The sequence below is a fragment of the Nostoc sp. CmiVER01 genome (genome assembly GCF_034531135.2).
GTDB lineage: Bacteria > Cyanobacteriota > Cyanobacteriia > Cyanobacteriales > Nostocaceae > Nostoc.
In genome coordinates, this window is sequence record NZ_JAVRBU020000011.1 from 60,631 (window position 1) to 175,973 (window position 115,343).

The 115,343-nt window shown below is 40.6% G+C and carries 96 protein-coding genes and 1 other RNA gene (2 of these 97 only partly in view); 56 read left to right on the top strand and 41 right to left on the bottom strand.

Features of this window, described 5'->3' with window-relative positions:
* From RMZ43_RS19845 to queF, 6 genes are all read left to right on the top strand, one after another.
* Nucleotides 1-929 carry the 3' portion of a PQQ-dependent sugar dehydrogenase gene (locus RMZ43_RS19845; RefSeq protein ID WP_322648343.1) on the top strand. 511 nt of this gene lie to the left of the window's left edge, so the window shows 929 of its 1,440 coding nt (coding positions 512-1,440); the start codon falls outside the window, past its left edge; the stop codon is at nucleotides 927-929.
* Between the two features lie 275 nt (nucleotides 930-1,204).
* On the top strand, nucleotides 1,205-1,471 hold the full coding sequence (locus RMZ43_RS19850) for a YciI family protein (protein ID WP_322648458.1): 267 nt from the start codon (nucleotides 1,205-1,207) through the stop codon (nucleotides 1,469-1,471).
* Nucleotides 1,472-1,509: 38 nt separating this feature from the next.
* Nucleotides 1,510-1,606: signal recognition particle sRNA small type (gene ffs, locus RMZ43_RS19855), an RNA gene on the top strand.
* A gap of 25 nt (nucleotides 1,607-1,631) precedes the next feature.
* Nucleotides 1,632-2,018, top strand: coding sequence for a phasin family protein (locus RMZ43_RS19860; protein ID WP_322648342.1), 387 nt, complete (start codon nucleotides 1,632-1,634; stop codon nucleotides 2,016-2,018).
* A gap of 156 nt (nucleotides 2,019-2,174) precedes the next feature.
* Nucleotides 2,175-2,573 (top strand): hypothetical protein, encoded by a 399-nt coding sequence (locus RMZ43_RS19865; RefSeq protein ID WP_322648341.1) that lies wholly within the window; start codon nucleotides 2,175-2,177, stop codon nucleotides 2,571-2,573.
* Between the two features lie 87 nt (nucleotides 2,574-2,660).
* On the top strand, nucleotides 2,661-3,074 hold the full coding sequence (queF, locus tag RMZ43_RS19870; RefSeq protein WP_322648340.1) for a preQ(1) synthase: 414 nt from the start codon (nucleotides 2,661-2,663) through the stop codon (nucleotides 3,072-3,074).
* Nucleotides 3,075-3,202: 128 nt separating this feature from the next.
* On the opposite strand, the gene pstS is transcribed toward queF, so the two are convergent.
* The 3 genes from pstS to RMZ43_RS19885 form a co-directional block, all read right to left on the bottom strand.
* Nucleotides 3,203-4,279 (bottom strand): phosphate ABC transporter substrate-binding protein PstS, encoded by a 1,077-nt coding sequence (gene pstS, locus RMZ43_RS19875; RefSeq protein ID WP_322655338.1) that lies wholly within the window; start codon nucleotides 4,277-4,279, stop codon nucleotides 3,203-3,205.
* A gap of 151 nt (nucleotides 4,280-4,430) precedes the next feature.
* Nucleotides 4,431-5,828, bottom strand: a complete 1,398-nt coding sequence (locus RMZ43_RS19880) for a cytochrome c biogenesis protein (protein ID WP_322655339.1) — start codon at nucleotides 5,826-5,828, stop codon at nucleotides 4,431-4,433.
* A 30-nt stretch (nucleotides 5,829-5,858) separates the two neighbouring features.
* Nucleotides 5,859-6,599, bottom strand: coding sequence for a cytochrome c biogenesis protein CcdA (locus RMZ43_RS19885; protein WP_322655340.1), 741 nt, complete (start codon nucleotides 6,597-6,599; stop codon nucleotides 5,859-5,861).
* 182 nt (nucleotides 6,600-6,781) lie between these two features.
* Between RMZ43_RS19885 and RMZ43_RS19890 the strand changes: the two genes are divergently transcribed.
* Entirely contained in the window at nucleotides 6,782-13,888 is a 7,107-nt protein-coding gene (locus tag RMZ43_RS19890; RefSeq protein WP_322655341.1) for an AAA family ATPase, read from the top strand.
* 177 nt (nucleotides 13,889-14,065) lie between these two features.
* Here RMZ43_RS19890 and RMZ43_RS19895 read toward each other — a convergent pair whose 3' ends face one another.
* Nucleotides 14,066-14,872, bottom strand: a complete 807-nt coding sequence (locus RMZ43_RS19895; protein WP_322655342.1) for a pentapeptide repeat-containing protein — start codon at nucleotides 14,870-14,872, stop codon at nucleotides 14,066-14,068.
* Nucleotides 14,873-14,882: 10 nt separating this feature from the next.
* Complete coding sequence (locus tag RMZ43_RS19900) at nucleotides 14,883-15,524, bottom strand: hypothetical protein (RefSeq protein ID WP_109009033.1); 642 nt, start codon at nucleotides 15,522-15,524, stop codon at nucleotides 14,883-14,885.
* Nucleotides 15,525-16,002: 478 nt separating this feature from the next.
* On the opposite strand from RMZ43_RS19900, the gene RMZ43_RS19905 reads away from it, so the two are divergent.
* Nucleotides 16,003-16,998, top strand: a complete 996-nt coding sequence (locus RMZ43_RS19905; protein WP_322655343.1) for a DUF1350 family protein — start codon at nucleotides 16,003-16,005, stop codon at nucleotides 16,996-16,998.
* Nucleotides 16,999-17,326: 328 nt separating this feature from the next.
* Here RMZ43_RS19905 and argC read toward each other — a convergent pair whose 3' ends face one another.
* Nucleotides 17,327-18,298, bottom strand: a complete 972-nt coding sequence (argC, locus tag RMZ43_RS19910; RefSeq protein WP_322655395.1) for an N-acetyl-gamma-glutamyl-phosphate reductase — start codon at nucleotides 18,296-18,298, stop codon at nucleotides 17,327-17,329.
* Nucleotides 18,299-18,652: 354 nt separating this feature from the next.
* On the opposite strand from argC, the gene RMZ43_RS19915 reads away from it, so the two are divergent.
* Nucleotides 18,653-19,195, top strand: a complete 543-nt coding sequence (locus RMZ43_RS19915; RefSeq protein WP_322648333.1) for a hypothetical protein — start codon at nucleotides 18,653-18,655, stop codon at nucleotides 19,193-19,195.
* 112 nt (nucleotides 19,196-19,307) lie between these two features.
* Here the strand turns inward: RMZ43_RS19915 and RMZ43_RS19920 are convergent, their stop codons facing one another.
* The gene (locus RMZ43_RS19920) at nucleotides 19,308-19,784 is read right to left on the bottom strand and encodes a hypothetical protein (RefSeq protein ID WP_322648332.1); all 477 of its coding nucleotides are present in this window, start codon (nucleotides 19,782-19,784) and stop codon (nucleotides 19,308-19,310) included.
* A 1,285-nt stretch (nucleotides 19,785-21,069) separates the two neighbouring features.
* Here RMZ43_RS19920 and RMZ43_RS19925 point away from each other — a divergent pair.
* Nucleotides 21,070-22,236, top strand: coding sequence for a choice-of-anchor tandem repeat GloVer-containing protein (locus tag RMZ43_RS19925; RefSeq protein ID WP_322655344.1), 1,167 nt, complete (start codon nucleotides 21,070-21,072; stop codon nucleotides 22,234-22,236).
* 124 nt (nucleotides 22,237-22,360) lie between these two features.
* Here RMZ43_RS19925 and glpK read toward each other — a convergent pair whose 3' ends face one another.
* Both glpK and RMZ43_RS19935 read right to left on the bottom strand, forming a co-directional pair.
* The gene (gene glpK, locus RMZ43_RS19930) at nucleotides 22,361-23,875 is read right to left on the bottom strand and encodes a glycerol kinase GlpK (RefSeq protein WP_322655345.1); all 1,515 of its coding nucleotides are present in this window, start codon (nucleotides 23,873-23,875) and stop codon (nucleotides 22,361-22,363) included.
* 481 nt (nucleotides 23,876-24,356) lie between these two features.
* Nucleotides 24,357-25,526: a PAS domain S-box protein gene (locus RMZ43_RS19935; protein WP_322655346.1), complete on the bottom strand. Its 1,170-nt coding sequence runs from the start codon at nucleotides 25,524-25,526 to the stop codon at nucleotides 24,357-24,359.
* Nucleotides 25,527-27,327: 1,801 nt separating this feature from the next.
* Between RMZ43_RS19935 and RMZ43_RS19940 the strand changes: the two genes are divergently transcribed.
* On the top strand, nucleotides 27,328-27,660 hold the full coding sequence (locus RMZ43_RS19940; RefSeq protein WP_322655347.1) for a hypothetical protein: 333 nt from the start codon (nucleotides 27,328-27,330) through the stop codon (nucleotides 27,658-27,660).
* Nucleotides 27,661-28,055: 395 nt separating this feature from the next.
* On the opposite strand, the gene egtD is transcribed toward RMZ43_RS19940, so the two are convergent.
* Nucleotides 28,056-29,090 (bottom strand): L-histidine N(alpha)-methyltransferase, encoded by a 1,035-nt coding sequence (gene egtD / locus RMZ43_RS19945; RefSeq protein WP_322648326.1) that lies wholly within the window; start codon nucleotides 29,088-29,090, stop codon nucleotides 28,056-28,058.
* 357 nt (nucleotides 29,091-29,447) lie between these two features.
* On the opposite strand from egtD, the gene RMZ43_RS19950 reads away from it, so the two are divergent.
* The 4 genes from RMZ43_RS19950 (at nucleotide 29,448) to RMZ43_RS19965 (ending at nucleotide 33,918) form a co-directional block, all read left to right on the top strand.
* The gene (locus tag RMZ43_RS19950) at nucleotides 29,448-29,663 is read left to right on the top strand and encodes a hypothetical protein (RefSeq protein WP_322648325.1); all 216 of its coding nucleotides are present in this window, start codon (nucleotides 29,448-29,450) and stop codon (nucleotides 29,661-29,663) included.
* Nucleotides 29,663-30,022 carry a PIN domain-containing protein gene (locus RMZ43_RS19955; RefSeq protein WP_322648324.1) on the top strand — a complete coding sequence of 120 codons (360 nt, stop codon included), beginning with the start codon at nucleotides 29,663-29,665 and terminating at the stop codon, nucleotides 30,020-30,022. Before RMZ43_RS19950 ends, RMZ43_RS19955 begins: the two co-directional genes overlap by 1 nt.
* A 59-nt stretch (nucleotides 30,023-30,081) precedes the next feature.
* Complete coding sequence (locus RMZ43_RS19960) at nucleotides 30,082-33,111, top strand: UPF0182 family protein (protein ID WP_322655348.1); 3,030 nt, start codon at nucleotides 30,082-30,084, stop codon at nucleotides 33,109-33,111.
* A gap of 630 nt (nucleotides 33,112-33,741) precedes the next feature.
* Nucleotides 33,742-33,918, top strand: coding sequence for a hypothetical protein (locus tag RMZ43_RS19965; protein WP_322655349.1), 177 nt, complete (start codon nucleotides 33,742-33,744; stop codon nucleotides 33,916-33,918).
* 57 nt (nucleotides 33,919-33,975) lie between these two features.
* On the opposite strand, the gene RMZ43_RS19970 is transcribed toward RMZ43_RS19965, so the two are convergent.
* The 6 genes from RMZ43_RS19970 to RMZ43_RS19995 form a co-directional block, all read right to left on the bottom strand.
* Nucleotides 33,976-34,443: a hypothetical protein gene (locus RMZ43_RS19970; RefSeq protein ID WP_322655350.1), complete on the bottom strand. Its 468-nt coding sequence runs from the start codon at nucleotides 34,441-34,443 to the stop codon at nucleotides 33,976-33,978.
* Between the two features lie 104 nt (nucleotides 34,444-34,547).
* Entirely contained in the window at nucleotides 34,548-34,850 is a 303-nt protein-coding gene (locus RMZ43_RS19975; RefSeq protein WP_322648320.1) for a hypothetical protein, read from the bottom strand.
* 411 nt (nucleotides 34,851-35,261) lie between these two features.
* A complete protein-coding gene (locus RMZ43_RS19980; RefSeq protein WP_322655351.1) occupies nucleotides 35,262-36,665 on the bottom strand; it encodes a glycoside hydrolase 100 family protein in 1,404 nt (467 codons plus the stop codon).
* Nucleotides 36,666-36,826: 161 nt separating this feature from the next.
* Nucleotides 36,827-37,636: a glucose 1-dehydrogenase gene (locus RMZ43_RS19985; protein WP_322655352.1), complete on the bottom strand. Its 810-nt coding sequence runs from the start codon at nucleotides 37,634-37,636 to the stop codon at nucleotides 36,827-36,829.
* 172 nt (nucleotides 37,637-37,808) lie between these two features.
* Complete coding sequence (locus RMZ43_RS19990) at nucleotides 37,809-38,051, bottom strand: hypothetical protein (protein ID WP_322648463.1); 243 nt, start codon at nucleotides 38,049-38,051, stop codon at nucleotides 37,809-37,811.
* Nucleotides 38,052-38,197: 146 nt separating this feature from the next.
* Entirely contained in the window at nucleotides 38,198-38,626 is a 429-nt protein-coding gene (locus RMZ43_RS19995) for a hypothetical protein (RefSeq protein ID WP_322648317.1), read from the bottom strand.
* Nucleotides 38,627-40,036: 1,410 nt separating this feature from the next.
* On the opposite strand from RMZ43_RS19995, the gene RMZ43_RS20000 reads away from it, so the two are divergent.
* The 3 genes from RMZ43_RS20000 to RMZ43_RS20010 all read left to right on the top strand — a co-directional run bounded on the left by RMZ43_RS20000 (nucleotide 40,037) and on the right by RMZ43_RS20010 (nucleotide 43,891).
* Nucleotides 40,037-40,678 (top strand): hypothetical protein, encoded by a 642-nt coding sequence (locus RMZ43_RS20000; protein WP_322655353.1) that lies wholly within the window; start codon nucleotides 40,037-40,039, stop codon nucleotides 40,676-40,678.
* A gap of 275 nt (nucleotides 40,679-40,953) precedes the next feature.
* The gene (locus tag RMZ43_RS20005; RefSeq protein ID WP_322655354.1) at nucleotides 40,954-42,288 is read left to right on the top strand and encodes a hypothetical protein; all 1,335 of its coding nucleotides are present in this window, start codon (nucleotides 40,954-40,956) and stop codon (nucleotides 42,286-42,288) included.
* A gap of 1,213 nt (nucleotides 42,289-43,501) precedes the next feature.
* The gene (locus RMZ43_RS20010) at nucleotides 43,502-43,891 is read left to right on the top strand and encodes a hypothetical protein (RefSeq protein ID WP_322655355.1); all 390 of its coding nucleotides are present in this window, start codon (nucleotides 43,502-43,504) and stop codon (nucleotides 43,889-43,891) included.
* Nucleotides 43,892-44,118: 227 nt separating this feature from the next.
* Here RMZ43_RS20010 and RMZ43_RS20015 read toward each other — a convergent pair whose 3' ends face one another.
* From RMZ43_RS20015 to RMZ43_RS20030, 4 genes are all read right to left on the bottom strand, one after another.
* On the bottom strand, nucleotides 44,119-44,685 hold the full coding sequence (locus RMZ43_RS20015) for a 3'-5' exonuclease (protein ID WP_322648313.1): 567 nt from the start codon (nucleotides 44,683-44,685) through the stop codon (nucleotides 44,119-44,121).
* A gap of 41 nt (nucleotides 44,686-44,726) precedes the next feature.
* On the bottom strand, nucleotides 44,727-45,161 hold the full coding sequence (locus RMZ43_RS20020) for a hypothetical protein (protein ID WP_322648456.1): 435 nt from the start codon (nucleotides 45,159-45,161) through the stop codon (nucleotides 44,727-44,729).
* Between the two features lie 120 nt (nucleotides 45,162-45,281).
* On the bottom strand, nucleotides 45,282-46,544 hold the full coding sequence (locus RMZ43_RS20025) for a hybrid sensor histidine kinase/response regulator (protein ID WP_322655356.1): 1,263 nt from the start codon (nucleotides 46,542-46,544) through the stop codon (nucleotides 45,282-45,284).
* A gap of 239 nt (nucleotides 46,545-46,783) precedes the next feature.
* Entirely contained in the window at nucleotides 46,784-48,673 is a 1,890-nt protein-coding gene (locus RMZ43_RS20030; RefSeq protein ID WP_322655357.1) for an ATP-binding protein, read from the bottom strand.
* A 347-nt stretch (nucleotides 48,674-49,020) separates the two neighbouring features.
* On the opposite strand from RMZ43_RS20030, the gene petN reads away from it, so the two are divergent.
* The 6 genes from petN to RMZ43_RS20060 all read left to right on the top strand — a co-directional run bounded on the left by petN (nucleotide 49,021) and on the right by RMZ43_RS20060 (nucleotide 54,029).
* Complete coding sequence (gene petN / locus RMZ43_RS20035; protein WP_012408302.1) at nucleotides 49,021-49,110, top strand: cytochrome b6-f complex subunit PetN; 90 nt, start codon at nucleotides 49,021-49,023, stop codon at nucleotides 49,108-49,110.
* Between the two features lie 7 nt (nucleotides 49,111-49,117).
* On the top strand, nucleotides 49,118-49,279 hold the full coding sequence (locus RMZ43_RS20040; protein WP_322648310.1) for a hypothetical protein: 162 nt from the start codon (nucleotides 49,118-49,120) through the stop codon (nucleotides 49,277-49,279).
* Nucleotides 49,280-49,433: 154 nt separating this feature from the next.
* Nucleotides 49,434-52,562: a GAF domain-containing sensor histidine kinase gene (locus RMZ43_RS20045; protein WP_322655358.1), complete on the top strand. Its 3,129-nt coding sequence runs from the start codon at nucleotides 49,434-49,436 to the stop codon at nucleotides 52,560-52,562.
* Nucleotides 52,563-52,745: 183 nt separating this feature from the next.
* A complete protein-coding gene (locus RMZ43_RS20050; RefSeq protein ID WP_322655359.1) occupies nucleotides 52,746-53,201 on the top strand; it encodes a DUF29 domain-containing protein in 456 nt (151 codons plus the stop codon).
* Nucleotides 53,202-53,416: 215 nt separating this feature from the next.
* Nucleotides 53,417-53,653: a hypothetical protein gene (locus tag RMZ43_RS20055; protein WP_322655360.1), complete on the top strand. Its 237-nt coding sequence runs from the start codon at nucleotides 53,417-53,419 to the stop codon at nucleotides 53,651-53,653.
* Between the two features lie 22 nt (nucleotides 53,654-53,675).
* Entirely contained in the window at nucleotides 53,676-54,029 is a 354-nt protein-coding gene (locus RMZ43_RS20060; RefSeq protein ID WP_322655361.1) for a type II toxin-antitoxin system PemK/MazF family toxin, read from the top strand.
* A gap of 104 nt (nucleotides 54,030-54,133) precedes the next feature.
* Here RMZ43_RS20060 and RMZ43_RS20065 read toward each other — a convergent pair whose 3' ends face one another.
* From RMZ43_RS20065 to RMZ43_RS20080, 4 genes are all read right to left on the bottom strand, one after another.
* Nucleotides 54,134-54,883 carry a hypothetical protein gene (locus RMZ43_RS20065; RefSeq protein ID WP_322655362.1) on the bottom strand — a complete coding sequence of 250 codons (750 nt, stop codon included), beginning with the start codon at nucleotides 54,881-54,883 and terminating at the stop codon, nucleotides 54,134-54,136.
* Nucleotides 54,884-55,169: 286 nt separating this feature from the next.
* A complete protein-coding gene (locus tag RMZ43_RS20070) occupies nucleotides 55,170-56,576 on the bottom strand; it encodes an NAD(P)(+) transhydrogenase (Re/Si-specific) subunit beta (protein ID WP_322655363.1) in 1,407 nt (468 codons plus the stop codon).
* Entirely contained in the window at nucleotides 56,573-56,866 is a 294-nt protein-coding gene (locus tag RMZ43_RS20075) for an NAD(P) transhydrogenase subunit alpha (protein ID WP_100900811.1), read from the bottom strand. The genes RMZ43_RS20070 and RMZ43_RS20075 overlap by 4 nt, the downstream gene beginning before the upstream one ends.
* A gap of 150 nt (nucleotides 56,867-57,016) precedes the next feature.
* Nucleotides 57,017-58,189 carry a Re/Si-specific NAD(P)(+) transhydrogenase subunit alpha gene (locus RMZ43_RS20080; protein WP_322655364.1) on the bottom strand — a complete coding sequence of 391 codons (1,173 nt, stop codon included), beginning with the start codon at nucleotides 58,187-58,189 and terminating at the stop codon, nucleotides 57,017-57,019.
* Between the two features lie 761 nt (nucleotides 58,190-58,950).
* On the opposite strand from RMZ43_RS20080, the gene RMZ43_RS20085 reads away from it, so the two are divergent.
* The 7 genes from RMZ43_RS20085 (at nucleotide 58,951) to RMZ43_RS20115 (ending at nucleotide 63,265) form a co-directional block, all read left to right on the top strand.
* Nucleotides 58,951-59,463 (top strand): DUF2808 domain-containing protein, encoded by a 513-nt coding sequence (locus RMZ43_RS20085; RefSeq protein ID WP_322655365.1) that lies wholly within the window; start codon nucleotides 58,951-58,953, stop codon nucleotides 59,461-59,463.
* A gap of 247 nt (nucleotides 59,464-59,710) precedes the next feature.
* Entirely contained in the window at nucleotides 59,711-59,845 is a 135-nt protein-coding gene (gene rpmH / locus RMZ43_RS20090) for a 50S ribosomal protein L34 (protein ID WP_099102484.1), read from the top strand.
* A gap of 26 nt (nucleotides 59,846-59,871) precedes the next feature.
* Nucleotides 59,872-60,294 (top strand): ribonuclease P protein component, encoded by a 423-nt coding sequence (gene rnpA, locus RMZ43_RS20095; protein WP_322648299.1) that lies wholly within the window; start codon nucleotides 59,872-59,874, stop codon nucleotides 60,292-60,294.
* Nucleotides 60,281-60,673 (top strand): PH domain-containing protein, encoded by a 393-nt coding sequence (locus RMZ43_RS20100; RefSeq protein WP_109009000.1) that lies wholly within the window; start codon nucleotides 60,281-60,283, stop codon nucleotides 60,671-60,673. Before rnpA ends, RMZ43_RS20100 begins: the two co-directional genes overlap by 14 nt.
* A gap of 221 nt (nucleotides 60,674-60,894) precedes the next feature.
* Nucleotides 60,895-62,046 carry a membrane protein insertase YidC gene (gene yidC / locus RMZ43_RS20105; RefSeq protein ID WP_322648298.1) on the top strand — a complete coding sequence of 384 codons (1,152 nt, stop codon included), beginning with the start codon at nucleotides 60,895-60,897 and terminating at the stop codon, nucleotides 62,044-62,046.
* Nucleotides 62,043-62,570: a protein jag gene (locus RMZ43_RS20110; RefSeq protein WP_322648297.1), complete on the top strand. Its 528-nt coding sequence runs from the start codon at nucleotides 62,043-62,045 to the stop codon at nucleotides 62,568-62,570. Before yidC ends, RMZ43_RS20110 begins: the two co-directional genes overlap by 4 nt.
* Nucleotides 62,571-62,743: 173 nt before the next feature.
* Nucleotides 62,744-63,265, top strand: coding sequence for a YceD family protein (locus RMZ43_RS20115; protein WP_322648296.1), 522 nt, complete (start codon nucleotides 62,744-62,746; stop codon nucleotides 63,263-63,265).
* Between the two features lie 78 nt (nucleotides 63,266-63,343).
* Here RMZ43_RS20115 and RMZ43_RS20120 read toward each other — a convergent pair whose 3' ends face one another.
* Both RMZ43_RS20120 and RMZ43_RS20125 read right to left on the bottom strand, forming a co-directional pair.
* The gene (locus tag RMZ43_RS20120) at nucleotides 63,344-65,476 is read right to left on the bottom strand and encodes an NACHT domain-containing protein (RefSeq protein WP_322655366.1); all 2,133 of its coding nucleotides are present in this window, start codon (nucleotides 65,474-65,476) and stop codon (nucleotides 63,344-63,346) included.
* Between the two features lie 9 nt (nucleotides 65,477-65,485).
* Complete coding sequence (locus RMZ43_RS20125; protein WP_322655367.1) at nucleotides 65,486-65,938, bottom strand: hypothetical protein; 453 nt, start codon at nucleotides 65,936-65,938, stop codon at nucleotides 65,486-65,488.
* A gap of 318 nt (nucleotides 65,939-66,256) precedes the next feature.
* Here RMZ43_RS20125 and RMZ43_RS20130 point away from each other — a divergent pair, with 318 nt between their 5' ends.
* Both RMZ43_RS20130 and RMZ43_RS20135 read left to right on the top strand, forming a co-directional pair.
* On the top strand, nucleotides 66,257-67,768 hold the full coding sequence (locus tag RMZ43_RS20130; protein ID WP_322655368.1) for an AAA family ATPase: 1,512 nt from the start codon (nucleotides 66,257-66,259) through the stop codon (nucleotides 67,766-67,768).
* 112 nt (nucleotides 67,769-67,880) lie between these two features.
* Nucleotides 67,881-68,390 carry an SH3 domain-containing protein gene (locus RMZ43_RS20135; RefSeq protein ID WP_322648292.1) on the top strand — a complete coding sequence of 170 codons (510 nt, stop codon included), beginning with the start codon at nucleotides 67,881-67,883 and terminating at the stop codon, nucleotides 68,388-68,390.
* Between the two features lie 116 nt (nucleotides 68,391-68,506).
* Here the strand turns inward: RMZ43_RS20135 and RMZ43_RS20140 are convergent, their stop codons facing one another.
* Nucleotides 68,507-70,270, bottom strand: a complete 1,764-nt coding sequence (locus RMZ43_RS20140) for an MHYT domain-containing protein (protein ID WP_322655369.1) — start codon at nucleotides 70,268-70,270, stop codon at nucleotides 68,507-68,509.
* A gap of 267 nt (nucleotides 70,271-70,537) precedes the next feature.
* Between RMZ43_RS20140 and RMZ43_RS20145 the strand changes: the two genes are divergently transcribed.
* Complete coding sequence (locus RMZ43_RS20145) at nucleotides 70,538-71,971, top strand: peptidoglycan-binding domain-containing protein (protein WP_322655370.1); 1,434 nt, start codon at nucleotides 70,538-70,540, stop codon at nucleotides 71,969-71,971.
* A gap of 18 nt (nucleotides 71,972-71,989) precedes the next feature.
* Here the strand turns inward: RMZ43_RS20145 and RMZ43_RS20150 are convergent, their stop codons facing one another.
* Entirely contained in the window at nucleotides 71,990-75,016 is a 3,027-nt protein-coding gene (locus RMZ43_RS20150; protein ID WP_322655371.1) for an SMC family ATPase, read from the bottom strand.
* Between the two features lie 244 nt (nucleotides 75,017-75,260).
* Between RMZ43_RS20150 and RMZ43_RS20155 the strand changes: the two genes are divergently transcribed.
* The 5 genes from RMZ43_RS20155 (at nucleotide 75,261) to RMZ43_RS20175 (ending at nucleotide 79,362) form a co-directional block, all read left to right on the top strand.
* A complete protein-coding gene (locus RMZ43_RS20155) occupies nucleotides 75,261-75,695 on the top strand; it encodes a hypothetical protein (RefSeq protein ID WP_322655372.1) in 435 nt (144 codons plus the stop codon).
* Nucleotides 75,696-75,854: 159 nt separating this feature from the next.
* The gene (locus RMZ43_RS20160) at nucleotides 75,855-76,289 is read left to right on the top strand and encodes a hypothetical protein (protein ID WP_322655373.1); all 435 of its coding nucleotides are present in this window, start codon (nucleotides 75,855-75,857) and stop codon (nucleotides 76,287-76,289) included.
* A gap of 44 nt (nucleotides 76,290-76,333) precedes the next feature.
* Complete coding sequence (locus RMZ43_RS20165; protein WP_322655374.1) at nucleotides 76,334-78,583, top strand: tetratricopeptide repeat protein; 2,250 nt, start codon at nucleotides 76,334-76,336, stop codon at nucleotides 78,581-78,583.
* A 64-nt stretch (nucleotides 78,584-78,647) separates the two neighbouring features.
* Entirely contained in the window at nucleotides 78,648-78,983 is a 336-nt protein-coding gene (locus tag RMZ43_RS20170; RefSeq protein ID WP_322655375.1) for a hypothetical protein, read from the top strand.
* 16 nt (nucleotides 78,984-78,999) lie between these two features.
* Nucleotides 79,000-79,362, top strand: coding sequence for a DUF4288 domain-containing protein (locus RMZ43_RS20175; RefSeq protein WP_322655376.1), 363 nt, complete (start codon nucleotides 79,000-79,002; stop codon nucleotides 79,360-79,362).
* Nucleotides 79,363-79,463: 101 nt separating this feature from the next.
* Here RMZ43_RS20175 and RMZ43_RS20180 read toward each other — a convergent pair whose 3' ends face one another.
* Nucleotides 79,464-81,545, bottom strand: a complete 2,082-nt coding sequence (locus RMZ43_RS20180; RefSeq protein WP_322649827.1) for a cation:proton antiporter — start codon at nucleotides 81,543-81,545, stop codon at nucleotides 79,464-79,466.
* 398 nt (nucleotides 81,546-81,943) lie between these two features.
* Between RMZ43_RS20180 and bchM the strand changes: the two genes are divergently transcribed.
* The 4 genes from bchM (at nucleotide 81,944) to RMZ43_RS20200 (ending at nucleotide 84,002) form a co-directional block, all read left to right on the top strand.
* The gene (gene bchM / locus RMZ43_RS20185) at nucleotides 81,944-82,630 is read left to right on the top strand and encodes a magnesium protoporphyrin IX methyltransferase (protein WP_193946323.1); all 687 of its coding nucleotides are present in this window, start codon (nucleotides 81,944-81,946) and stop codon (nucleotides 82,628-82,630) included.
* 81 nt (nucleotides 82,631-82,711) lie between these two features.
* A complete protein-coding gene (locus RMZ43_RS20190; RefSeq protein WP_322649825.1) occupies nucleotides 82,712-82,984 on the top strand; it encodes a hypothetical protein in 273 nt (90 codons plus the stop codon).
* A gap of 65 nt (nucleotides 82,985-83,049) precedes the next feature.
* Nucleotides 83,050-83,535: a hypothetical protein gene (locus RMZ43_RS20195; protein ID WP_322649824.1), complete on the top strand. Its 486-nt coding sequence runs from the start codon at nucleotides 83,050-83,052 to the stop codon at nucleotides 83,533-83,535.
* An 86-nt stretch (nucleotides 83,536-83,621) separates the two neighbouring features.
* Nucleotides 83,622-84,002 (top strand): DUF423 domain-containing protein, encoded by a 381-nt coding sequence (locus tag RMZ43_RS20200; RefSeq protein ID WP_322649823.1) that lies wholly within the window; start codon nucleotides 83,622-83,624, stop codon nucleotides 84,000-84,002.
* A 52-nt stretch (nucleotides 84,003-84,054) separates the two neighbouring features.
* Here RMZ43_RS20200 and RMZ43_RS20205 read toward each other — a convergent pair whose 3' ends face one another.
* Nucleotides 84,055-84,816, bottom strand: coding sequence for a nucleotidyltransferase domain-containing protein (locus RMZ43_RS20205; RefSeq protein WP_322655377.1), 762 nt, complete (start codon nucleotides 84,814-84,816; stop codon nucleotides 84,055-84,057).
* Between the two features lie 224 nt (nucleotides 84,817-85,040).
* Between RMZ43_RS20205 and RMZ43_RS20210 the strand changes: the two genes are divergently transcribed.
* Both RMZ43_RS20210 and RMZ43_RS20215 read left to right on the top strand, forming a co-directional pair.
* On the top strand, nucleotides 85,041-87,440 hold the full coding sequence (locus RMZ43_RS20210; protein ID WP_322655378.1) for a GH116 family glycosyl hydrolase: 2,400 nt from the start codon (nucleotides 85,041-85,043) through the stop codon (nucleotides 87,438-87,440).
* Nucleotides 87,441-89,534: 2,094 nt separating this feature from the next.
* The gene (locus RMZ43_RS20215) at nucleotides 89,535-89,870 is read left to right on the top strand and encodes a HetP family heterocyst commitment protein (protein WP_416212094.1); all 336 of its coding nucleotides are present in this window, start codon (nucleotides 89,535-89,537) and stop codon (nucleotides 89,868-89,870) included.
* Nucleotides 89,871-90,656: 786 nt separating this feature from the next.
* On the opposite strand, the gene rpe is transcribed toward RMZ43_RS20215, so the two are convergent.
* On the bottom strand, nucleotides 90,657-91,364 hold the full coding sequence (rpe, locus tag RMZ43_RS20220; RefSeq protein ID WP_109008981.1) for a ribulose-phosphate 3-epimerase: 708 nt from the start codon (nucleotides 91,362-91,364) through the stop codon (nucleotides 90,657-90,659).
* A 208-nt stretch (nucleotides 91,365-91,572) separates the two neighbouring features.
* On the opposite strand from rpe, the gene RMZ43_RS20225 reads away from it, so the two are divergent.
* A complete protein-coding gene (locus RMZ43_RS20225) occupies nucleotides 91,573-93,168 on the top strand; it encodes a S8 family serine peptidase (protein WP_322649819.1) in 1,596 nt (531 codons plus the stop codon).
* Nucleotides 93,169-93,603: 435 nt separating this feature from the next.
* The gene (locus tag RMZ43_RS20230; protein WP_322649818.1) at nucleotides 93,604-94,935 is read left to right on the top strand and encodes a serpin family protein; all 1,332 of its coding nucleotides are present in this window, start codon (nucleotides 93,604-93,606) and stop codon (nucleotides 94,933-94,935) included.
* 243 nt (nucleotides 94,936-95,178) lie between these two features.
* Here RMZ43_RS20230 and RMZ43_RS20235 read toward each other — a convergent pair whose 3' ends face one another.
* On the bottom strand, nucleotides 95,179-96,354 hold the full coding sequence (locus RMZ43_RS20235) for an AI-2E family transporter (RefSeq protein ID WP_322649817.1): 1,176 nt from the start codon (nucleotides 96,352-96,354) through the stop codon (nucleotides 95,179-95,181).
* Between the two features lie 223 nt (nucleotides 96,355-96,577).
* Between RMZ43_RS20235 and RMZ43_RS20240 the strand changes: the two genes are divergently transcribed.
* Both RMZ43_RS20240 and RMZ43_RS20245 read left to right on the top strand, forming a co-directional pair.
* Entirely contained in the window at nucleotides 96,578-96,919 is a 342-nt protein-coding gene (locus tag RMZ43_RS20240) for a hypothetical protein (RefSeq protein WP_322649837.1), read from the top strand.
* A gap of 286 nt (nucleotides 96,920-97,205) precedes the next feature.
* On the top strand, nucleotides 97,206-98,633 hold the full coding sequence (locus RMZ43_RS20245; RefSeq protein ID WP_322655379.1) for an LCP family protein: 1,428 nt from the start codon (nucleotides 97,206-97,208) through the stop codon (nucleotides 98,631-98,633).
* A gap of 31 nt (nucleotides 98,634-98,664) precedes the next feature.
* Here the strand turns inward: RMZ43_RS20245 and RMZ43_RS20250 are convergent, their stop codons facing one another.
* From RMZ43_RS20250 to RMZ43_RS20275, 6 genes are all read right to left on the bottom strand, one after another.
* A complete protein-coding gene (locus tag RMZ43_RS20250) occupies nucleotides 98,665-99,741 on the bottom strand; it encodes an anthranilate phosphoribosyltransferase family protein (RefSeq protein WP_322655380.1) in 1,077 nt (358 codons plus the stop codon).
* Nucleotides 99,742-99,820: 79 nt separating this feature from the next.
* On the bottom strand, nucleotides 99,821-100,768 hold the full coding sequence (locus RMZ43_RS20255) for a LysR family transcriptional regulator (RefSeq protein ID WP_322655381.1): 948 nt from the start codon (nucleotides 100,766-100,768) through the stop codon (nucleotides 99,821-99,823).
* 183 nt (nucleotides 100,769-100,951) lie between these two features.
* Nucleotides 100,952-101,176 carry a type II toxin-antitoxin system HicA family toxin gene (locus RMZ43_RS20260; protein ID WP_190909794.1) on the bottom strand — a complete coding sequence of 75 codons (225 nt, stop codon included), beginning with the start codon at nucleotides 101,174-101,176 and terminating at the stop codon, nucleotides 100,952-100,954.
* 3 nt (nucleotides 101,177-101,179) lie between these two features.
* Nucleotides 101,180-101,389: a type II toxin-antitoxin system HicB family antitoxin gene (locus tag RMZ43_RS20265; protein WP_322655382.1), complete on the bottom strand. Its 210-nt coding sequence runs from the start codon at nucleotides 101,387-101,389 to the stop codon at nucleotides 101,180-101,182.
* Between the two features lie 91 nt (nucleotides 101,390-101,480).
* The gene (locus RMZ43_RS20270; protein WP_322655383.1) at nucleotides 101,481-102,800 is read right to left on the bottom strand and encodes a HEAT repeat domain-containing protein; all 1,320 of its coding nucleotides are present in this window, start codon (nucleotides 102,798-102,800) and stop codon (nucleotides 101,481-101,483) included.
* Nucleotides 102,801-102,817: 17 nt separating this feature from the next.
* Nucleotides 102,818-103,231 carry a ubiquinol-cytochrome c reductase iron-sulfur subunit gene (locus RMZ43_RS20275; RefSeq protein ID WP_322649809.1) on the bottom strand — a complete coding sequence of 138 codons (414 nt, stop codon included), beginning with the start codon at nucleotides 103,229-103,231 and terminating at the stop codon, nucleotides 102,818-102,820.
* Nucleotides 103,232-103,727: 496 nt separating this feature from the next.
* On the opposite strand from RMZ43_RS20275, the gene RMZ43_RS20280 reads away from it, so the two are divergent.
* On the top strand, nucleotides 103,728-105,356 hold the full coding sequence (locus tag RMZ43_RS20280) for a ferredoxin--nitrite reductase (RefSeq protein ID WP_322655384.1): 1,629 nt from the start codon (nucleotides 103,728-103,730) through the stop codon (nucleotides 105,354-105,356).
* On the opposite strand, the gene RMZ43_RS20285 is transcribed toward RMZ43_RS20280, so the two are convergent.
* Nucleotides 105,346-105,678 (bottom strand): hypothetical protein, encoded by a 333-nt coding sequence (locus RMZ43_RS20285; RefSeq protein WP_322655385.1) that lies wholly within the window; start codon nucleotides 105,676-105,678, stop codon nucleotides 105,346-105,348. The genes RMZ43_RS20280 and RMZ43_RS20285 overlap by 11 nt on opposite strands.
* Nucleotides 105,679-105,720: 42 nt before the next feature.
* Between RMZ43_RS20285 and RMZ43_RS20290 the strand changes: the two genes are divergently transcribed.
* From RMZ43_RS20290 to RMZ43_RS20315, 6 genes are all read left to right on the top strand, one after another.
* Nucleotides 105,721-107,223: a NarK family nitrate/nitrite MFS transporter gene (locus tag RMZ43_RS20290; protein ID WP_322649807.1), complete on the top strand. Its 1,503-nt coding sequence runs from the start codon at nucleotides 105,721-105,723 to the stop codon at nucleotides 107,221-107,223.
* Between the two features lie 239 nt (nucleotides 107,224-107,462).
* Nucleotides 107,463-109,688 carry a molybdopterin oxidoreductase family protein gene (locus tag RMZ43_RS20295; RefSeq protein WP_322655397.1) on the top strand — a complete coding sequence of 742 codons (2,226 nt, stop codon included), beginning with the start codon at nucleotides 107,463-107,465 and terminating at the stop codon, nucleotides 109,686-109,688.
* 282 nt (nucleotides 109,689-109,970) lie between these two features.
* The gene (locus RMZ43_RS20300; protein ID WP_322649806.1) at nucleotides 109,971-110,429 is read left to right on the top strand and encodes a phosphate-starvation-inducible PsiE family protein; all 459 of its coding nucleotides are present in this window, start codon (nucleotides 109,971-109,973) and stop codon (nucleotides 110,427-110,429) included.
* A gap of 160 nt (nucleotides 110,430-110,589) precedes the next feature.
* Complete coding sequence (locus RMZ43_RS20305; protein WP_322655386.1) at nucleotides 110,590-111,042, top strand: nitrate reductase associated protein; 453 nt, start codon at nucleotides 110,590-110,592, stop codon at nucleotides 111,040-111,042.
* A 189-nt stretch (nucleotides 111,043-111,231) separates the two neighbouring features.
* The gene (locus tag RMZ43_RS20310; RefSeq protein WP_322649804.1) at nucleotides 111,232-111,834 is read left to right on the top strand and encodes a DJ-1/PfpI family protein; all 603 of its coding nucleotides are present in this window, start codon (nucleotides 111,232-111,234) and stop codon (nucleotides 111,832-111,834) included.
* Nucleotides 111,835-112,316: 482 nt separating this feature from the next.
* A complete protein-coding gene (locus RMZ43_RS20315; RefSeq protein WP_322655387.1) occupies nucleotides 112,317-113,699 on the top strand; it encodes a PrsW family glutamic-type intramembrane protease in 1,383 nt (460 codons plus the stop codon).
* A gap of 255 nt (nucleotides 113,700-113,954) precedes the next feature.
* On the opposite strand, the gene RMZ43_RS20320 is transcribed toward RMZ43_RS20315, so the two are convergent.
* Nucleotides 113,955-114,602 (bottom strand): hypothetical protein, encoded by a 648-nt coding sequence (locus RMZ43_RS20320; RefSeq protein ID WP_322655388.1) that lies wholly within the window; start codon nucleotides 114,600-114,602, stop codon nucleotides 113,955-113,957.
* Between the two features lie 150 nt (nucleotides 114,603-114,752).
* On the bottom strand, nucleotides 114,753-115,343 hold the final stretch of the coding sequence (locus tag RMZ43_RS20325) for a CHAT domain-containing protein (protein ID WP_322655389.1). 990 nt of this gene lie beyond the right edge of the window; the window shows 591 of its 1,581 coding nt (coding positions 991-1,581); its start codon lies beyond the right edge, outside the window; its stop codon occupies nucleotides 114,753-114,755.

Genomic DNA, 115,343 nt, shown 5'->3' on the forward strand with positions numbered 1-115,343 from the left:
ATGACCATCGCTTCAATGGCGTGGTTGTTAGCCCAGATGGTAACTTTATCTATATAAATAGTGGTTCTCGTACCGATCACGGTGAGGTTCAGTCTGTTAATGGGCTATATCCGAATACTCGTGAAGTCGGATTAACCGCCTGTATACTCCGTCTTCCTACTAATGGCAAAAATCTTTTTCTTCCAAACAATCGAGCAGCTTTAAAGACAGCTGGCTATATTTTTGCAGAAGGAACACGTAATACTTTTGATATGGCCTTTGCTCCCAATGGGGATTTATTTGGCACAGAAAATGGCCCCGATCGCGACATGTCAGAAGAACTAAATTGGCTCCGTCCAGGTGGTAATTACGGCTTTCCCTGGCGGATTGGTGGGACAGATAACCCACAACAATTTCCTAATTATGATCCTGCCAAAGACCTTTTATTAAGCCCCCAATTTAACGCTGTTCAAAGGGGCTACTTTCGTAACGATCCAACCTTTCCCGCTCGACCTGTAAACTTAATTGAACCAATTCCTAATTTTGGGCCAGACGCAGACAATTTCCGCGATCCTCAAGATGGAAAAGTCAAAGATGCCAGTCTTCTTGGACAAAGTATAAGCACTTTTTCAGCACACCGTTCTCCTTTAGGCTTGGTTTTTGATACACAAGGAGTAATGAGTCCAGAATTCAAGAGAGATGGATTCATGCTGAGTTTTACAACAGGCGACCCCACTGGCGAAACACTACCAGGCCCTTTTAAAGATGCTGGCCAAGACCTACTGCATTTAAAGTTAACTAAAGTAGGAACTAACTATAAATTGAATGCTACCCGCATTGTTGAAGGTTTTAGTAATCCCATTGACGCTGCGATTATCGGCAATAAAATTTATGTTATAGAATATGGTGGAAATCAAGGAATTTGGGAAATCACTATGCCGACTAAATAAAGCAGACTGAGTGTTACAGTCTTGCTTTTATCAAACAGAATTCATGCGTCAGTCGCCAGAATTCAGAATTGAATTCTGTGCGACTAGTGGATGAATAAATGGGTTTAAGACCCCCACAAAATCGTAGATTTGGTGGTGCAACAATTGAGTGGTGGGTCTGGAATCCCCCACTCATTGATTCTGACTCCTGAATTCTGACTTCTGAATTCTTCTTCAAAGTGCCACCCGAACGTGGTTGAGGCAGAAAGTCCTTAGCAATGGGAGATAACAAGCAAATGCCTTGGTTTGTCAAGATTGAAGAAGGGAAAGTCGATAAACCTACCTTTGACCAATATGTACCTGCCCACAAAGCCTATATTCAGGATTTGATTGCAAAAGGACACAAAGCGCGAACAGGCTATTGGGCAGAGCAAAGAGGCGGGATGTTACTGTTTGAGGCGGCCTCAAAGGATGAAGCAGAAGCAATTGTAGCTGATGACCCGTTGGTGAAACACGGCTGCGTCAACTATCAGCTTTATGAATGGCGGATTGTTATGGAATAGCATACACATTACTGACTTTTAATGTTATGCTTTAAAAAGACCTGGATCTATGCGATCGCAACACCCAAATCTTGTCAGAACCGGAAGGTAGCAGCAACACGGGAGGCTTGTGATAGGCGTAGTCTCCGGGTCGCCCTATTTGTAGGAGCGGTCAGGGAGAATGGCTGGTTTTGGAGATATTGTTCAAAAAGCTTTTTACCTCGGTGTTGGATTAGCTTCTTACGCAGGTGAGAAAGCAGGGGGAAAATTAGCCGAAGTGCGATCGCAAGTCCAAAAACTGGCTGATGAAATGGTGGCGAAGGGCGAAATGAACACGGAAGAAGCCCGTCGATTCGTTGAAGAAATGATGAAGCAAGCCCAACAGCCCCAAACATCTGGTGAAACCTCTGAAAAAACACCTCCTTCTGAACCTCGCCGCATTGAAATTTTAGAGGAAGATGAAGAACTAACGGTGAAAGAGGGAGCAAATGATGAAAATGTGGATCAATTACGCGACGAAGTGCTAAAGCTGCAAGACGAGTTAAAAAGATTGCAACGCGATCAATAAAAAGCATTATTGAAGCGAAATATTAATAATAGGTGGCATTTTGACATGGCACTTTAGATAGAAACTTGATAAGATACATTGCTTAGTGTGTACTCTAGTTCTTTAAGCCAGAAAACACAAAGCGTCCTGTTTATAGCCTGCAAAGGTGTCAAGTTTATGGAACAGTGGCAAAAAGATTTAGTAGAGATAGTTGAAACAGTGGCAGATGAAGTAGAGCGTTTCTTCCTGGGAATGAGTGAAATGGTAGACGCTTTTTTTGAGCTAACGGAAGAAATCACCGGGCAAGTCCCTAACATTGCCATTGAAGTCGATCAGTATTTTCAGGATTTGACTGAACCAATGTTTGAAGCTTACTGGGAACTGGAAGATATTGTAACAGATATAGATCCAGGTTTTCCTTATTCAGTTGAACCCACAGCTGAAAAAAATCCTGCCTGTATTGGGTGTACTCACTACCACGGTCAAGTTTATAGTGGTAATTTGTTAGTTTGTGCTATGCATCCCCACGGTTGTGAAGATGAAAATTGTCCAGACTGGGAGAAGGAAGAGTATTGAGTTAGGAGTGGGGAGTAGGGAATAGGGAGTGGGGAGTTAAGAAGCTACAAAATTAATAAAAAGATGTAAAGATAAGTAAAATAACCAATGACAACTGACAAATTATCTGAAAGTGTAACCCAGGCAAGCCAAGAAATGAAGTATGGCGAACGCGATATTGCCGAAGGTAAACTAATTACCTTTCCGAATCCGCGTGTGGGGAGGCGATATGACATTAACATTACTTTGCCGGAATTTACTTGTAAATGTCCCTTTTCTGGTTATCCCGACTTTGCGACAATTTACATTACATATATACCTGATGAACGGGTAGTGGAATTGAAGGCGCTTAAGCTTTACATTAACAGTTACCGCGATCGCTATATTTCACATGAAGAATCTGCCAATCAAATTTTGGATGATTTTGTAGCTGCTTGCGATCCGTTGGAAGCTACTGTGAAAGCAGATTTCACGCCTCGTGGTAATGTACATACCGTAGTTGAAGTGCGTCATCATAAGTAATCATAATAAAAACTTTAGCTTGTAGTGAGGACTTTAGTCCTCTCTACGAAACGCTAGGCGAATAAAATTAGGACTTTTTACTCAGGTTGATTAAATAACGCGATCGCCTATCCTAAACTAAAAACTATTTATTCTCCAATCTTCTTTGCAGCAGATTGCACTTGAATCACAACTTTTGGAGACAAAGGGATATATCCGAGTTCCAAACTGGATTTTTGCCCCTCAATCACAGCCCAATCAATAAAGTTTTTCAGCGCTTGAGCTTTGACTCGGTTTGGATATTGGTGATAAGTTAAAAGCCAGGTGTAAGTAACGATGGGATAAGACTCGGCACCTATAGGATCGGTGATAAAAGCAATCAAGTTATCGGCGGGTAATTTAACCGCTTCTAAAGTTTGAGCTACAGATTTTGGTGTCGGTATAATATAATTACCAAATTTATTTTCCAAAGCAGCCATAGGGAGTTTATTTTGTTTGGCGTAGACGTATTCTACATAGCCAATAGCTCCTGGTATCTGTTGAATTAAGGCGGTGACACCTTCGTTACCCTTTCCACCAATTCCTACTGGCCATGCTACAGATTTACCGGCTGCAACTTTGCTTTTCCATTCTGGACTTATTGCACTTAGATGTTGCGTCAATACACTTGTAGTCCCACTACCATCAGTTCGGTGTACTACCTGAATCGGTAGATTGGGCAAATTTACCCCTGGATTAGCTGCGGCTATTCTCGGATGATTCCAATTCGTAATTTTTCCGAGGAAGATATCTCCGTAGACTTGGCGTGATAGTTTTATACTAGTTGGCGGATTGGCTTGAGGGGACTGAAATGAAGGTGTAAGGTTATAAGCCAGCACAATAGAACCAGCAGTTATCGGTAAAGCGATCGCTCCCCGTTTTATCTTAGCTGCTTGTTCATTTGTAATTCCTACGTCACTAGCTGCAAAATCCACAGTACCTTCAATGAGTTGTTGCACTCCAGCACTGCTTCCTATCGCTTGATAGTTAATTTCTACATTGGGATTTTGCTGGTTGTAATCTGAAAGCCAGCGTTCGTACAAAGGTGCAGGAAAACTTGCCCCAGCACCTACAAGAGAAACACGGTTGATGTTTCGATTATTGGCAGTGCAAGAAGCAATATTTAACAAGATAGCAATTAACGGTATAAGGTAAACGCGTCCCTTGAATTTAAGTTGAGCAGGCATAGAAATCTTTTGTTCCAATGTTTAATAAATACCTCTAGTAATTTCCCAATTTGTAGAAATTTTGAAACGTAAAGGGGCGCAGGGGCTAACGCAAAGGAACGCAAAGTAATCCTCTGCGTTCCTCTGCGATTTCCTTTGCGCCCTTCTGCGTTTAAATTTCAATCGCCGCCTCTTTCTCTTCACCTTTTGGCTGTGAACTTAGCCGATCTAAAATCTCCAAAACCTCTTGTTCAAAAGCAACTTGGGCGCGATTAGTTTTCCCACCCACATACAAGCGATCGCCTTTTTGCAATGCCCATATTTGCGAATGAGAAAAGTAACTCATTACTACACCCAGCATTAGTAAACCAAACCCTGAGTAAACAATTGGTATACCTGGATCGGCTTTAATTTGTAAGCCAGTGCTGCCAATAATATCCAGAATTTTCAGTTTCACGCCATTAACTTGAGTGGACATCCCAGCGCGAACAGTATCAACGAGTTTGCCTGCGGGATCATAAATTAGTACCATCCCTTGCAAGTCTTTGGCTAGCAAAGAGACACCCTCACTCAAATCCGGTTTTGTAGGAACCCACGTTCCCCAAATGCGTCCTTGGCCATTGGTATTCAATAGCGCCATTGGTAGCTGAAAAACCGGGCTATTGTTAAATTGGACGCGAACACCTGCAATTCCCCAATCAGTTTGGTAGAAAGTGATGCCATGATAGCGCAGAGGCTCGTTGACAAAAATCTTTTTGTGGTCAATTTCCTCCCCCTGCTTATTCAAGACAGACATATCCGAATAAAATTGATCGATGCCGCCAGATGGTGTGTAGTCAATCCAAAAACGATTAACTCGCACAGACCAATCTTTCGGGATTGGTGCTGCTAAAGGGCCAGCATCGACAATATTTGTCACTTGAAATGTATCACCACTAGCAACCATTTCCTGAGCCAAAAACCCAGTCATCGCCCCCCAAATTCCCCCGATCAGAATAGCGACGATGCCAATATGAACAATAATTGGGCCGATGCGTCCGACTATTCCTTTACGGGCGTATAGGAGATTTTCTTTTTCTTGATCTGGAAAAATTTTATAGCGGCGTTTCTGTAATATTTGACTGAGAGAATCCAAGGAACCAGTATCTAGTTCTGCACTTAAAGCTAACTTTTTAAATTGCCGTGGTTCGTCGTAATATTTCCAGCGTTGGGCAGCTTTTAAGGCTGGTAACTGTCGAGTAAATGAACAAGCAGTTAAGCTAGTGCCAAATAAGATGAGTAATGCTAAAAACCACCAAGTACGATATACATGGTCTAACCCAACTACCTGAATTACCTTCCAAGTTAAGAAACCAAATAAAGCTGGATGTTCTGGGTAGTTAGCCTGGTAAAATGCGGGTGACTGACCTTGTTCAATTACAGTACCAGTGGAGCTAAAGATTGCAATCAATAGCAGTAGTGCGATCGCTAGTCGTAAATTTGTCAGTACAGGTAAAAGCTCTTGCCGTAAGAACTGCCCAGGTACTGCCCACCATTTTAATTCTTTCGACGCTGAATCTTCTAAAGTCATTATGTGTAAAATCTAACAAATGTATTGATATTAAAAACTGCCAAGGGGAATCCGAGAAATTAAAGAAAATACACCGAATCCTACCAACAGCGCCCCGCTAACTGGGTTAATCCAACCAGACCAGCGACGCAATTCTAGTAACTTTTTAATTGAAGCTGTAAAAGTACCCGCCAAAATCAATGGTGCTACATAACCGGCTGTGTAAGAAAGTAGCAAAACAGCCCCTAAAATTAAGTCTTGTGTATTGGCAATCCAACCCAACAAACTAGCTAAAACAGGTGTGCTACAAGGGGATGCGACTAAGCCGAAAGTCAGCCCCAGCAAATAAGAACGCAATCCTGCTGGTAAATCTGGCGAAATCCAATTCGTTTCGCCCAAGGATGGAAATTGTAGAGGTAGTGCTTCTAATAAGTTTAGCCCCATGAGAATGGCGATAATGCTGACGATAATCGGCAAACCAATTCCCACTTGACCGTAGACTTTTCCGACAAAAGCTGCTATAATACCTAGTCCTGCCAAGGTAGTTGCTAATCCTAAAGCAAACCAAGTTGATTGGGCAGCTGCTTGGAGGCGGCTTTTAGCTTCATAACCGCCGATGTAACCAATAGTAATTGGCAGCATAGAAAGCATACAGGGTGTAAGACTGGTAAGCAAGCCAGCAGCAAAGATAATAGCAGCACTCACCACGCTAAGGTGTGTCAGTTGGTTAGAAACGAGGCTGTTGGCAAATTGTTCTAGTTGGTAAACTTGGGTTTGCAGGTTATCAAGCATGGGGAGTTTATGAGCGGGAAATGCTTACTCTGCTTGAATTTTAGCTTATTTTTCCTTTGGAAGTTAGCAGAACGTAAATTATCCAAACTTAATATCATCTAAATTTCATCTGCCCAAGGAAATGTATCTAAAATACATTAAGCTCGAACTATATTTGAAGAAGCACGGCTGGAGTATTTGGCATGATGATTGCATTACCCGGATTTCAAATTGTCACTTTGTTAAAAGCAGGGGTAAAAGCAGTCATATACCGTGGAATTAGGCTTAGAGATAATTGTCCAGTAATTATCAAAGGGCTACGTCCAGAACAGTGTACGCCCAATAACATTGAACAGATCAAACATGAGTATGCGATCGCACAAAGGTTAAACACCGCAGCCGTAGTTAAAGTTTACGCCTTAGAGATGCATCAAGGAATCCCTTATTTAATTATGGAGGATTTTCAGGCGCGATCGCTTGATCAGTTACTAGGCCAATTTCAACAGCCTGTTTCGTTTTTGAAAATTGCTATTGAAATCACTAGTAAACTTGCACAAATTCACACTCATCATATTGTCCATAAGGATATTAAGCCACAAAATATTTTAATTAATCTGGAAACCAATCAGGTTAAAATTGCCGATTTTGGAATTGCTACCTTCATTCCATATCAGCAGCAAATGGTTAGCAGTTCCAGTCAAATTGAAGGCAGTTTACCATATTTGTCACCTGAGCAAACCGGGCGGATGAATCGAGGAATTGACCATCGCAGCGATTTGTATTCTCTAGGAATCACCTTTTATGAAATGCTGACAAATCAGCTAGCATTTAAAGGCAAAGATCCCTTAGAGTGGGTACATTGTCATATTGCCAAATCTCCGCCATCCCCGAAAAAGTTAAATTCTAATATTCCCCAAATCCTCTGTGATATTATCAGCAAATTGCTGTCGAAGGTTGCAGAACAGAGGTATCAGAGCGCTTTAAGTTTGCAATTTGATCTGGAACGGTGCTTAAAGCAATTAGAGACGACGGGAGAAATTCAATCCTTTGTTTTGGGTGAGCAAGATATCTCAGAGCGGTTTCAAATTCCTCAAAAATTGTATGGGCGAGAACCAGAGATTAGCAAACTTTTACAAGCATTTGAACGAGTTGTTAGTCAAAGTAAACCAGAACTCGTTTTAGTTTCTGGTTATGCTGGGGTTGGTAAATCTTCTTTAGTAAAAGAGATTCACAAGCCTATTGTGCGAGAACGCGGAGTTTTTATCTCTGGTAAGTTTGATCAGTACAAACGAGATATTCCTTACTCTACTATTGTTCAAGCTTTTCAAACACTTGTTAGACAAATTTTAACGCAGTCCGAAGCTCAACTTCTCATTTGGAAAAAGCGAATACAAGCAGCATTAGGGAACAATGGTAGACTAATCACAGATGTGATTCCAGAAGTTGAATTAATCGTTGGAGAACAGCCTCCTATACTAGAGTTGGGGCCTGCCGAATCTCAAAACCGATTTAATTTGGTATTTCAGAATTTTATCAGCATCTTTGCTCAAAAAGAGCATCCACTCACTGTTTTTTTAGATGATATGCAGTGGGCAGACAGCGCTACTTTAAATTTAATTCAAACCGTCATTACTGGGTCTAGTATTCAATATCTCTGCTTCATTTTGGCTTTTCGAGATAACGAAGTAGATGTTATGCATCCCTTTAGTTTGATGATGGAGAAAATTTACCAGTATGAAGCAAGAATAACTGAAATTGTGCTTACCCCTTTAAATCTTGTTTATGTAAATCAGTTGATTGCTGATACCTTGCATAGTTCAGTAGAACAAGTAGAACCTCTTGCTCAATTGATTATCCAAAAAACTGATGGTAATCCTTTTTTTGTTAATGAGTTTATGAAAACACTGCATCAAGAAAATCTTCTAATTTTTGACCAAAAACATCGTATTTGGCAATGGAATTTAAGTGAGATTGAAGCCCAAGGGATTACAGATAATATTGTTAGCTTAATGATTGGGCAGATGCAAAAACTGCCAGCCGCAACTCAACAGGTGCTTAAGTTAGCCTCTTGTATTGGTAATCGTTTTGATTTAGAAGTTTTAGCGATCGTTGGTGAACAATCTATTGAAGAAACAGCGAATGTGCTTGTTGATACAATTTTAAGAGGATTAATTATCCCCGTAGAGTCAGATGAAACTGCCCAGAAAAACTATCGTTTCTATCATGACCGAGTTCAGCAAGCTGCATACTCCTTAATTGCTGATGAATCAAAGTCGGCAGTTCACTTGAAAATTGGGCGGCTTTTGCTAAAAAATGCTAGTCCTGAACAAATGAACGAGCAAATATTTGATTTGGTCAATCAACTCAACTTCGCAGTGGATTTAATTATTGAGCAGACAGAAAAAGATGAATTGCTACGCTTGAATTTAATTGCTGCTAAGAAGGCAAAAGCTTCCACAGCTTACACACCAGCTAAAAAGTTTTTTAGCATTGCCATGAATCTTTTAGCTGAAAATGCCTGGATTGAACAATATGAACAAACATTTACGATATTCAGAGAGCTAGCTGAGTGTGAATTTTTAACAGGAAATTTAATACAAGCAGAAGAATTATTTGAATTACTATTCATGAAAGCAGCATCTTATGTAGATAAATCTAATATTTATATGCTGCAAATTAAACTCTATCAAGTTGCGGGGAGGTATGAAGAGGCGCTGACATTGGGGCTAGAAGCTTTAAAACTTTTTGGGGTGACATTTCCTGATACCAATGAGGAAGCGAAGGCTGCGATCGCAATTGAAAAAGACCAGGTAGTAACCAACCTTGGTAATAGACAAATCTCTGATTTAATTAATTCTATATTAATTCAAGATCCAAATATTAAAACAGTCATTGGTCTGTTGACAACCTTGGGCGCACCTACTTATCTCAGTAGACCCGATCTCTTTCCCTTAGTCGTACTTAAAGCAGTTAACTACTCACTCAAGTTTGGGAATACAGAAGATTCCTGTTTTGCCTATAGCATGTATGCCATGTTGTTGGTTTCCATCTTCCATAATATTCCTACAGGTTACGCATTTTCTGAAATGACAATTCAATTAAATGAAAAGTTGCATGACTTGAAACTTAGAGGAGTTGTTCTGCACATTCATGGAAGTCATATTAACGTTTGGCGTAACCATCTTTTTACCGATATTTCATTTTTAGAGCGGGGATTTATCGGCTGTGTGGAAGCTGGTGATGTGACGATGGCTAACTACAATGGTTATCAAAGCTCATGGCAAATTATCCAGTTAGGTTTTCCACTTGCAGAAACATACAAATCTCTAGAAAAATATACTGTATTCGCCCGCCAGTCTAAACATGAGACTGTCTATCAGGCAATCAAACTACAGCAGATGCTACTGATGAATCTGCGCGGACTAACTCACCATAATCTGACTCTAAGTAATGATGAATTTGATGAAGTATCTGCTTTGTCTATTATTACAGATGCAGGTTTTGTGAGTGGGATTATTTTTTATCATATTATTAAATTAATTATATTTTTTACCTATGGAGAATATACAGAGGCATTTAATTCTGCCTTAAAATTGTCTAAATTGCCAGTTAAAACACTAGCATCACTCATTGAAACCGATTACATTTTATATTACTCACTGACTCTGACGGCTCTTTATCCAACAGTATCTTCTCAAGAGCAGAAACAGTTTTTACAATCCCTAGAATTATATCAGCAGCAATTGCAATACTGGGCTAATCATTGCCCTGCAAACTTCTTACACAAGTCTCAATTAGTAGCTGCTGAAATAGCTCGAATTGAAAATCGAGACTTGGAAGCAATGCGCTTGTATGAGCAATCAATTGCTTCAGCCCGTGAGCAAGGATTTGTGCAATATGAAGCTTTAGCTAATGAGTTAAGTGCTAAATTTTATGTAGAACGGAAGTTTGAATTAATTGCCAAAACCTACTTACAAGAAGCTAAAAATGCTTATTTACGCTGGGAAGCATCTGCTAAAGTTAAACACCTCGAAGAATCCTATCCTCATCTATTGCCACAACAACAGTTTATCTCTAACGGAACGTTTTTCAGCACAGTTGAACAGCTAGACTTTTTATCCATCGTTAAAGCGTCTCAAACCATATCTAGTGAAATTGTGTTTTCGCGGTTGTTGAAGACTTTAATGCAGATTGTTCTTGAGCAAGCAGGAGCAGAAATTGGTTATTTATTGCTTGAATACGAGCAAAATTTGGTAATCGAAGTAGAAGCTAACTTTAATCTCCAGGCAGAAAAGCTTAATGTTTTTCAACCTGTATTAGATGGCGAAATTTCACAGGTTATTCCGCAATCAATATTGAATTATGTTCAGCGAACTCAAGAAATAGTGATTTTGCAAAATGCTATTGAGGAAAATCTGTTTTCCAAAGACGAGTATATAATCCGAAAGCAACCTAAATCTGTACTTTGTTTACCGATTACGCTTCAGTCAAAATTAATTGGTATTTTATATTTAGAAAATAATCTTATTTCCAGTGCCTTTACACAAGACAAGCTTTCTGTACTGGAAATATTGACAGTTCAAATTGCTATTTCTCTAGAAAATGCCCGTCTTTATCAAGGTCTAGAAAATAGTCAAGAAAAACTCAATCTAGCGTTGGAATCTGCCCAAATCGGTGTTTGGAGTTGGGATATTGCCAACGATCGCTTTGATTGGGATGAGCAGATTTATCAACTATTTGGCTTAACACCTGAAACCTTTGTTGCCACTTCTGAAGCAATTTTAGCTCGTCTCCATCCAGATGATCGGGGATTGCTGGCTCAATCGTTGAGCCGAGCGATTAACCAAGGTGTAGAGCATGATTTAGAATATCGAATTATTCGAGATGACAGCAGTATTCGCTACCTAACCTCCCGAGGAAAAGCTTTTTTCAACGAAGCAGGTAAAGCAACACACATGAGTGGGGTTGTGCTTGATATTACAGATCACAAACAATCTGAAGCTGAACGTATCCAACTGATTCAAGAGCAAACCGCGCGACAAGAAGCACAAGCCGATCAGCAACGGGCAACATTCTTAGCTCAAATCAGTGCAACCCTAGCCTCTTCCCTCGATTATGAAAGCACACTAGCAAGTGTGGCAAATCTGGCTGTGCCTTACTTCGCTGATTGGTGCAGTGTCGATCTGCTGCAAGACAATCAATCAATTAATCGGGTAGCAGTTGCTCACCGAGATCCAGAAAAAGTGAAACTTGGTTGGGAAGTTTATCAGCGTTATCCTAGAAAGTTGGATGCACCTGGAGGTGTGCCTAAAGTGCTGCGTACTGGACTTGTAGAAATGGTAGCTGAAATTTCAGATGCAGCGCTAGCAGAAGCTATCCAAGATCCAGAACATCTGCGGATTCTGCGTGAACTTGGCTTAAAATCATGTATTATCTTGCCCTTGATGGCACGCGAAAGAATTTTTGGGGCAATTTCCTTTGTGACTGCTGAATCAGAACGTCGTTACAGCACAGCTGACTTGTCGTTAGCTGAAGATGTTGCCCATCGAGCTGCGATCGCCATTGATAATGCTCGCCTTTACCAAGAAGCGCAGCAAGCACAAAAAACAGCAGAACGAGCATTAGAGCGCATTGCCCGTCTTCAATCCATTACGGCTGCTCTTTCAGAATCGCTAACACCAGCCCAAGTATCTGAAGTCATTGTAGACCAGAGTATGGCTGCCTTGGGAGCCAGTTCTGCCCTTGTCGCCTTGGTGAATGAAAGTAAAACTGAACTAGAAATTGTGCGTGCGGTTGGCTATAACCAGGATTTGGTAGACACTTGGCGGCATTTTTCCATTGATTTACCCTCTCCCTTAGCAGAAGCTGTGCGGACTGGGCAACCTATTTGGGCTGAATCAACAAAAAATCGGATCGCTCGTTACCCTAATTTAACTGAAGCTTACTCAAAATATGACTTTGAAGCCTGGATTTCTATTCCATTGATGGTAGAAGGTTGGGCAGTTGGCGGTATAACTTTGGGATTTGCCCAGCCTCAACAACTGAGTGGAGAAGATCAAGCGTTTCTCTTGGCCATTGCTCAACAATGCGCCCAAGCGATCGCTCGTGCCCATCTTTACGAAGCCGAACTAACCGCACGAAGCGCTGCTGAATCAGCAAACCGCATCAAAGATGAATTTCTCGCTGTGCTGTCCCATGAATTGAGAACCCCGCTTAACCCAATTCTGGGTTGGACAAAACTGATGCGAACCCGCAAACTTGATCAAGCAACAAGCGATCGCGCCCTCGAAACTATTGAGCGCAACACCAAGTTACAAACCCAATTGATTGAAGATTTACTTGATGTCTCCCGCATCCTTCAGGGTAAACTTAACCTCAACTTCTACCGCATTAATTTGGTATCAGTCATTGAAGCTGCGATCGAGACAGTGCGTTTATCAGCACAGGCCAAGTCCATCGAGATTCAGACAATTATTGAGCCTAGTCTAGGGTCAGTTTTAGGCGATGCCAATCGATTGCAACAAGTTTTTTGGAATATCCTTTCTAATGCCATCAAGTTTACTCCCACTGGGGGACAAGTAAAAATTAAATTAGAGCAAATTGGCTCACAGGTAGAAATCTGCGTCACTGACACAGGGAAAGGGATTGCCCCTGAGTTCTTACCTTATGTCTTTGATTATTTCCGTCAAGCAGATAGTGCCACAACTCGAAAATTTGGCGGTTTAGGTTTAGGATTAGCGATCGTCCGGCATCTTGTAGAACTTCACGGGGGAACTGTTCAAGCCCAAAGCATGGGTGAAGAACAAGGAGCAACTTTCACCGTCAAAATTCCATGCTTACAGGATGAAAGTAAAGGAATCAAGGATGCAAAAGATAACTCCTCTCTTGTGAAAGATCAGTCCTTACCCTTGTCTGGTTTAAAGATTCTCGTGGTAGATGATGACGCAGATATGCGAGAGTTTTTGCCTTTCATGCTGGAGCAATATGGTGCAACTGTAACTGTTGTAGCCTCAGCCATTGAAGCTTTAACTGCACTGAGTCAATCCCAGCCAAATTTGCTCATAAGCGATATCGGAATGCCAGAAATGGATGGTTACATGTTGATGCGACAAATAAGGAGTTTGCAACCAGAGCAAGGCGGGACAATTCCAGCGATCGCTTTAACTGCCTACGCTAGTGAGATAGACCATCAGCAAGCGATCGCTGCTGGATTTCAACAGCATATTTCCAAGCCTGTAGATCCAGAAGAATTGGTGAAGGCGATCGTATTATTAGACTTATTGAAACAGAATAAAGGCATCAGTCGTTAGAATTCACCATAAATTCTGTAGTCGCGGATTTGAATCCCCACGCTCTTGGGGACTTCAAAATCAATACGGTTCAGTTAAGGGCTAATTGTACAAAATTGTGGGTTTTCTCCAAAAAATAAATTATCCAATTCTGGACTCACTACGACTTTCCCTCCCCCTGCCTCCTGAAGTCCCTAATTAATCGTGCCTTGAAGCATCAGGCATAATTGCCTCGTGAAGATTTGCACCGTTGAGGTTAGCTCCCCTAATGTCGGCTCCTCTGAGGTTAGCACCTCTGAGATTCGCGCCTGCTAAATTCGCGCCTCTGAGGTTAGTCCAACTCAAGTCAGCTTCACTTAAGTTAGCTTCACTTAAGTTAGCTTGCAACAGGTAAGCACCACTGAGGTGAGCCTTGTTTAGATTAGCTTTGTATAGTTCAGTTTTATAAAGATAAGCCCCTAACACTTCCGCCTCATACAAACTCGCCTCGCACAGATCAGCCGCAATTAAGTTAGCTTCAATGAGGTTGGCAAAAGAGAGATTAGTCCGCATTAGCTTCGCTGCACCTAAATCGGCATCTCTCAAGTTAGCGCCTCTTAAGTCGGTTCCAATTAGATTAGCATGAGCGATCGCAGCCTCTCTAAGATTCGCCTCACTCAAGTCTGCCCCAATGAAATTAGCATGACTCAAATCTGCCTGTTTAAGTACAGCACCACTCAAGTTAGCAACACTGAAGTTAGCATTACTTAAGTTAGCTTCAATAAGCAAGGCTTTGTAGAGGTTGGCACTACTCAAATCAGCACCACTGAGATTTGCTCGCACAAGTAAAGCATTACCCAAATCTACCTTGCTCAAATTTACCCCCTGGAGATTTGCGCCTCTAAAGTTATCCCCTTGCAGGTTTGCGGCGCTGAGGTCTGGTTCAATCTGAGGATTTTTTTCTCTCCATTCAATCCATGTAACTGCACCTGCTTTGAGTAAAGCTAGATGCTCTCGATTTACCATTTTCTCTCCTTTACTCCTGACGACCACCTAGAGGATTTGCCCGACCAGCTACACTTTCAATAGCCGTTAATGCTCCCGCCGCACCTGCTAGAATATCCTGTTCTTGTCCACCTAAGTAAAGCCGTCCAAAGCTACCTACAGCTTGAACTTCAAGAATGTTAATCCTCGCTGCTTTCTCCGCTTCATTGGCAGCCAGGGCAGCATAAGCAGCAGGTTCTACTTCTAATACATACAGCGTTTGCCCTGCCAGTAATAGCTGGCCCCTTCGCGTGCGATTAATGAGTTGTGTTTGATAAGCATCAATGTTGCGGATAATCTGGCTAGAAATAACACGCGGTTTGAGACATTCCTCTCTTCGGACTCCCAGTGCCGCCAAAATTGCTTGACCAGCAGCTCGCGTTTCGCCTTGGGAGCTAGAATGAACTTCCAACAATCCGTACAGTCGTTCAACTACCTGTACTCCCGGACGGACAGAGGCAGATTTCAGAGCTATATCTGTAATTTTATTAATTTCGATACCAGGAGAGATTTCAATCCACAGTGATGTATCCCCTGGTAATGGTAAGAAGCCTTGAGCTACTGTTCCCATATATGCTGCATGTTGAGGTTGCAGGCTGTCGAGAAATACGAAACTGCGTAGTTCTATTCCCAAGATTTTGCTCTCCAGTCATAAGGGTAAAAGTTATCTATTGCAAGATAGAAGCGCCTAATTTGGGGCATTTTTGCCACAAGTGCAGGATGGAAAAATACAAAGTAGAAAAATTTTGCTGTCGATAAATTTTACGCCTGAGAAGTATTCTGGCAGGAAACCGCCTTGACAATTGTACAAGCTTTATTACCCACAAATCGCTGTCTGCAATGCCCAACTGGTCTTGATTTACTGATAAAGTTGATGTTACAAAAAAGTATTTACCTAAACTAATGCAGAAAAAATCCACTGGACTTCTGCGGATATCTTCAAAATACTGCTAAAACCGCAGCCGATCAAACTCACAGTACTAAGATTTGCACATTGACAAAGTGGGCAAGTAGTGGTTTTTATGAAAACAAGGAAATATCCGAAAATCAGCAACTTTAGTTTGGAGATTAAGTATACACCTACCAAAATGAGATGCACTCATTGCTAAATCATGGTAAATACAAATTTAAAACTAAGATTTAAACCCGTTTCTCACAGTTGGGTTGCTCTGCATCCACAACCTAAAGGAGTAATTCAATTTATTGCAGGGGCTTTCTTTGGTACATTTGGCCCCATGATTTTTTATCGCTATCTGCTTCAATGCCTATATGAGCAGGGATATACAATTATTCTTTTGCCGTTTAATTTCACTTTCAATCATTATGTGGAAGCTGGTTTCCTCATGAGAGAGCAGTATGAAATTCTGCCAGAGCTTGTGAGAATGGCAAGCGTTGAAGGATATGATTATGAAGCCTATCTAGATGATAAAAACTTTTCTTGGATTGGACATAGCCTTGGCTGTAAATATATCTCCCTGTTAGAAGGATTTACTGCTTTACCTACAGAGCCTCAAGATAGAGAAAAGTTTATTCGGAATCTGCTATCTTATACTTCGGATGAGTCAGAGATAGAAAGTGTTATTGCAGATATTAACATTTTGTTTGAGGAACTTAAACAAAAAATAGTAGAAGACCGGAAACTAATTTACAGTTACGTAAATCGGGAAATTAAAATTAACAGTGTCTTTATTAAAGGGCAGACTTCTGTTTTATTAGCACCTGCTATTGCTGACACAGGGAGCGCAATTCGTCCTCAGTTTTTAGCGAATCTCATCGATAATCTGGGTTGGGGTGTGAAACCAACTGTTGAAGAGACCCATAACTTAATTAAGGATAGTGGCTTATTTAATATAATGGGTTTAGTTTGTTTTCAATCTGATAACATTGCTAAAGTAACCTGTGAGTGGTTTAATAATATTCTGAAAAAACCACCTCAAGAATTTCTACAATCTGTAAAAGGTGGACATTTAAAACCTTTAGGTATTCAACTAGGCAAGTTTGTAATTAATCTTTTCGATCGACCTTTGATTGAATCAGTGCAAGAGCGAAATAGAGGTTTTGAATCTCATGTGATTCAATTACTTGAAGAACTAAAAAAGAATAAATAAAAAAGTACTGAAAGTTCCAAAATCATTAAGTTAATAATATAGTGGTTCTTAAGCAAAAAGACAAATTGAGAAAGCAATCTGTCTTTTTGCTTTTTAAAATGAGCAATTTACCCTCTCATATCATGTCCGCTAAATTACCCATAATAAAAGAACCTCACCCCGCCAAAGCTATGCTTTGTCTCCCCTCCCCGCAAGCGGGGAGGGGTTCTTCGAGTTTAATAAGCAATCAAGCGGACATGATATCATAATAATCATTGCTGTCTTGTACAAACCATTAGTCATTGAGCATGAAGTAAATTACTCTTTTTCTCTATTGCCTAACCCTCTTTCATAGCAATCCTAACTCTTCTGGAAAGCCTAGCATAATGTTTAAGTTTTGGATTGCGGCTCCCGATGCGCCTTTGCCCAAATTGTCAAGACGAGCAACTAGCAATGCTTCTTTGGTAATGTCATTGGCAAATACAAATACCTGAACAATATTAGTGCCATTCATTGCGATCGCATCCAAAAATATTCCGTCTCGCAGCAGTGTAGAATCTTGGTATGGAGCAACCTGGACAAATTTTTCACTTTGGTAGTAGTTAACAATTGTTTGATGAATAACCTCACCTGATGGTGGATTGTCCAAAGTTCCCAATGGCAAAGGTATCTGAACCAGCATCCCTTGCTCAAAATCTCCTACTGCTGGTACGAATAGCGGTGGCGATGCTAACTCTGAGTAATGATGCATTTCCTTGACATGTTTATGTCCAAACTGCAAACCGTAGATACCATAAGGATAGAGCGACTCTCCTCCAGCCTCCTGTTCGTGGAAGGTATGGTATTGTTTGATCAGATTCTTTCCGCCACCAGAGTAACCTGACACTGCATTAACGGTGATGGGAAAATTACTCTTTAAAATTCCTTTAGCAATCAACGGACGGATACAGGCTAAAAATCCTGTGGGATAACAGCCTGGATTGCTGACAAACTGAGCGCTGGCGATTTTCTCTCGCTGTCCTGGATTGAGTTCAGGAAAACCATATACCCAATTCTTAGCTGTGCGATGGGCACTACTAGCATCAAGGATCTTAACCTTAGTACTACTTACTAAGCTAACAGCTTCGCGGGCTGCATCATCAGGTAGGCAGAGAATCACAACATCGACGGCGTTAATTAATTTAGCTCGCTCAGTTGCATCCCTGCGTTTAGATGCCTCAATGCTAACTAACTCGATATCATCGCGTTGATTGAGGCGTGAGTAAATATGTAAGCCTGTGGTTCCCGATTCCCCATCAATAAAAATCTTAGGTTTAGTAATCATGCGTCCAGCATCCTGATTTGTGAGTAGTATTATGCAGTAAATCAATTCATGCTGGTCAAATTACTTGCTTTTTGCTCAGTCAAGAGTTGATTTAGGGAGAAAGCCAGGGCAAACACATCTATCTAAAGTATAAGAATCCTTTGACAAGTTTAAGGCGTTTAATTCCCCTGTCTAAAAAGGGTAGCACGTTTAGGGTAAGCACGTTTCAAATGGTAGCGATCGCTTCATTAAACCGAGTTTTAACCTATCCATGAAATATAGGATAATTGGCTTTAAGTACTAGTACGTAATCTGCGGAAGCATTATATATTTGAAAAGATCAGATTTATTAGCTTCTGGAATTTATTAATTATGAAGCCTAACTTAAAAGACATTGTTGGTAGTTCTTCCCGTCGTCAAATTCTCAAAACTGCTTTTACCTTTGTGACTGGTTTAACTGCCACATCACTAGTTTCTTTTTTTATGACCAAATCCACAAAGCCAGCACAAGCAATTGTTGTGCAACGGCCAAATGAGTTTAAACTTGAGGGCGAAGATACAACAATTCAGTATTCAATTCTTAAGGGAATTCCACAGCTTGATTACAAAACTAAAAATATTTCCACTCATTTTAGTGGTAACGAAATTCAGACATTAGCTACTGATATCGGTACATTAGTGACAGTAATTATTAGCAAGCCACCAAACCCTGACTTTGGAGGAAATATAGTCAAACTGAGCTTACTTTTGCCAATTATTAACCTATTTATCAGAAATGGAGAAACCCCTGTCCAAACCGAAGCCATTTTAACTACTCAAAAAACATCAGGATTTATTCGCACTCCCTTGTTAGGACAATTACAGTCATACCAGACTATAGTACTGCGGGGAACTGCCAAAGCAAACGCATCTTAAATTGCATCCAAAAATGAAGTATAGATTAACGCTGCTCTGGATTTACACCAGAGCAGTTTTATCTTGTACAAGCTCTCTAACCCCAGCTAAAAATAATAAATCGGTGAATCAACTAAAAGTTCTGGGGTGGAAGTGGTTTTCCTTGGCTCTTAGGAATATTAACTACATTTAAAGCATTGGCAATTGCAATAACGTCATTATCCAATATTTGAGCTTTTGCATTGCCAGGACAGCTAATGTCTGGCGACTCTTCACCAGCTAATCTAATGGTAGTAGTTGTACCAAAAGAAACAGATTTGACGCAACCTCGTTTTGGTAAATTAGATAAAGGTTCAGCAACTTTCAAGTCATTGAAAAACTTTTTCGTTAATTTTTCGGGCAATTTACCTTGATTAGACCCTTTGCCATCAACATATTTAATTTGTCCAGATGGTGATACGTAAATGCGATACCCAATCGTATTTGTAGAGCCACTATTAACAATAATGGCAACATTATTGGGTACAAGCGCCATTGCTAATTGAGACGAACAAAGTAAGAATGATACACCTGCTAGCCCCAGTAAGCTCTTAGAAAAAACCCGGTTCATATAACAAATCTCCTGATTTATAAGTTTTGATTGTCAAAAATTTATGACTGATATTCGTCTAAATAAGTTTCTTTCATTTCCTGATTTTAACAGGCTGTTTAGTAAAACTTTCGTCATATTTTTGTTATAACTTTGCCATAAGTGCGTCAAATTAATATGAAATGATTATAGATTGTGTTTTACTGCTTATGTAAATTAGAGTAGTAAGAAAAAAGCGTTTTTACAGCAGGTTAAGCGCACTTTGTCAAGTATAAAACATCCATATTAGTAAATCTCAAAATAATCGCATTCATTAATACTTATTCATTGCAAAGATTTCAAGCGTAGGCGTAGCCCGCACTTCAACAAGCTTAGTTAGTGAGCATCAAAGACATCGACTTAACCCCTAAAAACTAAATCAAGCGATAAATCTGATTTCATTAATACATTCTTAATCAAGGTTTTTGCCAAAGGTAATTTAGATGTGCTTACCTAACTGCACATCTTGATGCCTAATTAAAATCTCCGTTATAAAATGTAATTGCTCTTTGATCTACGAGATGCCTTGCGAGCATAGCGGGGCGTAGCAAGAGTGCAAATTACTTTAATAGCAAGGATTTGAGGTTTAATAATTGAGTTATTTTTTCATCAATATCCTTATGTATACAGCAAGGTTACACAAACTACATGCGTTTATCCTGGCATTCTGCCTTAGTTTTTTCAAAAACCAAATAGAATTCCTATAGCAGAGGTAAAAGTTAAATTTAAATTTTTTGTGTTGCTCACGACATTTAAAAAATAATGAGTATGTTATGTTACTTAACGACATCATTAATTATCTCATTTTCAGCAATTAGTTTAAGTGTGAATACAGCTATTGTGGTATAGCCAGCTAGAGGATTTCAAAATTCTTCCTGGTCAAGACTATACCCAAATTCCTGATGATTTCTCACTATAAGCTAGTCATGAATAACGATTTATAGTACTTGATTTCACAACTAATTTATGAAATAAAGTACTACAAAATTTGTTAATCCAAGCCATCCAAGCTTTTTCAATTGTATGGAATAGATATCTCTTAAGGAGTGCAAAGTCTTGCACCCCATAGAAGATTGCATCCATACAAGAATTGTTATACCTAGTCTGAGGTATATCTATAAAAATAAATCTCCAGCCTGATTAAAAGGAATAAATGATTATGCCCACACTGAAATTATGTTCGGTAAAGCAGTTTTTGAACATTAGGCTGGAGATTTATTGCGGGTTAGCGTCTGAGCAAATTTTTGTAGGAGTGTAAGTGAACAAGATGAAACTGTACAAACAACGTCAAAGCAAAAATAGCGCATTAATTTTAACTTCTCTGGCTGTATTGGCGTCTCCATTAGTATTGCCCTTGCAACAAGCCTCTGCACAAACATTAACGACCGTTGTAAATTTCAACGGTACTAATGGAGCCAACCCAAAAGCAGGTGTGTTTGCAGGGAAGGATGGCAATCTTTATGGAACCACTTCCGCAGGTGGTTCGCAAGATAAAGGAACAGCATTCAAATTAACTGGTTCTAATTTTAGTACTCTGACTACACTAGTTAACTTCACTGGAACCAATGGAACTAATCCAATTGCTAGATTATTCCAGGCAAGTGATGACAATCTATATGGTGCAACCTCTACAGGTGGTACAAATAACCTCGGTACGTTGTTTAAGTTGGGAAAAACAACTTTTACAACCTTGACAACTCTTTTAAATTTCAATGGCACTAATGGAGTCAACCCAGCAGGTCGATTGATTTCAGATAGCGATGGCAATTTGGTGGGGATAACTTCTGCCGGTGGGGTCAATAATAAAGGAACTGTATTCAAGATTGCGCCGACTGGTGGTGTCCCCACTGTCGTAGTTAACTTCAACGGTACTAATGGAGCAACTCCATTAGCAAGGTTGCAATTAGCTAGTGACAAAAACTACTATGGCACCGCCTCAGCAGGTGGAGCAAGTAATAAGGGTGTGGCATTCAAGTTAACTCCCGCAGGAGTGATAACTTCATATAGCTTTAGTGGTGCTAATGGGCAAAGTCCTCAGTCTGGATTAATTGAATCTGATAAATTTATCTATGGCACGACTTCTCTGGGTGGAGCCAGTAATAAAGGAGCTATATTCAAGGTTCCCCTCGGTGGCGGTACACCAGTTGTAGTTGCCAGTTTTAATGGCACCAATGGGGCCAACCCCACAGCTGCACTCACAAAAGGAAGCGACGGTAACTTCTACGGTACGACTTCTACAGGTGGTGCAAATAATAAAGGAGGCATCTATCGGTTGACATCTGGAGGAACCGTCACTTTGTTATTTAGTTTTAATGGCACGAATGGGGCAACGCCAGAGTCTACCCTAATTCAACTTGCTAATGGTGCATTTTACGGTACTACCTCTACTGGTGGTGTTTCGGGAAAAGGAACCGTGTTTCAATTTACACCATAGCTTCAAACACAATAGACCTTTTGTAAAAGTCTATCCCCTTTTCCACATCCCGTAAAAAGTCAGGTTGATCGCTCACATTTGCTTGTTGAGCGATCGCATTTACTTGTTGTGTTTATAATAAGGGCTACTCCTCCCAAGCAAGAGTGCGTTTCACTGCCTTTTGCCAAGTAGCAAAGTTGGACAATGGGGCATCGCTCCCCGGCTCAAACACACGTTCAATTTGCCGTTGTTCCACCAGTGCTTCATAGCTCTCCCAAAATCCTAAAGCTAAACCTGCTGCAAATGCTGCACCTTGAACAGTCGTATCGCGCATTACCGGACGTTCAACTGGAATACCTAATACATCAGCTTGAAACTGCATTAGAAAATTATTCTCGCAAGCACCACCATCTACGGTTAATCGCCCAACTGGAGTATTGCTAGAAGCATTAATCGCCTCTACTACTTCCAAAACTTGATAAGCGATCGCTTCCAACACGGCGCGAACTAGATGCTCTGGTTGTACACTGGCGGTAATGCCGAAAAAGGCTCCCCTAGCACTCATATCCCAATAAGGTGCGCCTAGCCCACTAAATGCAGGCACAAAGTAGACTCCGCCATTATCTGTTACCTGATTTGCCATCGCTTCACTTTCAGCAGCAGTTTTAATCAGCTTCAGGTAATCGCGTAACCATTGGATACAAGCTCCACTAGTAAACATACTACCTTCTAAGGCATAGCCTACATCTAAAGTTCCTTTCGGATTTGCTTGTGTCCATGCCACTGTAGAAATAAGTTTATGGTGCGATCGCACAATTTGATCACCTGTATGAGCAACCAAAAAGCTACCAGTCCCATAAGTACATTTCATCAAACCGGGGCGATCGCAGCCATGACCAAATAGAGCCGCTTGTTGATCCCCCAAAATCGCAGTAATGGGAATCTCAGCACCCAACAAAGTAGCATCAGTGACTCCAAATACTCCTAAACTCGGCTGAATCTGGGGCAAAATATGCGCCGGAATCTGAAATAGTTCAAGTAAGTTCTCATCCCACTCAAAGGTTTTAAGATTCATCAACATTGTCCGACTGGCGTTGCTGTGGTCAGTAGCATGAACTTTGCCACCTGTGAGGTTCCACAGCACCCAGGTATCAATAGTTCCTGCTAAGACATTGTTCAGGTCAATATCTGTAAACTTGTCTAATAGCCACCTGAACTTAGTCGCAGAAAAGTAGGCATCAATGATTAATCCGGTGTGATCGTAAATTTCTTGAGCGTAGCCTTGCTGTTGTAATTGGTGGCAAAGGGGGGCAGTGCGGCGATCTTGCCAGACGATCGCTCTATGGAGTGGTTTACCAGTAGTTTTGTCCCAAATCAAACAGGTTTCACGCTGTACAGTTAGCCCCAAGGCTGCGATCGCAGATGGAGCAATCTGGGCATTGCCAATTGCGGTTTGCATCACCCAACACGTATCCAGCCAGATTTGTTGAGGGTCATGTTCTAACCATCCGGGCTGAGGATAATACTGACTTAGTTCTTTATATGCCTGTCCAACAATCTTACCGTCTGCGTTAAACACAAAGGCGCGGTTGCCTGTCGTACCTAAGTCCAATGCTAAGATGTAGCCCAATGATTGAGTTATGTTGCCAAGTGTGTACATAGCTACTTTGACATGCTGCGTAGGCGATTTTAACAATACATGTCAAATTAGATATACATTATTTTGGGTACATTTTGAATTCCCAGTCGGCATAGCATTACGCTTACTTTGCTGTGTCCGCCTCAAATCCCAGATCCTTCACAACGTTGCAAGACGCTGTGCATTTTAATTATGTATAAGTAAATTGACACAAAAAATCATGATATAGCGTTTCCTAATCATACAAGGTAGATCATAGCCCCCTCTCGAAGAGCGGGGAGGGGGTTGGGGGTGGAGTTCGTGTTCTTAGAGCGATTTGGTCATGGTGCTACTTAACTTATTGTTTAATCTGGCCTAGATACATCAGCCATATTTTTGCAGATATAATAATTTTCCTAATTGGCTGGCAACTTATTTTTGCTTAACAAAGATGTCACGTTGCTTCTTTGTAAGAGTACGCTCAAAATTCAAAATTTCAAGTCATCAATTTACAAGAAAGTAATTAATCAAATCCTCTTAATATGATGTGTTTTTTTAAGTCAAAACTGATTACACCTTCTTCTTGTAATTTGCCAATCAATCGTGTAATTGTTACTCTAGTAGTGCAGCAGGCGCTAGCAATATCTTCGTGAGTAAAGCGAACACTTAGGCGAGTTCCCTCCGGCACAGTTTCACCAACTTCCCGCTTCAAAAGTTGTAATAGATGGTGTAAGCGCTCTTGTACCCGTCGTCTTCCACAAATGACTAAAAAAGATTCTGTTTGGCGTAAGCGCTGATTAATTTTTGGTAAAAGGATATGGCTCAGGTTGGGGGAGGCTGCTATCTCTGCTGCATAAATTGACACCAACTCAACATCAGAGAGGGCTGTTGCTTGGTAAATGTTTAAAGATGTTAAACTAGAGCCAAAAACCATTTCTGCTGTTGCCAATCCTGTTAAAACTTCTTCACCCGTTTCACAGTAAGTACTAAGTTTGACCAAACCCTGACAAACATACAAAATTACTAATGGGTTAAGGGGAATAGTTTCTCCTTTAGAATATTTCTGCACAGGACGATCGTACAAGAGGTTGCTATCGTCTTTGATCACTGCTGATTCTACCCCTTTCCGTTCAGAAATATTACGTAACATCCAGCGCAAAGAGGTTGCCTTACCCTGTGGATTCCGGGCAACTACCACTGTCAAAGCTGCATCAAATAACTCACCATGACGTTGTTGCAAGCGTATCAATAGCTCTTTAACTCTGTCTGATTGAGCTAGTTCAATCAGTTCGTTACGAAGGTGCTGACGTTCTTCTATAGGGACGAAGTTAATCATTGGTTTGCCCACTAAAAATTGCTTTGAAACATTGAGCAATTTAGCTGCGGTGAAATTAACTTCTTGAATGATTCCTTCTGTATTAGTCACTAAATAGGCATCAGGCGCAAACTCGAATAATTCTTGATAATATTGGCGTTCTGTTTCTAAACAATTCCGTGATTGTATTAGTTCCTCATTTTGTTGATGGAGTTCCTCTGCGGCTAACTGCACTACCTTTGAGCTGTTATAGAGTTCTTTAAAAGCTTGCGGCAGCAGATCTGGTGAAATCCAAGGTAATACACTAGCAGTTTGGTATAAATCTGCTAAACGATTGTTTAATGTTTCTGAGCGCTGGATAAATTTTTCTATGTTCACCTTAAATTCTCGCTACTTACTTGCAGAGTTGAAGCAAAAAATATACTAGGTAAATTATTGGAAAAATTACAGTACTTCATATTATAAATTTAATTAGTTCTGAACTGCAATTATTATTCAATAGAATCTCTAAGAGTATGTCTATTCTAGGTTTTCAACAATTTATCTTTTTGGCACTACATGTGGTAGAATCTTGTAAATTGACATGTATTGCATTTAACCTAGATAAATAAAGCAAATTGAAAAAATTGAATCTAGGGAATTAGAGAGTGTCCATTAATAACTTTTGCACTCACATGCTTTTTTACAAAAAGCTTACAGTACTTTGCTAAGTATTATTTCTACCTTGAGTGGGAGATTTGGTAAACTTTGCTAAATACGAATGCAAAATCTGCTGACCCCAGATTATGCAGATTTGTAATTAAACTTATAACCCATTCACAATTATCACTAACAGATAAATTAGATAAAACATTGCAATTAGAAAATCCTGGCTCTCAACTTTTAGTTTTTATTTTTGTTTAACCCACTTTTTCTTTTTTTTAATGGATAATTAATTGCTAATAATAATTATTTCTATGATTACATAGAATAACTAATAATCTTTTCCGCAACTTCCATCACAAGTATCAAGCTACTACTACCAAAGATATATAGTTTAAGTTAAGTCTGTTTGTGATTATAAATACATTTTTTGCTCAAAAACCTTCCGACTCCTTACAAAAGTCAGAAATCTGAGCTTTTAGATTTTCACAAATCTATGAAGGAACTATCTGGAATAAGCAAAAGTAAAACTAAATAGATGTTAATAAGTTAAAAGTTTTTGTATAGTAAATCACATAACAACTTAACGACTATCCGCTTCTTTAGTTAGAGGAGAAATCAAGTAATAAGCTGGTGTAATTTAAAAATGCGTAACAGCTTATCAACGTGCAAGTTATTCAGGGTGATGGGTGAGGTGTAAATATCATAAAATCTCATCTCGTCACTTTTTTATTTATTTCAGTTTACAGCGCTTATCAAATAATTAAACTACACGGCTCCCAACTGACTACTCCCCGTCTCAGTCGTGGTTTAAATAACTGAAATGGTATAACACACCTTTTAAAATTTTTGCTAATTTAGGGCTAAGTAAGTCGGTGCGAATAAATAAGATTATATTAAGTAATATAAAATCATTGTCATCGAGTTCGTAGTAAAGACTTCAGGCCTTCTTTTGGGACTAAAGTTTTTACTACAAACCTTTAATTATTTAAGCCGTTTTACTTAAATATCCATAATTCACCCTACATATATATACTTAGGTTTTTTTAAGAATCAAATTTGATTGCTATAGACAGATTAGTATCCACCCCGGAACGCATATACGTACTTTTATAAAAGTCAGGTTTTATTAAAACTTTATATATTGTTGGTTGTAGTTCATTAAATATACGATTTATGAGCTAATTGACTGAAAATCGCGTTTTTCAAAAAATTCAGTAAAATTTCTATTTTAATAATAAAAAAATCCGATTAAATTATTAATAGTTAGGGCTGACTTAATTGATGAATAAACGTCAGTTATTTCAGGGTATCTATTTGCAAACTTTCTGTAAGATCAATTCCATAATTCTAGAATACCCCTCTCTTAAAAAAAGAGCAGAATTTAGCTTTCCCCTACCTTATATGAAAGGTAACAGAAGGGGTTAAGTTTTTGTGAATGAATCAATGTACTAAGCTGCGATTTATCTAGAAAAATCAGGGTCTTATTTCCAACTTAGAACAAATACAACTTTTTGAAACTTTTTGAAAAATCCCCATGCGACAATATCTTTTTAATCTGCTGATAGTGGTATTAGGAACAAGCTCGACTTTCATCATTACTCCATCTCAAGCTGAAACTCCGGTAAAATCCAACACCCAAAATACTGATAATATTACTTCTATATCTTCAAATTCACCTTCGGCTATCCAACTAAGTGATTTTGCCAATTCTACTAATAGCAAACCACCTATTCTCTCTGAGGTAGCCAATAAATCTTCTGATGCTAATGTCAATATAGCTGATAATGCTAATATAACTTCAACTAAGCCGAAGCTACGGGTTCCTATATTCAGCAGAATTTTTCCTACAGCTTCGATGCAGCAATAATTAGAGGCTAAATATTTAGTTGACTAGTTTGTGGTGGTAAAAGTATACAATTGTATGTATATTATATACAAGTTTAAATAGTGAAAACACTATTATAGTGAGAGATTTAGTTTTTCTCTCTCATTTGTGTAATATCATTTATAGCAATTCTCACTTGTATGCAACATACTTAGACCTCACTTCATTCCCCAACCCTATAAGGGTTGGGGGTGTTTTTGTTAGATATACATTGCAATACGCTTGAGTTAAAGATTTTTGGTATTGATTTTAGCTATGTAGAGACGTTGCATTGCAACGTCTCTACATAGGATTTGGAGCTTAATTGAAAATGTATTGGTCTATATTGGACTCACTGAGAACTGCTATTATCTATGTGAGGCATACTCTGATTTGCTTTATGCTTGCAGTTGACAGAGTAATAAACCAAACCATTGATTTGGATCTGTCCACACTTGGAGAGGTAATAAACCCTGTGCAGTGAGTTGCTGCTTGATAATATTGAGGTCAAATTTGCGGGAAATTTCGGTGAGGATAGTCTCACCTAGTGCAAAATTAACCTTGAGGTTAAGAGCGCGTAATTCTACATTTTGCGATCGCAGGCTGCGTAAATGCATTTCTATTTGATGCTCATTTTCATTGTAAAATGCCCAGTGTTCAAACTGAGTGGTGTCAAAATTGCCTTCAAACTGTTGATTTAAATGCTCCAGTATATTGAGGTTAAATGCTGCCGTCACTCCTTGGCTATCGTTATAAGCTGGTTCCAAAATCTGTTTCGGCTTTCGTAAATCTATCCCCAACAAGAAATATTCACCTACTTGTAGCGCTTCTGTAATTTGAGAAAAGAATACATCGCATTCATTAGGTGTAAGATTACCTAAACTGCTACCAATAAAACAAATCATCCTGCTGGGTAATTGCGTCGGTAGGAGTTTTGCAAGGGCTAATTCATAAGTTGCCGCTAAAGCATAAATTTGCAGTAAGGGATAATCTCTTAATAACTGCTTGGCGCTACTTTCCAATATCCCTGCACACACATCAATTGGTAAGTAGTGTAGGGGATAGTCTAGCTGCTGGTAGGCATCTAGTAAAATGCGGGTTTTGGTAGAATTGCCACTGCCAAGTTCTACTAATTCACAAGCGCCAGTTATCTTGGCAATTTCGCTAGCATACTGTTGTAAAATCGTTGTTTCTGTGCGTGTGAGATAATATTCTGGTAAATCACAGATTAACTCAAATAGCTCAGAACCACGGTCATCATAAAAGTAAGAGGGGGGTAGAGATTTAGATGTTTGAGTTAATCCCTTCACTACATCACTCCCAGTACTAGGTGCAAGTATTTGAGTTGCTCCTATCAAACACTGCATCTGCAAGCGTTTTTCAACGGTGTTTTGAGAAGTAACGTTCCTGTTGAGAGCTTTAGATATCGACATTAAACCTCCGTATGCTTGGCGTAATAGATTACCTGTGATGGCAAACCTTTACTCTAATTAGTGAAACACATAGCCATAGCTAATAAAATCATGCTTGAGCAATATTGCTCAAGCTTTAAAGGTATTTTTAGGGATTTCCTGATTCAAATGACAATATAGCGGTTCTCTTTTTTGTGAGGTACATCGGTAGGGGCATGGCAGTATCTGTGCTTCTATGTGGTGTTGTTGAGGCTTTGAACTTCAACTTCTATCCTCAGAGCTTGGAACTTCATGCTCACAACTATCTAAGCTTACCCTGAGAACTCGGATGTTCTAAACTGGAACTACATTTAAAAATTAAATAGGAGGTAAACAACAATGCTACGAACCATTGAAGGAATTTATAAAAATGGCAAAATTGAACTAGCTGAAACACCACAAGGTATTACTGAAAGCAGAGTCTTTGTTACTTTCTTAGAAACAAAAGCCACGACTTGGCCAGAAACGATTATGCAACATCAAGGTGTAGTAGAAAGTATTATTTTTAAATCTTACCGAGACGAACTGCTACCACCTAATGAAATCGAGTTGTAATGATGGGTTACTTACTCGATACGTGCGTAATTAGTGATTGTGTCAAGGGAGAAGAAAATACTCTCAAGCTATTAAAGTCTACTATTACCACTGATATTTTTATTTCCTCCTTAACAGTAATGGAGGTTAAGTATGGATTAGCAATTAATCCTCAACGTGCCTTAAAAATTCAATCATTGATTGAAGCATTATTAGGTTCAATGACAATTTTACCTTTTGGTATGGAAGAAGCAGAACAAGCTGCCAAAATTAGAAGTATTTTGAAAACAGCAGGTACTCCTATCGGTTCTTATGATGTTCTGATCGCAGCAACAGCACTAACTCACAATCATATTGTTGTAACATCTAATGTTCGATAATTTTAAAGAGTACCTAGCTTGCAAATAGAGAATTGGCGTTCTTATTAAATTACATATCAATGTATTGGAAATGGGGCTTTAGACTATTAATTGTATTTTTAGGGCTGTGGCTACTCGTGGATCTGGGTTCTCGCGTGGGAGCAGAGATTTTTTGGTTTCAGGAAGTCGGCTACCTTCAAGTATTTCTGTTGAGGGTGGTGACTCGTGGTGTTTTGTGGGTAGTCGTGGCTGGGGTAACTGCTACCTATCTATTGTTAAATCTGGCTCTAGCACAACGGCTAAAATATTCTCAGTCTCTGAAAATTGAGGAAGTTAGGCGTGAGGAAGCAGAACTCACTAGTGGATTAACAAATTTTCTCAATCCTCATTATCCAAGACGCAACGAAACCCAGACACTTACGCCGCAACGCTTAAAAAAAATGAGATTGCGCGGGTTATTACCCTTAACTCTAATACTGAGTTTCTTGATCGGGTTAATGCTGGCTCACTATGGTCAAATTGCTGTTTCTTACTGGCATTCTCCAGTTAACCAACGTATTTTACCAATTCCCGCCTTATTCCGACCAGAGACAATCTGGCAACTCTTGAGGCAGATTTTCTCTCAAGTCTCCTATCTCGGTTTAATTGTGGGAGTAGCGATCGCAATCTTAATTTATCCCCAATTTTTACTAACTGCGATCGCAGTTTTCTTTAGTCCCATTTTTGCCTTCATCATATTCCAACACTGGCCAAAGGTGCTGCAATATTTCCACCCCACCCTTTTTAACAGCACTGAGCCTTTATTTGGTCGAGATATCAGCTTTTACGTATTTTCTTTACCCGTTTGGGAACTGTTAGAACTCTGGCTGATGGGATTATGTTTATATGGATTCGTCGCCGTTACTCTCACTTATCTCCTATCGGCTGATAGTTTGAGTCAGGGAATTTTTCCTGGTTTTTCACCCCAGCAACAGCGTCATTTATTCGGTATGGGTGGCTTATTGATGCTGGTAGTGGCGCTGAGTTACTGGCAAAGTCGCTATGAACTCGTCTATTCTACCCGTGGAGTAAGTTATGGTGCCAGCTATACTGATGTAACAGCCCAGTTGCCAGCTTACACTGTCTTGTGCATCCTGGCAGTAGCGATCGCCTTTTACCTACTTTGGCGAACGCTTTTCTGGAAACCTAAATCTCAGTATCGTCCTTTGGTGTTTTACGGGTTAGGGCTTTATTTAGTATTAGTTGCAGCTGCTGACATTGTTCTACCTGGGGTGGTGCAATATTTAATTGTCCAACCTAATGAGTTACAACGAGAGCAACCCTACATTCAGCGTACTATTGCCTTGACTCGCCAAGCATTCGATCTAGAAGCGATAGATTCTAGAACCTTTAACCCGCAAGGAACATTAACTCAAGCTGATATTCAAAAGAATGACTTGACAATTCGGAATATTCGCTTGTGGGATGAGCGACCACTATTAGAAACCAACCGTCAACTGCAACAAATTCGACCTTACTATCGGTTTCCCGATGCCGATATTGACCGCTACACTCTCAAAACAGACGTAACTTCACGCCAACCATCTGCTCCCCAAAAGCCACCAGAATCTAAGCAGGAACCAGTTGAGGCAGCAGAACGGCGGCAGGTACTGATTGCCGCACGAGAATTAGACTACAATGCTGTACCACAGGAAGCTCAAACATGGGTTAACCGTCATCTAATTTATACTCACGGTTTCGGCTTTACTGTTAGCCCAGTTAATACAGTTGGGCCGGGTGGGCTACCAGAATATTTTGTCAAAGATATTAGCGGTAATAGTAGCGCCCTCACAACTTATAATGCAGCCATTCGTGACAGTATTCCTATTGGGCAACCCCGGATTTATTATGGTGAAATAACTAATACCTACGTAATGACTGGCACAAAAGTTAGAGAGCTAGACTATCCTAGTGGTAGCGATAATGTTTACAATTCTTACGATGGTCTAGGCGGCGTTGAAATCGCTTCAGCATGGCGACGCTGGTTATTTGCTATGTATTTGAAAGATTGGCAGATGCTGCTGACGCGAGATTTTTTGCCTGAGACAAAGGTGCTACTGCGACGAAATGTGAAGCAAAGAATTCAAGCCATCGCACCCTTCCTCAAATTTGACAGCGACCCCTATTTAGTGGCTGCTGCTGCTAATCAAGATTTCCCAAGTAATCCCAGCTATCTTTACTGGATTGTTGATGCCTACACGACAAGCGATCGCTATCCTTACTCAGACACTGGTAGCGATGGTATCAACTACATTCGCAACTCAATCAAGGTAGTGATTGATGCCTATCACGGTACTGTTAACTTTTATATTGCCGATCCCAGCGATCCGATCATTGCCACTTGGTCAGCGATATTTCCCAACATGTTTAAACCGCTCAGTACAATGCCAGTAAATCTCCGCAGTCATACGCGGTATCCGGTGGACTTCTTCAAAATTCAATCTGAGCGGTTGATGACCTACCACATGACCGATCCTCAGGTATTTTACAATCGGGAAGACCAGTGGCAAATCCCCAACGAAATTTATGGCAGTGAACCCCGTCCAGTAGAGCCGTACTATTTGATTACTAGTCTTCCCACCGTGCCTTTTGTTGGCAAAGCCTCTCGTAGAGAAGAATTTATCCTATTTCTGCTCTATACTCCCAAACAACGGACTAATTTAATCGCTTGGTTAGCGGCGCGATCGGATGGCGAAAACTACGGGAAGCTATTTTTATATACTTTTCCCAAAGAAAGACTGATCTACGGGACGGAGCAAATCGAGGCGCGGATTAATCAAGACCCAGTAATTTCTCAGCAAATTTCTTTGTGGAATCGCCAGGGGTCGAGAGCTATTCAGGGGAATTTATTAGTCATTCCCATTGAGCAATCACTGCTGTATGTCGAGCCAATCTATCTAGAAGCCACACAGAATAGCTTGCCAACTTTAGTGCGGGTTGTCGTGGCTTACGAAAACCGCATTGTCATGGCACAAACCTTAGAACAAGCCTTGCAGGGAATTTTTAAACCAGAAGTTACACCAGCCCCTGCTATTATCCGTCCTTTTGAAGAAGCAATCCCACCTGGTTAAGGGACTTTTAAATAAAACAATATTCAATTATTTATTGTGGAGTGGCCGTCTCGCACCCCATATAAACTAGGCGCTCATATTATACCATTTAACGAAAAATTTGATGCAGATGTAAACCCTGAAAGCATTGCTGTATCTAAGTTTTTTAATTGAGAATTGCGTTAGCGCAGCGTTAGCGAGGAACGAGGGTCATTGCGACTTGCATTAGCGTAGCGGGGCGTTCGCTTTTAGCGTCTCCAAGAGTTGCCCATTGTGAATTGGTATTAGCCACCCCATTAAGATTGGATAATTTATTCTTTGGAAGTCCCTAAGCGATTTTAAGGCTAAACAGTTACATAACAGGTGATAGCGAGCGTAGACGGGTAACGGCTTGTCGTAATACCATTTCTTTGTGAGGCTGCGCCAAACCCTCTTAAATTCTTTCTTTCTTTCTTTCTTTGTGTCCTACCCTGCGGGAAGCCACTTCGTGTCTATGCGTCCTTTGTGGTTCGTTTTTCTTCCTTGTACTTAAATATGGTTGAGCGCATCTTCATACAGAATTGGTATAAGACATCGCCATTAACAAAATTTATCGCAACAAAAATAGTTTAATAGTTCAATATATGTAATAGACACTAAAAGTTAATCGACATGCTACAAAATAAGCAACTAGAGATCCGCCACATTAGTCCTGAAGTAAGGCAGTTGATTAAAATGTACGCCGATGTTAATAACTGTACGCAATCTGAGATGTTGGAACGCATTATTTTAGAGTGGGACGCCCAACAAAGCGAGAGCGAAAGACCGCCAGGAAACCAAGATGAATAGCTTTCTTAAACAATCTTTAGTCAGCTTATAGCGAGAAAATTTCATTAATTTGGTTCTTTAGTTGTAGAAAAACTTTCTAGAGATTGGGTCTTGTTTGAGGGATTGAATAAAATCCCTCAAAGTCATCATGCTGCCTGTTAAGGTGAATTTAGGAGTGCCATTTTGAGCAACGATTCTTACTTCACCATCTTGGATCTGAATCTTATTTTTAATGCTATCCCATAGAGTCTCAAAGCTCTGATCATCGTTGCAACCATTGGCTTCAAGGAATCTCTGGCGTACTTCTGTTTTGAGTGCAAGTGCTTCTGCTGCTTGAGTCCGCGCCTCAAAGTGCTTAATTACATCTTCGTAAGCACTCTCCCTTAGAGTTTTGTTTTCGGACTGAACTTGCTCTAGCTGAGTTTCTATGGCTTGCAGTTGGGACGCTAAAGCAGCTGATTTTTGGTATTCAACTTTTAAGGCTTGCTTTGCATTGGCTAACAAAGTTTTGTAATCTAGTTGATCTTGATTTTTTTCGGATTGCATTTTTATCTCTCGATCAATAGATTTTCAGTTATCAACTCTCGTCAGTTATATGATAAAAACTGGCGAGAGCTTAGTAAATATTCTATGTGTTATCTGAGTATTAGTTAGTTCACTAATAATGATGATTCAGAGCTAGGATTCTCTTGAATACTACTCAGACTAGAATTAATGTGGGAGCGGATAGCTCGTTCATAAACACTAGTCTGCTGAGTGCGTACACCTACAGGTTGATATATTAAGTTAACATCTGGGAATTCAGACCAATACATTAAAAAAATGTCTTTAGCTGGAGTAATAATTTCATAATTATTCTCTTGTCTTTTCTTTCTAAGTTTACAATTATTTAGTTGTAGTTTTTGTCTGAATAGTTGTTCAAATTCTGAAATTAAATCTGAAGTAGTTTTCATGGGTTATCCACGTTAAAACGTGTTAGTTATGCAAAGACTATCTGGTGATATTATTAAGTATGACACTTCAGATACCTCTTACTATACAGTGTATCAGTTATCCGGTATTTGAAAATTTAAAGTTCACTTTTAGGTAATCTTTTGAGGATTTTGATACGTATAGCGTCTCCAGGAGTTACAGTGCTAGTACCGCAAGGCAAAAGTCAGAAGTTAACATTGAGGACTTGCCTTGAGCGCAGTCGAGAGGAATCGAAGTGTTAAAAGTCACGCATAATTTTATTCCAAGCTTCTTCTGCTATTTGAAATGGTATAGTTATTTCCGCGCCCGTTGTACTAGTTAGCAGAGGCATCCTGTATAAGTACAAGGGCTAAGTTATGTTCTGGGTAGAAGCCCTGAAAGCCATTCGGTACCTACAGGCTACAGCCTGGGACTTCGAGACCCTCGGCAAAATTGATTAATTCCAAGTACTCTGGATTTTCTACGAACTTTTTGGCTGTTAGCAATCCGGCAATGCTCCAAGTTTGATAAACTCTAGCTTCTTTGCCAATCAAACGGCCATTATTGCCATCGTAGTATTCTGGGAATTTATCCTTAAATAAACGCCTTTCGGCAATGGCGACCGCTGCTTGGGCAAGTTCTGTTCGACCTGCTTTCAGTGCTGCTGCGGTAAATAACCACAGCAAAACGGGCCAGTTACCGCCGTTGTGATAAGACCAAGCCCTGTTTTTAGAATCACATCCTGTAACAATTCTCCACTCTAAACCTTCCATTGCTGGAAAGCAGATTTTAACAGGCATATAGCCAATCAAGTCTTGCCAACGTTGGGCAAATAAATTCATAATGCTTTGAGATTCTTTTTCACTGGCTAAGGAAGTTAAGATTGCCATCAGATTTCCCAGAGCAAAAAAGCGAAAATCTATCCGTCCCGGCCCCAAATTTCCCGCTAAATATCCTCCAGTTTCGGGCAACCACTCGGTTAACCAATTGGGGATTGATTCTGAGTTGATGTTGAATTTATTAACAATTTCTTTACCAAATTCGTTATCTTTGTAACGATAAATTTCCCCCAATCGCTTCAGGTCTAGCCAGTAATAGTTGCGGATATGATATTTCAAAGATCCCAATCGTCTATTGATTTTGCCAAGGTAGCTATCGCCATCCCCATCTGGTAAAAGCAATTCAGTAGCAGCCCTGAGAGACGCATAGAATAACACCTGAATTTCTAGAGGATGTTCGTAGACTCCCATGCGACGGTCAATCATAAACGCGCCATCGGGAACTAACATTGTTGGGTACATGGAAAAGCGATGTACCAAGCAAAGATCCAAAATTAACTTGATTCCTGCTTGAAAATCTGGCTGACGCGCTAGAGTCAAATCGCCTGTAGCTTTTTCATAGGCGCGTAGCAAGAGAATCCACCACATACAAGAATCAATTGGGGGAACGCGAGCGATCGCCAGTTCACCAAAATCAGCAACCAAAAATTCCTCATTCCCATTAGAATGTACTTTGAAACTTGCAGGCATTAATCCCGCTCCTGGTTCAAAGCAGTCTATCTGCTTTTCATGACTTTGTAATTTCAGTGTTTCTACTAAGAAGTTACGCACAATCTCTGCTTTGCCGTGCATGAGAAACACCAAGGCAGAAGGGACAAAATCGCGGAGGAAGCACTGGTCATAATTAAGAGCATCTGACTCCGCATCCTGGGCGGCTACAGTACCAATGGGTTTTCCCTGGTAATAAATTATCGACTCTTCCAACAATTCCCAGGCTTCTGCTTCGAGCAGACTGTTCTTATCGATCGCGCTAGTCATGGGCGTCTAGTTCCACTAATGGTATGTATCGGCTCAATTGTGGAAAGTACGCAAGCCTACCTCAACGAACAGGCAGGGAGAAGGAGGCAGGGGGCAGAGGCGGAATCGACCTTTCTGTTCTATTCCCCTTGCTTCCTGCTCCATGCTCCCTTGCCTCTTTTTCAAGCTGACCAGCTTTCTCGAAAGTCAGCATACAGAGTCAATCCACCATCTATGAATAGGGTTTGTCCGGTGATGTAGGTGGCTTCATCCGAAGCTAAAAAAGCTACTGCGGCTGCCATCTCCTCAGAGGAGCCAGCACGCCCCATTGGGATGTGACTTTCCACAATCGCCTTTTTTTCGGGGTCATCTATCCAGGCTTGATTTATTGGCGTGACTGTTGCTCCGGGGGCAATGGCGTTGACACGAATACCTTGCTTGGCATATTCCAATGCTAAAGTTTTGGTTAGGTTTTCCATACCACCTTTGCTAATGGAATAACTGATATACATCGGTCGCGGAATAATTTCGTGAACGCTGGAAATATTAATAATCACCCCCGGACGATTAACAGACAGGAGGTGTTTAATAGTTTCACGGGCGCAAAGATAAGCACCCCGGAGATTGACTGCAATTACCCGGTCAAAGTCTGCTGTGGTAACTTTATGGGATGGACTTTCTGTTTGAATGCCAGCATTGTTAACTAGAATATCTAAACTGCCAAATTCTTTGACTACGGTGTTGACCATCTCAACAATGTCTGATTCTTGGGAGACATCTCCCTGAACCAGTAGCGACTTCACACCACAATTTTCGATATTTCCGCAGGCTTTTTGCAATGCCATCTCTTCCGTGTCTGCCGCAGCTTCGGGGTCTTTGCGGTAATTGATGGCGATATTGCACCCTTCTTCGGCGAGTCTGATAGCGATCGCCTGACCAATACCTGAAGTTGCACCTGTAATTAAAGCATTCTTTCCTTTTAACCCTATCATATTTCCTGCCCTTACTTGAATTTCTACCAGTCAAAAAATTTTGGATTTTAGATTATGCTCTCAAGCTTTAAACTTGCTTTTGTCATCCCCCAATAGAAGTAATTTGAAAATGTAAAGATTCTTGATTGCATTAGAGTACATTTCATCCGCAGCTTCTCTTCTTGCCAAGGAGCTAAGGTGTAAACACAGAACCAAAATATCGGGGCGATATAATCCACCATTGTTTTAAAGGCTTTGCGGGTGAGCGTGCATAAAAAAAACTAGTGTTCAGGCGATCGTAGGTTAGCACAAACATCATCACCAGTCTCCACGTTCGTGATAATGCAGATTCTACAAGGACGACAGAACTACCAATGGCGGTAAGTCCGAGAATTACTACCAGCAACAAATCCAGAAATTTTGCAGCATTGAGCAAGTTTTGTGTCTATTTACCTAGCTGCAAACCGATGATATTCAAAGCAGTTAAAAGTGCGATCGCTTAAAACTTCAGATTAAAGAAGGGCACACATCTATGCACTCTTACTTAATAAATAACAAAAATCATTTTTCACCTTTATTCCTTTAGTATCTGCTACTGGGAAAAAGTAAAATATCTATCAATTCGCCAATCACCAAACCTAATATTGCTATGACTGTTAAAACCCAAAATGAATCTAGCTTGTCGAAGCCAGAAAAGCGCATTTCCAAATCAGCTAAAAGCGTAGTTGCTAGGGGTATGATAAAAAGCCTTAATAATAGCGACCAAGTTGCGACAAAAGCAATTGATATACTTAAAAATAATATAACAGCTAAAGTTTTAGACCCAAATTCAACTAAACGCTCTAACCAAAAAATACTTTTCCGCACTACAGCTATAACTATAACAGCTACAAAAGCTCCTACTAACCAAATAATATGATGAGCAGCAAGATACCATCCCAGCAAAGTGTAAGCCAGCCATAATAATACTAAAGGCATCAAAGGAATCCTGTTAAAAAATCCCACATTCATACTGCTAAGGCTTGTAAAAATACCAAGTTAATATAATAGGATTACTATTTTATTTTTGAACAAAATTAGGTATTGTAGAGTGTGTTAGAACGGAGTTCGTAACGCGCTACTATCACAGTTTTGATGCGTTATGCTGTCGCTAACACATCCTACGTATATTTTCAGAAATCAAACCGGATTCCTATATCTTAATTGTAGTTAAGCTGGTTACCACTTAAATATCTAAATATATCAACTTTGCTCAGGACATTCCTCTATCTACAGGGTAAATTTAAGGACATACTCTTTCTTTGTGACAAATATATATAGGTCTACTTAATGTTTAGATTTAGAAATTTGAGCCTTAGACGCTTATAAGGTAGTACACTTGGGTTATACTATTTCACGAAAAGTTTGATACAGATGTAAATACTGAAAGCCTTGCTGCATCTAAGTTTTTTAATTGCGTACAGCCCTGCGGGCATGAAAACAGCGGAGCGGGGCGTTAGCCCATTGTGAATTGGTATTAGCGCCAGAAATCTTAAGTTGCGTAGGTTGGGTCAAATAATAAAACCCAGCAGTTCGGAGGCTACAATTTTTCATAAAGGCCAGCGTATTGGCTTACAAGGTTTATAGCAATAACAGTTTACTAAATAGTAAAGTTTGTACTTAGCAATCTAAAGTTTTATTTAAAACATAATTTTCTAGCCTTAGAACAAAAGTACTATATTTTAAAATACTAGTAATATATAAGTAAATTGATTTTGATTCTCAGCTATTTGCTATGAAATTTAATCAAGAGGTAGTTACAATTCACTGTGTACAACTTTGACAACTGTCCACAATAGTGTTGCATGTCTCAAGCTCATGGTAATATTATTTTACTGTCAGGAGATATTATTTTATACATCAAGTTTAAAACATGCTGAAACAGTTAGTTAGGTGCGCTACCTCCAAAAAAGAAAAATTATTCAACCCACCAAGGAAATCCACAAAAGCGCCAATTTGCCAAGCACAGAGCTTTTAAAATTTCGCTTTATAAGGTACTAAATAGCTCACAAAGTCCTCTTTGATAAATCATTAAAGCTAGCTAAGAAGGTGTAAAACCCTCTTAAAATGGCAAAAAATTAGACAAGAGTAAATATAAAAGTTTTGACACTAAGTCAGTTGTTTTTCGTATAAGTAAAAATATCGAAAAGCCAAATTTGTCTTGTCAATAAGACATTAATATTGTGTGTTTCATTTAGATATTGATTTCTCTTTGTGAGTAGTTACCTATATAAAATGCCTATTTCATTGTCGAAAACTTAAGCTACTTCGACCCAATGAGACAAACACTTAAATCTAAAAAATGATTTAGGACTGCTAGATCAATCTTGATTTAGTAATGGCTCGATTCTTAACAACGTCAGCAAAAGTAACAGGAAAAACATGAATATTATTGTTCGTTTGGTTGGAGCGATCGCTCTCCAAATATCTGCGATCGCTACAATGTCTACTATGGCAATGGCTAATGACAAGACCCCACAAGTCTATAACCAGGAGACTCTTGCTGCTTCTCTACGGAAAACAACGCAGAGGATTTGCTCTTTAGATCCCATTGATAATTTATTACCTCCAGTACAGACAAAGGCAAGTAATTCTTTGCTTTCTTACCTTGCAGAACAAGGTTTTATACAGAATCAAGAGGGTTCTTGGGTCTGTTATGCGAACGATCCTAAAAAAGAAGGGCGTTACTTTACCCTATTTAAAGTTAAACAAGTTGATGGCAGGCTCATAGCAAGTTCTTTCCTAGATGAGGGCAGTCTGATTCAGGGACAGGAAAATCGTAGTTTAGATTTCTTTATGATGCTGATTAAGCGTCACATGAATACTAGTCCAGAGAACCGTCAAGGTATACGCAGGTATTTAGAAGCCTTTGTCTCCTTAGTAAAAGAAGGCAAGATCAAACCCACACGTCGTGGGTTTCTTTTCGACCAACCTAACCGGGGATTAGTCTTATATCACACACTCTCATCAGGAAATCTTAAAGGTACCGGAATCACGATCAACATTTCTTTACCTAAGAGTTAAATGAATTAGGGAATGGGGAGTGAAATAGGTATAGATGGGGATTCAAACCTCACTCAACTCGTAAAGAAATTTTCTCCCAATCCCTAATCGTAACTACCAAGGATAGGAATACTGTTTGCAGACTCGGTGAGTCTGCGGTATTGCTGCGACCGATTGGATTTATAGAGCTATTAATTTCAACCCCACGGACTGGAAGAGGGACGTGAACAACCAATGAAATTGCTGTCATTTAGTGGAGGTGCATCTTGCCTAAATCAATTGTTCAAAGAATTGCAATGCCGTACCCCTTCGTGGAAGCAAGCTACGCGCAGCGTCTGTCTAGGACACGCTCCGCGAACTTAGAGAAAGGGGTTCGGTTTGCAACTATCGTATTCTCATCTGTTGCAGTAGTACTCACTACGTTTCAATCTGCTTTTGCACAGCTCAATATTGGACGCTATGGTATCCAACAAGGACTGGAGTATGAGTATCTCCAGTACCAAATCAATAACCAGAATCTGAGCCAGATGCGAGTCATTCCTGGATGTGATGTGGGATTTGGTCTGACTTGCAATAAAACTGGATCGGTAATCCAGCGATTATTGGATTTAAACGACGGAACTAACTATCAAAACCTTTTGATACGAGCAGCTGGTGGAGAAAAAAACTTCCAGAATTTTGCTAGCTTTTACGGTAACAATCCCAATCTCTCTGAAGTGCCTTACGCCTCATTTTGGAGAAACCAATCCCCCACAATCATGGATGGTTCTCAATACCTTCTTGGACAACCTGTTGGTCGGAATCCAGTAGAAGGACTCGGACTTGTAACCAAGCAGTTTTACTGGTCACCATATTCAGGAACCAATAACTCAGTTAGCCTCCGTAATGGATTAATAGACTTGAAGTTGTCATACGGACGACTACTCTTTGAGGAAGCCTCAAAAATCCCTAACATTAAGGAGCAGATTCAGTCTTTAGGTCTGTCGCCAGAGATGACGAATTTCTATTTCAATAAAATCTCTACAGGCTTGAATGCGTTGAATTCTGGAAATTCAAACCAACTCCAACAGAGGATTTTTGAAGTACTATCCTTTCCATACTCTGAAAATGGTGGGGAACTCGGACGTCCCATTAACGCGATTCCACAGGAATTTAGTCAGCTCTTGGGAGAAGATATCCCAGGAGATATATTGCTGAGTGATAATCCACTAGCGTTGGATGGAGAAGTAATGGGCCTCGATACTTCCCCTGCCTATGTGGGAGATGTTTTGGTACAAGACAGTCCTGATTCCTTTCCACTCTGGCCAATATTTGGAATTGGGGGTCTTGCTTTAATTCTGCTTCTACTACTGAATGGCGATAGTTCCTCAGCTCAAGCATCTGTTTCATCTGTTTCTTCAAAAAATACACCTTTGTCTCTCACCAGCACAGGCGAATGCGATCTGACTCCCAGTGGTAATGGTTCTGATCACACACAGATCATTGAGGTTCCGTGTAATGTTACTCCTAAAACCCCTACCGAAGTGAAGAAGGTAGTGGAGCCATCAATGATCAAAGCGCTTTTATTGCTAATTGTTCTACTATGCATAGTCGGTTACAAACACCGCTCTTTAAAAATCCGTAATTCATAATTCTTACAGCAGCTTTAATTTCTGTAAGGGTACAGTAATGCTCATTGGTGTCAAATTAAGGTAAAAGTCATGTCTTGCATAAAACTAAAGTTCCATGCGGGTGAAGGAGCCAATAGTTAAGCTATTTCTAGGCTTTTGTTAACACATATGATTAATACTGTGCCCTACAGTACAAGTCTATTTACCTGGCGATCGCTTGTAAAAGTGTTCAGGACTTACGTAACTGGCAATACTGCGTAGGTTTTGCCTAAAAAATAACTCTAATGTAGGTTAGATTGAAAAACGTAGACCCTTTTGCGGAGCGTCTGGTAGAGTCGTCTTTAGACAACTTTCACTATTAGACCGGTGAATTCGTTCTGAGGCGGGTTAGATAACAGCTAGATGACAAACAATGAAATACCCCTAACATTAGTTGTCAAGTAATTTGAGCAAAAATACTCAAGAAAATAGAATTAATCACTGCCAATGCATGGGACTATTTACACGCACTCCAAAAGCTCCATCTTCAGTGAAAACCCTCTACTAGAGAAGCTACCAATGCAAAAACCATTACACTCAATACTTTTGTAATAAATCTAACTTACAAAATCGGATGATTTTAATATTTATAAACTTTTAAAGTATTTTTGCATATATTCTAACATAAAAACATCTAGTTATAAAGCTCATAATCTAATTTCTCCCCTTGGGTATATAACTGAAAAATATAAGCAAAACTCTTGGCAGATATGGCTAAAGTTTTATTTTGCTAAACCTATAATTAAACCCTTATAAACATTAGAACTTGATCTACTAAAAAATGTGTAGTGATTTGTTTATTAAAAAACAGATCAATAAACTTAAACCCTAAATATCGTTATCTTCCAAAGTTTTTTGATATTTCTATCAATATGGAAGATTTATAACTTTGCCATGATTTAGGAAAATCAAGTTTTGTTTATAAAATTATGCGGAATCTTGTAAAAAATGACTATATATTCCTAAAAAACAGTGTCATCAATTTAATTTTGATGACACAATAATAGTCAGGATATATTTTCAAATAACTAGCTAGTACCGCAGGGCGGAAGTCAAAAGTCAAAAGTCAAAAGTCAAAATGAATACAGGGTAATAGTTTCGTTGATTTGGAATGGGTGGTTTATTTATGCCGTGCTGTACTAGTGATGGCTAGTAAAAATCAAGAAACCAAAGACATATAGTAAAGGTAAATAATATGTATCATTCTCAAATGTTGTCGACAAATGTAGCAAATAATAGTAAGTTACATCAAGTAATCGTGAGTGAAGCAATAAAAGATAAAGCACAAACGCATGAATTAACTATTACTGATATAGCGATATCTTTATCTCCTGTTGGCTTTGTAATTAGTTGGATGGTTTTTTTCCTAATATTGCGAAAAATCCGGACACTTTTAGATTATAAAATTGTGTTTCCTGCCAAAACTTTACACAAACTTCCCTGTAAAAACTGTAGTTTTTATTCTAATAATCATTATCTAAAATGTGCGGTAAATCCTTCTATTGTTCTCACTGAAGAAGCAAAGAATTGCTCTGAATACTCACCAAATAAGAAACATTCTTCCTCCAAAAATCCTTTTGTATAGATATAATAGTTATTAATCTGATACCGTATGAGTAACAGAAGCTACATATTAAATAAGTTCTTTAGCTGGTAACGCCTTGGTTTGGATAGCGGCGATCGCCTGTCTTTTTCCGTCACGTTTATCTAACTGTACCCTGATTAAGTTGAATTACTAACCAAGTGAGATAAATACCGAAAGCCCTATATCTTCGCAATGCACCGCAACAGTTGAAGATAGTAAGTTACTACTTACCCATTATTCATCTTAGTTTTAATCTGTCTGTAGATAGCTGCAATATTGCGAGCATCATCAATGCCACGATGGTGTGTACCTTTTAATTGTATCCCCAACTCATTGAGAGCCTGTGCCATGCCAAATTTTTTAGACACACCAAGATATTCTGAAAATTCCTCTTTGATATTGATGTGTTCAGAACTAAAAGGATAAGGGAAATTATGAAACATGCAATCTTGAATAAATTGCTTTTTATCGTAATTGCCCCAAGAACAAAAAATATGATTGGGAAATGAATAAATCCATTCTTTGAAGCGAGAAATTGCCTCTATAAATTTTGGTGCTTTGTCAACATCTTGCTGACGAATACTAGTCAATTCGGTGCAAAAACCTGTTAGTTGCGGATGTCTCACAGGTTGAATGAATTGCTGAAACTCGGAATCAATTTCCCAAGTTGTTCGATTGAGCATCACTGCGCCAATTTCGATAATTTCCATTTCATGGCGGGGAATACTCCCACTGTCAGAGCATGTAGCCTCTAGATCGACTATCAGATAATAGTGAGATATTTTAATATCCATATTAGTAATAATTTATATTTTTATTTAGGGACATAGGGAGTTTAGATTGATGAAAAAGGTTTAATCCAACGAAGTTGAATAGCGACATTAACAGCGATCGCAGGCAACGCAAACCACAACACACTTTCTCCCGCCAACACCAAAAAAGGCCAAATTGTGCTATTAGAATTCCAGCCAAGTTCTATCTGAGTTAATCCCCGCACTAAGCCAAAAGCCAGTACACCACCAGCTTTGAGTTGGGGATTTTTATCTGAGCGGATGATATAACGGTAGGTAACACCAAATAATAAGCCAGTAAAAGTTGCAACTGCACCACTTAGCCACAAGTGCCAGTCAAGATCATTTTGCAGACATGCGAGTGTCTGAAAATACTTTGCCAGTACGAAAGTATTCAACAAACTAGAAAGAGCAAAAGCAAAACACACAGATAAACCCCCAATTATTCCAGCTTTCAGGGATTCTAGGCGTTCTGCCATCAGTTGAGCATCTAAAATTGAGTTCACTCTATATAGAAATTAGGAATTAGGTATTGGGATTTTCCTTACTCTTCAGTATGATAAATGCTAAAGCAGCGTTGTAATTAATTAAATGCTGCCTTATGCGGGAATTTTGATAATAAACTCGCTTCCCATACCTGGTTGAGAATTCACTTCTAATACACCTTTGTGTTTCTCTACAACTATTTGATATGCGATCGACAAGCCAAGTCCAGTACCTTTACCAACGGTTTTTGTGGTAAACAACGGCTCAAATAAGCGCTTTTTAAACTGTTCAGGAATACCAATCCCATTGTCAGCAATCCGAATTATAACTAATTGTTCAGAATCTATTTCTGTTACAATTTTAATCTGAGGAACTAGATTGATTATTTTACCTAGAATTATAGCTTCATCAAGGGCATCAATTGCATTTGCCAAAATGTTCATAAATACTTGATTCATCTGCCCAATATAGCAGTTTACTTCTGGTAATACTCCATAATTTTTAATAACCTTGATGCCGGGACGCTCGCCATTAGCTTTGAGGCGGTGTTGCAAAATTATTAATGTACTATCTAGACCTTGGTGCAAATCAGCAGATATTTTAGTATCACTATCCGAGCGAGAAAAGTTGCGGAGTGAATTAGAAAGGTTCTGAATTCGTTCGCTTCCTACTTCGAGAGAGTTCAAAATTTTTACCATGTCTTCAAGAATGAAATTAATATCCAAATCCTTAATAGCAGTGGTAATTTTGGCTGTTGGGTTTGGATACTCTTGTTCATATAGTAAAAGCAACTTCGTTACTCCTGAAATGTATTCTTGCAAGGGTGGAATATTGCTGGAAATAAAGTTAATGGGGTTATTGATTTCATGGCCAATACCAGCGATTAACTCTCCGAGTGTTGATAGTTTCTCTTGCTGCACTAGTTGGACTTGAGCTTGTTGCAAAGCCTTGGTGCGATCGCTAACTTGTTGTTCCAAAGATTCAGTCAATTGTTTGAGTTGTAAATGTACGCGCACTCTAGCAATGACTTCCTCTTGTGCAAACGGTTTAGGGATATAGTCTACTGCTCCAAGGGAAAATCCCTTAGTTTTGCTTTCCGTATCCGCTAAGGCAGTGGTGAAAATAATTGGAATATTTTGGGTAACAGGATTGGCTTTAAGGCGGCGACAAGTTTCAAAACCATCAATACCGGGCATTTGTACATCCAGCAAAATCAACTCTGGTTGATTGCGTTCGGCTTGAGCGATCGCAGTTTCTCCATCGACTGCAACACGGAAACGAAAACCTTCACTATTGAGTGCTTCACACAGGACAGATAAATTTGTCGGATTATCATCCACAATCAAAATAAATCCGTTATTTGCAGTTTTACCCATGATGAATTTTAAATTGGAATTTAACTGAAATTAATTGATGTATTCTTGAATAAAATAATTCAGGAGCCAGGAGTCAGAATTGAGAATAGAATCAGCATAGTAAGTTAGGAACTTATTAACTTACTGAACCTATTAATTGGGAAATTTATATACTAATAAAACAAACTAATGCGCTTTCTGCTAAACTATCAAGTATTGAAATATTTTTGCAGATTGTCTTATTTATTCTGACTTCTGAATTATGACTCTTGAATACTTACAAGAAAAGTTTCCAGACGTTTGAGTTGGAAATTACTAGCAAGTTGGATAATATGCTGGGTAAAAATGCTTAAATGATTATCAGATGCAGAAAGTTTTTCAGCAAGTTCTAAAACTTTTTGAATATCGCCGTCTTGTGTCAGATCGAGCAACTCTTGTAAAACCTTTTTAGCAGGATAAATCATCTCATCTGATTGATTTAAACCACCTGTATAGGTTTTTTTGATTGCGTCTACCTTAACGTCAAAAATCCATTCCAGTTGCAAAAATTGTCGTAGTATTTCCAGCAGCGTTTCAGCTTCTATAGGCTTTGGTAGAAATGCATCTGCACCGATATCAATACTCTTGTGCTGGTCGATAGCAAATACACTGGCTGACGAAGCGATGACAGCAATCTCTTTAAATGGCCCAGACTGGCGCAAACGTTCAATCAACTCAAATCCATTCAATACAGGCATCACTAGATCAGTGATAATTATATCTGGTTTGTAGACTAGAGCCTGTTCCCATGCTTCCTCACCCTGGCTAGCTTCTACAACAGTAAAGCCAACAGGCTCTAGTAAATTTACAATTACTGATCGGTTTTCCCATTTGTCATCTGCAATCAAAATGGTGCGCCTTTCTCCTTGATAACCAATAATGGTTCCCTGCTCAACCACTCTAGAAACTTTTGCCCAGTCTTTAGATTCTGGCAGTTTTGCCTCAAACCAAAAAGTGCTACCTTTACCTAAGATACTTTGCACCTGAATTTGACTACCCATTAACAAAACAATTTTTTGGCTAATTGCTAATCCCAAGCCTGTACCTTCAGATTGTCGTTTCTGATTTCCTACTTGCTCAAAGGGCTGAAAGATTTTTTCGGCTTGTTCAGGGATTATACCTGTGCCTGTATCTATTACCTGAAAACGAATTTTGTAGTCAGTTTTTCCATTGGCATCTGATTCTTGACCAATGACCTGAACTTTGAAGGTGACACTACCTTGATTAGTAAATTTGATTGCATTACTAAGCAAGTTAATCAGTACTTGCCGCAAGCGTTTTTCATCAGCATGAATGCCTATTGGCAAATCAGGATCGAGTTCGACATGAAATGCGATAACCTTTTGTTCTGCCCGGATGCGGCAAATTTCAGTCACGCTATCTATAAAGGCAGGTAGGTAGAAATCTACAGGATACAATTCTAGTTTTCGGGCTTCTATTTTAGAGAGATCCAGGACATCATTAATTAGGGTTAAAAGATGAGAACCACATTGATAAATAATGCTAACTCCTTTGCGTCCTTTCTCACTTAAAGATTCTGTGCGTTGGAGAATTTGTGTATAGCCCAGAATACCGTTAAGAGGTGTGCGTAGCTCATGACTCATATTGGCGAGAAATTCACTCTTAGCTTGGCTAGAGTTTTGAGTGACTTCCTGTGCAACGCGTAGTTCTTTCTCGATGTGCTTGCGTTCTACAATTTCAGTTGAAAGTGCTCGATTGATAACTTCTAACTGCGCTGGGCTGGGTAGTGTTAGAGCTTGAGGCATGAGATAAAATAATGCAAATGCCGTATATATTGAAATAATGGCAGTTAAAGCTTTTAAACCACCTGCAATCCAATAGTCTGGATGCCAAAGCGTCCAAATATCCATCAAGTGTCCAGTACCGCAGGCAATGATAAAAGCACCAAATAACATAAAGACTCCATTGAAAGGAACGTCTTTGCGCTTGGAAATAAAGTAAATCAGTAGAAAAGGAATGGAATAATAGGCAAGAGCGATCGTGGCATCAGATATAATGTGGAGCCAAACTAATCCAGTTTTCCAGAGATAACAATGTCCGTGGGCAACAAAACCATTAGAGTGGAAGGGATAGTTGAAAAACGTCGGCATGATACTAGGGGTGGCTGGATTTGAAATATCTACGCATACCCTAGTATTCCCAAACTATAAAGTGGGAAAGCGCGATCGCTAATTTTTTACATTTGTCTTTATTAATGCCTGAAGTAGCAGCGTACCAATAAAAATGGTGTATCATTTGCAACGTCTAATAGCCCTCACTTCTTTAAGAGACGCTGCGCGTAGCTTGCTTCCACGTTCGCGTAGCGATGGCAAGGTCAGTGACCATCGTAGACATCACACGTCCAACTTATAATCTCATTTATAAACAAATCTCAGCCTGCCCAATCCCTGTATGATAAATATTAGAAACCTTTTGTAATTATTTGAAAAGCGGGACTATGGAGATTTTGACACTAGGTTGGGTATCACTGTTAGTTGTGTTTACTTGGTCAATTGCAATGGTAGTTTGGGGACGTAACGGACTGTAGAGGCATCGTGGAAAGTCCATTTTTGAGTATTTTGACAATAGTAGCCGTAGTGCTACTCGTAGTAGTCACTGGTGGTATTGGTTATTTAACCGTGGCAGATTGGCGCGATCGCCGTCGCCGAGATGATGACAAACGTACCAGCCGCAGCGCCACTCCTAAGCGGCGATAATTTTCTCGTGGTTGAGAAATGTTTTTGTAGGGACACGATAATATCGTGTCCCTACACTATTTTTTATGGCATTCCCTGAAAAGAACTGTTACCTTTGCGATCGCAACGGGAATCATGAGATAGAAGACTTCTAATATTTAAAGTCCCACTGGGAATGGAAAACTCCTCTACAACTCAACCCATAGAAGCAAATTCACAACAGCAAGAATCTCATTCAGATGTGACATCCTCCTTACATCAGAATGAGCAACAAAAAGCCTTATCTGGAGTTATTGCCCGCATCCGCGAGTCTCTAGATATAGAAACCATCTTCAAAATTACAGTTACTGAAGTCCGCCAGCTTCTGAAAAGCGATCGGGTTGGCGTGTTTCGTTTCTATCCTGATTTGGCATGGGAAGGGGAATTTATCTATGAAGATGTGGCAACAGAATGGGATTCGGCACTAGCAGCCAAATTGTGCGACCACTGCTTTAGTGAGGAGTTCGCAGGGCTATATCAGCAAGGTCGGATTAGAGCAATAGCTGATATTTATCAAGTTAATGCTAGTGATTGCTACATCCAGATTTTAGAAAGATTCCAAGTACGTGCTAGTATAATTGCCCCCTTGATCAAAGGTAAAGATTTATGGGGATTGTTGTGTATTCATCAGTGTAGTAGCCCTCGGCAATGGGAAACATCAGAAATTGAGTTTGTGCAATTAATCGCCGGACATCTGGGAGTTGCTTTACAGCAAGCAGATTACCTAGAACAAGTAAAACTACAATCAGCAGAACTAGCACAAGCAAAAGCCAGAGAAAAAGCAGCCCAATGGCAAAGAACCATCGCCATAACCGTTGAGAAAATTCGTCAGTCTCTAGACTTAGAAAACATTTTCCACACAACCACTGGAGAACTTAGGCAGCTGCTAAATGCTGACCGTGTGGCTATTTATCGCTTCAATCCCGATTGGAGTGGTGAATTCGTGTTTGAATCAGTGGCAGAGGGTTGGATTTCCCTCATAGATGAGCAATTTCACCGGCCAGAAGTGAGTGAAAACGTCAGTGAATGTAGCGCCAAAGATTTAGCTAAACCTCCAGTCGCTGACACTTATTTACAAGATACAGAGGGTGGTAGCTTCAGTCGCTGTGAGGTGTACCGTGTTTGTAATGATATTTACAATTCAGGCTTTAGTAACTGCTACATTAAAATTTTAGAGATATATCAGGCAAGAGCTTATGTGATCATTGCCATTTACCACGGTCAGAAGCTGTGGGGCTTGCTAGCAGTTTATCAAAATGCCAGAACCCGTGATTGGCAAAAAGATGAGGTTTACTTGCTTACTCAAGTGGGCACACAACTAGGTGTAGCTTTGCAGCAAGCAGAATTTATCCAACAAATGCAAACCCAAGCAGCAGAGATCAGCAAAGCCGCCCAAAGACAAAGAGCGTTAGCGAACACCGTAGAAAAAATTCGTCAGTCTCTTGATATTGAAGCTATTTTTAAAACCACAACTCAAGAAGTCCGTCGGTTATTACAAGTAGAACGAGTAGCAATTTATCGCTTCTATCCTGATTGGAGTGGCGAATTTGTCGCTGATTCTATTGTTGATGGTTGGACACCAATGGTTAAGCCGCAGCCTGTGACAGCAGAAGGCGTTTTTCTACAAGGAAAGCAAGCGGGTAAGTATGCACGAAATGAAGTTTTTGTCCCAATTTCTCAGGGCGAGAAGTTGTGGGGATTGCTAGTAGCTTATCAAAATTCCCAACCTCGTTATTGGCAAGATGAGGAAATCAATTTATTAGCACAAGTTGGCGCTCAATTGGGGGTAGCACTACAGCAAGCTGAGTCTTTGAAACAGATGCAGGTGCAAACCCAAAAACTGGCTCAAGCTGCTGCACGAGAACGGAAAGCAGCCGAAAGAGAAAAGGCATTAGCCACAACAGTAGAGAAAATTCGCCAGTCTCTTGATATTCATACCATCTTTGCCACCAGTACAGAAGAAGTCCGGCGGCTATTGGAAGTTGATCGAGTGACAATCTATCGATTCGGGGCTGATTGGAGTGGCGAATTTGTTGCTGAGTCTTTAGCTCAAGGTTGGACACCAATAAGGGAAATTGTACCTGTAGTTGCAGATGATTATTTACAAGAAACGCAAGGCGGAAGGTTTGCTAATGCCAAAAGTTGTGCCATTAAAGACATTTACAGCGCCAATTATTCTATTTGTCATATTGCTCTGCTTGAGCTAATGCAGGTTAGGGCATATATAATTGTGCCGATTTTTCAGGGTGAGAAACTTTGGGGATTACTAGCAGCTTATCAAAATATCAAGCCCCGTGATTGGCAAGAGGATGAGGTAGATTTGCTGATGCAAATTGGTACTCAGTTGGGGGTAGGACTTCAACAAGCGGAATTACTCGAACAAACTCAACGTCAAAAAGAAGAAATTACCCAGACTCTTAAAGAATTACAGCACACTCAGAGCCAGTTGATTCAAAGTGAAAAAATGGCAGGTTTAGGGCAGTTAGTTGCTGGTGTAGCACATGAAATTAACAACCCGATTAGTTTCATTTATGGCAACATCACTTATGTTACTGAACATGCCGAAAATTTATTAAAATTACTGCGCCTCTATCAAAAACAGTATCCTAAGACAACAGGAGAAATTCAAAAGCAAGCAGCAGCACTGGATTTAGATTTCATTAGTGATGACTTGCCTAAAATTCTGACTTCAATGAAGATAGGGGCAGATCGAATTTCTCAGCTAGTCTTATCATTGCGAAGTTTTTCTCGACTTGACGAAACAGGAATGAAGCCCGTTGATATTCATGAAGGCATCGACAGTACTTTGTTGATTTTACAGCATCGATTGCAACCAGAGACTAATTCTTTTGTTATTGAGGTAGTTAAACAATATGGTGAATTACCTCCATTAGTCTGCTATGGGGCCCAGATGAATCAGGTATTTATGAATATTCTCAACAATGCGATCGATGCATTAGAAAACTCAGAAAAAGCTGCAAAAATAATTGACAATCCTAAAATTTGGATTCGTACAGAAGTTATCGAAGGGAATAGTATTCTAATTTGGATTGCTGACAATGGTTGTGGAATTCCAGAGATTAAGCGATCGCGCATTTTTGAACCTTTCTTTACCACCAAACAACCTGGACAAGGTACTGGCTTGGGGTTATCTATTAGCTACCAAATTATTGTGGAAAAACACGGCGGTAATATCAAGTGTGTTTCTGAACCTGGCAAAGGCTGTGAGTTCTGGATAGAAATTCCAATAAAACGGACAATTTAGGCGTTAGCGATGCTTGCGGTAGACTTTTCTAGGTAACACTACGCGTATCTTTACGGTTTTTTTGTCTGATACGGAGGCGCAAAAAAAGAATAAAAAATGCAATACCTGCCGTAAGCTACGCTAACACACACTCTGAAATAAAAGAAGTAATGTTAAAATTATATATCCATAAAGGAGAAGATTATGAGCAATCAATCTGTTCCTAAAACCAATAGTCTCTATGCACAAGATTATCATTTGTGGTTAGAACACACTGTTAATTTATTAAAAAACAAAAAGTTTTTAGAATTAGAGTTAGAAAATTTAATTGAAGAAATTGAAAGTATGGGAAGGAGTGATAAAAATGCTTTAAGGAGTAATCTTAGAGTGCTTTTAATGCACCTTCTCAAATACAAATTTCAACCCCAGAACCGATCCAATAGCTGGTTATATACAATTTATGAACATCGTCAAAGATTACAAGAAGCATTTGTAGATAGTCCTAGCTTAAAATACTATTACACGGAAGTTTTTGACAATTGTTACCAACATGCTCGAAAAGAAGCATCTATTGAAACAGGGCTTCCTCTATCTATTTTTCCTAAAGACTATCCTTTTTCTATTGATGAAACCTTAGATTCTGACTTCTTCCCAAATTAATCATAATCGCAGAGTAGAGATTTTTCAGGTGGTGCCTTTTCTACGAGAGACTACGCCACTACGCCAATGCCTACGCCTTTTTTAACAAACCGCAGAGGCGAAAAGGACACAGAGGAATCAGAGAAGAGGCGATACCTGCGATAAGCTACGCTAACGCATACTGTAAACGCCATATTTTGATTAGGATTAATAATAGATCGACTCTATAAACTTATATGCAAATCAAAGAAATTCTCCAAGCACTTCCAAGTTTGAGTATAAGCGATCGCCTAAAGATAGCTGAATCAGCCCTGCAATTGGTTCTTCAAGAAAAACACTCACTCACCAAAGATGAGCAAAAACGCCAATTAACACTAGCGGCTGTGACAGCGATCGCAGACTATGCACCTGGTAGTGAATTAGATATATTTTCTAACTTAGAAGGAGAAGACTTTTGCGACTATCCAGATTAAGACTTACACAACTCAGAAAATTATGTATAGAGGTGAAGTCTGGTTAGTTAATTTAGATCCAACAGTAGGGACAGAAATTAGCAAAAAACGTCCTTGTATCATAGTCAATGATGATGCTATTGGGATTTTGCCTTTGAAGGTCATTGTCCCAGTTACGGATTGGAAAGAAAGATATGCTGTTAGACTTTGGATGGTGCGGCTGGAACCAAGCACAGAGAACAGTTTAGCTAAAGTTTCTGGTGTAGATACTTTTCAAATACGTTCAGTTTCAGAAACAAGATTAGTTAGAAAACTAGGTAAACTCTCCGACTCAGAAATGCAACTTATTTTTCAAGCATTAGCTGTTATCTTAAATATTTCTCACTCAACATCTTAGCGATCACTTTTTTAACGAACCACAGATTTTACAGAGGAAGAGAGCGATCGCAGTGTGGAGTTTTAGCGAGCATTTTTTTAAGGAACCACAAACTACACAAATAATTATTCTTCCGCTATTTTAGCGGCAATTGAACTACCAATATTATGGAAATATTCATTTGTTAAACCTCTACTTACAGGATGTTTAGCTATAACAAACACAGTCTGACTATTTTTACAAATTAAGAAACCTTCTGAACTTGGTGAAAACTCAACATCAGGTATTTTTTCAGTTATTCTTCTCCAAGAATATTCATATCCTATACCATAGAAAACAACAGCTTTAGGTTGATGTTCTTTTATTCTTTGACTAATATGATTTATTCGCTTTTCAAGACAATAATTTTCATAAGTATCTCTATTAGATAAAAAAGTAAGCTTAGAATATTCACTATATATCCAATGTTTAAGAGATGGTGAAGGTAAAGGTAATAATTCTAACAAACAAGTCTCTTTATCTTTTCTACCTAGTTCCTCTATTTGATATTTACGAATATCTTCTAGGTCAATATTATCTTTTTCTTTAGCACTCAATATAATACGAATTAATGTCCTCCAGACCGGCACATCTAATTTTGCGCCTGGTTTAAAACTAGCTCCATATCCGATAGCTTCATGATATTCTGCAATATCTTCTATTTCCTTCTGTTTTCTCTCTGACCATTTATTTATTCTGTTATTAATTTCGTTAAAATCTCCTCCTGCTTCTTCCATACCAATAAACCAATAATTCCCTTGATAATTACCATATCCATAAAATGCATCAACTATTCTTTCTAGAAGCTCATCATTAAAAAAATTTTGACTGACCATAACTCTATTATTTTAATTAGAAAATTCAAACTTGTTCATTAAAAATAATTGAGCATATATGGAATGTCAAGTTAAATAACTAAAGTGAAAATTTTCGGACATTATCAAGTCTATAATAAATAAACTTTCTATTATTTGTGCCTTTGTATGAGGCAACTTTCCCACAAAAAAACTTGCCTTAGAAGCATTACACTCCCAAGGCAAGCCAACTCTCTACATTCTTTTTTTACTTCGCGCCCTTTGCGCTCTTCTCTACAAGACGCTACGCGAACGCGGTTCGTTTCGCTTAAAGCTGCTTCACTTCTGAAACCAACTTCGCCACCATATCTTTCGCACTACCAAAAAGCATCGTAGTTTTATCCTTGTAGAACAACTCATTATCTACACCGGCAAAACCCGTACTCATCCCGCGCTTAATCACAATCGTCTGCTTCGCCCGATCTACTTCCAATATCGGCATACCATAAATCGGGCTATTTTTATCACTCCGTGCTGCCGGATTTACTACATCATTTGCCCCAATTATTAAAGCCACATCTGCTTGTTCAAACTGGGGATTAATATCATCCATGTCGTACAACTGGGTATAAGGCACATTTGCCTCTGCCAGCAACACATTCATGTGCCCCGGCATTCTCCCGGCAACGGGGTGAATGGCATACTTGACATCAACGCCCATACGTTCTAGCTGATCTGATAATTCCCGGACGCTATGTTGCGCTTGGGCAACTGCCATACCATAACCAGGCACAATTACCACAGAACGGGCATAACCCAACATCATCGCCCCTTCTTCAGGATCGATACTGCGGACGGTTTGATCGGTTGCACCACCAGTAGCAGCAGCACCACCAGAACTAGAACCTGTACCAAAAGCGCTGAACAGCACACTAAACAAGGAGCGGTTCATCGCCTTACACATAATTTCGGTGAGGATTAAGCCAGATGCTCCTACCAAAGCCCCAGCGATGATTAACATATTGTTCATCACCACGAATCCAGCCGCCGCCGCCGCCACACCTGACAAGGAGTTCAACAGCGAGATTACTACTGGCATATCGCCGCCACCAATGGGGATGACGAACATCACACCCAACACTAAGGAAACAGCTACCACTCCCAAGAATATGGGTAAGCTATCTGGTGTGATGATTAAATAGGCACTGCCTAATAAATAAGCACCCAAAAGCAAAAGGTTAAATGGTTGCTGGAATGGAAATGTAATCGGGGAACCGCTAATTAAACCTTGCAATTTGGCAAAGGCTAAAAAGCTACCAGTGAAGGTAACACCGCCGATTAACACGTCCAATAGCATGGAAATGTTCACATCTAGGGGTATCGGCTGAGAACTATCTAATAACCGCCAGAATTCGGCAACGGCTACTAATGCCGAAGCTGCACCACCTAAACCATTGAGTAAACCCACCATTTGGGGCATTTCGGTCATTTGGACTTTGTAGGCAACGATCGCACCAATTCCCGATCCAATCGCCAAGCCCAACAATATCATCTCGTAGTTCAATACATTTTGATCCAGCATTGTCGCCACAATTGCCAGCAACATCCCCACAGCCGCTACAATATTACCGTTTCTCGCTGTAGCAGGTGATCCCAGCTTTTTCAAGCCCAGAATGAATAACGATGCAGCGACTAAGTACGTCAGCTGAATGCCAGTTGGTAAAAAGTCGCTCACGCTTTAATCTCCTTCTTCTTGAACATTTGCAACATTCTGTCTGTCACTAAAAAACCACCCACAACGTTGACTGTTGCTAATACCACAGCAATCAAACCGAGAATTACTGACACACTTGTGTCTCTTGCACCAGCAGCAACTATTGCTCCAAGTACTGCAATCCCAGAAATCGCGTTTGAGCCTGACATTAACGGCGTGTGTAAAGTCGGTGGGATTTTATTGATGACTTCAAAGCCAATAAAAGATGCCAATACAAATACAAACAAAGCAGCAAGTAATGCCTCTGTCATGAAATCAAAACTCCTTTTAGGAATGGGTATTGGGTACTGGGTATTGGGTACTGGGGATTGGGTATTGGTGTATTGGGTACTGAGAAAGTATTGCTAAGTATCTATTTCCTAGTCCCCAGTCACTAGTCCCTAGTCCCTAATTCCCAGTCCCTAATTAACCGCCGGTTGTTGAGTATTCAAAGCTTGTAGCGCATCGCGCACTCGTTGATTGCGAATTTCACCAGCGTGGGTAACGCAAGCTGCATCAACGATGTCGTCGCCAAAGTCCACCTGCAAAGCTTTGTCTTTGATTAGCAGTTGAATCAACGATGTTACGTTCTTGGCATACAATTGGCTGGCGTGAATTGGCATCGATGATGGGAGATTGATGGGGCCAATAATTGTCACACCGTTCCAGACAATATCTTTACCTGGTTCGGTGCAGGCGCAGTTACCACCCTGTTCAGCAGCCAAATCCACAATCACTGAACCTGGTTTCATCTGTGCCACCATTTCTTCTGTAACTAGCCGTGGTGCTTGTCTGCCAGGAACTTGAGCAGTGGTAATTACGACATCAGAATTTTTAATGTGTTCAGCGACAACTTCTTGGGTACGTTGTTTGCTAGCCTCAGAGATTTCCTTTGCATAACCGCCAGCAGCAACGGTTTCTTCGTCTAATTTGACTTCAACGAATTTTGCCCCTAAGCTTTGCACTTCTTCTTTGACGGCGGGACGGATATCAAAGGCTTCTACCACTGCTCCCAAACGTCTGGCAGTAGCGATCGCTTGCAATCCGGCTACACCAGCGCCCATAATAAATACTTTCGCTGGAGCGATCGTACCTGCGGCTGTGGTTAACATCGGAAAATATTTCGGTAATGCAGCTGCGGCAATTAATACAGCCTTGTAACCTGCTAATGAAGCTTGCGAGGACAAAGCATCCATACTTTGCGCCCTAGTGGTACGGGGAATCATCTCCATACTCAAGGCTGTAACTTTACGATTTGCTAGTTGCTGTGCTACAACGGGGTTTCCCAAAGGATTAAGGAAACTAACTAAAATAGCCCCTTCCTTTAACAAATCAATTTCTGAGCGTCCATCTTCTCGTTCTTGTGGGGGGCTGACTTTCAGCAGAATATCTGTTTCACCCCATAATTTGGCAGTATCGCTGATTATTGTGGCTCCTACCGCTTCATAGTCAGAATCGCCAAAAAATGATCGTTCTCCTGCACCTGTTTCTACCCAAACTTCCAAACCTTGTTTTACCAATCGAGCAACGGTGTCAGGAATTAATGCTACACGACGTTCACAAACTTCAATTTCTTTAGCAACTGCTATTCTCATGAAATCTCCTGAAGATAAATACCTAATCTCTGCCAAGTAAGCGATTGTCTAGATGAGGCGTGTCCCGCACTCATAGTACTTAGGCAGGAACATCATCCATGAATTTTACTTGTAGATTGAACCTTGAAACTTTCCTCTCCCACTCTTAGCTATCCAGGCAAAGCCTGACTTTGCCGCTCGCAGATGTCATATTTTCAGATAGTTGCAAACAGGGTTACGTATTGCACATCCTAAATTGATTCCCAAATTTTGCATCTTTATCTTTAGCTTATTTTCGGGATTGAGAAATTTTGGTATTCCTTTCTTATAGAGTAATATTGACCAAATTTTGAAAGCTTTATAATTTCCAAATCAAATTTTAATAATTACGACTCTGATTCCAACTTATTTTAATCAATTTAGCCCAACTTAACTGGCGATCGCTGATGATACGCCTCAATTTTTGTAACAAAATTCTCAAATTTAGATACACTTGTACATATTTGGAAACACAATCTAATGGCAACTGTGTTTGTACTGAGTTGAAAATTTGACCAACATAACCATCAAATCAGCACTCTGTAAGGGTGATGAGGTAAGTCGATTACATAGTAAATTTATAACTAAGCAATTTTGCTGTCGCCTAAACCTCAGTGAGGATGGCACTTATTTTTATTATTAAACGTCAATTGTCAGGAAGTCAGTAGTAAAGTTTAGTAACGAATACTAACACACAGTTATTTTAGATAACAGATTTATATTTTGGTAGAGGAAGCCTGATTATGCGACGTTTACTTTCTGCTTTAGCCGTGACGAGCTTTTTGGTTACTGGATTACCAGCGTTGACTTGGGCACAAAGTTTACCTGGATTTACCCTATTTAGCGGCGTCAAACAAGAAAATCAGCTGCCCTTTAGGTTAGATTTTGGTGGACAAGCCAATGGTTGGGATCGATACATATTAAGGATTCCAGCCCAAAAAATGAAATTGGCTGTTGGTCAATTTGCGATTACCTACCCTGATTATTACAAAGGAACTTTCGACCAGAAAAAAATTGAAGTCCGAGTCAAAGGTAAAGCAGTTCCGCTTTCTGAGGTGAAGTGGGACAAAGAAGGTAAGCTGATTAATATTTTTCCCCAAGATCCAGTACCAGCAGGTAGTCCAGTTGAAGTAGTCTTATCTAACGTGAAAAACCCAGCCTTCGGCGGAGTTTACTATTTTCGCTGTCAAGTTCTCTCCCCTGGCGATGTGCCACTATTGCGCTACATGGGAACATGGATTGTAAGCATCAATTAATAAGTTTGGGGAGTGGGGAAATAAGGGAGATGAGGGAGCAGAAGGGGCAGGGGAGGCCGGGGAGCAGAGGGGACAAGGGGACAAAACAAGGGGACAAAAGTTTAGAACTTCCAACAAGTCTTTCCCCTTGTCCCCTATTCTCCTTGTCCCCAAGTCCTCTTTCACATGCCCTATTCCCTATTCCCTTATAACGTAATACAATTAGAGATTGTGAGTTTTTATAAAAATCACCTAAGAGGAGAAAAGTATGAAAAGAACATTAGGCGGCACTAGCCGTAAGAGAAAAAGAACCTCTGGTTTTCGCGCTAGGATGCGGACACCAGACGGCAGGAACGTGATTAGCGCCAGGAGAAAAAAGGGACGTCACCGTCTAAGCGTTTAGGGCGTATCTAAGCTAAAAGAGCATCTGTGGCTTTGCCTAAAGCAAATCGGCTAAAATCCCGCAAAGATTTCCAGGCAGTTTTCCGGGAAGGGATTCGGCGTCATGGCTCTTATTTAACATTGAGAGCCTTAAAGCCTTTATATTTAACAAAACCTTCTTTGGACACTGCCACCCAGACTACACAAGTAACTGACTCAGCACATCTTGCTAGTACACGGATTGGCATTTCCATAAGCACAAAAGTAAGCAAAAGGGCAGTAGTTCGCAACCGAATCAAACGGCAAATTACTTCTGCTTTACATAGTTTGCTGCCCAAATTATCACCAGGATGGCGGCTAGTGTTCATTGTCAAACCCACAACAGTAGAATCTAAGTGCGTAAGCCCACAATTTCTGCAAGAATTAGAGCAGTTGTTGGCACAAGCTGAGGTGTTTGATGGGAATTCGTGAAGATGTTTATTATGAAGGTGGCCCCCATATTGGGGATTTAATTGTCAACCTGTTGATTGGGCTAACCATTGTCGGGATACCATTAACAGTTGGGGCGATTGTCAGAGCATTATGGCTGCGTTTCCGCATCACCGATCGCCGGATTACCGTGACAGGAGGTTGGCAGGGACGCGATCGCACTGACATAATTTACTCAGAAATTGTCAAAGTCGTTACAGTTCCCCGTGGCATTGGCTTATGGGGAGATATGGTACTAACCCTAAGAAACGGCAGTCGTCTCGAATTGCGGGCAATTCCCAAGTTTCGAGAAGTCTATGACTACATCAACGAAAGAATTGCTGCGAAAAATCCCGAATATAGCGCTGCTGCTAATAAGTGATGGGAGTAGGGAGTAGGGAGATAGGGAATGCAAAATTTACTCAGATAAAATCTAAAGTTAAGAACTTCCCACTTACCAAAAATTACATACCACTCCCAATTCCCCACTCCCACTCCCTTTTTTTGGATGTGCGGCTATCCGTAGCGAAGGGTAGTCGCACATAATTTATGATTTAGATAAATTAGATTCAGTTTACAGTACCTCAGGTTGAATTCAGAATAATGGATTTTGGTATCGGCTTTCTCTCGAACAACGTGATGCTGCCAATCATAGATTTCTTCTATGGTATTGTGCCTAGCTACGGATTGGCGATCGTTGCTTTGACCCTGATAGTCCGCTTCGCGCTCTATCCCCTGAGTGCTGGCTCAATTCGCAACATGCGGAAGATGCGAATAGTGCAACCTCTGATGCAGAAGCGGATGGCAGAAATCAAAGAGCGCTATAAGGATGAACCGCAAAAGCAGCAAGAGGAAATGGTCAATGTTCAAAAAGAATTTGGCAATCCTTTAGCAGGCTGTTTTCCATTACTAGTGCAAATGCCGGTCTTATTAGCGCTGTTTGCCACTTTGCGGGGTTCGCCTTTTGCAAGTGCCAACTACAGCGTTAACCTGCAAATCTTTCCCGCAGAACAAATCGAACAAATTCAACCGCAAGCCTTTGCCACTGCTCCTCAAAATATTTACATTGCTGATGGAGAACACGTTAAAGTAGCTGCTATCCTTCCTAGTGGTAACAAACTAGCGGTGGGAGAACAAACTAAGATCCAATATCAGACCGTTGAGGGCAAACCATTTCAGGTACTCTTAGGAGAACACCCAGAAAATAAGCTCATTCCTGATTGGAAAGTTACCAAAGGTGAAGATAAGGTAAAAATTGATGCCCAAGGCAATGTAGAAGCATTGCAACCCGGAGAAGTTACTATTCAAGGAACAATTCCTGGACTAGCAGCAGACAAAGGCTTTCTATTTATTGATGCTTTAGGCAGGGTTGGCGCAACTGATCCAGATGGCACAATCCACTGGGATATCGTCGCCATGATCGTCTCCTTTGGAATCAGTCTTTATGTTAGCCAAATGCTTTCTGGGCAAAATTCCAGTGGTGGCAATCCGCAGCAAGATACAGTTAACAAAATCACTCCAGTTATTTTTTCTGGGATGTTTTTGTTCTTCCCCTTACCAGCAGGGGTGCTGATGTATATGGTGATTGGTAATATTTTCCAAACTGCCCAAACTTATCTTTTATCGCGCGAACCTCTACCAGAAGAACTGCAAAAAATCGTAGCAACCCAAGAGAAAGAAGCAGTAGTAGCAGAACAAAAGGCATTGCCATTTGAACCAAAAAGTGCCAAGAAAAAGGCAACAGGGGGATCATGAGCGATATTTCCATGCAGCGAGGTCAGCAGTGGTTAAAAACACTGCTGGAACTCACTGGAATACCTGCTGAAATTCAGGGTCATTTAGAAACTGCCAAATCTCTTGACGGCGATTCCCCAGAACCAGATAATTACTGGTTAACAATTGACCAAACTAATTTGACGACAGAACAAATCCAGGTATTAATTGGTGCTGATGGTTCTGTGTTAGATGCGATTCAGTATCTAGCAAATTCGGTTTTAAACCTAAGTCAACCTCCGGAAGAACAAGCTTCTTACACCATTGAGTTAAATGGCTATCGGGTTAAAAGAGAAGCCGAAATTCGCGCATTAGCAGAAGCAGCAGCCGATGAAGTGCGCTTTTCTGGTAGAGAAGTGGAAATCAAATCTCTCAGTTCTGCTGAACGGCGACAAATCCATACCTTCTTGAAGGAGTTTGGAGATTTAGAAACCTTCAGTCGCGGTAAAGAGCCGCATCGTAATCTAGTTGTCCGTCCAGCTACGTTGGAAGGAGTTGGGAGTTAGTAGAGGCGCGATTAATCGCGTCTGTACAAGAGTTTGGAGTTAATTGAAAACTCCTAACAATATAATTTCTTTCAAAATTTCTCTTGTTCTTAAGAGATAAAATTAAAGATGTAGTATCAGTATTATTGCTGATAATGAAGATAAATTTTTAGTGAGGATGGCTCACAAATCCTATGGACGCAATTTTTATTCCGCAGCTAACTAGAGCATCGGAGCGGACAGAGGAAGTTCAGGTTCAGGAATTTCTGCCTGGTCTGGAAACGTTGACACCAGTTCGCGGTCATGTGCGCGTTGAGCATCATGGCAATTACCTGGAAGTGTCCGCTCAGGCGGAAACAATTATAACTTGTACCTGCAATCGCTGTTTGCAGCAATACAATCGACGTTTAGGGCTTAATACGAAAGAAATCATCTGGTTAGACGAAACTGCAAATCAGGTAAATGATTTACCCTTAGAACGGGAAGTGACTATGGAAGATTTGCAGGAAACCCTACCGCCCGATGGTTATTTTTATCCCAACGAATGGTTGTATGAGCAGATGTGTTTGGCAATTCCCCAACGCCAGCTGTGCGATCGCAATTGTCCAGGTATTCCTATAAGTAGTACAGTCGATAATTCTGATAATATTCCTGAAACTCCAGTTGATAACCGTTGGGCTTCTTTAGAAGCACTGAAAAAGCAACTTCTGGGATAGATAAATCACTTTCAACTTCGTTAACGCGCTATTAGTAGCGCGTTTATTTTAATTAGTTGATTTATGACTATACTTAATTTAGCCTCGACTAAGGGGTTGATTTAATCGTGTCCCACACTTGGTACAGAAGTTGAAATTCGCCGGATTAGTGCGACTACAATTGGTACATACTATATTTTTTTCAACTTGAGTTTGAGATGGAGTGCCTCTCTTAAAATTATTGGTTGAATTAACTTCAGTGAGTGCATTATTCCTATCAGTAGACTGATGAATTAGTTGTGAACTTGGTTGAATAAATACTGGCTCCATTTGGGCAAAATGCTCCAGCAGCATTCGATGGATAAAAATGTAACTGCCTCCAACTTTTTGCACAAAGATGTGTTCAGTCGCATAATCAAGAAAGCGGACATAGTTTCGAGGTATGCAATTCTTAGTATAAAGAATGAGGCGTAAAGTAAAGTGTTGTAGGCAGGCTTGACCACCACCAAATACAAGCCCAAATACCAGCCCAAACACTAAACCCAATTGCAGCCATCCTGATTTTGCGAAGATTTGTCCACCAATTAATCCACCAATCAATCCGAGGAATCCACTAATCAATCCCATTATTCCGGCATTCCTAGCTGAGTTCCAAATCCCTTGGTTAGGAATTGTTCTTATGTTTATCTCTGGGCCTCTCAGTCCACCTAACAACCCTAAAATTAGTCCACCAATTAGCCCATATACTAACCCTAATCCCAGCCCAGTTTGGAGATCAAATGGAGCGGTAACTAGCTTAAAAACCAGCCCTACAATCAGCCCCAAAGGTAATCCTCGTAGTAGTCCATCCTTCAGAAACTTTCTGGCTTCTTGCCAAGACCATCTCAAAGTTTCAACTGGCTTTATTTCTGTAGTACTCAAACATGCTGTTATTAAACCAGTGATTACACCAAGATACACTCCATTTATTGATTTACTTATAAAATTGCCGATTAACCCACTAATTATTACTATAAATAGGTTATTGAGAAATTGATAAAGTATTTTTTGAAATCCATTTGACAACCAGGTAGGCTGTATTCTTTCAATAAGAAAAACCGTTTGAGACTTATGAAACATCTGCTGTGCTAGCCAAATTAGCCAGCGCATTGCTTCCACTTTGGAATATTTTGGCTCATATTTCCGACGCTTAAACATCCGTTCAATATAAGCATCAAACAGGTGCTTTCGGCGTTCTTCTTTAGAACCTGCGTTAGGTAAATCTTCTAGTTTATTACCTTTATAAGCCAGAGTCATGACGCTTAAAGTCAGGGGAGACTTGGCTAACTCTTGCAATGTAGTGTCTTCTTGAAGCAATGTTTTTACTGCTTCCAGTTGTTCACCAGCCCTATCTAAATATTGTTTAACTTGCTGAAATGTTAAAGATTGGATGCAGATAGCACCTTGCAATTCTAAACGAGTAGAGAGAGCTTCATAATCTCGAATACGGCTTGTCACCACAATTTCAATCAGCCCATGTTCTTGCATGAATTGGTTGATGGCTTGAATGCAGCTTTCCCGACGCTCAATTTTCACCTCATCTAAACCATCTAGCAGCAGTAATAGTTGTTGATCTTCAATCCAGACTTTAGCAAGTGCTTTAGAAACTTGATATGTACTATTCAATTCCTCAATTAGCCAATCAGTAATTGTTTGCTGTTTATTTCCCCAAGAAGATAAGTTCAGCACTACTGGAATAGGTTGGCTCAAATCTTTTTCGGTACGAGCAATTAATTCTTGTGCCAGCTTCAGGAGAGTGATCGTTTTACCCGCGCCGGGTTCTCCTAAAATCAATAAGGTTCGTCCTTTTCCCATCTGATTGAAGACTTCAGAGATACTTTTCCCTTCAGGTAAGATTTGCCCAGACTCATTAGTAATTTCTTGGACAATACTAGATGGGCGCTTTACTGCGTCTAATCGTTCTTCCAGCCCCAGATCAATTAGACTTTTGGTATACAAAGATTTTTCTAGTACGCCTTTAATCCAATACTGTTTGACTTTATTAAGTAAAACTTCTCGGAAACGGTACTCCTGTTTCCCTGAAGGAGGTTTTACCTTCCTGTTACCGATTAGTTTAGCTAGGCTGAAGCTTTCATTCACAGTTAGGTACTGAATCTGGTGCAAGTCGCGTCCAGCCTGTCCAATCTGAGCTTCCCGAATCAAAGCACCATCAATATTAAGATTTTGATTCATAATCTTTTTTTATGTAAAAAGTAAAAGACTTTTAGCTGCAATTCCTAACCAAGGAGCTAATTGTGTGGCAATTGGCTCTAACTTTTGCCAAATCCCTTGGCCTGCATTAAACGTTTCGTTAGTTTCTTTGAGGACTTTACTAGCTTTTTGCAAACTTGTTGCCGCAGTGTTTTTGTCTGGTTCTTTTTCCTTAACTGCGTCGTTTGCATAATCCAGATGTTTCAGTGCTTGTTTCTTTTGGTCTTCTGGTAAATCGGAATTACGAAATATGAATTCAATTTGTGCCATTAATTCTGCAACCTCAGGTAAGGTCAATTCTTTCTCAGCCCCACCTTGAGTATTTTGCTGATTTTGGGTCATGTCGCCAGCAGCTTGTCCAACTTGAACACCTGAAAATTGACCGCCGCCAATGTTGAGGGACATTCCTCCGGGATTTTTGGGCTGTGAGTTATTTTCTGTCATTTTATTTGCTTGATAAGAACATAACTTTATTTAAGCTCTAATCCAGATTAAGCAGATAACTTTCCCGAATATTAAAAAAATTTCCGTATATAGTAAGCCAATTACTACATTCACAGATGGTAAGCAAATTCACTTATTTCCAGTTTCCACCCGTAGCTGCGAGCTTTGCGGCAACTTTTATCTAAAGAGCTTCTTCAAGTTTCATTGCCTGATAGAGCCAGATAAGGAGATATATATTCGTTTTTAGTTTCGTTTTTAGTTGTGAGACACAATACAAAGAAAGAACAATGAGAGAAGAACTAATAACGATAGCCAAATATGAACTTCCGTGAAGAGTTTAAACTGCTGCTACGCGCCCGCTACCCATTAATTTATATTCCTACTTATGAAGAGGAACGGGTAGAAGCAGCTATCCGGGAAGAAGCAAGCAACCAAGGTAATCGCCCAGTGTATACTTGGGATTTTGTCGATGGCTACCAAGGAAACCCTAATGATGTTGGGTTTGGGCGACGTAACCCGTTGCAAGCTTTAGAATTTATCGAAAAATTACCAGCTTCCGCACCTGCGGTATTGATTCTCCGAGATTATCATCGCTTTTTAGATGATGTTGCGATCGCTCGCAAACTCCGTAATCTGTCCAGACTTCTTAAGTCGCAACCAAAAAATATTGTCCTATTATCACCGCGCATCGCTATTCCTGACGATTTAACCGAAGTGTTGACAGTCGTCGAGTTTCCCTTACCCGCCGCCCAAGAAATTAGAACTGAGGTAGAACGCTTACTACAAAGTACTGGTAACTCCCTTTCTGGCAAAGTTTTAGATGATTTGGTGCTATCTTGTCAAGGGCTTTCAATGGAACGGATTCGCCGGGTTTTGGCAAGAGCGATCGCTACCCACGGTGAATTGCGACCAGAAGACGTGGATCTGGTTTTGGAAGAAAAACGCCAAACTATCCGCCAAACCCAAATATTGGACTTCTACCCCGCCACTGAGCAAATTTCTGATATTGGCGGATTGGATAACTTGAAAGACTGGCTGATTCGCCGGGGAGGTTCATTTACCGATAAGGCGCGACAGTACGGATTACCGCACCCCCGTGGTTTAATGTTGGTGGGTATTCAAGGAACTGGTAAATCGTTAACAGCAAAAGCGATCGCTCATCACTGGCATTTACCCTTGTTACGTCTAGATGTAGGAAGGTTATTTGGTGGTTTGGTGGGTGAATCAGAATCTCGAACTCGGCAAATGATCCAAGTAGCTGAAGCTCTTGCTCCCTGTATTTTGTGGATTGATGAAATAGATAAAGCCTTTGCCGGACTTGGTAGCAAAGGTGATGCCGGAACAGCCAGCCGTGTATTTGGTACTTTTATTACCTGGCTAGCTGAAAAAAGCTCACCCGTTTTTGTCGTCGCCACCGCCAACGACATCCAAGCCTTACCGCCAGAAATGCTGCGTAAGGGGCGATTTGATGAAATTTTCTTTGTGGGATTGCCCACCCAAGAAGAGAGAAAAGCAATTTATGATGTTCATTTATCCCGATTGCGCCCCCATAACTTAAAAAGTTATGACATCGAAAGGTTAGCTTATGAAACGCCGGATTTTTCTGGGGCAGAAATTGAGCAAACTTTAATTGAAGCGATGCACATTGGATTTAGCCAAAACCGCGACTTTGCTACTGATGATATTTTAGAAGCAGCCAGTCAGATCATCCCCTTGGCGCGAACTGCTGTAGAGCAAATTCAGCAACTCCAAGAATGGGCTGCTGCTGGGAGAGCGCGTTTAGCATCTAAACACAATCCTTTAAGCGAACGCCTCCGGCGCACTACGTGAATTCATTCAGCAGTAGCTACAATAATTGCTTAGTTAATAATTGTTAGTCAATAGTCAACAGTTAATCATGAATTACTATTGACTATTGACCACTGGTGATCAGGTTTTAAATATGTTGTCTGGCTTCATAAAGTTTATACTTGGGTTTTTCTTAGCGATCGCTGTGCTAATAGGTGGTGGCGTTGCAATTGGACTCTATTTCATGAATCGCACCGGCATACCCCCTGCCAAACCCGTTTTTTCTAATGATAGTCCCTCGGTGAAAGCCCAAGCTCCCAAAGCAACTGAGCCTGGAGGAGCTAAACCCACTCCTAAATCTGGGACAAAGGCTGAATCGTCTCCAAGTCCAAACTCCACTCCCACAGAATCACCAAAGCCTACCCCATCACCAAAACCATTGCCATCGGGAGCTTACCGAGGGCGTGTTAGTTGGCGTGAAGGCTTGAGTTTGCGATCGCAACCAAATCAAGAAGCTGAAAAGATTGGTGGGGTTGCTTTTAATCAAAAAATTATTATCTTGGAAGAAAGCCAAGATAAATCCTGGCAAAAGATTCGTTTGGAAGGTAGCGAACAAGAAGGTTGGGTAAAAGCAGGTAATACTGAAAAAGTTGATCAACAATAGCTTAAAAAATCAGAAAATCAGATGTATATCAATAGCCTTGGTGATTAAGACATCAATAGATGATAAAACCTAGACACAAAAAGGCTTTCCACCTAGTCCCCAGTCCCCAGCTATATCTACTCAATAACATCTGGAGCTACTTCAGATTGCTTTCCTAGAAAACAGGAAGTATCTATCAATCTATCAATTGGAAGCTCAATTTGAAAAGTAGCTCCTTGCCCCTTGGCAGAAATACAGTTGAGCTTACCACCATGTGTTTTAACGACAATCTGATAGCTAATTGATAACCCCAATCCACTTCCTTGTCCAACTTGTTTAGTTGTGAAAAAGGGATCATAGATTTTGTTTTGTACATCTTTACTAATGCCAAAACCATTATCGAAAATCTGAATGTTGATCCAACCGATTTGAGAAACGGTTGTTTTAATCCGAATTAAAGGTGTAAAACTGGAGTTTGATTTTAAGCTACTCAGCTTTTCTTCTAATACATCAATAGCATTGGTAATGATATTGAAAAACACTTGATTTAACTGTCCGGCATAGCAATTTACTAGGGGTAAATTACCATATTCTTTCATGACAATAATTTCTGGGCGATTGTTCAGTGGATAACTAATACGGTTTTGAAGAATGAGTAGTGTGGAATTAAGTCCTTCGTGGATGTCCACAGCCTTTAATTGTGCCTCGTCTAGACGAGAAAAGTTACGCAGGGATTCCACAATATATTTAATACGATTGGCTCCGGCTTGCATTGATTTGAGTAGTTTAGGTAAATCTTCTAGCAAAAATGGTAGATCAATAGACTCTACTTGAGCTTGAACCGCAAGCACTGGAGTTGGATAATATTGCTGATAGATATTGATTAATTCTAAAAGTTGTCGCAGATAAATTTCCGTATGAAACAGGTTTCCATAAATGAAGTTAGCAGGATTGTTAATCTCATGAGCAACTCCCGCTACCATTTGTCCTAAAGAAGACATTTTTTCTGCTTGAATAAATTGCAATTGAGCTTGCTGAAGTGCCAACATAGCTGTCTCTAATTTTTCAGACCGAGACTTAGATAGAGCAGCTAGTGCTTCTTGGTTTTGTAAGGCTTGTTTGAGACGTTCTTCGTTTTCTTTAAGATCAGCTGTTTTAACTAGTTGAACACTCAATTGTTCGTTGAAAAAAGATGTGATCAGCGTCCATCCTAGAAGGAGTAATGTGAATAAGCCAATAATCGCAGCCATCCAATAGGTTGCAGTAGTATCAACTTCTGAAAACTCGACTGATTCGACGACTGAAAAATGGGTAGCCATCATCCCTGTGTAGTGCATTGACGGAATGGCAGCACCCATGAGAATTGCACTGCCAATCCTCAAAAAGCGTCCTGTTACTGTACTATTAGCTCTGAGGTTAAATCCCACCCAGAGGGCAACCAATGAGATGAGAATGGCGATCGCAATGGAGAGTGCAACCACACTCAAGTCATAAGACATTTTGGCTGGTAAACGAATTGCAGCCATACCGATGTAGTGCATTGCACTAATCCCTGCGCCCATCAGGATGCTACCACCGAATAACCGCAAAATACCAAATTCTGGTTGACTAACAAGGTACAGGGCTAATCCAGAGGCGAAAATTGCAGGTAGTACCGACATTAAAACTGTTAACCAGTCATAGTAAATCGGAATTGCCAGACTGAAGGCCAGCATGGCAATAAAATGCATTGCCCAAATGCCGATTCCCATAGCGATCGCTCCCCCTACCAGCCACCGCCACTTTTGGTGTGATTTAGCGTCTGTCACTCTGATCGCTAGATCAAGTGTGGTGTAAGCCGTAAGCATGGCGATCGCAACGGAGAATAAAGTTAAGCGAATATCGTAAATACCGTGGAGCATTAGCTTGAATATTATCCCCAATTCAATAGAAGACTAAACCCACTATTTGTCTGCGTTGCTCATGCTCGAAACCCAAATGGGTATAGCAAAAATTTTGTCAGGCAAATAGAAAATAAGTCTCCAAAGCTTTACATTGCTTATTATTCCCCATACAGAAACTTGTGTATCATATCAATTGGGGAATTTTTATGTAAATAATAATACTAAAAAAAAGATAATACAGAGAAAGTGGTATAATACTGTATAGTCATAACTTGAAAAAAACAAGTGGAAACAGGGGTAGATAGCTATTTAACCAAGCTTGCCTCAGTCTACGAGGCAGCCGAAAGCGTCGAGGTTGTTCCTAGCGTAGCTAATTTCAAATTCAAGAATTTGGAAAAGTTATATAGTGGTGCAGCGATGCGTCTTTTATCCGTGGCATTGATTACGGGGTTTCTGAGTATTGCTGGACAAGCTTTAGCACTTCAGAAAATAGGAAGTAATGGCCCTGAAGTTAGCAGTAGTCAGAGATGTTTAAAAAAGTTAGGCTACTTTAACGGCCCGGTGAGTGGCAAGTTTGCTAGCTTGACTCAGAATGCTGTGATCAAATTCCAGCAAGCCAATAGAATCCCTGCTGATGGTGTTGTGGGTGCTAGTACTCAAAGAGCCTTACAAGAAGCATGTCAAAGTAGAACTTCTAGCAGGAATACCAGTAGTGGCCAATACCCTGTCCTATCTCAAGGTAAAACTGGTACAGCCGTCATAAGGTTACAACAGCGTTTGCGGCAGTTAGGCTACTTGAATGCTAATCCCACTGGGAATTTTGGCCCAATGACTAGAAATGCTGTAATTGCATTCCAGCGAAATTATCGCATATCTGCTAACGGGATTGTGAATCAACAAACTTGGAATGCGCTACTAGGTTCCTCTGGGATTCCAGGCAGATCAAAGCTCTCTACTCAACAAGTGAAAGAATTACAAGTGCGTTTGCGGCAGCTAGGTTATTTTAATACTGCTGCCACTGGGAATATTGGCCCACTTACCAGAGAAGCTGTCACCCGATTCCAACAAAATTACCGCCTACCTGTTGATGGCATGGCCAATGCTCAAGTTTTAGAGGCAGTACGTAGAGCCTCCACTGGTGGATATACTACTCAACAACCAGGCAGAAGTTATCTGACTGTAGGCGATCAAGGAGATAATGTCAGATTAGTTCAAGAGCGTTTATCGCAATTGGGTTTCTCTAATACCAATCCTGATGGTTTTTTCAGCGATTACACCAGACAATCTGTGATTGCATTTCAGCAATCATCTCGACTGAATTCTACTGGAAATGTAGATTGGCAAACTTGGGAAGCATTAGGGTTGAATAACTCGAATGCGAGCAATTATACTGAGACAAATGGTTATGTATTTTCTAGTAACAATGACTATGTAGCACCTCAGACTAATCGCTATGCATTACCTCCTACTAATGGCTACGTTGTACCTGTGAGTAATGGCAACACATTAGTTGCTAATAATCCCTACAGAGTAATAGTGCCAATTTCCAATAAAGATACTCTGATTAAAGTGCAACAATATATACCTAATGCTGTCACGGAACAATCCCATCTAGGGGATTATGTGAATGCTGGGGCATTTAGCGATCGCGCCCAAGCAGAAACACTAACGAAAAAGCTCCGCTCATTAGGTATTGATGCACGGGTAAAATACAATTAACTAATTCGTAATTCGTAATTAAATTGACAAACTCAATTGGGAACCTTCTTGAGTTTTATTCACCTCAATCCTGGCTTGGAAAGCTTCTTTGAGGTGGGGCATGTGGGTGACAGTAAGAATGCAGGCGAAATCGGAAGCGATCGCATTAATCGCTGCAATCAAGCGATCGCATCCTTCAGCATCTTGTGTACCGAAACCTTCATCCACAATCAACAATTGCAAAGCCGCCCCCGCCCGTTGCGCTAATAATTTCGCCAAAGCCAAACGGATGGCAAAGTTAATTCTAAAAGCTTCTCCACCAGAGTAAGTTTCATAAGCTCGTGTTCCCCTAGAATCGGCGATTAAAATATCTAATGTGTCTATCAGCTTGGCATTTTTCTTGGTTGATTTAGCACTACGTCCAGCTTTCTGAGTAATAAATTGTACATGAAACTGATTCCCACTCAGCCGCGAAAGTAGCTGATTTGTCTCAGCTTCCAGTTGCGGTAACACATTCTCAATCATCAGTGCTTGGATACCATTTTTACCAAAAGCTTGCGCTAATTCCTGATAAACACGGCATTCCTGCTTGCAAGATTGTAATTGTTGCTGCTGTTGTTTGTACTGAATTTGCAGCGTTTCTAGTTGATGCGCCAACTGCTCTAAACGCCCTAGTTTGGCAATTTGTTCATCGAGTTGCCGTCTGCGGATTGCTAACTGCTGCTCTAAAGCTTGAATTTGGTCAGATGGGTTAGCTGTTGCTTGTAACTGCTGGATAATGCTTTCAATTTGTCCGCCAAGTTTTTGCCGTTCTGTTACTCTGGCGCTTCTAGAGTCCTCTAACTCTTGCAATCTCGTCTGGAGTTGCGGATATTGCTGCTGGGCTGACAGCAGTTGTTGATACCGCAAATGCCAAGATTGAGCTTGGCGGACAGCCATACGCAGATTGTTGTGCTGCTCGGAACTGTAGCCAATTTCGGTAATGTGACGTTCAAGAGCTGCTATTTGTTTAGCACATTCCGAATCAATCTGATCCTGCTGGATTTTGGCTTGTAATTGAGCAATTTGGGATTGTAATTCTGGTTTTCGGGCTAATAGTTGCGCTTGTCGCTTAGTCGCATCCTTAATCTGCCCTTGTTTAATTTCTGCCCAACGCCAGCGCTCAACTTCACTCCGGGCGAGGGCGTGGTCTTGTTCATTATAATTAACCTGTTGCAAATATTGGTCTAGCTGCCGGAGTTCGGCTTGTTTATCAGGAGCGTAATCACCAGCTTGGAGCGATCGCTCTAAATGTTGTTTTTCAGCAGCAATTTGTTGTAACTGTTGTTGCACATCAGTTGTAGCTTCTAACTGGGCTGCTAACTGTCCCCGTTGTTCGCGTAAACCATCGTAGCCTGCCAATTGTTGGGAAATTTCCCGATATTCTTGCCTAAGTACCTGAATTTCTCTGTCTGATACAGCCATTTGTTCTCGCACTACCCAAAACTGCCCTTGAGTATCCTCTAACTCAGCCTGGGTTTTTTCTACTACCCGACTCCAGTGATGTTCGTCTAAAGGACGCTCACATAATGGACAAAGAGCTTCAGGATTTTGCAGCATTTGCAATTTTTGCTCTAATTCTCCCAGCAGTTTTTCATAATCGCGTTGATGAGCTTGCAGACGTTCGATAAAGTGCCGCCTTTCTTGCCCTTTTTCTTGCACTCGTTGTAGATAAACCCGCTTTTTCTCCAGTTCTTCAATCTGGATTGCTACATCCATCACCGCTTGTTGCAGTTGTGGTTGGCGGCGGTGCTGGCGTTGCAATTGGTTCTCAGTACTTTGGAGTTGTTCGAGTCGCGCTACTAAACCAGCATGAGTGCGATCGAGTTGGCTTTGTAAAGTTGCTCGTTGTTGCAACAAGGGAGTAACTTGCATTTGCAGTTGATCTAAACGAGCAACATGATGACGGGCTGCGGTTAATTGTGACAAAGCAGCTTCTACTTCACCTGATTTAGTCAGAGTTTGCTGAATATCTCGCTCTTGTTGCTGCAAAGCTTCTAACTGCGCTTGAGCTTGTTGCAGTTGCCGTTCGATTTCGTGAATTTGTTTGGTAAGCTGTTGTTGCTTTTGTTGGCGAGTCTGCCCAGCGCGGGTATATTCTTCAAATTTGGCAGCAAAAGCTTCTTCTTGAGATTGAAGACTTTGATATTGGGCGTATCCAGCTTTAATTTCAGCTTCTTGATGTAATATTTTTTCTAAATCTGATAGCTGAGAGCCAATAGCTGATTGTTCTTGTTGGAGGCGATCGCAGTCTTGGGTAAGATTTTGGTATTGCTGCTTTATAAAGCTGAGTTGCTGTTCCCAATTCTGGCGCTGGTGCTGGACAACTTGCAAACTTTGTAATTGAATATTATCAAAAGCTTGTACCTGTTGCAGTTGGTTGAGTTCGGCTTCTAACTCGACTCTTTGCGCTTCGGTTGTCTGGCGTTGTTGCAACTGAATTTTAATCGATTCCAAAGAACGCTCTAACTCTACTGCCCTTGCTTTGAACTGACGAGAAGATTCCTTTGCCCGTTCTTCTAAATCATCATATTGATTGAGTTTCAACAACTCTGCTAAAATTTCTTTGCGTTCTGTGGGGCGTTTGAGCATGAACTCATCTGCACGTCCTTGACGTAAGTAAGCAGAATTAATAAATGTATCGTAATCGAGCTTGATATGTTCTAGAATCAAATCTTGGGTTGCTCTTACCCCTTTGCCAGTGAGTGAACGAAACCCAGATGGTATTTCTATTTGAAATTCCAGAACGCTAGTACCTCCCCGAATTCGGGTACGAATTACGCGATATTTTTGCTGGTTGCTTTGAAAAGTAAAATCAACCCGAACTTCTTTCGCACCAGAATAGATTACATCATCTTCAGCAGTGGCGCGGCTTTCACCCCAAATTGCCCAAGTGATTGCTTCCAAAAGTGAAGATTTACCCGCACCATTGGAACCCGAAATACAAGCCGTATGCAAACCACGAAAATCTAAAGTTGCATCACGGTAACTAAGAAAGTTTTTGAGGATAAGTTGTACTGGGATCATTCACGCTATAGCGCCACATCTACTTTTAATAAATAACAGTACAGATGCACTGTTTGCTAGTTTAGCTATCTAAATATCAGGTTTCTAGTCTTGAAGACATCAATTTTACAAAATTTAACAATAAAATCAACAAATTTTTCTTGTTGCATGAAAAACTTTTGTTGTCTTTGAAGAAAAATAAAACTTCTGTGGAGGTTTGTTGTTATTTCTGCTTGTTATCTGAGAGAAAAACATTTATAGAAGAGTGGCAATACTGCGTAGGTTTTGCCTAAAGAATCACTCTGGTGTCGATGTAGGTTGGGTTGAGGAACGAAACCCAACAGTACTCCAAAGTCGTTTTGAAGTACTCCAAAGTCGTTTTGAAGTACTCCAAAGTCGTTTTGAGGTACTCCGAAGTCGTTTTGAGGTACTCCAAAGTCGTTTTGAGGTACTCCAAAGTCGTTTTGAAGTACTCCAAAGTCGTTTTGAAGTACTCCGAAGTCGTTTTGAAGTACTCCGAAGTCGTTTTGAGGTACTTCAAAGTCGTTTTGAGGTACTCCGAAGTCGTTTTGAAGTACTCCGAAGTCGTTTTGAGGTACTTCAAAGTCGTTTTGAGGTACTTCAAAGTCGTGTTGGAGTAATTCAAACTTTGTCGCACCGCGATCAAGTACACAGGTGCGTAGGCGTAGCCCGCACTTGACTTTTAAAACAGTCGCTACAAATCTTCAAAACTTACGCAGTATTGAGATGATTAGGCTAAATTTCACCTTAAGGTAAAAGAATCAAGGTGATAGGGGAAAAAGCGTTAATATACTTAGTAAAAATGTATGTACATTTCTGAGATAGATATCATAAACCAATGGATATAGCTCTACTCATTAAATTTCTCGCTCCCTATCTGCCATTTCTGTTGAATGTGGGTAATAAAGCTGTAGAAGAGGCATCTAAAAAAGTAGGTGAAGATGGTTGGAATAAAGCCAAAGCGATTTGGGATAAGTTACATCCCAAGGTAGAGGCTAAGGAAGCAGCGAAAGAAGCAGCAACGGATGTGGCACAAAAGCCAGAAGATGAAGATTTACAAACAAGTTTGCGGGTGCAACTCAAGAAGATTTTAGAAGCGGATACAGCACTTGCAGAGGAAATAGCTAAGATTTGGGAAGAAACAACTACAAGTTCAAATAATAGCGCTTCTAATGTCAATGCTCAGTCTTACGATGACAGTACACAAATAAATACAGCAGGTAACGTTAATAACCCAACCTATGACTTTAGGAGGTACGATAACCCAAAGTAACCAGTATTACTGTTTTTGGTGCTACACAGCAAGAAATATTGGAGTTGCTAGAACGCAGTACCAAAAGAGAATCGCCGGGGGTTCTCAAAGCAGGGAATCCCGGTAAAAGTTTGGCTTACTGGCAAGGAAGAACAGCAGAAATCGCCCAAATAGAGCAATGGTTAACTGATAAAAATACCTTTTTAATTGGTATAGAAGGCATTGGTGGCACAGGTAAATCGATGCTGGCTGCTAAAATTTATGATGAAATTGCGGGTTTCCCCAAACGATTTTGGGCTGATGTCAGTAACAGGGCAGGTTTTAGCGATTTAGCTCGTCAAGTCCTCACAGAGTTTGGCTTTTCCGTTCCAGAACAAGAAGCGCAGTTAGTAGAGGCGCTAATTAGGTGTTTACGTTCTGGGCAATTTTTACTGATTATTGACAACCTGGAGAGTTTATTACAACCTGATAGACTGTGGGGAAGTCTGTTTTACGGTGACTTTTTCAATGGTTGGGTGGAATCTGGCGGTAATAGTAAGATGCTAGTCACCACCAGGGAAAGACCAGAATTAAAAGGCTTTGAGTGGCTATCCTTGAAAGGTTTGCAACTAGATGAAGCAGTAGCAGTGTTAACTGTATTAGGCATTCGGGGAGATTTAACGCAGTTTGTGGAATTAATAGATGGACATCCCCTACTGTTGAGATTGGTAGCAGACTTATTAAAAGAAGAATATCCCCAAGACCCAGACTTAAGCAGATTAGCAGATTTAGGCTTAGGGAATTTGCGCCAGTTGTTGACAGATTCCCAAGTGGTAGGTATCCATCGCCGGGAAAATGTGGGGATGGTGTTGGTATTGGATGCCAGTTTTAATCGGTTGAATGAGTTACAAAAGGTGTTGTTGCTGAATATTAGTGTTTATCGTGGTGCCATTGACAGTGCAGCAGCAGTGGCTATGTTGCCGGGAAGTTCAGCAGCCGAGATTGAGGGAGAATTGAGGAATCTGGTTAAGCGTTCTTTGTTAGTAGAAAAACTCAATGGTAGGCGGCGGTTTGAGTTTCAGGCAGTGGTGTTGGAGTATGTGCGGTATAAAGCTGGTGATCGGACGGAGGCGCATCAAAAAGCCATTGGTTATTATCGCTCAATCGCTAAACAACCACCTTGGACGACAAAAGACGATATTAAAGAATACTTGGAAATCTTTGATCACTTTTATCAGTTGCAAGATTATAACTCTGCCTTTGATAGCATTTGGGTTTGCAATGATTTTTTAACCTTACAGGGTTATTACATAGACCAAGTAGAATTATATGGGCAGTTGGTAAATAAGTGGGAAGAAATTAACGATAGAGAAAATTGTAATTATCGGGCTTCTCTGACTTCATTAGGCAATGCTTACTTTTGCTTGGGGGAGTACCCACGAGCGATTAAGTTCTACCAGCAGTCTTTAGATATATCCAGAGAGATAGGCGATCGCAATACTGAAAGCAAATCCTTAATGAATTTGGGTCTTGCTTACTTTTCCTTGGGAAAGTACCAACGGGCGATTAAGTTCTACGACCAGTCTTTGGATATATCCAGGGAGATAGACGACCGCAATACTGAAAGCAAATCCTTAATGAATTTGGGTCTTGCTTACTTTTCCTTGGGAAACTACCCACAGGCGATTAAGTTCTACGAGCAGTCTTTGGATATATCCAGGGAGATAGGTGATCGCAATGGCGAAGGTAATTCCTTGGGCAATTTGGGCAATGCTTACTTTTCCCTGAGACAGTACCAATGGGCGATTGAATTCCACCAGCAGTCTTTGGAAATATTTAGGGAGATAAGCAATCGCAATGGCGAAGGTAATTCCTTAATGGGTTTGGGCAATGCTTACTTTTCCCTCAGACAGTACCAACGGGCGATTGAATTCCACCAGCAGTCTTTGGAAATATTTAGGGAGATAGGCGATTACAATGGCGAAGGTGGTTCCTTAATCGGTTTGGGCAATGCTTACTTTTCCCTGAGACAATACCAACGGGCGATTGAATTCCACCAGCAGTCTTTGGAAATCAAAAGAGAGATAGGCGATATTCGAGGGCAAGCAATCGCCTGGTATAACTTAGGTTTGTCATTGGAAAAAGTTGGCCAAGAATCAGATGCGCTGGGTGCTTATCATAATGCCAGCAAACTATATAAGACTATGAGACTTGATGCTGATGTGCAAGATTGCGACAATGCAATTGAGCGTCTTTCTCAACCAAAAATGCCAGTAGTTTCTCGCCGTGATTTGTGGCGTTGGTTGCGTCGGTTGTGGCGTTGGCTACGCAGTTAGTTTCGGCAGTAATATTAATTCACTATCTTATGAAAACGGAAATAGTCGGCTATTTTTCAACTATATGCTGCAAAAACCACTGGCCAGTTTGTTAACTATGGGATTGCTTATACAACCTATTGCTACTCACTCCCAGGCTTTAACCTATAATTACAACAATGCAAATTTATCTGAGCAATCCTTACTAATAAGCCAATTTAGACCAGGAGATAGTTGTGAAGCAAACGACAATTTAAGTTTGTTGGCTGATACTTTTATTAGTGTGTGCCGCAAAGCATCGATTAGGCGGGAGTTTCCCAGCGAGTTTTTGAACTCTTATTTAGAAGACATCAAGATAAATAAATCCGCTAGTGGTAAAAAAGCTTGGAAATTATTGAATGATAATAGATTTAAAAAGTAGCTGGGGAGAACATCAGATGAAAATTGAAAGTGCAAATAAAGTTGAATCCTTTTACATTGCTATAATTCTCTACAAATCGTCTTCAGATGCACCTAGTTATCAACCCTTGTACCAAGAAAGCTTTGTTTTGATTAAAGCTACTTCTTTAGAAAAAGCAAAAGCAAAGGCTTTGAATCATGGTAAAAATGAAACCGTCAGCTATACAAATGAAAATGGAGAAACTATTACTTGGTCTTTGCAGCAAGTAGTAGACGTAAATTCAGTTTTGGATGATGACTTTAATTCATCTGAGGAGATTGTTGATTTATATGCTCGACACTTTCGGAACTATGAGGCTTACCAATCATTTGAGCCATTATTATCTCAAGAGCAATTTTGAGAACAGTTATAAAACCATGCGATCGCTCTTGTCGATTCTCATCACTGGCCCAAAAGCGATCGCAAGTCTTTTCTCATTTTACTGGTATCGACTTCCCCACATCACGAGTGAGGTTCTCCTAACAAAACAATTGAACACTTTAATTCTCTAATTAACTGCGTTGTCACTTCACTCACAGCTAATCCACCTGCTGTGCGATAACGAACAGAACGTAACACCGCTAAATCAAATGCCTGAGCTTCCCGAATTATGGTTCTAGCAATATCATCACCCCTGATTGTTTGGATATTCGTATTCACTTGTAATTGGCTTTTAGAAGTAATATCAGACAATTGAGATACAAAGTTTTCGACTCGATTAGGCGGTGTTTTGCGATCGGATATGTGTAACAGCACTACTTCTGCCTGATTAACATCAGCCAAAATCTGGGCAAACCTTAAAGCACCGATAGTTTGCCGCGTTAAGTCTCCAACTGGCACAAGAATTCTTTGAATTGTCTTAGGACTACTTAATAGGCGTGTTACTGCTACTGGACAGTGAGAAGACCAGAAAACGCTATCAATTACATTACCAAATAAGCGGGCACGTAAACCTGTTGTCTGCGACCAACCCATCACTACTAAACTAGCGTTTTGTTCTCGACTGGTGCGGCTAATTCCCAAAGCTGCATCATCATCAATCCGAATTGCTGGTGATACTTCCACGTCAAATTCTTGGCTGATTTCTTTAGCTAAATTCAATCTTTCCCGGCTTTGGTTGAGCGCTGTTACTAATTGCGGATCATCCATCTGAATATGTGCTCTAGTAATAGCTAATGGCACAATCCTCCCAGATTCATGACTAGCTAGTAGTGCTGCCATTTCTATTAGATATCGCTGGGTTTGGGGGTTGTATATTGGCACTAGTACAGTAAATGGATATTGATTTTTCTCTACTTGCTCATCTTCATTACCTTGCCACCAAGTTGTCAAACTATCTGTTTCAAAATCTGTCTGAGAAAGCTGTAATGAAGGAGCAAATCGTGCTGTTATTATGGGGCCCAGAATTGCAGTTACTAGCATGAGGACAATCACACTGTTCAAGACAGCTTCACTAATTAAGCGCTCACCAGCAGGATTTACCGTTTGATAAGCAACCAAGGTTGCTGCTAGTGTGGCTGCTACCTGGGGTAGCGACAATGACCACATCGTTAGCAATTCCGCCGTGTTATAGCGATACAATAATTTGGCTAAGAATGCTGCTATAAATTTGCTGCCAATCAAAGCTACTACAATTACCAGAGTCAGCCAAATTGAACTGAGGGTTTTGATAAATGCAGGAATATTAATCAATAATCCCATGTCCACAAAGAAACAAGGGATAAATAAAACACTACCAATAAACTCGATTTTTTCTCTGACTGGGCTACGTCCTAGAACATCGTTGACAGCTAAACCTGCTAAAAAAGCACCAACAATTTTTTCAACTCCAATTACCTGCGCTCCAACAGATGCCAAAAATAATGCTAGTAATATAAACAAAAACTGGTTACTTTGTTCATCCCCAGAGCGGCGAAAAAACTCTTTTCCTGCCCAGTCAAAGCCAAACAGGACAACAGCAGTGTAAATTGCTAATCCACCTAATAAAATCGCTAAACTCATGGCGGAGAATTCTCCTCCGTGAATTCCAACACAAATCGCTAATACTAGCAAAGCACCTGTGTCAGTAAAAATTGTGGCACCAATCGTGACGGTTACAGCTTCATTTGTTACCACTCCCAGACGACTCACAATTGGATATGCTAAGAGGGTATGAGAAGCCAGTAAAGAACCGATTAGGACAGAGGCATTCCAACCAAAATTGAATAATCGCCCCGTAGCAATGCCAGCAATCATTGGAACTAAAAATGTTAAAGTGCCAAACCCGATTGAGCGATTTCTAGTTTTACGAAATTGCTCTAAGTCAATTTCTAAACCTGCCACAAACATCAAATAAAGCTTGCCAATCTCCGAAAGCAGCTTGATAGTTTCAGACTCAGGGTTTAATAACTTTAGTCCATTTTGCCCTAGTAATATCCCTGCCACCAACAACCCCACTAATCCAGGTAGCCGTAATCGCTCAAATATAGGAGGTACAGTAAAGATTACTGTTAGGAGAATTGTAAATGCAATAATAGGGCTGTCTGTTAGCGAGTTGAGTGCCATATTTAATAATTAAACCTAAATAGGAAATTTATTTGCGTAAAAAATTTTACTTAAACTTTTTAGTTTATTAGTTACATTAGTTACAAACAACTAAGTTTTTAACAGCATAAATGTTGCAATGCCTACGGCGAGCAAAGCTATCGCAATTACGATACCACCTTAAAAAGGGGTTATCTACATTTCCAAGGTGAAATAACAATAAAATTTATAGTAACGAAAAGAATAGATGAATAGATAGTAGAAAATGGCTCATACAACTGATCATTTGAATCATTAGAGGTGCAAAGATGTGCTAAATGACTTCTGTGCGCCATATCTATAAAAATCTGGAAGACCGTTCTTATGGGTTCCCATCAATGATAATTTTAAGCATTGGGAACCCCTAAAAATCAAAGTTTATGAACGCAGCCGACGATAAAACGATTGTTCGTGAGTATTTCAATTCTACCGGATTTGACCGTTGGAAGCGAATTTACGGCGATGGCGAAGTCAACAAAGTTCAACTAGACATCCGCAATGGACACCAGCAAACCGTGGATACAGTTCTCGGCTGGCTGAAGGCTGATAACAATTTACCAGAGCTATCAATCTGTGATGCTGGCTGTGGTGTCGGTAGTCTCAGCATCCCGCTAGCGGTAGATGGTGCTAAAGTCTATGCCACCGATATTTCTGAAAAAATGGTGGAAGAAGGCAAGGATAGAGCCAAGCAAACGTTAGGAAATGCCGAAAATCCCACTTTTGCCGTGCAAGATTTAGAATCGTTGAGTGGTAGTTACCATACCGTTATTTGCTTGGATGTTCTCATCCACTACCCTCAAGAAAAAGCGGATGAGATGATTTCTCACCTCTGTTCTTTGGCACAGTCGCGGATAATTCTCAGTTTTGCGCCGAAGACTTGCGCCCTAAGTATACTCAAGAAAATTGGTAGTTTCTTTCCCGGGCCAAGTAAAGCGACTCGTGCATATTTGCATCGTGAGGCTGATGTGGTGAAAATCTTGGAAAGTAATGGCTTTTCATTGCAACGAAAAGCGATGACGAAGACTCGTTTCTATTTTTCCCGCTTACTTGAAGCTACACGCAACTAAGTTTAGAATCGCAGCAAGATAAATATTATACCTCTGCTGCGATTTGAAAATTTTAAGGTTTAACACTGGTAAGTATTATAGTTGGCGCTAAGTTCTACTTTTAATCTTGGCGTAGGCGTAGCCCGTCGGAGACATCGCTCTGACTGGGAGCATGAACAATTAATTATTATAGCGATCGCACACCCTTATTTAAGTAACAAAGGCAAAATTTATACTATAGTTTTGACATTTATACGATCGCTTTCCTTTGTGACAAATAAACAGTGGGAGAACCTTAAGCGCCTATATACTATCGAGAAAGGACTGAAGAAGATAAAAGAAACGCTGACAAACCTATCGTCAGGAGTAAATTGATATATTGGAACCTTTGCGAAAGTAAGGTTAAAATCGCTAGCAAAGTCTAAATCTGAAGTGGAACTATGAAAACTGCTGAAAAATTGGCCGCAGCTTGGCTACTGACAATGGGATTCATGTTTGTAACTCTATCAGCAGCAAAGGTATTTAATAAAACGACTATGGAAGAATCAATCACGCTACCCGTAGCTTGGGATGGTTCGTTTGAATTCTCAGAAACAAATACCCCTGTAATTGATGAGACTACGGTAGAACGTCTAATTTTTGGCATTCCTACCCTAACATTGGGTACATGGTTAGCATTGGGATTATACCGTCAAAGCCGACAGGAGAAAAAGGCGCTTAATCAACAAGTTAGCGATCGCCTGCAATCAATTTTTTATAAAATGCTACAAGAAAATCATGGGCGTATAACTGTTTTAGGCTTTGCAATGCAGTCACAACTACCCGCAGCCCATGCTAGGCAATATTTAGATGAAAAAGCTAAAGACTTCAATGCAAACTTTAAGGTAAATGAAGAAGGGGCTGTATCATATCATTTTGATGTCTAATTGTCATTGGTCATTTGTTATTTGTCCTTCGTTATTAACTAATGACCAATGACTAATGACTAATAATTAACTTACGGCTAAGTCTAATGACGCAGATTTTTTTGAGCGTAGCTGCTATTTTAGGCGGTTTATCAGTTGCTGCTGGTGCTTTTGCTTCCCATGCCTTGCGGGAAAAAATTAGTGAGCGATCGCTAGAAATTTTTGAAACTGGCGCTCGTTACCAAATGTATCATGCTCTAGCACTTTTTCTCGTAGCAATACTAATTAGTCGCACCGAATTTCCTCAACCTACTCTTGTAGCTAGTGGATGGCTGTTTATCATTGGTATTGCTATTTTCTCAGGTAGCTTGTACGCCCTTAGCTTAACCGGTATTAAATCCTTGGGAGCGATCGCACCAATAGGCGGTGCAGCTTTTCTTGCAGGTTGGGGTGCTTTAGCTTTTGCTGCTTGGACTTTGAAGTTGTAGAGTAACAAGAATATTTTCCTACAAACAAAGTTATGAATTATGAGTTGTTCACTTATAATTCATAGCTCCTCATTCTCAGGCGTATCAACAAATTATGCAAATCCGCATTCGCTGAAGGTACTTCAGGTAATGGGCTGCATTCATATACCTCCTGTAATTTATTACGCAGACGTTCATATTCTATTTGATGGAAAGATACATTAATATCTGATAAAACAGACTTTTCTGTGCCTACTAACTTCTGGGCAATTAAATCAGGAATATATGGTAAATTAAAAACCTCATTTAGCTTAATTAAATTAGCTTCAAGTACCCCTGTTTGCATCAGATGAATTGCCGTTAATAGAACCCGATAAACATAAAGTAATGGCTTTATTTGATACGTATGTTCTTTATTAAAAAGTCTCCATTGTGTTGCAGCAAAACCAAGATAGTGATAACTATGGTGGCGGGTAAAGCAATTTTTGGCAATAAATTTTAATTCTTCATGTTCGGGTGAAGTGGTTAAGATTAAAGGTGAATACAGTTGTTCTAATACGTAACCATTCTTTTTAAGTAGCATCAAAAAGAATTTTTTGACATCATGAGTAACTAAATCAACTTCTAAAGATTCCCGAACTTCTGAAACTTCAATAGTTTCTTTCCCAGTCTCTAATCCCACCACTTCCCTAACTGGTAAAATATGCACACCACGCAAGTCATAATCAGAATCAGGTGACGGGAAACCATATAAGTGGGAACCACTGATAATTGCGAATAAAAGCGGGTAAGGCTGTTGCCGAATAATTGTGTTAAGTGAAGGTGGAATATTCATAATATACAGTTTACTCGCTTACCTCCGTGCGCCTGTTTGTTTAGAGAATCTTGTTTTTTAAGCCTTCGATAAAACTAGACTTGACATTCTCCCATTACTGATTTGGGGTATCAAATAAGTTGATACCAATGCAATGCTGTGCGCTTGTATCGTTGTGCCCCTTGAGAAAAATCACACATCGCGCTAGTCTTCATTGACGTAACTGCACAATGTAACATTAAGCGATGACAAATCAACTTTCTGTGAAAATTCCCTCTTGCACTTGGAGCCGTCCAATCGGCTTAGGCTGGGACAAACCTTATACCGTCCGCTACGCAAGTAATATCGATGATGGCCCTTGGCATGGTATGCCTTTGGGCGGTTTTGGTGCAGGTTGCATTGGTCGTTCTTCACGGGGAGATTTTAATCTGTGGCACATCGATGGGGGTGAACATACCTTCAAAAACGTTCCCGCTTGTCAATTCAGCGTGTTTGAGTCTAATAGCACATCTTCCCAAGCCTACGCTTTATCTACGCAAGCGCCCGATGATGGTACTCTCAAAGCTTGGCAATGGTATCCGACAACTTCCACCACAGAGGGGACAGGTAATTATCACGCGCTATATCCACGTAGCTGGTTTGTGTATGAAAATGTATTTCAAGCACAGTTGACTTGTGAACAATTTTCCCCAATTTGGGCAGGTAATTATCAAGAAACTAGCTACCCTGTGGCAATATTCCTCTGGAATACCCACAACCCTACAGATGCACCTATTACTCTCAGTATTATGCTCACTTGGCAAAATATGGTGGGCTGGTTTACAAACGCTCTAAAATCTCCCGAAGTGCGGGTGCGCGATGATGGTAGTCCGGTTTATGAATACCAACCGCGCTGGGGCGAAAGTCAAGGAAACTATAACCAAATAGTTGAAAATACACAACAGTTTGGCTGTGTTTTAGGTCGGGTTGGTAGTGATGTGCAAGAAGGTGACGGAACTTGGTGTATTGCAACGTTGAAGCATCCTCAAGTGGAGGTATTTCACCACACCCGATGGAATCCTGAAGGAACTGGTGATGAGGTGTGGCAAAGCTTTGCTAAAGATGGTTCTTTGCCTAATTATCTAGATACGACAGCAACAGAGAATACACAATTAGGAGCTGCAATCGCACTCCGTTTTACTCTCCAACCAGGCGAAACTCTGGAAATCCCCTTTGTCCTCGCTTGGGATTTGCCGATCACAGAATTTGCCGCCGGAGTCAACTATTATCGCAGATATACAGACTTTTTTGGTAAAAGCGGAAACAACGCTTGGGCGATCGCATCTACTGCGTTACAAGAATACCAAACTTGGCGATCGCAAATTCAAGCTTGGCAAAAACCGATTCTTGACCGCGAAGATTTACCCAACTGGTTTAAAATGGCTCTATTTAATGAGCTTTATGACCTCACTAGCGGCGGTACTCTCTGGAGTGCAGCATCAGAACTTGACCCTATCGGTCAGTTTGCAGTGCTAGAGTGCTTAGATTACCGTTGGTATGAAAGTCTCGATGTGCGGTTGTATGGCTCTTTTGCCCTACTGATGTTGTTTCCAGAACTAGAAAAGTCGGTAATGAGGGCATTTGCAAGGGCGATTCCTCAAGGTGATGATACACCCCGAATAATTGGCTATTACATGACAATTAAGGCAGAAAGCCCGATCGCAGTTCGCAAAGTTGCAGGTGCAACACCCCACGATTTAGGCGCACCCAATGAACACGTTTGGGAGAAAACCAACTACACCAGCTATCAAGACTGCAATTTATGGAAAGATTTGGGTAGTGATTTTGTCTTGCAAGTATACCGTGATTTCTTGCTCACGGGTGCTGACGATGTAGAATTCTTAGCAGATTGCTGGGATGCGATCGTTCAAACCCTCGACTACCTGAAAACTTTTGACATTGATGGCGATGGGATTCCCGAAAATTCCGGTGCGCCTGACCAAACCTTTGATGATTGGCGGTTACAGGGTGTCAGCGCCTATTGTGGTGGGTTATGGTTAGCGGCGCTAGAGGCTGCGATCGCAATTAGCGATATTTTATTAACTCACAAACTTGGCGATCTTGGTGGCTTGGCGGTTCAAAAATCCACTTATGAAACTTGGTTACAACAATCTCTTCCTATTTACCAAGAAAAACTCTGGAATGGGCAATATTACAAACTTGATAGTGAAAGTGGTTCCGATGTAGTGATGGCAGATCAATTGTGCGGACAATTTTATGCTCGTCTGCTGGACTTACCAGATATTGTACCGGGCGATCGTGCTCTCTCTGCCTTAAAAACTGTTTATGATGCGTGCTTTTTGAAATTCTGCAATGGTGAGTTTGGTGCTGCTAATGGTGTTCGTCCTGACGGTTCACCAGAAAACCCTAAAGCTACTCATCCCCTAGAAGTCTGGACAGGGATAAACTTTGGGCTAGCGGCTTTTCTCGTGCAAATGGGAATGAAAGATGAAGCATTTAAGTTGACGCAAGCTGTGGTGCAGCAAATTTATGACAATGGTCTGCAATTTCGCACCCCTGAAGCTATCACCGCAGCTGGTACTTTCCGCGCTAGCACTTATTTACGAGCAATGGCAATTTGGGGCATTTACTTAGTTATTAATTGATTTGCTATCAAAGCGATTCTCGTCTTGATCCAACAAACGTAAAGACACACAGCTATCATCCGTGTCAACTTCACATGATATCATGTCCGCATAATTAGTTATGCTAACCATAGTCATTATACCCCACCCCCAACCCCGCTTGCGGGGAGGGGAGACAAAGCCTAGCTTTGGCAGGGTGTGGTTCTTTGGATTTAATAAACAATCAAGCAGACATGATATGAAAGCCAATCTAGAACAAGCTTTTATCGCAATACGCTTGGGTTAAGCATTTTCTCTGTGTACTTTGCGCCTCTGCGGTTAATTAAAAAAATTGATTTTCACAAAGAGTTTTAACCTTTACCCAAGCATATTGGTCTTTGTCTGACAAAGTAGAGTTTAAATTTGTGACTGTATTTTCCAAGTGTTTCCGGAATCGAAGGAAAATTTCAGTAATGGTAAGAGTTGAAGCATTGAGAATTCAAGACTACTTTATGCCAACTATATTTTTGTTTTAGACCGAGGTATTCTTGTTGAGCAAGGTACTACTCATAAAAATTGGTAGTTTTTACTAATATTTAGCTTAATTACCACAGCATCCGTAATCTCAGCTTCATAAAAGTTTTAAAGATTAAGACACATATAGGACTACGATTTATTTTTTAAATCCACGTAGGGGTTGTTAGCAATAATGTAACTTCACCAAAATCTTAGAATGGTGGATTGCGCTCTGTTGAGACACCTTACAAGACTACTTATTGTTCAAAAACAATTTATTTATAATTCATATAAAATTTACTGCTGAATAAACTTAACTGTCTTATGTGTTAGTTAACTTTATCTATACCAATAATTTTCCTAATCTTCTACCTATTTAATCTGCTACGTTTTTTTGGTAAAAGCATATATATAGAGATATTTTACTTGATTTAAATTGATTAGTAACTTTATTTAGATAAGCTGAAGCTGTATTTCTTGGAAATCAAGAAAGCTCTGCATAATAAATATAATTATCTAATTGAACTTATTAATAAAAATATGTTCAATGCTATAGCTGCGAACGTTTTCTACTATTTATAACTTTCTTGTTTTTAGAAGTTGTTTTACATCATAGTTAATGGTAGGATTTTCTAGCGACTCGACAATAATAAATGGTTTAAATTGAGATTGTATGAGGGGTCACACCCCTCATGAATTAGCGAAGGAGGACAAAATTAAAAGTTGCACAAGACGCAAGTACGTATTTAAATACATTCAGTAAATTTAGCTTAAAATCTACTAACTTAGTAGATGACATTAACGAAAAAAAATAGTATAAATACGAATGGCATTATTAAAGCTCAAAGATAAATAAGTTTTTCCCACTACTCAAAAAAATATGGAAATTTGCCGGAAAATGCTTAATTAAGCAGTAGTAAGAAATACAGGCGTTTTAACAGAGAAAGTTTATTGAACTAGGAGTTGAGAAAGTTTCAGAGAACAAAACTACATCTACTAAGAGCTACGCCGAGACTTTTGTCCTACCAATCAGATGAGAAGACAAAAGATAAATTTTTACCTTTCACTTACTAACAAGCTATAAGCACAGTTTCCTCAATTCATCGGAGGAAATCTGGATAGTTAGGACTGATCAGCCAACAAACTTGATTAAAAACTTGATTGTTTTTAATCAAACGTTAGTTCATGAAAAAAATCATCAGGTCAAATGCAGTCGAAACCTCAAGCCAAGGGGACAGTTCAGGAATGAATCTATATAATTTGTATCCTTACTACGAGCTAGCTCTTGCCAAAACTAGTTTACTAGGGGAGTTATCAGCCAAAATTACTAAAATGCTCAATAGCGCCAAGGTAAAGCTTAAACAGCAAAGAAGTTTCAGACTGTATCTTTACCATTCAAAGCTACGAGAGCCAATCAGAGTTTAGGAAAATTATGTACGCGTCTGTTGATTGATAGATTTTTATCCTTCGTCAACATCCAACACTACCAAATTACTGATAATTACCTGAAAGCGATTCAACAGCTACAAAAAGGTTAGTGCAGTTTATAACCCTCAATTGAACACTAACAATCGCAGAAATTGAACTAGTTTACTTCATCCAAAATAACTAAAAACTATGATGAATCAAGACATTGTTGGTATTAGTAGTAACTTAGATACAACAGTCAAAGCTCAACAATTTGACAAAGTAGTTGAAGCAATTATTGCTGGAAAGTACTCCTGGGCATGTGTTTTAATGCTACGGTTTGCTGGGTATAATCCTCTCCATTACATTCCGTACCGTACCTACAATCGCTTGCTTAAAGAAAATTCTCAAACCAATAGAACAAAACAACAGCAAAGTGAAAATCTAAAAATGCTAAAAGATTCAAGACCTGCTTATCTTGAAGTAGTTGGAAAGCAAAAACCAGAAGGCAGCCAAGATATTTCCTTGAAACGCTGTGGAGTAAATTAAAAACAATTTGGAATCCACAGATTCTGCCCAAGAGTTGATTGAGTGTCTGAAAGCCTACTATGCTATTTTAAAATTTTTAGCGTGGTAGGTTTTCTACAGCAGTGATTAATTTAATATTTGTTTGCATAAATGTGCCAAAATGGCAAATATATACTGAAGATATTGGTAAACTAATAACAACTAAAACTTAAACCAAAACAGAGGTGATTGGCGGCAAACAGGTTAATTTTAATAAATAAAATCAATGATTAGTTCTGACTATGAAATCAATCAAATTTATTACAAAAGTAGTCAGCATTTCATGGAGTGAATAACTCCTATACCAAGACCAACGATACAACCGTTGCTACTGGTGGTTCTTTTTCTGAGGAAGTCTCAGCAAAGAGAATTTGGGGAGGTGGATTCCCCCAATCCAAATTTTACACAGCTTTCATCGACTGCAGACGATGAGAGTAATGCTAATAAAACTTTCTATCCTGTGGTTGGTGTTGCTTTAGTTAAATAAAGCAAACGCTTAACACCAATAACAGGAACGGAAACAGAAAAGTTACGGTGAAATTATTGTCGTAGTTGGTAAAACTAGTAGGTCTATACGCTTCTCTTTCGACTATTGTAATCCTAGTCCTCCCAACCTGGATTATCTCTAGTTTCTAAATTTTCAATTTATATAACAACTACTGGAAGTTCAAAACTTGAATAGCTTCCAGTTTTTTATGTCTAAATAAAAATAGGGCGAGCAATTTGCCCACCCTATTTTTTGTAGAGAATGGTTAATCCAGAAATAAATTAAACCTTGGCTAATTCTGGGGTAGGACGCTTGCTGTTGCGAATTGATGTAATAGCCTCAGCATAGTCCTTAGCGTTAAATACAGCTGAACCGGCGACAATTGCATTAGCTCCCGCTTCTAAAACTTGCCAGGTATTATTTGCCTTGAGTCCTCCATCCACTTCAATCCAAGGGTCAAGACCGCGTTCATCACACATTTGACGCAGCTTGCGGATTTTGGGTAATACACCAGGGATAAAGCTTTGACCACCAAAACCAGGGTTGACGCTCATAATCAGTACTAAATCACACAAATCTAGAACGTATTCAATTAGCTCTAGAGGACTACCAGGATTAAGTACAACTCCAGCTTTCTTACCAAGCTCTTTAATTTGCCCTAAGGTGCGGTGCAGGTGAGGTGAAGCATTATGTTCGCAGTGTACAGAGATAATATCGGCACCTGCTTTAGCAAATCCTTCTACATATTTTTCTGGCTCCACAATCATTAAGTGGACATCCAAGGTCTTAGTTGTAACCGGACGAATCGCCTCCACAATCAGAGGGCCTATCGTAATATTAGGTACAAAACGACCGTCCATGACATCAACATGAATCCAATCGGCTCCAGCCGCGTCTACGGCCCGAATTTCATCACCCAGACGACTAAAATCGGCTGATAGGATAGATGGAGAAATGACAATGGGTTTTTGAGATAGGTTTTGAGTCATGGCTGGTGGGTTTTTAAGCGTCCTCGTCTGTAAGCATTGTAACAAAACATTGAGCAAGACTCATAATTTTGTTCCCGGATTTTTTGGGAGTAGGGAATGGGGAGTGGAGAGTGGGGAAGATGAGGGAGATGAGAGAGAATAATAACTCCTAACTCCTGTACAGATGAGATTAATCGCGTCTCTACTAATGACAAATGACTAATAACAAATGACTAAAAAACTAACCTGGATAATTTGGGGATTAAGTGCTTCTTGTCTGAGTGCGCCGGTAATCGCTTCGGTTTTAGAATCTGCTCTAGGAACTAATGGCATTGACGCTCTGAGGCTACACCAAGCTCCTTATAATTTAATCGGTCGCAAGATTGCTATTGGTCAGGTGGAAATTGGCCGGCCTGGAATGTTTGGGTGGGATAAGGCGGTGTCTAAAAATCGCGCCATTTCTTTAGCGGGAGTGTTCTTACGCAATGGGCCAGCTAAATCAAATAGTGGTATTGACCCCCACGCTTACAATGTCGCTGGGATGATGGTGAGCCAAGACAAAGCTTTGCCGGGAGTTGCTCCGGGAGCGCGACTGTATTCGTCTGCGGTGGGTTCCACTAAAAGTATGGGTCAGCCAGAAGAGTGCTTGTCAGCCCAGCATATAGCCCTACAAAATGGTGGCGATGTGCGGGCGATTAACTTTAGCTTTGGTGAACCTTTGAGCCGCGATCCTAGACCAGAGGCTACTTTAGACGGCAATGCTTTACTAACTTTATGTGTTGACTGGTCTAGTCGCGTTCATGATGTTTTATATGCGATCGCAGGCAATCAAGGTAAGGGGGGTATTCCTATTCCTACAGATAATTTTAACGGAATAAACGTGGCTTTTTCATCTCGCCGAGGAGGAGTTTTTAACAAAGTAGATGTGGCTAATCTAGCGGGTGCTAACCAAGGAGTGAGCGGAAGGCTAGCTGGAAAGGAATTTAATCTTGATGACCGTATTGCTATCAGTTTAGTTGCTCCTGGGAATAATATTCCTTTGCTCAATCCAGATGGCAAAGCGAACAAGGTTACAGGTACTAGTTTTGCAGCGCCTCAAGTTACGGCTAGTGTTGCTCTATTGCAAGAATTTGGTGACAGACAGATACGGACAAAACAACCACATTGGAGCATTGATGCTCGCCATCATCAAGTAATGAAGGCTGTATTACTGAATTCAGCAGATAAAATCCAAGATAGAGGTGATGGTTTACTGTTAGGAATGAGCCGGACACTAATTGATAAAAAAAATCAAAACTGGCTAGATTCTGATGCTTATAAAGATCCAAAAATTCCCTTAGATGCCCAAATGGGAGCGGGTCATTTAAATGTATTTCGCGCTTATCAGCAATTTAGTAGTGGTCAATGGCAGCCATCAACAACTGTACCTGCCATTGGTTGGGATTATCGTACAGTAAATGCTGGAACCTCTGTTGACTATATATTAGCAAAACCGTTAAAGCAGGGGAGTTTTGTTGCTGTTACTCTGAGTTGGGATCGATTGGTAGAACTCAACGATAAAAATAAAAACCAGCAATATGATGTAGGCGAAAATTTCCGCGATCGCGGTTTGAATAATCTAGATTTATACTTAGTAAAAGCTAATGCTCAAAATTCAGATGCTGGTGCTGTTTGCTCCTCAATCAGCCAAATTGATAGTGTAGAACACATTTTCTGCCCTGTTGCTGCTGCTGGCAATTACAAAATCCGCGTCCAGTTTCGTCAAAAGTTAAATGAAGCGATTCAACCCTATGGTTTAGCTTGGTGGAGTGTACCGATCAATTGAAATAGTGTGCCACAACTTTTATCTGTGTCAACTTACAGCGTTTTTCATTCATTTAAATAACACTCCCTTGTAGGGTAGCACAGCCGTGTGTCCCTACAAAAGTTTTGGTATTTCGTGTACTAAAAAGCGTGATTTTATCTTTAAAAACCAATAGCGATGGTTATTTTGTGATTAAGTAGTCTACAATACTTTTATAGATAAATAGGAAAACTCCTAAAAATCAAGATTTTTATAATTCGTCTACATCACCCCTTCAATTAGGATTTAGCCACTCTAATAAGTTGTGTTTAATTCCTCTGAGCTAATAACTTGCTGTTACAGTTTCTGTAACAGTGCCATTTTTCTATTGGAGCAAATGCAATAGTTAATCATTGACACAGTATCTGCGTCACCCATGATCACAGTTCGGGAATCTTTCGCAAGTGAGGTGGTAAAATGAATCCGCAGAAATATAGTAGTATGAGAGAAAATTTCATGCAAAGACGTTACGGTGTTAGCCTGGGCAGACGCTATGCTATGGCAGCTGCAAGTGTTGTTTTATGCAGTGTATTAGGGTATTCTCAAGTCGATAGTAATAAAAGTGTCCTTGCCCAATCTGGTTTACCTCAACCAGAAACTCCATTGCAAAAAAAAACACTCAAGACTGATACTAAACTTGTTGAGTCTAGCAATAGGTTTGGCTTCAAACTATTTTCAGAAGTTCTGAAAAAGGATCGAGATCAGAAGAATGTTTTTATCTCACCTTCGAGTGTTGCGATCGCTTTAGCTATGACCTACAACGGCGCTAGCGGCACGACTCAACTAGCGATCGCAAAAACTCTGGAATTACAAGGGCTAAATCTAGCAGAAATCAACTCTTCTTACGCGGCGGCATTAAAGCAGCTTTTAGACAATTCTGACCCGAAAGTGCAACTGAATATTGCTAACTCACTTTGGGCAAACAAAAATTTTAGCTTTCAGCCAGACTTTCTCCAAAGAATACAGTATTTCTATAAAGCTAAGGTCAGCAATTTAAATTTTCAAGATCCAGCCGCACCTAATATTATCAATAACTGGGTAAAAGATAACACTAATGGCAAAATCGATAAAATAATTGAAAAAATTGAACCAAGTCAGGTGTTGTTTTTAATTAATGCCATATATTTTAAAGGAAAATGGAGCCAAGAATTTGATAAAAGTCAAACTGCTCAATACCCTTTTTATACCACACCTGGCAAGCCAAAACAACACCCGATGATGTCACAAGATGGTGACTATAGATATTATGAAAGCAAACAGTTTCAAGCGGTAAGTTTACCTTATGGCAAAGATGGTAAATTCAGCTTTTATATTTTCCTGCCGAAACAAAACTCTAACCTGAAAGCTTTTTATCAAAACTTGAATGTTGAGAACTGGGATAAATGGATGACTCAGTTCAGCAAACAAAAAGGGTTTATTCGCTTACCCCGGTTTAAAAGTGAGTATGATGTTACTCTTAATGATGCCTTAAAAGCTTTAGGCATGGAGGAGGCTTTCAGCAACAAAGCCAATTTTTCAGGCATGGGTAAAAATTTTGCCATTAGTGAAGTTAAGCATAAAACTTTTGTCGAAGTGAACGAAGAAGGCACTGAAGCGGCTGCGGCTACTTCAGTAGGAATAGTCGCAACAGCTTTCAGAGAAGAACCAGAACCATTCCGAATGATTGTTGATCGTCCTTTCTTCTGTGCCATTAGGGATAATCAGACGGGAAGGGTTTTGTTTACGGGTTCCATCATTGACCCACAATGAGGAAGCATGAAGAAAAGTACAAACTAAGCCAAATTGTAGGTAAAAAGTTAGAAACATTCTTTTCGAGATTCACCGAACAAGAAAAGATACGTCATTACTCAAACCTCTTCCCTTCTCTACGAGATGCTGTGCGCGAACATGGCAGAGGTTTTCTCCTGCCTCCTTCTCTTTGATAGGTTTCAAGGAATCTTGGTGTCAACTATTCAAAAAATGAAGTATCAATCCCTTCTGACTTCTGCCTCCTTAAGGTAATGTTGCTTCAGAAATACTCAATGTGTTTTTAGCGTCAGCTTTCGAGGACTGGTTTGCTGCAATAGGTGCAGTTATCTCGCCTGTGGTGCTGTCGTCTGTCTCGCTACTTAGGTTTCCAAGACGCAGGGCATTCAAAGTAGTCTTAATCACAACAGCTGTGGGTACTGCCACAATTACACCCAAAAGTCCGCCAATTCTTGCCCCTGTCAAGACTGAAATTAAAATCCACACTGGATTTAAACCAGTAAAGCTGCCTAAAATTCGGGGGGCAATTAAGTTTTCGAGAATTTGCTGTACAATTACTGCTGCTATCAAGACTCTCACACCCATTGAAAAATCTTGCAGCGCTACCAATAGTGTAGTCAGGGCGATACCTACAGAACCGCCAAAGGGGACAAGAGCCATCAAACCAATAGTTAGGCCAAATAGTAGACCAAATGGCACTTTCAGCCACAAAAATGTAGGAATCAGGGCTGATGCCATACAGGTAGATAAAATTAGCTGGGTGATAAAGAAATTTTGAAAGCTCAGGCGGACTGTTTTGGAAAAAGGATCACGAAATTTAGAGGGTAACCATTCTACTAAACTTTCCCAGAGTTCACCCCCATGCTGTAAGAGGTAGAAAGTCAAAACCATCGTCAAGAGAATATCTAGCAGGCTAGTGACTGTAACAACTGCCAGATTTAAAACTTGTCCAGCGATCGCTTGCAATTGTCCCTTGACGCGATCGTTGATTTGCACTACCAGAGCATCGAGGTTAATCGGTAAACCATAAGTCTCAGCTTTTTCGTTTAATATCATTAACTGAGAGCGTCCAGAGTCGATCAACTCTGGTAAACGAGCCACCAGTTGTTGAGCTTGGGTAAGAGCCAAAGGAAAAAGTGTCACACCCAAGGCTAATAAAATCGATAAAGCCAAGAGAAATACTAAAATAGCGACTTGCTCTCGCCTAGCACCATGATGCTCCATCCAGCTCACGGGGTAGTTGAGCAGAAATGCTAGCACTGAGGCTCCAACTAAAATGACTATGAGAGAATGGAAATAATTAAAAAATACCGAAAGTGCCCAACCATTAAGAACTAGTAGCGGTAGGAATAACGCGATCGCGCCGATTCGCGCTATTGGTGTGAATGTTTGCCACCAGTCGAGTAGCTTGCGTGTCTGCATTTTAAGCTGATTGCTGGATAGAACTAAATAAAATCTTTCTTTACAGATTATTATCTCTAACTATATGAGTCTTATTCATCCTTCTAGTTTAGGAGTTAGACTAACCCAAATGGAAAATTTTGAACCGAAAGAGAGTGGAAAGTGGGGAGTGGGGGAAGCAGGGGAAGCAGGGGAAGCAGGGGAAGCAGGGGGAGAAGAACTATTAATTATTGCCCAATACCCAATGCCCAAAACACAGTTGCTTTTACATTTGATTCCAATCATCGGCTTTTTTCCGTCCTTGTGGACTCTCTATCGGGGCCAAGGGAGTCGGGAACAACTTGCTATTAGTCGTCTGTCTATTACTTTGGCGCTTACTTGGCTGTTGGGATATCTATTATTAGCTACCGGAGCAGCAACTTCAGATTTTTTTTCGCTACGTCTTCTTATCCTCAATAGCTTTCTGACATCAGGTTACTTTTTAGTAAGTGTCTGGTTGATTTTGCGCCTGATGCAGGGCAAATCTGGGCGTTTACCAGGGTTTTCTACCTTAGCTGAACGAGTACTAGGAAAGTACTTATCTTAATTTTTTAAGGCAGGAATTTTTCAGTAGTTTTACCTATTTACTAAAAAATTACTATTGATTTATCTATATATCTAGTCAAATCCAGTTTATTATTGCCATACTTCAGTAAAACATCTCTAGGTTGGCCCAAAAGAAAGAAAAATGCTGCTATAAGTGTTGTGGTTGACACTACATTAAAAAAATTAGCACTGATAATTAAGAATTAGTTATTATGGGTTGATTTGTTTAGATGTTTTTAGTTTGCAAATTTACCGAATTTGATTATTGAGTAAGTGTGAGGAAATCTGTGACCATTCAAAGAAGTTCGGCGGAAGAAAACCAGTCGGGAAAAGCCTCAAAGTCTAGTAAAAGAATTCCCTCCCATAACTCGAAATCCGGGCGTTGGCTATGGTTTTGGGTAGGGATGAGTGGGATTGCAATGGTGTCAGCAACAGCAGGGGCGCTTTTGGCGGTGTCTTTGACTAGTACGCCTTTGCAACAAGCCCAGCTAAGTCCACAGGAGGAGGCAGTCTTTGATAGCGATCGCATTTCTGGAGGTGTGCTGCGATTTTCAGAATTAACTCGCCCGGTAAATCTCTTGGTTATGGGCATGAGCGTACTTCCCCCGGATATCCAAAATCCTCCCCCAGAAACCAAAAACCTCAAATACCTGCCCCAGGTAAACTCCTTTGATGGTCTTTCCGATGTGATGCTCTTGCTCAAATTTGATCCAGAGACGAAAAAAATAATTATGCTCTCCATTCCCAGAGATACCCGCACAGAAATAGAGGGGTATGGGGTGAAAAAAATTAATGCCGCCAATGTTGACGGTGGGCCAGCTTTAACTGCCAAAACCGTCAGCAATCTCTTAGGTGGCGCGGGAATTGATCGTTATATCCGAATTAACGTTTTAGGAGTTGCCAAGCTAATCGATGCTTTGGGTGGCGTGAGTGTTTATGTCCCCAAAGATATGAAGTACCAAGATGATTCTCAACATTTGTACATCAATTTGAAGGCGGGTAAGCAGCATCTCAATGGCGATCAGGCACTACAATTGCTACGGTTTCGCCATGACGAACTCGGAGATATTGGTCGGATTCAACGGCAGCAAATGGTCATTCGTGCCTTGATGGATCAAACGCTCAACCCAGCGACTGTAACTCAATTACCTAAAGTTCTGGATGTAGTTAAAGACCACATTGATACCAACTTGACAGTTGAAGAATTAGTAGCGCTAATGGGTTTTGGGGTGCGAACAAATCGCTCTAACATGCAAATGTTAATGCTGCCAGGTCGCTTTAGCGAGAAAGGTGAGTTTGATGCTAGCTATTGGTTGCCTAACAAAAATGGTATTGCCAAACTGATGGCTCAACACTTTGGTTTGGAGTCAGATCAAGAACAGCAGGTGACTGCAACTGACCCACATTCTTTACGTGTAGCAATTCAAGATAGTACAGGTGGCGATCGCTCTAACCTGCGACCATTGATTAGAGCCTTGGAAAAATCTGGATATCGTAATATCTATGTAGCCAAGGCATGGGGTGAACCTCTAGACGTGACTCATATTGTCGCCCAGCAAGGAGATGGTGACAGTGCCGAATCAATTCGTGACACTTTGGGGTTTGGCGAAGTACGTGTGGAAAGCACTGGCAACCTTGGCTCAGATATTAGTATTCAAGTAGGTCAGGATTGGTTGCAACAAAAATCTATTTTGGAGAAGTCGCCGACACCCTAAAGCGATGAAATTCATATTTTAACTGAACTTTTTACACTGGCTGAAATACTTCTGCTGAGAGTGAATTTACTATCTGGCTGAGTTCTTGGAGTTTAGCTGCTATTGCACCTTTGGTTAATAATTCTTCTGCCTTAGCTAAACTCTCTGGCATATTTGGACAAATACCACTCCGCCATAGGTAAAATCCGCCATTCCACAAGGCTGTTTGCATTAGTTCACCTGGTTCACCTGCCAAAACCTTCTGAATATTCGCCACCAGTTCTTCAGTAGTTCCAAGGGGTACATTCTTAGTAGTAAAGCCGTAATCACGCGGTACGAGGTGCAATCTTTCTACCTCTTGGGATGCTACCGATGAAGATAAGCTGATAATCGCAGTGCGATCGCGCGGTAAGTCGCAACTTCCTTCCAATCCTTTCACTAATGTAAATTTTGTTATTCCCCGCAGCCCCAGAGCTATCTTAAACATCCCTTCGGTCGGGGGATGCACAAACCCAGCAATTACATGAGCATCTCCGGCATAAGGACACCAGATTAGCTCCATTGTTGCCAATGGCGGACGTTTGCCAAGTTGGTCGCGGTATTCCCAAATACTGTTAGTTAAGGGGAAATGCTGAGGGAGATAAATAAAGCCGATTCCGGTTTGCTCAAACACTTGCTGGGTTTTTGCTAGTGGTAGGACAGTCCAATCGACTCCTAAACGCTGCCAAATGTCTATTAAAGGTAATCCATATTTAGTTGGAAGGCGATCGCCACCGTGCATTACCACTGGTTGTCCAACTGCGGCGAGTAGTAAAGCTGTTACCGGACTAATTGGTGCTGTGCGGGTTCTGCCATCATAAGGTATACCAAGAGCGATCGCTGGCCGCCGAGAGAGAATTGGTTGCAGTTTTGGCCCCAGTTCATAATATGCATCCAACATTCCCGCTAACTCTTCCCCCGTAGGACGTTTGATTCGATGAGCAATCAAAAACGCTCCGATTTGGGCTGGTGTAGCTTCACCCAGCAGCATCATTTTAGTGGCCGTAGCTGCTTGGGCGCGAGTTAAATTCTCTCCTGTGTGGTTTCCGCTACCTACTTTTTGCAGTAATTCCCGAAATATATTGCTCATTTGTGCTTTGTCCTTTGTGCTTTGTCATTTGTCATTTGTGAATAACCGAAAATGACTAATGACTAATAACTAATGACGCTTAAGAAGCCGATCGCTGCTGGTCAATTTGTAATGGGATATTTTCGCGCACGAGTTGCCAAAAGTGTTTAATGGGGGGAATTTGCAGCCGATCTTGAGTTGTTACCATAACTACCCGACGAGTCAAACTGGAACTATCTGCTAAACCACTAGTATTATTGCTGGCTAAGGAACGAATCGCTAGGGTAGGGTCAAGACGAGCTTCCATTAATGCTGATTGAGGTAGCAAAGCTATCAATTCTCCTTGGCGCACCACTCCTCGGAAGGCATCTAGGGTATTTACCTCTAAAGCTGCCCGCAGTGTAGCTTCCATTCGCTCAAATCTATCTTGTATTAAACGTTGCATCCCATAACCATCTTTAAAAACCACTTGGGGATAACGAATTAGCTCTGACCAAGGGACTAATTCATATTGAGCTAGGGGATGATTGGCTGCGGTTAGAATTTCTATCGGTTCCTCATAAAGTACTTCTACCACCATTTCTCTACCAGTGGTTAAGAAGCGATTATTCATCACAATTGCTAAATCCACCAACCCATCTTTGAGGACTTTCAGGGCGCGATCGCTTCCCAATGAAGTCACCCGCAATTGCACATCTGGATAATCATGGCAAAATTTTTGTAACACTGGTGGTAAGTAAGATCCACAGAGTGAGTGAATCGCGGCAATGCAAAGTTCTGGCTGTTTTCCGGCGATTAAATCAGCTAATTCTTCTGTAGCTGTCTGCCATTCTTGGCAAATTTTCCGGGCGCGGGGTAGTAAACATTCACCTCCCAGCGTTAATTTTGCATGATTAGTTCTGTGAAACAGTTCTATACCCAAATCTGCTTCCAATGCCTGGATTTGGCGACTAATCGTCGATTGGGTAACACCAGATGTTCGCGCTGCTTGTTGAAAGCTGCCGGTTTGTGCGATCGCCAGAAAGGCTTGCAACTGCTCTAGGCGCATTTTTATGTAGCCTGAATTACATTTATCAGTTTCATTAAATTAACGGTTTTTTACCAGTAATTTAGTATAGTTTGTTACAGTATCTTTTATCTGATTTACATTTGTATAAATCAGGTTTTACCGCCTTTTTTGTCAATTCTCCGCTTTGTACCGATGTCCTAACGCTAAAGAAGAGGATGAATCTCACTGCGACTCGAGCATTTCTTCAACAGACAAACCAATATCATTAGCAATTTGGCGTAGCAATCTCGGTGAAATATCGCGGCTCTTGTGAAACGGAACTGTTGTTCCTCGACCATCTTGGTGACGAAACTGCTTGTGTGAACCCTTTTGGCGCACCTCCACAAAACCAAGGTTTTCTAGAATGCGGACGACCTCTTGTGGCTTCAGGACAGGAATGTTGCTCATGGTTTACTGAACCACGATCTGCTGTGTACCAACAAATTCCGTCTCAAATGTCGCGTCTTCATCTTCTAGAAGCATCTCAATCACTTCGCGTAGATTTTCCTGTAACTCATCTAGGGTTTCTCCTTGAGAATGCGCTCCGGAAAATCCAGGCACATAGCCAATGTAGAGATTAGTATCAGAATCTCGCTCAATTATCGCAGTAAAGGTTTTCATAAAGTTGGTCAGTGGCAATATGCTTTAGATCATAGCTGGACAATCACCTGTTCATAGTAAAGGAAGAGTCCGACCTCCGATTTGACAGAATTTACCACTCAGCTAAAGCGATCGCTATTCCTTGTTGTAAATCTGGTTTGAGTTCGGGGTTATTTGCTAACTGCTGCAATTCCTGATATGTGGCTTCCCTATCCAAATTTTTGAGTGCAGCGATCGCATGTAGTCTCACCGATACATTAGAATCAGCTAACAGCGAAATCAATGGTTCAATAGCTTGCATTTCGCCTAACTGTCCTAAAGATAAAGCGATCGCACTTTTGACACTGACAATCTCTCTGGCTGGATGCTGCGTTAGCGAAGCTCGCCGAAGGCATCGCAGTATTTGCAATAATATTTCTACGGCTAATGTAGTTTGGGGCTTTTGCACTCGCCCTAAAACGGTAACAATTTCTTGCCAAAGTGTCTCTGAAGTGATTTGATGAAATGCCGTTTGCAAATATTCCAAACTAGATAACGTCCCCAGCCAACTTAAAGCGCGGATGGTTTCTAATTGCAGTGGTAGCGGTGTATGGGGTGATATTAGCAGCTTAAATAATTGCTGGGCTGCGTCATCACAACCCATTCGAGAAAGGGAAACTGCGGCTGCACAACAAACATCAATATTAAAGTCGTAAAGCTTGGGTTGTAGTCTCGTCACCAAATCTAATGCTTCGCGTAAGTCGGGGCGAAAACCTAAACCAAGTATTGCTGCACGCCTAACTGTGGCGGCTATATCATCCAAAGCGTTCAACAATACTGGTGGTACACGTTCGTCACGAAAGCTGCTGAGGGCTTCAATTGCAGCCGTGCGGATTGTTGCTTGTGGATCTTGGACTACACTCAATAGCGGTGTGATGGTTTCTGTCTGAGGAATGCAGGAAAGCGATCGCACTGCTAAAAGCCTTGTATCTTCATCTGCTAAAAGTTCAGTTAATGAAGTAATCGCAACAGTACCCATTTGCCCTAGTGCTGTAGCTGCGATCGCTTTGAGTTCTTCATCCTCATCGGTTTTCAACAATTCAACTAAGGGTGCGATCGCTTCTGGCTGTTGAAATTCGCCTAAAGTTCGTGCTGCATACCAGCGTAATTCTTCCTCTGCATCTTCGTCTTCTAATATCTCAATGAGTGGTGGGATAGCAATATTTCCCAAGCGAGTCAAAACTTTGGTGATTTCCCAGCGTTGCTGAAAATCTCCTATCTCTAAGATTGAAACGGTTAATTTTAGAAGATATTCTCGATTTTTAACTATTTCTGGATGCTCAGAATCTGTCCCTAAAATTAATTGTTGTAAATATTGAATTAGTGATGACCAATCAGCTGCATCGTATGCTGTCTGGGCTTGCACCAAAAGCTGGTTGATATTACTCACCATACTCTAAATTGTATTGTTTAACTTGGCTTGACTAGAACTGAATTACCCTCAATTTTGACGGCATAAGTTTTAAGCGCTTCTGTCGCTGGGCCTTTTTGTACTTTACCGTCAATGCCAAATTCCGAACCATGACAGGGGCAGGCGAATTTTTTTGCCTCAGCTTTCCATCCCACTGTGCAACCTGCGTGAGTACAGGTAGGGTTAACTGCCGTCAAATTTGCGCCTTTAGATGTACCGACTACCAATACAGGCCCAGCAGGTGAGTTTTTAGCCAGCAATTGACCAGTTTTATCTAATTCTGTCGATGTACCGACTGTTTGCCAATCCTTAGATACTGGAGTTGTTTGAGAAGAACAGGCTGCGATCGCTACAGGTAGAGAACTTGCTATCAAACTCAAACCTACCCAATTAATAAAATCACGACGTTTCATAGCTGCTGAAATAATATCTAAGTTTTAGCTAACATCTGCCACTCAATTTTGGATTCAGGATTTATTTAAGGAAATCCAAAATCCCTTTGATCGTTTCAAATACTCGTAATTAAAGGGTTTGCGTAAGATATTGGTTGGTTTTGATGCAAAAAATGCATATTTTATATCCGTTTTAGGCAATTTTACTAAAAAACCGTAGCTATTTATACGATTTTAACAGAAATATGCCTTTAACTTGTAAGTATCGAAATTGTTACATGAACATTATCTAAACCTGCTTGACAAATTTCCAAGATGTAAATGACGACAAGTTTTCCTTAACTAATTACGGGTTTGGAGTTTAGTTTTGAATGCTCTGAAGTAAAAATAATCAACCGTAAGCAAATATTAAGTTTTTAATTCCTAATTCTCGTAGATACAACACCTAATGAAACTACGGGTTGATTGATATTGGGCAATTATCACCATATTCAGTAATTTAGACGAGAGTCAGATTATGACAGACACAGCAACTACCACTACTAGCCTCAACAAGTTCGAGAAATTCAAGGCTCAAAAAGATGGACTCGCTATCAGGGATGAGATAGAAAAATTTGCCGCCTTGGGGTGGGAAGCAATGGACGAAACTGATCGCGATCATCGACTTAAATGGGTGGGTGTGTTTTTCCGCCCAGTCACCCCAGGTAAGTTTATGATGCGGTTGCGGATGCCTAACGGTATTCTCAACAGCAGTCAGATGCGTGTTTTAGCCCAAGTAGTGCAACGTTACGGTGATGATGGTTGCGCTGATATTACTACGAGACAGAATATCCAATTACGGGGGATCAGAATTGAAGATTTACCAGATATCTTTAATAGATTTCACGCAGTTGGTTTAACCAGTATCCAGTCAGGGATGGATAACGTCCGCAACATCACAGGCGATCCGGTGGCCGGGTTGGATGCGGATGAGTTGTACGACACACGAGAGTTGGTACAGCAAATTCAAGATATGCTCACAAACAAAGGCCAAGGAAACCCAGAGTTTAGCAATTTACCACGGAAGTTTAATATTGCGATCGCAGGTGGACGAGACAATTCAGTTCATGCTGAAATTAACGATTTAGCTTTTGTTCCAGCATTTAAGGAAGCGAGTGGGGAATGGGGAGTAGGGAATGATGAACAATCCCCTACTGCCTACTCCCTACTCTCTACTCCCCAAAAAGTTTTCGGGTTTAACATCATTGTGGGTGGCTTTTTCTCAGCTAAACGTTGTGAGGCGGCGATTCCTTTAAATGCTTGGGTACTTCCCGAAGATGTAGTCGCTGTATGTAGAGCCGTTTTGGAAGTCTTTCGTGATCATGGCTCGCGTGCTAATCGGCAAAAATCGCGCTTGATGTGGCTAATTGATGAATGGGGTGTAGAAAAGTTTCGAGCAGAAGTAGAAAGCCGTTTGGGTAAATCATTATTACCCGCAGCCGCAAAAGACGAGATCGATTGGGAAAAACGCGACCATATCGGGGTATATAAACAAAAACAAGCAGGATTAAATTATGCAGGTTTGAACATTCCCGTTGGGCGGCTGTATGCCGAAGATATGTTTGAAATTGCCCGTCTAGCGGAAGTTTACGGCAGTAGCGAAATCCGCTTCACAGTTGAGCAAAATATCGTTATCCCCAATATCTCTGACTCACGTTTAGCAACATTTTTAACAGAGCCTTTGCTAGAAAGGTTTTCTATTGATCCAGGTTTGCTGACGCGATCGCTAGTATCCTGCACAGGCGCACAATTTTGCAACTTTGCCCTCATCGAAACCAAAAACCGCGCCCTGGCAATGATTAAAGCCTTAGAAGAAGAGTTAACTTTCACCAATCCAGTGCGAATTCACTGGACAGGTTGCCCTAACTCATGCGGACAACCCCAAGTTGCAGACATCGGCTTGATGGGAACTAAAACTCGCAAAAATGGCAAAACCTTGGAAGGCGTTGATATATATATGGGTGGCAAAGTTGGGAAAGATGCCCATTTGGGAACTTGCATCATCAAAGGCATACCATGCGAAGACTTGCAGCCAGTATTGCAAGATTTACTGATTAAAAACTTTGGGGCAAAACTCAAGCAAGAAGCCCTACTAATTAGGAACTGATTGGGAATTTGTCATTTGTCATTGGGCAAAACTCATATTTCAACTTTAAAGGTTCAACGTCCGAGATAAAAGGTGCAACGTTCAAGTAAAAAGGTGCAACGTCCAGGTAAAAAGGTGCAACGTTCAAGTAAAAAGGTGCAACGTCCGAGCTAAAAGGTGCAACGTCCGAGTAAAAAGGTGCAACCTCCGAGCTAAAAGGTGCAACCTCCGAGCTAAAAGGTGCAACCTCCGAGTAAAAAGGTGCAACGTCCGAGCTAAAAGGCTCAACCTTCGAGCAAAAAGGTGCAACGTCCGAGTAAAAAGGCTCAATTTCCGAGTTCAAAGGCTCATCTTCACTGTATTTTATTCAATTAGAAAGATTAGAATGCTTAAAAACTTATTTTCGTTCAGCGATCGCTACCGCATCTTACATCAAACTTGGTTTGCTTTCTTTCTCACCTTTGTTTGTTGGTTTAACTTTGCCCCCTTCGCTACAACTATTGGCAGAGAACTACATTTAGCACCTGAGCAAATTAAAACTTTAGGCATCTGTAACCTTGCTCTGACAATTCCCGCCCGGTTAATTATTGGGATGCTTCTGGATCGTTTTGGCCCCAGAATCACCTACTCAATGCTGCTGATGTTTGCGGCTGTTCCTTGTTTAGCAACGGCGCTAGCGCAAGATTTTAATCAACTAGTTATCAGTCGTTTGCTGATGGGAATTGTCGGATCTGGATTTGTTGTCGGTATCCGCATGGTGGCAGAATGGTTCCAGCCGAAGGAGATGGGAATTGCTCAAGGCATTTATGGCGGTTGGGGTAACTTTGGGGCTTTTGGTGCAGAGTTTGCCTTACCGATACTTGCAGTTTCTACAAGCTTTTTCGCTGGTGGTGCTTCTAACTGGCGGTTTGCGATCGCACTTACAGGGATCATTACAGCTATTTACGGCGTAATTTATTACAACACTGTTCAAGATACGCCCGCAGGCAAAGTTTACAAAAAACCTAAGAAAAATGGTTCTCTAGAAGTCACAAGTATTAAAAGCTTCTGGGCAATGATCGTCTCGAATTTTGGTTTGATATTCGCTCTAGGTTTATTAGCTTGGCGCTTAGAACAAAAGAATATTCACTTCCTAACTTTGAGCCAAATGTATCTGACTTGGTTACTATTAGCAGGATTATTTGCTTACCAAAGTTACAGAGCTTGGCAGGTAAACCGAGAACTCCTAATTGGCAAGAAAACCTACGCTCCATCTGAACGTTTCCAATTTGGTCAAGTAGCTTTACTAGAATTTACTTACATAATTAGTTTTGGTAGCGAACTGGCAGCCGTTTCCATGCTTCCGGCATTCTTTGAAAAGACCTTTGCTTTAGAGCATGTTGTTGCTGGGATGATTGCTGCTACTTATCCATTCTTAAATTTGATTTCTCGTCCCAGTGGTGGCTTAATTTCTGATAAATTTAGCTCCCGCAAATGGACAATGACAATTATCAGTGCTGGTATTGGTGTTAGTTATTTGATTGCACATTTTATTAATAGTAGCTGGCCGATTCCGCTAGCGATCGCAGTTACAATGTTAGCCGCCTACTTTGCCCAAGCTGGCTGCGGTGCAACCTATAGCATCGTACCCCTAATTAAAAAAGAAGCCACTGGACAAATTGCTGGAAACGTGGGAGCTTATGGTAATTTTGGCGGCGTAGTTTACCTAACAATTTTTAGCTTAACCGATGCTCCAACGCTATTTTCCACAATGGGTATAGCTGCTTTAGTCTGTGCTTTCATGTGCGCCTTCTTCCTCAAAGAACCAAAAGGTTCCTTTGCCCCTGTATTTGAAGGTGAATTATCGGAAACCGCAACGAAAAACCCTATCTTCTTAACTGAAGAATAATCAACTCAAGGATGAAGTAAAAAATTCACTATCAAACCTGAATTAGGGAACTTTACACTTCATCCTTCCATAGGAATCCTAATTCATGATTTTTTTTCTTCTCTCTGCGCTCTTGGCGTCTTGGCGGTTCGTTAAAAAAACTTATGAAAAACGAACCGCCAAGACGCCAAGGACGCCAAGGAATAAAAATTTCAAAGAGTTTTTGCATTACACACAAATCTCTCAACCTGTCGCTAGCCATGAGTGAATTTACCAAAACCCTTTGTCCCTACTGCGGTGTTGGCTGTGGTTTAGAAGTTTCACCCCCAGCCCAACTTGGCAAAGCAACTAATCGAGATAGCCAAGGAAATCCAATTTGGCGGGTGCGCGGCGATAAAGCCCATCCATCTAGTCAAGGAATGGTTTGTGTCAAAGGTGCAACGATCGCAGAATCTTTAGATAAAAATAGATTACATTACCCAATGGTGCGAGACTCCTTAGATCAAGAGTTTCGCCGCGTTAGTTGGGATGAAGCTTTTAATATAATCACGCAGCGCATTCAAACTATCCGCTTCACCCAAGGGCCAGAAGCCTTATGTATGTATGGTTCCGGCCAGTTTCAAACTGAGGATTATTATATAGCCCAGAAACTAATGAAAGGCTGTCTGGGTACTAATAATTTTGATGCCAATTCTCGTTTATGTATGTCTAGTGCGGTGTCTGGCTACATTCAAAGCTTTGGCTCAGATGGCCCGCCCTGCTGTTACGATGACTTGGAGTTAACTGATTGTGCATTTTTAATTGGTACTAATACAGCTGAATGTCACCCCATCGTTTTCAATCGGCTGGCAAAGTATCACAAAAAGAACCGCAAAGTCAAAATGATTGTGGTTGATCCCCGTCGCACACCAACAGCAGAAGCTGCTGACTTGCATTTAGCGATTCGTCCTGGTACAGATATCGACTTGTTAAACGGCATCGCCCACTTGTTGATGCGCTGGAATTACATTGATACCATGTTCATGGATGACTGCACTAGCAACTTTCCTGCTTATGCTGAAGTGATTCGGCACTATCCTCCAGAGGTGGTGGCTCGTCAATGTGGAATCAGCATTGAAAACTTAGAAACAGCAGCTCGCTATTGGGGTGAATCGCAGCGAGTATTGTCCTTGTGGTCAATGGGTGTAAATCAATCCTCAGAAGGGACGGCTAAGGTAAGAACTATCATTAACCTGCACCTGATGACTGGACAGATTGGCAAACCTGGGGCTGGCCCTTTTTCCCTCACTGGTCAGCCAAACGCAATGGGAGGACGCGAAGCCGGAGGTTTGGCGCATTTATTACCAGGTTATCGGGTAGTAAAAAATCCTCAGCACCGAGCAGAAGTTGAGCAGTTTTGGGGACTTAAGCCAGGACAGATTTCGCCCAATCCCGGTTTGACTGCTTGGGATATGATTACTGGCTTGGAAGATGGGGCTGTAGAGTTACTGTGGATTGCGGCTACCAACCCAGCTGTGAGTATGCCAGATTTGGAGCGAACTAAAAAGGCATTATTGCGATCGCCTTTCACTATTTACCAAGACGCATATTATCCCACAGAAACCTCTGCTTACGCTCATGTTCTGCTACCAGCCGCCCAGTGGGGTGAAAAAACTGGTGTAATGACAAACTCCGAACGGGTGGTAACTTTATGTCAAGCATTTCGCCAACCGCCAAGAGAAGCTAAAGCAGATTGGGAAATTTTCGCCGAAGTTGGACGTAGATTAGATTTTGAGAAAGAGTTTGCCTTTGCTAACTCTGCTGAAGTTTATGCTGAGTTTGTCAAACTAACTAAAACTCGCCCCTGCGATATGACAGGTATCAGTCACGCCCAATTACAAGCAGAAGGCCCGACTCAATGGCCTCATCCTGAAGAGAGCAGGGGGAGTAGAGGAGCAGGGGAAGCAGGGGGAGAAGTATCTGCCAATCGCTCTGGGAAACGGTTATATACTAACCTCCGTTTCCACACTCCTGATGGACGCGCTCGATTTGGGGCATATTACTCAAAGGGATTGGCAGAACCACCAGATCCAGATTATCCTTTTGTGCTAACTAATGGACGACTTTACGGACACTGGCATACCCAGACACGTACCGGGCGAATTGAAAAAATTTGTAAAATGCATCCCGAACCGTTTATTGAAATTCATCCCCGTGATGCTGCGAACTTAGGTATTGTAGATACTATGTATGTAGAAGTGCGATCGCGTCGGGGTAAAGCGAAGTTTCCTGCTAAAGTGACAAAAGCGATCGCGCCTGGTACAGTCTTTGTCCCCATGCACTGGGGTTCACTGTGGGCAGATAATGCCGAAGCCAACGCCCTCACCCATCCAGAATCTTGCCCCGATTCGCTCCAACCAGAATTAAAAGCTTGTGCTGTGCAGCTGATACCAATCTCTGTAGAAGCTACAGTCAAAGATTATCAACTCCAATCCTCACAATGGTAAGCTCCCAAGTGTGCTGCTTAAGAGATAATTAATAATCACCAATAGGTAATTTAGTCAATAATCAATAGCCAATAGTGATTATTATTTTTTATAGCTCTCTACTATTGACCCATACCAATTACCATATTTGAAGAGGTTAAATTGATAATAACCGGAGGTTTTACTAGCGCCGAGTTAAGCTATGGGAAAGAATAAAAATCAGATAGTATTACAAATCATCTTATTTTAATCCTCTAGATTTATCTATGGGATTTTATTTTATTTAAAAATCGGGTGCAGCAGATGAAAAAGTTAATGAGGCGAATTCTAGAAGCTACTAAAGATGAGAACTTCATGCATTTCATTGAAAACATAGAAGTGATAGTTTCTAAAGTTCTATCTATTTTCATGGTGGTCGTCATTTTGGTAGCGATCGCAGATTTAGGAGTATTTATTGTTAAAGAGTTATTTACAGCACCTTATGCAAAATTTTACACAACAGTGTATAAAATTTTCGGATTATTTTTGAATATTTTAATTGCTTTAGAAATTTTAGAAAATATCACAGCTTATTTACGAAGACACGTTTTCCAAGTTGAATTAGTTATTGTTACATCTTTAATTGCTGTTGCCAGAAAAATTATTATTCTTGACTTAGAAAAAGTTGGAGGTATTGATATAATTGGCTTAGGAATTGCTATCCTCGCCTTGTCAATTAGTTATTTGATAATTCGTCTTAGTAATTCCAAAAATACCAATTAAAAATTCAATATGTCTGGCATACAATTTAGTTAGATATATAGCAATTAGTAAGTTATGAAAGAATCTAGGTATATGTAGGGTGTGGAACGTTGCGTAACGCACCTTCCATTCATGGTTAAAAACCTTTAATTTTGAACATTCAAATTTTGAATACTTTCTTATGACAGATTTCTTTGAATTTGAAGCAGACTTTGTTGATTCGCTGCGTTGTATCCCCATGCAGGTACGTTGCAAATTAGATACCTGTGGCATCAAGCTAAAATTGTCTGATTGGAATCAAATGACTACAGCCGAGCGTCAAGCTTTAGTCGAATTACCTTGCACTACAGAAACAGAAATTCAGTCTTACCGCGAGCATATCCAGCAATTAATTTTACAACGCACGGGTATACCACCTACAAAATTGCCCATTGAGCCTCATCCCGCATGGCTAGACTCTGCCACTGTACCAGCCAGCATCGAGGAAAAAGCTCAAGAACTAGGTGTAACTCTAACACAGCAAAAGTGGACAACTTTAACGCCCTTACAGCGTTTTGCTTTGATTAAACTTAGCCGCCCAGGACATGAAAACAAAAATTTTGAGAGAGCGATCGCAGAATTCCATCTACTTTAATTAGTCAATAATCATTAACAGAACAACTTTGTTAACTTAACGCTCTGAAATGATACATTACAGTACAATTAATGCTCTAATGTATCAGAAATTTACGCATAGCTTAACACTTAATATAGCTAACTCTAAATTAATATTTACTTAATAAACCATTTTTAACTATTCACTAGTAGGTGAGGGTAAAAAAATATGGCTACAAAGAAACTTTTGATGCTGGTTGGGGACTACGTAGAAGACTATGAAGTAATGGTTCCTTTCCAGGCGTTGCAAATGGTGGGACACACTGTCCATGCAGTTTGCCCAGACAAAAAAGCTGGTGACAAGGTACGGACAGCAGTTCACGATTTTGAAGGAGATCAAACTTATAGCGAAAAACCCGGTCATAACTTCACTTTAAATGCCACCTTTGCAGAAGTAGAAGCTGCAACCTACGATGCTTTAGTGATTCCCGGAGGACGCGCACCAGAATATATCCGCCTGAATCAGCAGGTACTAGAAATCACCCGTCACTTTGCCCAAGCCAATAAACCGATTGCTGCCATCTGCCACGGCTTGCAGTTATTGGCGGCGGCTAATGTACTGCAAGGCAAAAGATGTACTGGCTACCCTGCTTGTAGCCCAGATGTCAAGAGTGCTGGAGGGATTTATGTCGATATCCCTGTTGATCAAGCAATAGTTGATGGTAACTTGGTGACAGCACCAGCTTGGCCTGCTCACCCCCATTGGTTGGCAGAATTCCTCACAGTACTTGGAACTAAGATTGAACACCCAGAATTGGCTACAGTTGTTTGAGGCAAGATACCAAAACCATTCCAAATCAACAAAACGCTTACGCTGTATTGTTTTTGACTTTTAACTTTTGACTTTTGACTTCCGCCTTGCGGTGCTAGCCTCTCCCTTTGTCAGAAAACCATACTGGCTCACAAAATACCACTGAAAATTATATATTTTTGAAATAGAACAAAATGCAGTAAAAAATACTGTTTTTTAATAAATTGCCGTGGGTTTAATTTGCAGTTAGGATGTCAAGAGTATACCACCCATACAATCTGATTTATCCGCCTAACAAACCAGTTTTAGGATAAACTCAAGAGCAAATGGAATACTTAATTTACATTAGGTAAAACAATTTGAAATTTTGCATCTATAAAATTTAAATTTCTTAGCAGGAAGTGAAGCTATAGTGGATTTAGCAATGCTGCTGTTAATGTGGCTAAGGTTAGTCCTGCTGCCAAATTATGTGAAGAATTAGTTTAGAAACGCACTTCTTATCGATGACAGGCAAACACGCAAGACATAATGCATTTCTGCGGCTAGTGTCTGGTAATGGGGCAACTTTGGGATCAGAATCTCGCTATTCCCTGCCCCCCAGTAAAGAGATGGTAATTGGACGCGACCCTAGCTGCCAAGTTGTCTTGGATGCCATGATGTACCGAATGGTATCTCGTCGTCATGCAGTGGTTCGTCCCCTCTCTGTATCACCAGATAGCAAATTCAGCTGGGTGCTTTGTGATTTAAATAGTGCAAATGGCACTTATTTGAATGGACAACGCTTGTATGAATGTCAGGAATTGCACCCAGGCGATCGCATTTCTCTAGGTGCTGATGGGCCGCAATACGTTTTTGAATACGAGTATACCCTACTCACCCCGGCCACAACAGTTAACCAAGTTACACCATTACCTTCGGCGACAAATCACCACGGCCACACGCAATTAAAGCAGCCAGATTCTGTTAGCTTCACCCAGCTTTTTCCGATTATTTCCACTGGCAAAGATTTAACTCGTAAAGCTTACCTCGTACCGGGAATTCTGACTGTAATCTTTGTAGTGTTAATGTTTGCTACAGTTGGTCAGCCCCAAGCAAATCAGGTGATTGTAGCTACTTACATCGCCTTTGCTGCCTACTATTTTGTTTACCAACTTTGCGGTAAACAGAAGCCTTGGTGGGTGCTAATGGCTGCGGCACTAGGTACAATGCTGATTTTGCTTAGTCCGTTGTTGGATTTATTTATCTTCGTGTTTCGCATCGTCCTGCCTGGAAACTTGCCCTCATCCCAAGAATCTATAACCTTTACAGAGTTGCTGGTGCGGATGTTTTTTGGCGCTGGCTTGATGGAAGAATTACTCAAGGCATTGCCTGTACTAGGGGCGTTTGCCATCGGCAGAATATTATCTTCACCTTGGCGGGAACGCGTAGGCATCTGGGAACCTCTAGATGGTATTCTCCTGGGAACAGCTTCTGCTGTAGGCTTTACTCTCTTGGAAACTCTCGGACAATATGTGCCAGATATTACTCAGAATGTCACGCAACAGGTTGGTATAGGCGCTGCTGGTCAACTGGCGGGTTTACAACTGCTAATTCCGCGAATTTTAGGGTCTGTAGCAGGACACATGGCTTATAGTGGCTATCTGGGTTATTTTATTGGGTTGGCTGTCCTAAAACCCAGTAGAAGTTGGCAAATTCTCTCTATTGGTTATCTTAGTGCTGCTGCGCTTCATGCTTTGTGGAATGCTACGGGATCAATCAATGCCTTGCTGTTAGTAGTTGTTGGGGTGTTATCTTACGCCTTTTTGATGGCAGCAATTCTCAAGGCACGGGCGCTATCACCGACGCGATCGCAAAATTTTGCTACCAGATTTCTTGGGCCAAAATAAGGGATGGGGCAGGGGAGGCAAGGGGAGAAGAATTAATAATCAATGCCCTGTTTGGCCAATTACTTTTGAATATTTATGTCTTGTGATAGATGGACTAATGTTATAATCAGTTTATTGTGAAGTTACTTTAGGCTCACTATATAAAAATAGTGGAAATTAGTGAATGCTTAAAATAAATCGCTACACAAGTGTTATCAGCAGATAAATCTGCTTGCATTGGAAATTTATGTAGAAAAAAGAGAGAGTGCATTCAAGTTATGCTTCATACTCAGACTTGTTGAGTTCATTAAAAGCATAAGAAGCGATCGCTAAAGTAACTTTTGCTTTCTCTACTTCTGATAAAGCCGTCCACTCGTTATTTTGAAGATTATTGAGTGCAGATGCCGCGTTTTGCGATTCGCTGCTTCGCATAGCGTAAGTAAAAGGACGAGCCAAAACTAAAAGATCCTCTGTTCCCCAATTTGGTAGTACTGTCTGAACACACTCAACCAGTTGTTCACCGATTGATTGCTGGGCAGCAAGAATTTCAGCAGCTTTGGTAGCGATGGTGTTGAGCAATGCTTGGGGGACACAAGCGGCAAAAGTACTAGATAATGTCTGTTGAAGATTAAGTACTTGTGCTTGTTGGTGATTGTGATTATTGTCTGACTTTTGAGAGATACCAGACCAAAGTGTGTCTAAATGGCTATAAAAATCCTGCGATCGCGTTGTTAGTTCTTCCTCAAGCAAATCTTGCATTCCGAACTGTTGTTCTAATTCGTCAAAATAAGCTTCTGATTCTTCATCACCTGGATTCCAGGGATAGGTAGCATCATCTGGTTCTAGTAACGCTTCTAATAATTCTAAATCCATTTGAGCTGGCAAAGAAGAGAAAGTCTCTGAGCCGTTAATTTTATTAGCCATGTTTCATTGCCTCACAATTATTATTTGGTGGTATTTACAGCTACAATCCCTCAGAAGAGATTTCCGCAAAAACAGTTGAATTTTTCTATAGTAAAAATAGATTTTAAAGGTTGATGCTAAAGACTAAAATTTATTTCTGCAATAGCTATGCTACGAGTCTTCAATAATAAACTCCCAGGTTTCAGCTCTAGCACTTCCAAACTTTAACTGCATTCCCGATTTCAATGGGACTTCCTCTCGGAGGATTTGTTGCCAACCATTAGGCCCTAAAAACCAAGTTGTCCCGTAGGTGGAAAAATCTTGCAAGTAATAACTTCGCACTAATGTAGCATCAGTAAGAGTATTACGGCAGAAAATTTCGGCATGGCGTTTGGATACTGATGGTTCAGGGATAACAATATCATTGTCTTGCGTGCGACCGATACGCGTGACTCCATAACGCAGGAACCAGGTTTTACCTTTGGGGGCAAGCGATCGCAACGAAGCAGCCGGAAGCGGGGAACCGATATCAGGAATGGCTGTATCTGGTAATTCAGTAATACCTTCATCCAGATTCTTAATGAGTTCGCCATTAAAATCTGGATGCAGGTAGAGAACAGGCAAAGTCCAAGCGGGTTGATTAAATTTATACAGTGTTAACAATTCTTGCCTAGCCTGGGCTACGGCTTCATCAATTGGTTTGTGCGATCGCAAAGCTTCGGTAAAGGCTTGAATAAAACTGTGGCTTTCATGATCTGCGAT

What these genes read in the sequence shown, in the direction of transcription:
- RMZ43_RS19920 (WP_322648332.1), bottom strand. Translation starts at nt 19,784, where the DNA reads ATGAACCGGGTTTTTTCTAAGAGCTTACTGGGGCTAGCAGGTGTATCA.
- RMZ43_RS19880 (WP_322655339.1), bottom strand. Translation starts at nt 5,828, where the DNA reads ATGACTTTAGAAGATTCAGCGTCGAAAGAATTAAAATGGTGGGCAGTA.
- RMZ43_RS20060 (WP_322655361.1), top strand. Translation starts at nt 53,676, where the DNA reads ATGTATAGAGGTGAAGTCTGGTTAGTTAATTTAGATCCAACAGTAGGG.
- RMZ43_RS19890 (WP_322655341.1), top strand. Translation starts at nt 6,782, where the DNA reads ATGATGATTGCATTACCCGGATTTCAAATTGTCACTTTGTTAAAAGCA.
- RMZ43_RS20290 (WP_322649807.1), top strand. Translation starts at nt 105,721, where the DNA reads ATGCTTAAAAACTTATTTTCGTTCAGCGATCGCTACCGCATCTTACAT.
- RMZ43_RS19860 (WP_322648342.1), top strand. Translation starts at nt 1,632, where the DNA reads ATGGCTGGTTTTGGAGATATTGTTCAAAAAGCTTTTTACCTCGGTGTT.
- RMZ43_RS20270 (WP_322655383.1), bottom strand. Translation starts at nt 102,800, where the DNA reads ATGGTGAGTAATATCAACCAGCTTTTGGTGCAAGCCCAGACAGCATAC.
- RMZ43_RS20175 (WP_322655376.1), top strand. Translation starts at nt 79,000, where the DNA reads ATGAAAATTGAAAGTGCAAATAAAGTTGAATCCTTTTACATTGCTATA.
- RMZ43_RS20235 (WP_322649817.1), bottom strand. Translation starts at nt 96,354, where the DNA reads ATGCAGACACGCAAGCTACTCGACTGGTGGCAAACATTCACACCAATA.
- RMZ43_RS20015 (WP_322648313.1), bottom strand. Translation starts at nt 44,685, where the DNA reads ATGGATATTAAAATATCTCACTATTATCTGATAGTCGATCTAGAGGCT.
- RMZ43_RS20315 (WP_322655387.1), top strand. Translation starts at nt 112,317, where the DNA reads ATGACAGGCAAACACGCAAGACATAATGCATTTCTGCGGCTAGTGTCT.
- RMZ43_RS20230 (WP_322649818.1), top strand. Translation starts at nt 93,604, where the DNA reads ATGAATCCGCAGAAATATAGTAGTATGAGAGAAAATTTCATGCAAAGA.
- RMZ43_RS20080 (WP_322655364.1), bottom strand. Translation starts at nt 58,189, where the DNA reads ATGAGAATAGCAGTTGCTAAAGAAATTGAAGTTTGTGAACGTCGTGTA.
- RMZ43_RS20115 (WP_322648296.1), top strand. Translation starts at nt 62,744, where the DNA reads ATGGACGCAATTTTTATTCCGCAGCTAACTAGAGCATCGGAGCGGACA.
- RMZ43_RS20240 (WP_322649837.1), top strand. Translation starts at nt 96,578, where the DNA reads ATGCCCAAAACACAGTTGCTTTTACATTTGATTCCAATCATCGGCTTT.
- RMZ43_RS19940 (WP_322655347.1), top strand. Translation starts at nt 27,328, where the DNA reads ATGCGACAATATCTTTTTAATCTGCTGATAGTGGTATTAGGAACAAGC.
- RMZ43_RS20055 (WP_322655360.1), top strand. Translation starts at nt 53,417, where the DNA reads ATGCAAATCAAAGAAATTCTCCAAGCACTTCCAAGTTTGAGTATAAGC.
- RMZ43_RS20130 (WP_322655368.1), top strand. Translation starts at nt 66,257, where the DNA reads ATGAACTTCCGTGAAGAGTTTAAACTGCTGCTACGCGCCCGCTACCCA.
- rpe (WP_109008981.1), bottom strand. Translation starts at nt 91,364, where the DNA reads ATGACTCAAAACCTATCTCAAAAACCCATTGTCATTTCTCCATCTATC.
- pstS (WP_322655338.1), bottom strand. Translation starts at nt 4,279, where the DNA reads ATGCCTGCTCAACTTAAATTCAAGGGACGCGTTTACCTTATACCGTTA.
- RMZ43_RS20200 (WP_322649823.1), top strand. Translation starts at nt 83,622, where the DNA reads ATGACGCAGATTTTTTTGAGCGTAGCTGCTATTTTAGGCGGTTTATCA.
- petN (WP_012408302.1), top strand. Translation starts at nt 49,021, where the DNA reads ATGGAGATTTTGACACTAGGTTGGGTATCACTGTTAGTTGTGTTTACT.
- RMZ43_RS20010 (WP_322655355.1), top strand. Translation starts at nt 43,502, where the DNA reads ATGTATCATTCTCAAATGTTGTCGACAAATGTAGCAAATAATAGTAAG.
- RMZ43_RS20030 (WP_322655357.1), bottom strand. Translation starts at nt 48,673, where the DNA reads ATGCCGACGTTTTTCAACTATCCCTTCCACTCTAATGGTTTTGTTGCC.
- RMZ43_RS19975 (WP_322648320.1), bottom strand. Translation starts at nt 34,850, where the DNA reads ATGAAAACTACTTCAGATTTAATTTCAGAATTTGAACAACTATTCAGA.
- RMZ43_RS19995 (WP_322648317.1), bottom strand. Translation starts at nt 38,626, where the DNA reads ATGAATGTGGGATTTTTTAACAGGATTCCTTTGATGCCTTTAGTATTA.
- RMZ43_RS20170 (WP_322655375.1), top strand. Translation starts at nt 78,648, where the DNA reads ATGCTGCAAAAACCACTGGCCAGTTTGTTAACTATGGGATTGCTTATA.
- RMZ43_RS20250 (WP_322655380.1), bottom strand. Translation starts at nt 99,741, where the DNA reads ATGAGCAATATATTTCGGGAATTACTGCAAAAAGTAGGTAGCGGAAAC.
- RMZ43_RS20215 (WP_416212094.1), top strand. Translation starts at nt 89,535, where the DNA reads ATGAATCAAGACATTGTTGGTATTAGTAGTAACTTAGATACAACAGTC.
- RMZ43_RS19980 (WP_322655351.1), bottom strand. Translation starts at nt 36,665, where the DNA reads ATGACTAGCGCGATCGATAAGAACAGTCTGCTCGAAGCAGAAGCCTGG.
- RMZ43_RS19915 (WP_322648333.1), top strand. Translation starts at nt 18,653, where the DNA reads ATGAAGCCTAACTTAAAAGACATTGTTGGTAGTTCTTCCCGTCGTCAA.
- RMZ43_RS19865 (WP_322648341.1), top strand. Translation starts at nt 2,175, where the DNA reads ATGGAACAGTGGCAAAAAGATTTAGTAGAGATAGTTGAAACAGTGGCA.
- RMZ43_RS20320 (WP_322655388.1), bottom strand. Translation starts at nt 114,602, where the DNA reads ATGGCTAATAAAATTAACGGCTCAGAGACTTTCTCTTCTTTGCCAGCT.
- RMZ43_RS20225 (WP_322649819.1), top strand. Translation starts at nt 91,573, where the DNA reads ATGACTAAAAAACTAACCTGGATAATTTGGGGATTAAGTGCTTCTTGT.
- RMZ43_RS20195 (WP_322649824.1), top strand. Translation starts at nt 83,050, where the DNA reads ATGAAAACTGCTGAAAAATTGGCCGCAGCTTGGCTACTGACAATGGGA.
- RMZ43_RS20160 (WP_322655373.1), top strand. Translation starts at nt 75,855, where the DNA reads ATGGATATAGCTCTACTCATTAAATTTCTCGCTCCCTATCTGCCATTT.
- yidC (WP_322648298.1), top strand. Translation starts at nt 60,895, where the DNA reads ATGGATTTTGGTATCGGCTTTCTCTCGAACAACGTGATGCTGCCAATC.
- RMZ43_RS20020 (WP_322648456.1), bottom strand. Translation starts at nt 45,161, where the DNA reads ATGGCAGAACGCCTAGAATCCCTGAAAGCTGGAATAATTGGGGGTTTA.
- RMZ43_RS20050 (WP_322655359.1), top strand. Translation starts at nt 52,746, where the DNA reads ATGAGCAATCAATCTGTTCCTAAAACCAATAGTCTCTATGCACAAGAT.
- RMZ43_RS19965 (WP_322655349.1), top strand. Translation starts at nt 33,742, where the DNA reads ATGCTACAAAATAAGCAACTAGAGATCCGCCACATTAGTCCTGAAGTA.
- RMZ43_RS20210 (WP_322655378.1), top strand. Translation starts at nt 85,041, where the DNA reads ATGACAAATCAACTTTCTGTGAAAATTCCCTCTTGCACTTGGAGCCGT.
- RMZ43_RS20310 (WP_322649804.1), top strand. Translation starts at nt 111,232, where the DNA reads ATGGCTACAAAGAAACTTTTGATGCTGGTTGGGGACTACGTAGAAGAC.
- RMZ43_RS19885 (WP_322655340.1), bottom strand. Translation starts at nt 6,599, where the DNA reads ATGCTTGATAACCTGCAAACCCAAGTTTACCAACTAGAACAATTTGCC.
- RMZ43_RS20135 (WP_322648292.1), top strand. Translation starts at nt 67,881, where the DNA reads ATGTTGTCTGGCTTCATAAAGTTTATACTTGGGTTTTTCTTAGCGATC.
- RMZ43_RS19955 (WP_322648324.1), top strand. Translation starts at nt 29,663, where the DNA reads ATGATGGGTTACTTACTCGATACGTGCGTAATTAGTGATTGTGTCAAG.
- egtD (WP_322648326.1), bottom strand. Translation starts at nt 29,090, where the DNA reads ATGTCGATATCTAAAGCTCTCAACAGGAACGTTACTTCTCAAAACACC.
- RMZ43_RS20045 (WP_322655358.1), top strand. Translation starts at nt 49,434, where the DNA reads ATGGAAAACTCCTCTACAACTCAACCCATAGAAGCAAATTCACAACAG.
- RMZ43_RS20075 (WP_100900811.1), bottom strand. Translation starts at nt 56,866, where the DNA reads ATGACAGAGGCATTACTTGCTGCTTTGTTTGTATTTGTATTGGCATCT.
- RMZ43_RS20255 (WP_322655381.1), bottom strand. Translation starts at nt 100,768, where the DNA reads ATGCGCCTAGAGCAGTTGCAAGCCTTTCTGGCGATCGCACAAACCGGC.
- RMZ43_RS20265 (WP_322655382.1), bottom strand. Translation starts at nt 101,389, where the DNA reads ATGAAAACCTTTACTGCGATAATTGAGCGAGATTCTGATACTAATCTC.
- RMZ43_RS20260 (WP_190909794.1), bottom strand. Translation starts at nt 101,176, where the DNA reads ATGAGCAACATTCCTGTCCTGAAGCCACAAGAGGTCGTCCGCATTCTA.
- RMZ43_RS20000 (WP_322655353.1), top strand. Translation starts at nt 40,037, where the DNA reads ATGAATATTATTGTTCGTTTGGTTGGAGCGATCGCTCTCCAAATATCT.
- RMZ43_RS20150 (WP_322655371.1), bottom strand. Translation starts at nt 75,016, where the DNA reads ATGATCCCAGTACAACTTATCCTCAAAAACTTTCTTAGTTACCGTGAT.
- queF (WP_322648340.1), top strand. Translation starts at nt 2,661, where the DNA reads ATGACAACTGACAAATTATCTGAAAGTGTAACCCAGGCAAGCCAAGAA.
- RMZ43_RS20125 (WP_322655367.1), bottom strand. Translation starts at nt 65,938, where the DNA reads ATGACAGAAAATAACTCACAGCCCAAAAATCCCGGAGGAATGTCCCTC.
- RMZ43_RS19950 (WP_322648325.1), top strand. Translation starts at nt 29,448, where the DNA reads ATGCTACGAACCATTGAAGGAATTTATAAAAATGGCAAAATTGAACTA.
- RMZ43_RS20065 (WP_322655362.1), bottom strand. Translation starts at nt 54,883, where the DNA reads ATGGTCAGTCAAAATTTTTTTAATGATGAGCTTCTAGAAAGAATAGTT.
- RMZ43_RS20180 (WP_322649827.1), bottom strand. Translation starts at nt 81,545, where the DNA reads ATGGCACTCAACTCGCTAACAGACAGCCCTATTATTGCATTTACAATT.
- RMZ43_RS20275 (WP_322649809.1), bottom strand. Translation starts at nt 103,231, where the DNA reads ATGAAACGTCGTGATTTTATTAATTGGGTAGGTTTGAGTTTGATAGCA.
- RMZ43_RS20110 (WP_322648297.1), top strand. Translation starts at nt 62,043, where the DNA reads ATGAGCGATATTTCCATGCAGCGAGGTCAGCAGTGGTTAAAAACACTG.
- RMZ43_RS19905 (WP_322655343.1), top strand. Translation starts at nt 16,003, where the DNA reads ATGGTAAATACAAATTTAAAACTAAGATTTAAACCCGTTTCTCACAGT.
- RMZ43_RS19925 (WP_322655344.1), top strand. Translation starts at nt 21,070, where the DNA reads ATGAAACTGTACAAACAACGTCAAAGCAAAAATAGCGCATTAATTTTA.
- RMZ43_RS20140 (WP_322655369.1), bottom strand. Translation starts at nt 70,270, where the DNA reads ATGCTCCACGGTATTTACGATATTCGCTTAACTTTATTCTCCGTTGCG.
- RMZ43_RS20205 (WP_322655377.1), bottom strand. Translation starts at nt 84,816, where the DNA reads ATGAATATTCCACCTTCACTTAACACAATTATTCGGCAACAGCCTTAC.
- RMZ43_RS20025 (WP_322655356.1), bottom strand. Translation starts at nt 46,544, where the DNA reads ATGGGTAAAACTGCAAATAACGGATTTATTTTGATTGTGGATGATAAT.
- RMZ43_RS20305 (WP_322655386.1), top strand. Translation starts at nt 110,590, where the DNA reads ATGACAGATTTCTTTGAATTTGAAGCAGACTTTGTTGATTCGCTGCGT.
- RMZ43_RS20295 (WP_322655397.1), top strand. Translation starts at nt 107,463, where the DNA reads ATGAGTGAATTTACCAAAACCCTTTGTCCCTACTGCGGTGTTGGCTGT.
- RMZ43_RS19960 (WP_322655348.1), top strand. Translation starts at nt 30,082, where the DNA reads ATGTATTGGAAATGGGGCTTTAGACTATTAATTGTATTTTTAGGGCTG.
- RMZ43_RS19985 (WP_322655352.1), bottom strand. Translation starts at nt 37,636, where the DNA reads ATGATAGGGTTAAAAGGAAAGAATGCTTTAATTACAGGTGCAACTTCA.
- RMZ43_RS20085 (WP_322655365.1), top strand. Translation starts at nt 58,951, where the DNA reads ATGCGACGTTTACTTTCTGCTTTAGCCGTGACGAGCTTTTTGGTTACT.
- RMZ43_RS19895 (WP_322655342.1), bottom strand. Translation starts at nt 14,872, where the DNA reads ATGGTAAATCGAGAGCATCTAGCTTTACTCAAAGCAGGTGCAGTTACA.
- RMZ43_RS19970 (WP_322655350.1), bottom strand. Translation starts at nt 34,443, where the DNA reads ATGCAATCCGAAAAAAATCAAGATCAACTAGATTACAAAACTTTGTTA.
- RMZ43_RS20280 (WP_322655384.1), top strand. Translation starts at nt 103,728, where the DNA reads ATGACAGACACAGCAACTACCACTACTAGCCTCAACAAGTTCGAGAAA.
- RMZ43_RS19850 (WP_322648458.1), top strand. Translation starts at nt 1,205, where the DNA reads ATGCCTTGGTTTGTCAAGATTGAAGAAGGGAAAGTCGATAAACCTACC.
- RMZ43_RS20100 (WP_109009000.1), top strand. Translation starts at nt 60,281, where the DNA reads ATGGGAATTCGTGAAGATGTTTATTATGAAGGTGGCCCCCATATTGGG.
- RMZ43_RS20300 (WP_322649806.1), top strand. Translation starts at nt 109,971, where the DNA reads ATGAAAAAGTTAATGAGGCGAATTCTAGAAGCTACTAAAGATGAGAAC.
- RMZ43_RS20005 (WP_322655354.1), top strand. Translation starts at nt 40,954, where the DNA reads ATGCCGTACCCCTTCGTGGAAGCAAGCTACGCGCAGCGTCTGTCTAGG.
- rpmH (WP_099102484.1), top strand. Translation starts at nt 59,711, where the DNA reads ATGAAAAGAACATTAGGCGGCACTAGCCGTAAGAGAAAAAGAACCTCT.
- glpK (WP_322655345.1), bottom strand. Translation starts at nt 23,875, where the DNA reads ATGTACACACTTGGCAACATAACTCAATCATTGGGCTACATCTTAGCA.
- bchM (WP_193946323.1), top strand. Translation starts at nt 81,944, where the DNA reads ATGAACGCAGCCGACGATAAAACGATTGTTCGTGAGTATTTCAATTCT.
- RMZ43_RS20120 (WP_322655366.1), bottom strand. Translation starts at nt 65,476, where the DNA reads ATGAATCAAAATCTTAATATTGATGGTGCTTTGATTCGGGAAGCTCAG.